Origin of the sequence: Ochrobactrum sp. SSR (assembly GCF_030067775.1) — a bacterium.
Classification (GTDB): Bacteria; Pseudomonadota; Alphaproteobacteria; order Rhizobiales; family Rhizobiaceae; genus Brucella; species Brucella teleogrylli.
This window is the reverse complement of record NZ_CP125971.1, coordinates 979445-1094787: the sequence shown is the minus strand read 5'-3', so window position 1 is coordinate 1094787 and position 115343 is coordinate 979445. Positions and strand designations below refer to the sequence as shown.

Genomic DNA, 115343 nt, shown 5'->3' with positions numbered 1-115343 from the left:
TGGCCGTGGTCGATCTGCGTGCCTTCGGCGTGACCGGCAATATCGCTGAGAAGGCATTGGAGTCAGTTGGCATCACGCTCAACAAGAATGCTATCCCGAATGACCCGGAAAAGCCGATGGTCACGTCGGGCATTCGTGTCGGCAGTGCCGCCGGAACATCGCGCGGTTTCGGCGCCGACGACTATCACGAGATCGCCACGCTCATGCTCGACACGCTGGAGGCCGTCCGGGGCGGAACGCTCGACACCCTCCGCCGAGATCAATGGCCGCGTGCGCCAGCTCATTGCGCGTTTCCCGTTGCCGTACTGATCGGGGGCGACATGAGCACGCCTTCGACAATCGAGCTATCGCCCGAGGACATCGCCCGCTTTGGCAGCGATCCCGCTACCATGTTCGCAGCGAACCTGAAAAGCGTGCAGGCGCGCATCAAGGCGGCCTGCCAACGCAGCAAGCGCAACCCTGATGACGTGCGCCTGCTGCCCGACACGAAAACGGTCCCGGCGCATATTCTGCGACTTGCCTACGCTGCCGGGATTTCCGACTTCGGGGAAAACAAGCTCCAGGAGGCCCGCGACAAACAGGCAGTTCTCAGCGATCTGACAATCCGTTGGAGCATCATCGGCCATCTCCAGACAAACAAGGTGAAGTATCTTGTTCGGCTGGCGTCTGAGTTCCATGCACTCGATAGTTTCCGGCTAGCGGAGAAATTAAACCGTCGGCTCGATACCCTAGACCGCGACCTTGATGTATTCGTGCAGGTCAATACGTCGGGAGAGGAGAGCAAATACGGTCTGCACCCTGACGACCTGATGCCGTTTATCGAGCGTCTGTCGGGCTTTCCCCGGCTCAAGCCGCGCGGCCTGATGACGCTGGCAATCTTTAGCTCAGATATGGAGCGTGTGCGCGCCTGTTTCCGTTCGCTGCGCGAACTGCGGGATCGCGCCGTCGCCATCCACCCTGACCTCACGCAGCTCTCTTTGGGTATGTCGGGGGATTTCGAGATCGCGATCGAAGAAGGCGCGAACGTCGTGCGGGTCGGACAGGCCATTTTTGGCGCACGTTCGACCGGCACCGCGTATTGTTGGCCGGGCTTTGCTTCCGATTCTGCTCCGACCGTGGAGATTGAGCCGGCCAACATATCCACATAATGAGAAGCGACACAAGACCGCCGCAGCACTCTTGAAGTTCTCGAAGACAGGCCCGACCGACATTGAGGACATTGTCCCCTATATCCGCTTTATGGTATAAGACGGCTGGTGGATGACTGGACAGGCCGTCCTCGTCAATGGCGGCTATACGACCAAGTAATGGTATCGGCGACCTGCCGCTAAACCGGCAGGTTGTTCGGTTGCAAAGGGGACCCCATGCATATGCTTCTTGTCATCGTCGGAGGGGTCGTCTTGCTCGGCGTCTTCCTTCTGTTCGGAAAGCTCTGGGGCGGCGACCTTGCCGGCATGGCCGCCGCAGCCAAGCTCTTTATCCCAGCTTGGTTCGCTGTGGCGGCAGTCAATATGTGGGTCGGCGTGACCAAGGCTGGCTACACTATCGCTCAGGAACTGCCGATCCTCTTTGTCGTCTTTGCCGTGCCTGTAGCGTTTGCCGCCCTCGTGGCATGGCAACTGTCGCGAGGCTGATTAATGGCGGCCGAAGCCGCGCCTCTCGGCAGGGTTAACCTAACCCATGGCAACGCGTCGCCAAGTGCCGACTAAAGGTTTCGTCATGATTTCGATATCCAGAATGCGGCAGCGCAGCGATGACGGGTTGATTTCGGATGTTGTCAACTTCTGGAAACAGGCCGGGGATGAGGGCCGATGGTTCATCAAGGACAAGGATTTCGACCACATCTTCCGGAAATGCTTTCTCGAACTGCATATGGCGGTCGCTGAAAGGCGCCATGACCACGTCAGATCGAGAAGATTTTGGACGGCCATAGGGGGTACCGTATCGAGACAGCCACAAAGAGTCGATTACTTGACGATTACGGTAGCGCCAGGGCTTACGAGATTGTATAGCTCAATCACATCTTCATTGAGCATTCGAATACATCCCGACGATGCCTCGGTCCCAATGGTCCAGGGTTCTGATGTGCCGTGAATTCTGTAAAGCGTATCAACACCGTTTTGATAAAGGTACAAGGCGCGTGCTCCGAGTGGATTGTGCGTTCCTGGCTCTATCCGTCGGGGCAAACCCGGAGCTTTGTTGCGCATATCATCTGTTGGATACCATGCTGGCCAGATGGCTTTGCGCCCAACCTTCGCTGTTCCCCACCAACCATAACCACTAGCACCTACTGCTACCCCGTAACGACGGGCAGTTCCGTTCGCGTTGTAGAGATACAAGAACTTTTGCGAGGTATCTATCAAAATCGTTCCGGCAGCGTGTTGCTCCATAGGCGTAACATCGACAGGCGAAAACCGAGTATCGAACTTTTTTCGATCTACGAGAAATACCTCGTACGGTTCGTTACGATAAGCCTGTTTAGCTTGCTCGGTTTTCTGAGCGAGCTCGGCTCTCGAGCTTTGATCCGCGGTAGTGCATGAGGAAAGGATTAATGGAGCGAGAAGAACGGCGCCGAGCACGCATTTCTTCGTTACGCAACGCACTAACATTTCATCATTAATAGAAAACAATTTGAATCTCGCTTACGCAATTTGTCAGGCCGTACCGCCCTTACTCATCACTGATCGACTGTACGCCAGCAAGATTACGTCGCAAGTCGTCTATATGGATTGGTGATTTCAATAATCGTTTTACTCGATGGTTCTCGTCTGCAACTGACTTGCCCGTGGACGAAGCGCCTCTCAGATAGTTCTTTTGCCACTTTGTCTCGGTCGTCAACTCATCTCGCATCTGCAAGCCAGCGCTAAAGAGCCTTCGCTCGCTGCTCCAAATCTTATATTCTTTATGGAAATCCGGATCATCTTCCATTGGCCGGATAATCGGCTGAACCTGCTCAATAGCGACACTTGGTACCATGGTGATGAAGCAGAACGGCTCGCCTTTTTCAAACGTTACAGACCCTGGCCGTGTAAAGCGCCAATTCATTGTAAAGCTAAACGGCAGCCAGTTGGTTTCCACCATACCGTCAAGAGGCGCGATCCCGTCTTTTATTCGATTTGGAGCCCCTCGTGCCCAAACCATCCAACCCGGGTCGGTCCTGAATACATAGCCTGGATGAAATGTGACGATGCCATGCCCAAACGTTGAGCTTACAAACCGATGCGTGACGTTTGGTTCATTCACGCGAATCATTATGTCGTTTGTGGAGTTATGACCGTTCCACGTAACAGTGATGCTGATCGGGTTTAACAATTCCCAACCGCTCGCATTTGCGATTGATAGTGGTGTGCAACGATATGCAAAATGGTCACTCGTTTGATCCATCCACTCTCGCGAACTTTCAGCAGCAATTAGCTCTGGGGGATTTGGAGATTGGATCATGCAATCAAGACGTACACCGGTCATTTGAAAATGGTTCCCGCTATCAATAAAGGTGCCACAGCATAGTCGCTGCAGCACACTTTGTCAGTATTGTTTTGAGAGGTTGGGCACCCCATGTTCTCCAGTGTACATGTGGCGCTTAAAGTCCAGCAGGTCCTGGAGGTCCTGGAGGTCCTTGAGGTCCTTCAGGTCCTTCAGGTCCTGCAGGTCCTGGCGCGCCCGGTTGACCATCGGAACCTGGAACACCGGGTTCACCCGGTGATCCAGGTTGGCCATCCAAACCGGGAAGGCCAGGGAGTCCATCCACGCCCGGAGTACCAGGCGTACCATCAAGGCCAGGGGTGCCCGGTGTCCCCGGAACACCCGGTGTACCTACTCCTGGAGCGCCAGGGGCGCCGGGAATTCCTACTCCTGGCGTGCCTGGAGCACCAGGAGCACCTGGTGCTCCAGGCACGCCAGGCAGTCCCCACGTGTCGCTCGTCTGACGTGGCAGATTACGAATATCTGTTCCAAGACGATTTGGCATAAAGTCACCACGATCACGCTCGATGAGAGTCCGACCTGGTTTATCGGCGTAATAATCGCTTTGATCCGGTGTTACGTCACATGAGTAATTCTGGGAAGGATCTTTACAGAATACTGTCTTAGGCGCGGACGCTTTGCCTTGCGTTCCAAAATGGAAGCGCAATCCAGCCATAGCTGAGAATCTGTTACTGTCGCTGCGGTTGTTCTTATCGAGATCATACGACAAATCGCCGTAAAGAGTCGTTGCAACATCGCCGAAATCAATCAGATACTCTGCACCCCCAACAAGTTGGGTGGAACCACCGAATGCGCCGCTGTAATTCAGGCCAGTACCGACCTTGAAATTATCGGTCACATAATAATTTACGCGACCTTGAGCAAACGGATCAAAGGCTTCCTCAAGCGAATTCCACTCGATGCCAGCGAGCCCATCAAGTGTGAAACGTCCCAGATAGGCTTGTCCTTCGACGCCTAACTTGCTGTTAACATAGCCGTTTTCGAGGAATCCGTCATTGTCGTACGTGCCGGTGCTATAGAGATAGCTACCGTAAAGCCCAAGCGCACCCTTTTTTGGATCCCGTCTAAAGATATGCGCGGCAGCTCCAGCGAAACCGCTTTCGCTCGTCACGCCGCCGATACCGTCCAGCTGAAAGCCGTATTTGTCTCCCAGCGGCACAGCAACCGAACCTTCGCTGAAGCCGAATTGCTCGTCGCCATTGCCTCCGACACCCAATCCTACAGAGATATTTGGCGCTGCAACTGCGCGATTATCAGCCAACTGGGGGCTCGTGCCATACATCCGTGAGTGAACGGACTGGTTCTGGAGGGCAACCTGGTTCTGAGCGACCGTCTGATTGACAGTGGCCAACTCCTGACGAAGCCGCGCAGTTTCCACCAAGGCCTGCTCAAGCCTTTTGGCCATTCGCTCTTGGTTCCGCTGTAAGGTGAGAACCATCTGATAAAGTTCAGCGTTGCTCGGAGCCTGCTGGGCCAATGCAGGAAAAGAAGAAACCGCCACGAATGTGAGCACGGAACAACTGCCGAAAAGTAAAGCTGTATGTTTGCGCATTTTCCCCCTCGAATTGCCACGCAGAATCCCACCACCACTCCGTACACAGGAGTAGTGCGCAGAATCAGAAGATTTTTCACAGCAAAATACAGTTGTATGAGTAACTTTGTTCTTTCGTTTAGTCAATTTCACAAAATGTCTTTAAATGTCACTTCATTGCATATTTGAGTTTGACTGGATACAATCTAATGCGTACAAGAATAGCTAAATCACCTGTAAAGTGGGAATTCGATTCTGCGGGTTATTAGACCGCCCGGGGCATTAAGACTCCATGCGCATCCATTTTTGCTACAAACGCGCCGCTGCGACATTGGAAATGGCTTTTTGCCGTGAGGTTCCCCACAAAATGCAGAAAATCACATCGACCCGACAGGTTCGAACGAAACTTCATTTTTATAGAGCTCTATACTGGCACAATCCTAAACCGCCACAGGCGTCAGAACCGTAATGCGCCTCTCTTTCGGACCCATAGATCAGTAATTGTTACATATATGAACTGCCTCGCTTGCTGATACACTGATTGCCAGCCACAAATTCAACGGAGTGTCGAACGTACCTATCCAACTTCTGAGAATTGACATACCATTGATGAATAAATGTCACACCACCCTCCAATTCTAGTGCTCCAATCCGTCGCTCAAGAATGTTGGAATGGATGGTCTTGGTGCTATCATCTAAATGCGCCGCGTTAATCGGCAAAGAAAAAACCTCGACCTCGAATGGTGTGCAAAGGTAGCTCCATCCCTGCCCTCATAGCTCTTTTTCGGAGCCTCGCCACAATTGTATTGAGATGCGCATCGTTGAACTCAAAAACATCCTGCCCCAATGCTTCTTCAACAAGCACCTTTCGTTCAACGGGTTCGCCACACGCAACAAATAGCCGATCCAGCAAACATCGTTCTGTACTAGTTAATCGGAGTTTTTGCCCTCTATTATTGGTCAGGACCCAGCCCCCGTCCACCAATGACCAACCGAAAGCTGAATGCGATAACGACGCACCGGACCTGGAAAGACGGTTTCTAAGCGCTGTAACCGCGGCAGACAGCTCCCTCACGTCAACTGGTTTGACGAGACAAGCGTCAGCTCCAGCGTTAAAACCTTCAACTCGAGCATCTATATCCCCCTGGGCCGTTACCATAATGATACCTACCGAATGCGTAGCGCGCAGGTGAGCTGCAATTGACAATCCGCTTTCTTCTTTTAAACCGGTATCCAGAATGATAATTTCCGCCCGCCTCGCTGCATAGGCCCTATAAAAGGCAGCCGCGCTTGCAAAGCCGAGCCCAATCACCCCTATCCCTGAAAGACCTTTCAATATTTCTTCCCGGAATTTCTCGTCACCGTCAACAAGATAGACAATCGGCGAACCTAAAATTTCGTCTCTTTCGAGTTTTTCTCTGATCATCGGCAAGTTCTCATGCAATGGCTGCAAATATGTAATATTCGAAGGACTGTGGAACTTCACATTTCTAATGAATAACTACGCCGTAAAGTCCTCCGAACTGCCCATTGTTTCGAAAATGCAAACTCCACGTAGAATTGTCGAACTCCATGACGATAAATCCTCACGCGCTTAGCAGAATCGTAGCCTCTTCCATTTACCGAATGTTTCTTATATTACCTCCTCGTCGCGGCCTTCGTTTTGGAAGCCTCATTCAAGGAAATGCCATCGGGACAGGGCGCGGAAACAAGAAGCCCTGAAGATGCGTAGCACCCGCGATGCGTGCAACTAACGCCTGCTCTTCTGTCTCTATTCCCTCAACAACTATTGTCGATGTGTAACAGGCTGCAAAACCGATGATATGTAAGAGGGAATTTCCTCCCCGCTTTGAAGGCCTGATCGCACCAACAAACGATCGATCAATCTTAACAATATCGAAATCAAGTACTTGCAGCAGGCTGGGCGTGGCATATCCGGCACCGCAATCATCCAGCGCGATTCGACATCCCGCTTCTTTCAGTTCGGTAAGCATCGCGGAAGCCGCTGGCAGTTCGTTCAATCTTTGTGTTTCGGTGACCTCAAGGACTAGCCGGGATGCCAAATCTGGTCGCGATAGAATTTGGCTTTTGACTGCATTCCTAGAATCGAGATTAGAGAAATTATCTCCTGATAGATTGCAACCAAGTACCGCGTACGGGTTCAGTTCAAGATGTTTTAGAACAACAGAAAGGATCTTCCTGTCAAACGGCGCAACTTCACCCGCAGCTTCAAGCTTTGGAATAAAATCCCCCGCACAATATATCCGCCCATCCGCGCCAGTTAGCGTTGCGAAACATTCGTCGTAGAGAATGTCTTCGAGATCATTAGCAGCATATATTGATTGTACATTACATCCAACACGCATATTCCCCAAAACGGCTGCCAAATGGCTGTTCTCTTCCCCAAAAAAAATCACGGTCTATCGACTCCATGCCCCCTCCAAGCAAAAGCTCACCAAAGCGTCGCAGACTGGGTGTTAAATCTCTACTCATCGTACACAAACGCTAAAGCCCAACTACGTTACGTAACGGTTACGCCATCATACGTAACGTTATGCTATTAGAATGCTGCTTTATTGACTTAAATGAACCGTGGACTTGCCACGAAAAAGTGGAGAGGTTTTCATGAATTGAAAGGACACCTTTATTACGAAGCGAGTGCCCTTTGCGGGAGAATTTGAACGTGAGGCTGTTCGTCTGGCCGAGACGAGTGGTCGGACCCGGCGTGAAGTTACTGAGAACCTTGACGTGGGAGACTGTCGACGCTAACACGGTGGATTTCCCGCAATCGGGATGCAGCCATGGATGATCCCGAACTGGTTGCTGCGAACGAAGATATGGCGGCTGAGCTTAAACGCCTTCGTCGAGAGAATGACATATTGCGGCAGGAACGCGAGATACTAAAGCGTGCAACAGCTTTTTTCGCCAAGGAGGGAAGTCGATGAGGATTTCGTTTCATCGATCACGTCTGCGCTCACGGGAGAGTCACTTCCGGTTTCGCTAGCGTCGGGAGCAGATGTGCTAAGCGGTTCGATGAATGCCGGCGATGCTTTCGATCTCGTTGCCAAGCACGAAGCGAATGATAGCACCTACGCTGGCATCGTTCGCCTCGTGAAGGAGGCACAGCATTCCAAGGCTCCAATGTCCAGACTGGCAGACCAGTGGTCTATCGGCTTTCTGATAGTGACCGTCATAATCGCCTTCGGAGCATGGTGGTTCACGGGAGACCCGATAAGGTCGGTCGCCGTTCTCGTCGTGGCGACACCATGTCCTCTCATCCTGGCGGTGCCCGTCGCTCTTGTTGCGGGACTGTCGCGTTCCGCTCATTTCGGGGTGTTGGTGAAGGGCTCCCGCCCATTGGAGAATATGGCCCGTATCAATACGCTGGTACTGGACAAGACCGGAACGCTGACCGACGGCCGTCCGCAAATCACCTCGATCCACCTTGAGCCGGGATTCAGCGAAAATGAGGTATTGCGGTTCGCTGCTTCCCTTGACCAGGTGTCCAAACACCCTATGGCACAGGCACTTGTGCTGGCTGCTCAGGGGCGCGATATAGATCTTGCATTTGCCGACTGACGTCAGCGAACTGGCAGGGGATGGCGTGGCGGGCTGGGTCGATCGCAAAAGCGTCGTTGTCGGCGGACATAGCTTCGTTGAGAGACAGGTCAATGCAAAACTGAGCGAAATCCCCCATACAGAAGCTGGAGCGGCCCTGGTTGCAGTCGCGATAGACGGCAGGATTGCGGGCTATATCGTTATGGCCGACCCCTTGCGCGGCGAAGTTGTTGATACGTTACAGGAACTGCGCAAGGACGGCGTAAAGCGCATAGTGCTGGCGACAGGCGATCGTGCTGCGGTGGCCAGGCGCATCACCAAGGGCTTGGGGCTTGACGCCATCTACTCCGAACTTTCACCCGATCAAAAAGTGCTGACCGTACTCAGCGAGCGCAAGAACGGTGCTGTGATGATGGTCGGAGACGGCGTCAACGACGCGCCCGCACTTGCCGCGGCTGATGTCGGCGTTGCCATGGGTGCGAGGGGAGCGGCAGCCTCGGCAGAAGCGGCCGATGTCGTTCTCCTCGTAGATAGAATAGATAGACTTCGCGCCGGGATTGAAATTGCCAAGCGGTCAAGGCGCATTGCTGTCGAAAGTGTAGTGGTTGGGATTGGTCTTTCTGTAATCGCCATGATCGCAGCCGCGTTCGGTTATCTAAAACCTGTTCAGGGTGCATTACTCCAGGAGTTGATTGACGTCGCTGTCATCCTCAATACGCTTCGGGAATTAAAAATCTTACCTGCCATCAGTTGAAGGAGCCATCGCGACACGCCCTCCGGGGTGGATTACGGTCAGCTTAAAATTCGTGGCCCATCATTTGCGGTGGCCATAGCAACGCGAGATCGAACCGGATCACGGCACGCCGGCCGGCGTGGGATATCAAAAAGACGATTGTATCAGGTCAGTTGCGCTTCGATAGGCTACGTGAGTTGCTGGCTATACAGCACGTCCTGATATATAAACCACAACGGATCTATCGATCACATATGAGGGGCAGCGATGGAGCAGCTATTCTTTAAGATAATTTGTTCGCAGACGCAGATCTCTCCGCGCGCTCGAAAATTATTATGGTTTGCTTCAACTGCTTATGTTCCCCACTTATTTATGACAGCCCTTCTCCCCTTGCAGGCCTTCCTTATCAGTTTAGGAGGGGTGGCAGCATCCTGGGCTGACACATGTAGCGCGAGCGATACTACTACCTGTGGTGCCCCGGGCGGCCTTGGTGTTCCCGGGCGCAGCGGGGACGGAGGGGTCGGCAATGGCCAAGGCGGCGGTTCCAGTCACATCGGCGGTGATGGTGTAACCACTCAGGATCCCGGTGGTTGGGGTGGGAACGGAACCGGAGGAGCGGGTGCGCAAGGTGATGGAGGTTTGCCAGCCGATGGAGGCGGGCCGGGTTTCATCTCCCCCGCAAACGGGTTGGTTATAAATGGCTCAGGAACTGGGTTTGACGGTGCAGGTGGCACCTCAGGTACGAATTTCGGCGGCGGCGGTGGTGGCGGAGGGGCGGGGATCCGTTACTCCGGACAAGACATTTCTATCACTTCGCTCGGCTCGATTTCTGGGGGAGCGGGCGGTCAAGGCGGTGGTGTCCTCAACGGGACAAGTGGAGTCGGTAACGGTGGCGGCGGTGGTGGCGGTGGCAGCGGGATCATTAGCGTCGGACCCCAGGCACGCATCGCTAATGACGGTTCAATTGTCGGAGGATTTGGCGGAAACGGCGCAGACGGTGGATTTGGCGGCGGTGGTGGCGCGGGGGGTGATGGATTGCTCTCCCTTGGCGGCATGGCAAACATCATCAATAGCGGCACGATCGCAGGTGGTGTGGGAGGCAGTGGCGGCGCAAGCGGCGGCTTTGGAGTGAAAAGCACAAATGGCGCGGGCGGCACTGGTATTAATCTCAGTGGTCAGCGCAATATCATATTCAATGTTGGTACGGTCATTGGCGGCGAGGGAAACGGAGGGGGAACCGCAATTATCACCCGTGGTCAAGACACAATATACAATGCGGGAACGATCGCAGGCGCCTTGAACAATGGCACACGATCAGCGGCGATAGAATTCGGTGGGGCAGAAAATCGCCTTAATCTATACTCGGGCTCGACGATCCTCGGCGAAATTGTTATTAACGCCGACGCAACGGCAACAATATCAGCTTTGGACCGCGGCCTTACGCTCGATAGCGATGTGCGTCTTGGCGAAGGCACTTCTGGCGTCAATTTTAACACTTCATTCAAAGATCTGGAGCTCTCCGGCGCGATTTCGGGGAATGGGGTCGTAAACGTCCGTGGAGGAAACGTACTAACGTTTTCCGGGGCAAGCAGTTACACTGGCGGGACGAATATCTCCGAAGGAACTCTGGTCGCCAATCACGCGAATGGTAATGGAGTAATCGACGCGTTGGGCACAGGTCTGATTTCGCTCAACGGGGGACGGCTGCACTCAGCTCTCGGGAGCTCCACACTCAACAGCTATCTCGTTGCAGCGGGTACAACGGGGACGATCACCACTGCAACCGGCACCTCGCTGTGGCTCAACGGCGGAGCGGGGCAAAGCTTCTCAATTGAGGGCGATCTGGTCATCGGAACCGATAATGCGAGAGGTGACGTGATCATGGACGTCATCGGTACGAATGCAGCGTCCGCTTCGACAATAACTGTTGCATTTGGACGCCTTGTCGATGGTAACGGTTCGCTCGGAAATCTTACCGGGTTTGCAGGTGCAACACGCGTCGCCTCTGGCGCGACGCTCGATTTCTCTGCACAGGGCGGCACAATTCGCAACTTACAGGATACGACGCCGGGCCAAGGCGGCACTGTATCCTGGGGTGATAATCTGTTGCGTATATATGGCGGCAGTTTTTCAGGCCAGTTCGTGAGTTTATCGGGTGGTGAACTCGTCAAGGGGAGTACCGACACACTCCTCCTCAATGGCGACAATTCAGGCTTTACCGGCACAACGACGGTCGCAGATGGAAAACTGATCGTTGGTGATATCAACCACAGCAGCGCCACACTGCGAGGTACCATCGACGTTTTATCCGGCGCCACTCTTGGCGGTCATGGCTCGCTCGGAGAAACGACGGTTCGGTCCGGCGGCATAATGTCTCCCGGCAATTCAATTGGTACGCTGACGGTGGACGGCGATCTGACACTGAAACCTGGCTCAGTTCTTGAAATCGAAATAACCAGCAATGGCAGCTCTGATCGCGTCGATGTCGCGGGAACTGCTACAGTTCCCGGCAGCACTGTCTCGGTTGCCACCATCGATCCGGAAACCAGTTACCAGAATGGCCAACTCTATCATATCCTGAAAGCGGACGGCGGCATCAGTGGCGAATTTGCAGGCGTTGTGTCGAACTCAGCCTTTCTCGATATGAGCCTTGCCTATGGTGATACGACGGCTGATCTCAATATCTGTCTGAAAACAGGTTGCCCGAGGCCTGTTGATCCGGAGATTCCGGGTCCCGGCACGCCCGAACCTGAACGGCCCTCCCCTGCCCTCTTTACGACGGTCGCTCAGACCCGCAATCAGTATGCCACGGCTGGCGGACTGGATAGTCTGGCGCAGACGGGTTCGTCGCTGGCTTTGTACAACACCTTGCTGATGCTGTCCGCCGATGAAGCACGTGCGGCTTTCGACAGTCTTTCCGGTGAAGCTTACGCTTCCGCAAAAGGCGTCTTGATCGATGACAGCCAGTTTATCCGCAATGCGGCACTCGGTCGTCTGCAACAGGCATTTGGCGGTGCTCCAGCAACGCCAATCAATGCGCTTTCCTATGCCGGAGCGCAAAGGCCTGTTTCGGCTTCAGCCTCTGCCATCGATGCCGCGGCCCCTGTCGGCATTGCTCCTTCTCAAAATCTCTATACCGCCTGGGGCTATGCCTATGGCGCTTGGACGAGGCAGGATAGCAATAGTAATGCAGGATCGGTAAAATCCTCTGTTGGCGGCTTTGTCACCGGTATCGACGGTACTGTCCTCGACACATGGCGTCTCGGCCTTCTGGCCGGCTACAGCCATTCCAGCTTCGATGTGGATGATCGCGCTTCATCGGGCAGCAGCGATAATTATACACTCGGCGCCTATGCTGGAACCGAATGGACGCTCAACAATGGCCATGCCTTGGCATTCCGATCCGGACTTGCCTATACATGGCATGATGTCGACATGAACCGTTCTGTCGCCTTTCCCGGCTTTGCCGATAATCTGACCAGTGATTACGATGCGGGATCTTTCCAGCTCTTTGGCGAGCTTGGCTATAAGATCCACTATGGCAAAGCCCTGTTCGAGCCCTATGCGGGTCTTGCCTATGTTCGCCTGAAGACCGACGGATTTGATGAGAAGGGCCAGACTGCTGCCACCCTTTCGGTTCAGTCTGACACAACGGAAACCAGCTTCTCAACGCTTGGCCTCCGCGCATCAACAGAGTTCGGTCTGGGCAGCATCACGGCAACGGCGCGAACCGATCTTGGCTGGCGACACGCCTATGGCGACATCACGCCGGTTTCCACCGCGAGCTTTATCGGTTCGGATGCCTTCACAGTCTCCGGCCTTCCAATCGCTGAAGATGCAGCTCTCATCGGGGCAGGGCTTGATTTCAAGCTGACCGAAGATGCCACCCTTGGCCTCTCCTATAACGGTCAGTTTGCATCCGGCGCAAAACAAAACGGATTCAACGCGAAACTCAGTGTCAGTTTCTAAAGCATGTCGCAGTTAACCGGATTCGGGATTCCCGTTTGGCTTGATCTGTGATTCACTTGTCTCATGGAAGGAGATGCACCATGGGCAAGCCGCATCCGATTGAGTTGCGTGAGCGTGTCGTTGCGTTTGTGAATGAGGGCAATAGTCACCGGGAAGCCGCTCGGCATTTCCGTGTTTCGCCTCGGTTCGTCAACAACATGATGATCCTGCATCGGTCATCCGGCTGTCTGGCCGCCGCCAGGCAGGGCCACCCGCCTGGAAGTGTGAAGCTTTTGGCTCATGGTGATTGGGTCCGCGAGCAGATGTCCGCCCGTGGCGAAACGACTTTGGACGAACTGTGCGTTGCGCTCGCGGAGCGCGGTATTGAAGTCCACCGCGCCACGGTCGGGCGATTTCTACACCGACTTGGGCTGAGTAATAAAAAAAAGCCTCAAGGCAAGCGAGCAGCGTAGACCAGAGATCGCCAAGGCGCGTGATCTTTGGATCAATCGCCGAAAGCGGTTCTTCAACAAGGCCTTGTCGCGTCTCATCTTTATCGATGAGACTTCCACAAATACGCGCCTGACAAAACGCACCGGATGGTCTACCAAAGGCAGGCGCTTTGCCGCCTATGCGCCCTTCGGAAAATGGAAGACACAGACCTTCATTGCCGGACTGCGCTGCCATGGCCTGACCGCGCCATGGATCGTCGATGCACCGATGAACAGCCGCATCTTCGAAACCTGGATCGAGGCACAGCTTGTGCCGACACTGTCAGCCGGTGATATAGTCATCCTCGACAATGTCGGCTTCCACAAAAGCTGGAAGGCTGAGCAACTCGTCAAGGCAAAGGGCGCTTGGTTTCTCTTCCTGCCGCCCTATTCGCCGGACCTGAACCCAATCGAAATGGCTTTCTCAAAACTCAAGGCACTTCTGAGAAAGCGAGCAGCACGCAGCTTCGACGCCATCTCAAAAGCACTTGGCGATATCATCAGTCTCTTCTCCATCAATGAATGCCAGAACTTCTTTAAGGCTGCTGGGTATGAGGCCGAATAAATGCGACACGCTTTAACTTCTGAGCGGAAGCGCATCTCGAGGAACTTAAGAACGGCAGGTTTGAGGCCCGGAAAGAGCTGCCAGCTTTCCATTCGCTGCGTAGGGCAGGCGTCCGGCAATCACAACGACGCTCTACGTTAATGCGGACGTGCATCGCCATTACCAGCCAGATTCTTCTCGCTTTTCCTATTTTTTATTCCGGACAAGAAAATACGGCAGACCCAATTCACGGTATGGATTTTGACGCGTTCTACTCAAAGAACTCGAACGGTAGCGCCGACCTTCACCTTTTCGTAGAGTTCGATAATGTCTTCATTGAGCATGCGAATACAGCCTGACGAAGCCTCGGTCCCTATGGTCCAGGGCTCATTTGTCCCGTGAATACGATAAAGCGTATCGCGACCGTCGGCGAACAGATATAGCGCGCGTGCACCTAACGGATTCGCTGGCCCGGGTTCGATGCGCTTTGGCAACCCCGGTGTTTCGGCATGCATATCGTCGGTTGGATGCCATGCTGGCCATTTTGCCTTCCGCTCGACCGTTGCCGTTCCGCGCCAGCTATACCCGGTTTTGCCAACGGCTATCCCATAGCGCCTGACAGTATTTGGGGATTCGACAAAATAGAGATGCTTGTTACGAGGGTCGACTATGACCGACCCGGGCGCGGCATCCATCTGTTTTGCCATCGTGACCGGCTGAAGATCTTTCGCGAACTTGCCGCGATTGACGGGACGAACTGGAAACTGTTCAGACGAATAGGGACTTGCGTCCAGCGAAGGAGACACATTTCCAGAGCCAGCACTGCAACCCTGTACCGCGAGCAATCCAAGTATGAAACTCCGTCGGGAGATTGCAGAACGACAAAGCGATGTCGTAAGCGGGATTGCTGTCATAAGAGAGATCCAAGCGTTGTCGGGTTATCTGAACTCGGGCGTCGCGGAGCCATTAGCATCCAGTGAAGGCCGGATAATAAAACGCTCCCGGCATCTCTTCCATACCGGGAGTGTTTATTTGAAAGTCCGATCAGAACTTCACGCGCAGTCCCAGCGTTCCGCCGACCTCGTAACTGTCAGCAAAGTTCTTCAGGCTGGTATCTGCAGATAGTTCGCCATAGATGGCATACTTGTCGTTGTTCCAGCTGTAGGTGCCGCCGAAACCAATGCCGCCAGTCACCCGGTCGGCGCGGCTGTCGAATTTGGTTCCCGATACATCTACCCGGGTTCCGTCGAGGAACTCGTTGGTGAGATTAATGATCCCATAGACCTGCGCGCGGCTTGTCTGACCCTCAGCGTCCTTCCAGCTGCGCTCGTGCCCAAGCGCCAGTCCCAGACGACCCTTCAGGCTGTCACCCTTGTCGAGCGACACACGGGCCTCGTAGGGATCGGTGAAGCTGTCGAAATCAACAGACGACCAGATCAGCTGCGCCTGCGGGGTGAGCGTCCAGTTCTCATTAAGACCGATGCGCTTGCCAGCTTCGAGGCTTAGGGCATAACCAAAACCATCATTGCCGTCAGCAAGTCCCTGACGCAGCGTATCGGAGTAAAGATCGCTGTCATACCAGGTCACCTGCCCCTGGGCATCGAGATAGAACCCGTTATTGCCGTACCAGGTCAGCGTGCCGCCGAAGCCATAGCCTGTTGTGTCAATGTTGCCATTGCCAAAGATCGACGAGATATCGGTAGAGACCTGACCATAGTGAACAGTTACGCCGCCAATGAGCTTGCCAGCATCGCTTTCATAGAGCTGACCGTCAATGCCGGCCTGCAGCTTCCACATATCGTAGTCATAGTCTGACTGGCTCGTGGTGACATCAGGCTGCTGACGACCATGCAGCCCTTCGATGCGACCCCAGACGCCAGTACCGCCAACAAGTGTGGTCGCACCATCCTGATAATAGGCATTCTGGTCCTGCGTCGGCGTGCATTTGAAGTTCTGTGCCGGGTCCTTGCAGAACACGGTCTGGGCCGGAGCCTGTTCGCGCCAGTAGCGGTTGCCTGTGCGCTGCGCAAGCGTCGGTAGACGATTAAGAACCTGAAGTGCATTCGGATAAGTCTCGTAAACCGGCACGCCAGGATGATAGCGCGGCGGTTGAGGGCCAGTAGGTACGACCGGGCCGCCTGGAACGACTGGATTGGTCAATACTGAGCGCAAATACCAGTCATCAGCGGCATAGCTATCCCCATAGACATCTGTGCCACTAGAGGTAGGGCTTCTGTGCAGTGTATAGGCATAGGCGCCTGCGATCTTGGCGTTCTGGCCATCATTCGTTACATAGTCGCCATTACCAAGGAAAAACGCACTCGTGGTCGTGGTGCCGCCATTGATGGCGTTGACGACCTTGATGCCATCGGTCGTTGGCGCGCCAGTGCCGTTGATATTATTAATAACAAGCCCTGTTTGACCAGTCGCTGTGCCACCATCGATCACGATCTGGTCCGATGGCGAGGCATCGCCGCCCAGGTAAGTATTCAAGACAACCGTACCGGCTGCCCCCCGGCGCCTCCAACGAAATTAGAGGCCGTCAGTGTCTTATAGGCGCCGTTCACAGGCGGTGCAAAGACGATCAGGCCCGCATTCTCGGTGGAGCTGCCAGCGGTGTTGTTGACAGTGGAACTAGCTATCATGTTCCAGGTGCTCGTGACATCGACAGTCATATTGTCGGCGTTCAACGCAGCCCCGGTCAATGTACTCCCGTTCAGTGTCGCGTTGGCCCTGGCGGTTCCCTCTCCCACCACATTGCCGGTCAACGCCATGTCGGTGAAATTGCCGCTGGTGGTGCCGCCTACGGCATGTACCACGATGCCGCTGCCTGTTGTGGGAGCGACACCGGTCAGATTGGCAACGACATTGCCGGCCGTTCCGGTGATCAGATCCCCCGTCGCGCTCAGGGAGCCACCTGCCATCATCACCGTGCCATCTCCGGTGCCAAGAATACCCGACGAACCGGTTCCGTTCGCCGTCACGGCAGTGTCGGTCGTGTTGATCTGGCCGCCAGCGTTGACGGAGAGGCCCGAAGCAGCCTGCGTTGTGACGGACGAAGCCGTCATCTTGACATTGCTGTTTGCACCTTCCGACAGCGCACCGAAGGCGCCGGCACCGCTGGTGTTGACGGTAGCATTCGTGGCGTCGACGACACCGCCTTGCATCGCGTGCAAGCCCATGGCGTTGACACCTAAAGTGGTAACCGCCGTGCCGTCCTTCGCACCGTTCGTCAGCGTGACCGAGCTGCCGGGTCCGGTCACCCGGACACCATCGGCAGTGAAATTGGCGGTCGGAGCACCACCCGTCATGATCGTGCCGCCAGCAACTGTGGCGGTGCCCCCGGCATTGGCAGCGACACCGATGGCACCGTCGCCAGTGGTTGTGAGCTTGTTGTCCGTGATCGTAAGCGTGCTGCCAGCCCCAATCGCCTCTGCGCCGTTGGACTCCTTGCCGATCTCACTCGCTAGGTAATGGCCGCCGGACGTGCCGAAACCTGGCTTATACCCGGTGGTGATCTCGCCGCCGATTACACTCATCGTGCCGCCGCCAGTGGCACGGACACCGGCGCTGGACGGGCCGGTCGTCCGGACAATGGCATTGCTAATGGCGACCTTGCTGGCCGTTCCGTTTCCATCCGTCCCATCCGCAATCGCGCCGGTGGAGCCGGTCTCATAGGTAAAAACGCCGTAGCCCTTGAAATCGATGAAAGCCCCGCCCTGGGCCACCGCGCCGGCGCTTGCCGCTCCATAGGTGGTCACGCTGCCGCCCTGATCAATCGTGATCTTGCTGCCGGTCCCCTGGGCGAGGAGAGCCACGGAATTGCTGATGAGCGTTCCATGATAATTGCCGGTCACAACCGCGCCGCCATGGATAGTGGCCGCTCCCCCGTCGGCAACCGACATCCCGGCACTGTTATTGCCATAGGTGTTGATGTAGCTGGCGTTGGTGACGATCGTGCTGCCGGCACCCGAAACAAAGGCACCTGCCGTATCCTCGCCGCTAACGAAACCACTCACACCGGTGAGGGTGATTTGGCCCCCTGATTCAGCGACGAAGGCAGAACTGCCCATGCCAGAAGTCGAGATGCTGGACTGCAGGGCATTGATGCCGGTAATTTCAACCGTGCCACCATTGGCTGCATAGGCGCCATACGCATTGTTGCCGCCTGTAACCACGATTTGTTGCCCGACATTCGGTGGCAGCGTCACGCCGCTAAAGTCAGCATTTACATCACTGCCAGCTCCGGTTGCGTAGATGCCGTGGCTGCCGTCGCCCGATGTGCTAACGAGGACACCCTTTCCATTGATCTGGCCGCCGCCATCCGCAAAAAGACCGTGACTGCCTGCGCCCGTCGTATTGACATAAGCGGTGTTATATCCCCCACTACCATCTGGTGCGCCGTTCAAATTGATCGTTCCGTCGCCGCTCGCGTGGGCGCCGGCACCAGTGCCGCTTGCCTCCAAGCCAACAACGTTTCCTGTGTAGATCCCGGTGCCGGAGGCGCCGACCACATCCGTGGCATCATTGCTAGATCGAGTTGGCGTACCTGGCATGCCTGAATCCGTGCAACTACCCGAGGCGATGCTCACAGGCGCATCCGGTGCTGGTGCACACTGCGCGAATGCCTGCGTGGATGGCAGCAACACGGTCACAGCCGCCGCCAGAATATAGCGGTGATTGTAGACGGAGCTTAGCAAGGCCTTCTTAAGGGAGTTAACTGCGGAAGCATCAAAACTGCGAATGCGCATTTCTTTATAGTCAGACTGCATGTGGGAAACCCCTCCCCGTGAACTTTCAAGAATAGATACACAATTTTAGTAAGACGTCCAGATACACTTAAAAATGCGACCTGAGTAGGCTCTGCATGGCCACTGGTTGCGAACATTTGAGCTTCTCAAAACCTTACAAGCACCTGACTTACACGGTTACGCAAGTTCACCCGCGGCATGCTTATCGACCAGCTTCTGACACTCATGAATTGCGCGAGATGCGGCACCGTAACGGTAAATTTGATGTAAGTCTCAGCAGTTGATTAGAGGGCATGCACGACAATCGCTCCTCGCTGTACCACCGCCACCGCTTTCCGCCTGAGATTATCGCTGAAGCAGTGTGGCTGTATTTCCGGTTTCCGCTGAGCTTTCGCATGGTCGAAGACATGCTGACATATCGAGGGGGTCATCGCCCCCCACAAGACAGTGCGCGAGTGGGCTGAAAAGTTCGGACGACACTACGCCAATAAATTTGTCGCCGCGCACCTCGCCTGGGCGAAAAATGACACCTCGATGAGGCTGTCGTGACGATCAATGGTGAGCGACATTTTCTGTGTCGCGCTGTTGATCAGGATGGCTTTGTACTTGAAGTGCTGGTCCAGAAATGTCGCGATACCAAGGCTGTAAGGCGCTCCACGCGCAAGTTGCTGTCAGGTCAGGGTGCCGTTCCCCGCGTCATGGTCACTGATAAACTGAGATCTTATGGTGCTGCCAATCGGGAGATCGGCCTCACGGTCTGTGATCATCGCCAGCGCAAGGGCTTGAACAATCGGGCCGAGAATTCTCATCAACAGATAAGGCGCCGAGAACGAGGCATGAAACGCTTTAAGTCAGCACGACACTTGTAGCGTTTCGCATCCATTCACAATCCGAGGTATAACCTTCATCATTTTCCCCGCGACCGCTTCACCTCTGCCATTCACCGCGAACTGCGTCAAACCACCAACACTGTCTGGCGCGATATCGCTGGCCTCTAATACGCGCAATCACTGCATCATAGTTCAACAGGCGTCTGCGCACAGGATAAGGCTACGCTGCCCCGGATAAATCCGACGCCGGACGCCGAAACCGTCATGGCTCAACTGCCATTATGGTTCGAGCACTATAACAATCGTCACACGCACAAGGCTTTGGATATCAATCTCCATAAGAGTTCCTGAGCTGAAATGCCCAATCCGGAAAATGTCCGGTTTTTAAGGAGTAACTGCATATTTTTTAATTTTGGGCGCCAGCTGCACGATACTGATATTCTATTTAAATTATTTTCTCTATCTTAAATAACATTAATATAATATATTTATTGCAAAATTGCTTATAATTATTCGCAATGCCATAATGAAACATTATATTGTATATATTAAAATAAAAGTAAAATTAATTCATATTTTCATATTATATATTATTGGTTATAAATTTGAATCAAATACAATATTAATTATAGAAAATTTGAGGTTTGTCGGATAAAGCGTAATGTTGTCTTATGGCTATTGGGTTATCATGTGGGTTTTTATTCATTTGTTCTAATATAAACACACCAAACTGATCTGAAATCGATTAGTAGGAAGCTAATGATTGCGATTTTTATACAACTGATCGGTGGCCTTCTTGGTGGGTCGGTGTTCGGAAAGATCGTTCATGTCGCTAATATGGGTGCGTTCTGGAATGCTGCACTGAGCCCCAAGATTGGACCGCCGGGAATTAGAATTTTCCGGCTCTTATGCCAATGGCGGGCTGATGACGCCATCGGGATTATGCAAGGCAATCGGCACGTTATATCCGATTGCCGAGTGAGGACGATCCTCATTATAGTGTCGACGCCAATTCTCCAACTTTTCGCGCGCATCTTCAAGCGTTAAGAACCAGTGTGCGTTCAGGCACTCGGCGCGAAGCTTACTGTTGAAGGCTTCGATGAACCCGTTATCCGTCGGCTTTCCGGGTCGGGAGAAGTCCAGTGTGACTGCACTGAGCCCCAAGATTGGACCGCCGGGAATTAGAATTTTCCGGCTCTTATGCCAATGGCGGGCTGATGACGCCATCGGGATTATGCAAGGCAATCGGCACGTTATATCCGATTGCCGAGTGAGGACGATCCTCATTATAGTGTCGACGCCAATTCTCCAACTTTTCGCGCGCATCTTCAAGCGTTAAGAACCAGTGTGCGTTCAGGCACTCGGCGCGAAGCTTACTGTTGAAGGCTTCGATGAACCCGTTATCCGTCGGCTTTCCGGGTCGGGAGAAGTCCAGTGTGACCTTGTTGGCATAGGCCCACAGATCGAGGTCACGCGAAACAAACTCACTTCCATTATCAACCCTTATTGTCTTCGGATAACCAGCACGACGACACACTTTCTCAAGTGTCTGAACGACATCCTCACCACGATAACTGAAGCGCGGATCGGTTGCCGGCGAGTAGCGTGAATGCGTATCGACAATAGTCAGAATCCGGAGTTTCTTTCCTGTTGCCAGCTGATCATGCACAAAGTCCATCGCCCAAACATCATTCGGCCCGATCGCTTGTTGACGATCCTCACGCAGCTTGGCCTTGACACGACGTTTCGGATGTTTATTCCTGAGCTGAAGTCCTAACTCATTGTATATTCGACGTGTTTTCTTCATGTTGATGGTCCAGCCTTCGCGACGAAGCAGGACGTGTACGCGACGGTAACCGTATCGCACACGGGTCTCACAAATCTCTTTGATCCGCTTCTCAACAGCGGCCTGCACGGTGCGGCGGGACTTGTAATTGATAGTCGATCTTTCGAAGCTTAGTGCTGCACAAGCCCGTCGGATCGATATTCCCCAATCAACAAGCATTCCCGCCACCAGATCACGTTTCCGCGCAGGCCTTAAAGTTTTCGGCGGATCACATCCTGCAACATCTCCCGATCAAGCGTGAGGTCTGCAACAATCCTCTTCAGCCGCGTATTTTCCTCTTCCAAGGCGCGCAGCCGCCGTATCTCATCAGGCAGCAGACCTGCATACTTTTTCTTCCAGTTGAAATAAGTTGCCTGGCTGATCCCGCTCTTGCGACAGATTTCCGCGACCGGAACGCCGTCATCTCCCTGCTTGAGAATAAACACCTTCTGAGCGTCCGAAAACTTCGATGCTTTCATGCCTTCCACTCCTTCTTCCAGCTAGGAAAATAGCGCGGAAAACTCTCATTATAAACGGTCCAGTTTTAAGGGAGCAGAGCAATGCATTGATGGGGGCATTGGGGGGGGGAATAGCGGGCGGTCAGTTGATCGGCCTCGTCCTCGGCAAGACAGAAATGTCAACCGGGATCGATGTAAAAGCCGTCATCGGTCCATTTGTTGACGGCGCATTGACTAGCGGTCTCGTCCAGATTTTCGCGGGAATGTATCTGAGAAGGCTAATTGAACGTTCAATTACAAAAGGGCGTAGATCGTATTTTTGAACATAACATTGAGACGGGAGGAGCAATCATGGTAGCGCGAGGAAAACCGGCCCATTACCGGTTAGCCGAAGTCTGCGAAAGACTGAACACAACCGAGTGTCAGCTTGCGAGCCGGTTGGGATTATCGCGTGCGGCGCTCAAATCAATCGAACGTCCGGATGCACCGCTTTATCTGCAACTTGCACTGACTGCGATGATGGAGAGCTTGCAGCCCGACCCGATGTTTGTACGCGCTGCGTATCACTCCGAAATTCCGGCCGATCCGGTTCAATTGAGGCTTGTTCGATAATCAGTTCCGAAGGGCAACGGACATGATGACGAAACTGACTGCAATTTCCTTGGTGGTTGTAGCCACGGCTTTTCCCGGTACAGCAATAGCCGCTTCATGCGGCTCTGGAATTTCGGGTCAAAGCCCCGCCGTGAAGATGCTGCAAAGGCAGTTGTCGGCTTTGCGCTCGATCCAGCGCGGGCGCGGCTGCAAGCCCGGTGACACAGGCGGCGGCTTTTTCAACGCCTGTCGTGAAGTGGGTATGAAGATCAATGAGGTGCAGCAGGAGTTGCGCGCAACTGCGGCTGCAAATAATGAATGCAGGGCCGAAGCCCGAACGGGCCGAACAGCCAGGGCAGCTACCAAGCCACAAGCCATGAACGTGTCGGCGGCTGGCAATGCGCGATCACAACCGGCCTCGACCACTCCTAAAAAGGTGCGCGGGCCGAAAAATGCCCTTCAATACTGTGTGCGCCTGTCGGATGGCTATTATTTCCCGACGCCCAATTCGCAGTACAAGCAAAAGGGCGGCACGGATGCCGCTCTCATTCAATGCAAGATGATCTGCAAGACCGACGCAATGGCGGTCTATATCAATGACCAGAATGAAGAAGCCGCCGATATGGTTTCGGTCCTGACTGGTGAGGTCTATGCGGATCTCGCAACAGCTTACGATTATCATGGTGAAGGCAAGTTCGAACGCTGCGACTGGAATGGCTACGTTCGGAAAGTCAGTTCGGGCTTTGCGGCCAAAAGGCAATCGAAGCACCTTGCCGATGCTGTCTTACCGAAACCAGGCGTCAAACCGGATGATCAGGACCCCGTGGCTGTGGCTGAAATTCCATCGCAATCGCTTCGTCCCGCCCCTTCCCGCTCAATCCGTATTGTAGGTCCAGCCTTTATACCCGACGCCGATAACAAGGCGTTCGGTCACATGCGCCGTCATCAAAACTGAAACCAGCCAAGCAGCATTTTTCTATGGGAGCGTTCATGACAAAGCTGAAACTCAGATACTTATTGCTTGCTTTCGTCCCGTTGGCCGTTGCCGGCTGCGTTACAGCGGAGGAGGTCGATCAAGATACATGCGCCTCTTTCGGCTTCAAGCCAGGTACAGACGCGTTCGCAAACTGCATGATGGAGCAAAGCGCCCGCGCTGACGAAAAAAGACGGGAATGGGAACGCGAGGACCGAGCGCGTGAGGAACGCAAGCGCGAGCGCAAGAAAGAAAAGGAACGCCGTCGCCGCGAGGAAAGCGAGATCGATAACCGGCCACAATTTGACCGGGACGGCAATCCGAACTTTGACACACAAGGCAATTACATGGGCTGCCATGGCGTGGGCTGTGACGTCGATAACCCTGACGACTAATCAGATGCGGCTTTCTTGCCCAACTAGCGCGTGAGCGCCAAAAAGATTGAGCGCAACAATGATAGGGGCAGAAACGGAACGGTTTCCTCACTGCTGCGCTCAAGACGAATGTACCGAATGACAAAATGGGAAGGCAAGCCAGTTTTCAAAAACGGGCGAAAAAACGATGTAAGAGCTGGCTCGGGAAATCTGCACAGCTAGGATAACCCGTGTAGCACTGACAGACTCTAAGGTCGGTATTGTTGAACGCCAAATGCTGAGGCGGATTTAACCGTGTGCGTTGACGACGGCCAAAAAGGCCGGACCGTAGCGTTCGAGCTTGTATCGCCCACACCGGGCATATCGGCCATCTGGGCGCGTGAGGCTGGTCTGACAGTGGCCAGTTCGATCAGTGTGCGATCGTGGAAGATCACATAAGGTGGGACATTTTGCGTGCGCGCTATCTCTAGCCGCTTCTCTCGCAGCGCATGAAAGAGCGCTTCATCTCGCTCCGAAAGGGCGGATGTTACCGATTTTCCACGCGAAACAGTACCACGCGATGGCTTCGATTTCGGCGGGACACGCAACATGAGCGTATGCTTTGTGCGCAAAAACTGCCGACCTGCTTCCGAGATCGACAAACCGCCGTGCCCGGCAAAGTCGACATCGATTAACCTCTGAGCGATCAACTGCCGTATGATCGCACGCCAGGTGTGATTGTCATGCTCGTGGCCGATTCCGAAAGTCGAAATCTGGTCGTGGCCAAAGCGGCTGATGCGCTCATCGTCGACGCCAAGAAGGACATCGACAATATAGGATTGCCCGAACCGCTCCCCGGTTCTGTAAATGCAGGACAATATTTTCTGCGCGGCTATTGTACCATCGAAGAGGGTTGGTGGTTCAGCGCAGGTATCGCAATTGCCGCATGGTTCGCATTGATCACCGAAATAAGAAAGCAGCACCTGTCTGCGACAGTTCGCCGTTTCGGCCAACTGGTTTGGCGCAGCTCGCGGTGAATGGCAGAGGTGAAGCGGTCGCGGGGGAAATGGTGAAGGTTGTAGATCGGGTCGTGAATGGATGCGAAACATTGCAAATGTCGCGTTGACTTGAAGCGCTTCATGCCCCGTTCTTGTCGTCGGATGGGCTGATGAGAATTCTCGGCCCGGTTGTTCAAGCCTTTGTGCTGTCGATGATCACAGACAGTGAGGCCAATGGCGCGGTTGGCAGCACCGTAAGAGCCAAGCTTGTCCGTGGGTGGCCATGACACGGGGAACTGCGCCCTGAACTGACAGCAACTTCCGGATAAAGCGTTTGGCAGCCTTGGTATCGCGACGTTTCTGGACCAGCATTTCAAGCACAAAGCCATCCAGATCAACAGCGCGCCACAGAAAGTGCCGCTCACCATTGATTGTCACGACAGCATCATCAAGATGCCATTTATCACCAAGGCGCGGTGTGCGGCGACGGATTGTATTGGCGTAATCTCGTCCAAACTTTTCAGCCCACTCGCGCACTGTCTTGTGGGTGACGATGATCCCTCTGTATGCCAGCATGTCTTCGACCATGCGAAAGCTCAGCGGAAACCGGAAATACAGCCACACCGCCTCTGCAATAATCCCAGGTGGGAAGCGATGGCGATGATAAAGCGAGGAGCGATTGTCGAGCATGCTCTCTTATCCACCGCTGAGACTTACATCAAAGTTAAGGGTACGGTGCCCTCTGCATGAAATACGGTCGCAGCAGAAAAGTCGCGCCCAGCATACCTGCGATCAGCACGAAAACTGAGACCATGCCGAAACCGGACCATCGTATTAGCATTGTCTAAACTACCTCTGTCTTAGGGAAGATCGAGCGGTAATGACTCTTGCTTCGTCGATGAACAACCCCTTTTCTCGGAGTATCCGAAAAAAACCGGCAAGGTTTAAGATCGGCCGCAGCGCTGGGCGTCTGCGCCAACCCATCCATTGGGCTGGTCGACCCTCGGTACTCTGCGGCACAGGACCTGAAATCCCAGTCCCGCGGGTTGCCCTTCGCTCCCCCAAAAACAAACACCCGCCGCTGGAGGAGCGACGGGTATTTATGGAAAGACCTGACCTTGGGAGGAAGATGTCTGGTCTTAGGTCGCCGAGGAATTGGGAGGAACGGCCTCAGCGACAATCAAAATTTGTTAGCGACCTGAAGCCTGACGAGCTACGGACGAGATTTCCGAAGCCATGATGCCCAGATCGTTCAGTTCATGAGCATTCAGGCGGCTCAGTTCGTTTACGGTGTTACGATAACGGCGCCAGTTGCTGTACGAGCGGATCAGGTTCATTTCTCTCTCCTCAAAAATTTTCTTTTTGTTGCAAGCAGCATATAGGTCCGTATGGTTTCGGACAGAAGCGCCAGTTTCGCATAGCTGACATGCCAATAAGATGGGGTAACGGCTTAAGTCCGTTATGATCGCAGCCAGGCCGAGCGAGAGTTCTCGGATTGTATTCAACCGAATTTCTTGGCTAAAAAGACGTGCGCAACGAATATTTAACCATAACCCGGCGAATACTTATCGGGTCCAATCAGGCTTACGGTATGTCGCGCTTCGCTCCTTTATCCAAATTCACATTGAGTATTGTTGCAATTTCCGGCGTGCTTGTCAGTTCGGGCAAAGCAGCGACGCTTTTCCTTGAATATGAGATAGTGCGACAATCTTTCGAACAGCGCCAACGCCATTCCACGCCGTCTTCCTCAATTGACCGTTCGATCAATGAACTGCTTTTGCAGGTAAAAGATATCCGACCGCCCGCATTAGTGGGGTCAACTGCACCGATCGAAGCGGAACTCGACCAGATGACCACCGGCAGTATCAACCGTACACAACCCGCTCGTCAGGAAATTTCATCGACTTATATTCCAACTGCCGACGACATGGCACCCGCGATAGAAATGCCAAAAGACGTTGGTTCCAAAGAACAGATTGCATCCTATCAGATCATGTTGGACAGGGCTGGCGCGTCGCCTGGCGCAATCGATGGGCGTTCAGGCCGAGTTGGAAAATACCGGCTGACCAGCTTTCAAGGATTACCTCATCACCAATGAAGACGTTGGCAGGCAATTTGTGGCAGAAATCCCTGCCGATTATGCGTTGAAAGCCCAATTGCCAGCAATGGCTTATACCTCAGTCACAGAAATGATTGGTGAGCGGTTTCAAATCGATGAGGGTTTCCTCAAAGAGATCAATCCAGGCGTGAATTTCAATCATCCAGGTTCGGTGATCAAAGTCCCCAATCTCGGCAAAGCTAAACGTACGCCGATTGCCCATATCATAGCAGATAAAGGTCGCATACAGGTTCGGGGCTATGGGGCAGATGGAAAGCTGAAGGTAGCTTACCCGTCTACGATCGGCTCTTCGGACACCCCTTCCCCTTCGGGCACCGTTCAGGTCAAACGAATAGCGATCAACCCCAATTATACCTACAATCCCAGGATCAACTTCAAACAGGGAGCCAATGAAGGCGTTCTGACGATTCCACCTGGACCAAACGGTCCTGTCGGCACGGTATGGATGGCGCTTTCCAAACCCACTTACGGTATTCATGGCACCCCTGACCCCTCACGCATCGGCAAAACATCGAGCCATGGCTGCGTGCGTCTTACAAACTGGGATGCGGAAGAACTCGCGAAAATCGTTAAACCCGGCGTCATGGTCGTGTTCACGGAATGAACGATCTGAAGCCTGACGAGCAACGGACGGGATTTCCGAAACCATAATTATCCAGATTGTTCCGTCCACGTGTATCTAAAGCATGTCGCTGTTAACCGGATTCGGGATTCCCGTTTGGCTTGATCTGTGATTCACTTGTCTCATGGAAGGAGATGCACCATGGGCAAGCCGCATCCGATTGAGTTGCGTGAGCGTGTCGTTGCGTTTGTGAATGAGGGCAATAGTCACCGGGAAGCCGCTCGGCATTTCCGTGTTTCGCCTCGGTTCGTCAACAACATGATGATCCTGCATCGGTCATCCGGCTGTCTGGCCGCCGCCAGGCAGGGCCACCCGCCTGGTAGTGTGAAGCTTTTGGCTCATGGTGATTGGGTCCGCGAGCAGATGTCCGCCCGTGGCGAAACGACTTTGGACGAACTGTGCATTGCGCTCGCGGAGCGCGGTATTGAAGTCCACCGCGCCACGGTCGGGCGATTTCTACACCGACTTGGGCTGAGCAATAAAAAAAGCCTCAAGGCAAGCGAGCAGCGTAGACCAGAGATCGCCAAGGCGCGTGATCTTTGGATCAATCGCCGAAAGCGGTTCTTCAACAAGGCCTTGTCGCGTCTCATCTTTATCGATGAGACTTCCACGAATACGCGCCTGACAAAACGCACCGGATGGTCTGCCAAAGGCAGGCGCTTTGCCGCCTATGCGCCCTTCGGAAAATGGAAGACACAGACCTTCATTGCCGGACTGCGCTGCCATGGCCTGACCGCGCCATGGATCGTCGATGCACCGATGAACAGCCGCATCTTCGAAACCTGGATCGAGGCACAGCTTGTGCCGACACTGTCAGCCGGTGATATAGTCATCCTCGACAATGTCGGCTTCCACAAAAGCTGGAAGGCTGAGCAACTCGTCAAGGCAAAGGGCGCTTGGTTTCTCTTCCTGCCGCCCTATTCGCCGGACCTGAACCCAATCGAAATGGCTTTCTCAAAACTCAAAGCACTTCTGAGAAAGCGAGCATCACGCAGCTTCGACGCCATCTCAAAAACACTTGGCGATATCATCAGTCTCTTCTCCATCAATGAATGCCAGAACTTCTTTAAGGCTGCTGGGTATGAGGCCGAATAAATGCGACACGCTTTAGGCAGCTCATTCCGGTTAAAGTGTTACGGCGCTTTTCTGAATTTGCATTGGTTAAGTCGGATTAACAGAAGGTTGTTTTGCTTCGAAGAAACGTTTGAAACCCAAAAACGGCTTTCCATCAGATGCCACGACAACAAGGCCGGAACGACCGATAGCGCGGTTCCTACAACGATAAAGGCAGTCGCGGAGATTGTTTCCAGTTCAGCCGGCACAGGCTGGCGCTCGATTTGCCTTACATGATCAGTTTTAGCGGTCCTCAAACGCGTGTATGGCAACCGTTATATCGGCACTAAGCAGATATCAATTCTAACTGAAAGCCGGTTTTCACGCACGTTGTCACCCTGGCTCGGATCCGCACACTGTTTCAACCTCTTTTCCAACGGTTTTGGCTTCGTTTTTTCTCAGTGCAGCGAAGATAGTGAAGATCGTACATGAGATTGCCGCAACTCCGGGAAGACCGTGCGGAGAAAACTCCATAGCTAAACCGCCAATCAGGGGACCTACAAGAGCGCCGAGACCCCAAGCTATCGACAATAAAGCGTAAACACTGACCAGCTCTCCGCCTCTAAAGCGATCTCCGAGGATCGCAATCATTGTCGTATAAATCCCAACGAATGCGCCACCCCAGGCAAATAGCAGCGGATAAGCGAGCCAGTCATGAGAAAGCGCAAACGGCCAGACAAGCGCCCCTACCGCCGACATTGCACCGAGAACGACAATAAGGAGTTGGCGTTTAACCCTGTCGCCGATCCAGCCAATGGGGAGCTGTAGCGTAATTGAACCCAGGAGCAGGATCGTGAGTAATAGTGTCGCCGATTGCTCTGGCCATCCTAACTGAATTGCATAGAGAGGGAGCAAGGTCAAACCTGCGGCTTCAAGAGCCGCGTTCAGAGCGGCAGCGGCGATTGCCAATGGAACAACTTTCAGAAAGGCAAATAGACTCGTTTTATTTTCCTCCGCCGACTGTACTTCTGCTGGCCGGCCGCTCTGCAGAACGAGAAAGCCAAAGAATGCAAGTGCGGCCCCAATGACGAACGCAAGCGATTGCTCACGCCCCACAAGCGTCAGGATAGCAGGCCCCAATGCTGTGCCGGCCGACAGGGCAGTAACGTAGATAGCTATCGTTTTACCACGATTTGCCTCAGCGGTGATCTGGTTCAACCACGCTTCAGAGACCACGAACATGGTTTCTGAAGCTGCACCCAGCGCAGCACGCAGTGGAAACCAGATCCAAAAGAATGGTGATGCGGGAAAAAGTGCAAACAATCCGCCAGCAGCCAGAAGCGCTCCTTTGGCAAGCCTACCAAAACCAAATCGCTTCAAAAGGGCGGGAAGAAAAGGGGCGATCATAAGAACGCCGACCGCATACATCGCACCATTTACGCCGATCCACGCCTCGGAATACCCCGCATCAGACAACTCAAGTGCTATCAGTGGCGCGCTGAGTCCATATGTCAGGCCAAACATGGCTGCCGTGAGGATCACAACAGCCATTGTTCTCAATGAACCTGTCATGGAGCAACCCTTTCACTCTCGGAACGTTCTTCCTTGCTGACCAGTTCTCTTTTTGATTGAAACGCCTGACGCATGCGCTTTCTCCAGCGTCTCTCGCTATTCTCGACGACCTCATTGAGAAGCCGGCTATAGTCAAGCACGAGACCCGGGGTCCAGGTCATCGCTTCAGCTCTGCCTCGGACAATGCGCATGAACCAAAAATGTGGATCGCTGATAATACGAAATACGTCGCGCCAGGGTCTTCCCGTATCACCGGCGCCTTCTATTGCCGCGTCAAGCGCTTGGATGACAGTCGTTGAGCAATTACGTGCGGTCAGATTGTAGGTTTTATCGCTGGCATAAGCCTCCCAAAATGTTCGCAACGACTGCGGGTTAAACCGGCTAAAACTGATCTTCTGATCCGGCATACACCAAGCAGCAGCTTCCTCTTTTAAAGATGCATTGAAACGGCCAGGCACATCGTTTTCCGGCCTCGCTGAAAGAAGCGCACGGAAATCGTCGGGATTATGATCGATATCATCCGCCGGATAATGGCTCACATAAAGATCAGGCGGCATTTCAAGCGCTGCATGTCCCGTAGAGATAACACCTTTCTTGTCGACAGCCGCGACATATCGGTCGATAAGGAGCCTACGTTCTGGATCTGAGATCGAACCCACTGCAGTCCAAACATAGACGTTGAGGATCATGTCCTTTTCGACAATGAGCCCCTCCCCGACAATGGGATGGAGTTTACCACCCTGCCAATTCCGCGCCGCATAGAGAGGAAGCGACGTTATTGAGGCGCCATCGGGTAGACGTCGCAAGGGGAGCGCCATACGCACGAGTGCGTAGCCTGACGTTATTAGTAACAATGCAAAACAAAACGGAACCGTTAGCAAGTGCGGAACCGGCCATGCAAAAAGGATCATAAGCGCCAAGCCAAATTCAACCAGTCCCGCCACTATTCCAAAGCGCCAGCGCGGGCTACGTAAAACATAAGCCGATCCAATCCGGAACAGTCCATCGGCAAGAAACGCGGTTCCAAAAACGATCGCGGCACCAATATTGTTGTCCCATGGCACATTGAAAACGAGAAAAGCGGCAAATAGAAACGCCACCCCCCGCAATGCATCGATCCAGTGACGGCGCAAACCGAGCGCAGCTGCGGCTATGATTTCTACAAATCCTTCGACTATGAGGAAAATAGCCAGCGTGTCCAGAAAGACGGAGAGCTTTCCATCGCTAAGATCGAACAGGATCAGGATGCCCAGGAGCATCCATAACATCCCGGCGGCCATGAGAAGTCGCCACATGGGTTTTAAGGCGCGCGCACCAAGAAGGAGAAAAAGGAGTCTGACCATTATTTAGGAGCACTTGTACGAGATTAATCTATCGACTGCTTGGTTTTATTTTATTGCTGTCTAAGTATGTCGAATAAGTAAAGCATTAAAAACTAATTATAGTAGCTAATCACGTTTTCCACACCAATAAGGTCCGGCTTTCTGCCTTGCGACTGATTACCATGCAACATTTTCACAATTGAAATTCACGTGGTACCCACACTGAAGAGCATCGATTCCGGTAGATGTCCAAACTGCCGACCCTGCTATCGTGATGCACTGATTGCCAGTCAGAAATAGAATTAACCTTCGTCTTTGTAGTGGCCATTAGTTCCGAACATACTATTCTTTGTCCAACGGTTCTGGATATCGCGGCCGACTCAAAATCCCTTCTAGATGGCGGTTTTTCGTGCCTCGGAAATATAAAGCGCGCGCAGGTCGCGTGTAATTTGGCCTGGCTTCCCGGTACCAATCGATTCACCATCGATTGCAATTACGGGCGTGACAAATGTCGAGGCGCCAGTGATGAACGCTTCGTCAGCCTCCATCACCTCCTTAATAGTAAAACTGCGTTCAACAATTTCCAGCGTCGTACAAGCCACATAGCGCAAAAGGGCGGTTCGCGTAATGCCATGCAGAATATCGTTAGACAGTGCACGGGTAATCACCTTGTTGTCCTTAACGATATACGCGTTATTGGCAGTGCCCTCGGTAACAAAACCATCTTGAACGAACCACGCATCATCTACGCCTGCTTGCTTTGCCAACATTTTTGCCATTGAGGGGTAAAGCAGCTGCACAGTCTTGATATCACGACGCGCCCACCGTAGATCGGGCACAGAAATCACCTTGACCCCTGTCTTTGACTTTGGCCCGTCAATCAGATTGGACACCGCTTGTGTGAACATCACAACTGTCGGCTGAACGGCTTCGTCTGGAAACGCAAAATCCCGGTCGCCGGGGTTTCCTCTGGATATCTGCAGATAGACCAGTCCCTGATCGAGCTGGTTTTCTATGATCAGTTGCCGCAAAATATCAAGAAGCGTCTGGCGGTGAAGCGGCTGACGGATGCGCAGCTCGGAAAGTGAGCGATCCAATCGGGCTGCATGTCCGTCAAAATCGAGAATTTTGCCATCAATGACTGACACAACTTCATAGACAGCATCGGCAAACAGGAAGCCGCGGTCAAATACAGAAATATTCGCCTCGTCTTGGGGAACGAAGTTTCCATTGAGGTAAACTGTTCGCTTTTTGAGCATAGCAATAGCCTGTTAAAAATTTTTCCGCTTGGTTGTCGAGGCTGTCAATCGTTGAGGAGAGTTTCAAAGAATAGCTCTCCAATCTCTGGAAATGCCTCCGGAAATTCTTCGCAGATTTCTTTACCCTGTGTCATCAGGCAGATGATGACAGGAGACTTTCCGGTGACGGCAATTCGGATCAAATCGTGTTTGTAATAGGATGCTTTGGGATCACCGGTCCAGGTATTCTTCCCCGCTTTACTCCATATCTGCGCATCAGCAGGAATACCGCCACCAAGAAATTCGGTAACCTGAAAATGCGGCTGTCTGGCTTCGGCACTATTGCGGTCACGTAGCAATGTCTGTTTTGCCCTGTTTTCAGAAGCGGCTGAGAGCGGAAGCTGACTGGAGAAAAGCGCGCTGAACAGACGCGCTGCGGCAAGCGGCGTCAGCGCGTTCAGATTTTCTCCCGCAAGCCCTGCATATTGAGCCTCACGCCCATAGCGCACATCGTCCATCAGCTTCTGCGTGATATTACAACCCTCGAACTCTGGCCAGTTGAGTCCGGAAAAGAAGCTGTTGAGGTGCTCGCGCTTTTCCCGCCATTCGTTGAACTGGGAGCCTTCCAACATGGTATCGCCGGTCGTACCCGTAATAATGTCGATGACATAATTGGTTCCGGTGTTGGATGACCACAGGATCATGTCACGCACGGCGCGAGACAGTTCTTCATGATCGGCGACATTGCCATGGTCAATAGCGTTGAGCACATGGACCAGATGAAATGCTTTGACAAGACTGCAGGGGTAGCAGCGCCAGTCGCCACGATATGAAAAGCCATCCGGCTTTTCACCGGGACCTTTCTGACGCAATGCGACGAAACCAAAATTGTCGGCCCGCAGGCCGCGGTCGGCAAACGTGTCAGTCAGGCAGCTGGTGATGACTTCACAGCGGCGCGACCAATCAGAATTATCTTCAAAGAACACTGGATGATCTTTCTATCAGGACGTTCACGGTTTAGGCGCGCTCAGCTTTCCAGCAGCGGACCAGCCCGCCGTTGACAAGATGCTGCATGGGCTGGCTTTGGTGGCAGATGTCTTCGGTAATCGGGCAACGAGGCGCAAAACGGCAACCGGGCTGGACGGCAAAGGGGTCGGGTATCTCACCACTTATCGGCTCGCCTGTTGCCTGCGGACGGCGAACATCGGGCACAGCTGCAATCAAAGCCTTTGTATAAGGATGACGGGGAGAAGCAAATAGGGCGGCACTGTCCTGCAATTCAACGATCTCACCCAGATACATGACTGCAACGCGATCACACAGATAGCGGATTACATTCATGTCATGGGAAATGAAGACTATGGTCAAACCCTTATCTTTGTTGAGCCGTTTCATAAGATTGATGATCTGCGCCTGAACAGAGGCATCAAGGGCCGAGACCGGTTCATCGGCAAACAGAACCTGCGGATTGGCGCAGAGTGCCCGCGCCACCGAGACGCGTTGTCTTTGTCCGCCGGACAAAGCATGCGGAAATTTCAACGCCGTTTCGGCTACCAGATTGACTTCCCCGAGTACGTCAAGCGCCCGCTGCCTACGCTCGCCGGCAGGAATATTGCGGTGATAATGGGAGATCACTTCTTCCAGCTGCGCGCCAATTGTCATGCGTGGATTGAGCGAGGAATAGGGATCCTGAAAGACCATCTGAAGACGGCCATCACGGTCCGGCCCGTCAAGCCGACGGCCATTGAACACCACCTCCCCTGCGCTGCCGGGCTGCAGTCCGACGCCTATGCGCGCGAGCGTGCTCTTGCCACATCCGGATTCTCCGACGATGCCGAGTATTTCTCCCTGCTCGATACCAAGGTCGACGCCACGCACCGCATGCAGACTGACAGGCGGACGGTTGGCAATAACATCGCGAAGGCTGCGCCTGACGGGAAACTTCTTTTCGATCTTCCGGAAATCAAGCACTGACATTGGCAACCTCATTCAGAATGCACGCATCGAGATGACCGAAGGATGAGCCGCCACGTAACTCCAGCGCCGGCGGGCGTCCGATCGCGCACCGAGGTTGGGCACGGAAACAGCGTGGCACAAAGCGGCAACCATCAGGCGGATTGACGAGCCCTGGGGGAGCTCCCTGAATGGGAACAAGTTCCTGGTCGCGAGCGGCTTGACCTGGAAGCGCGGCGAGCAGCGCTTTCGTATAGGGGTGCGAAGGCTTGTCCAGGACGTCGCGCACCGTGCCCGTTTCCACCATACGCCCGGCATACATCACCGCCATACGATCGCAGATCTGGGAGACGACCCCAAGATCGTGGGTGACCAAGATGATTGAGGCACCAAGGCTGTCTCGACGTTCTTTGAGGAGCCGCAATATCTGATCCTGTACGGTAACATCGAGCGCAGTGGTAGGCTCATCGGCTATGATCAGACGCGGGCGCAACGCGAGAGCCATCGCGATAACCACCCGCTGACGCAAGCCTCCTGAAAGTTCGTGCGGATACGCGTCAAGTCGGCGCTCCGGCGACGTTACATGGACATCCCGCAACAGTTGCAGCGCCGCCTCGCGGGCTGCCTTTTTGCTGACATTTCTGTGGCGGCGTATGACTTCACTGATCTGCTTGCCGACACGCATGGTCGGATTGAGCGCCGTCAGCGGATCCTGGAAAATGAAGGCGACATCGCTTCCGCGGATCTTTGACAGTGCTCTTTCCTTCATCGGAACGAGGTCGCCGACGCCCTCGAGCAGTATCTGACCGCCGCTGACCCGCGCGGCGGCACCACCAAAAAGGCGCAGGATCGAGCGACAGGTGGCTGACTTGCCACAGCCGGATTCGCCCACAATTCCAAAAATTTCACCGGGATTGACATCGAAGCTGATGCCATCGACGGCACGAACGACACCCGACGGGCTGCCAAACTCGGTCATGAGGTCGCGGACAGAAAGAAGGCTCATGACTTACCCCTTCGGTTTCAGCGTGGTGGACAGACCTTCGCCAAGCAGCGAAAATGCAATGCCGATCCAGACGATGGCGAGACCCGGAAAAATGGTCATCCAGGGCGCCTCGCGCATATAATCGATGCTTTCGACGATCAGCAGGCCCCATTCCGGCGCGGGAGGCTGCACACCGAGGCCGAAAAAGGACATGGCGGCCACGGCCTGAACGGTGAGCACGACATCGGACATTGAATAGACAATCGCCGGCGTGACGACATTGGGCATGATGTGGCGCAGCATCACACGCAGCTTGCCAAATCGCAAAACGCGTGTGGCGTCGATATATTCCAGCCGCGACACAAGCAGTGTTTCACCGCGCACAATGCGCGCATAGCCGATCCAGTTAACGATGAAGAAGGCGATATAAAGATTGGTTTCACTGGGCCCAAGCACCCCGACTATAGCCAGGATGAGGACATAGAATGGAAAAGCCCAGACGATATCGGTGATACGCATCAGCACCGCATCGACAATCCCGCCGAAGTAACCTGCGATCAGACCGATCATCACACCCATGATCATGGGACCGAAGACACAGATCAGCGCCAGACGCAGATCGTATACGGCGCCCGCCAGAATGCGGGTAAAAATATCGCGCCCGAAATTATCGGTGCCGAACCAGTGCAGCGCAGACGGCGGTTGCATCGCGCCCGCAAAATCGAGCGCGAAGGGATCGTAAGGTGACAATATCGGTGTCAGGACAGTAGCGGCCAGTGTGATCAGCAGCATGAGCAGGCCAATTGCACCGGACCAGGTGTGCAGAAGTTTGCCGGGAATGGACATGGTCTACTCCATCCTGACGCGTGGATCGGCCAGCGCGTAGCAGATGTCGGTAATCAGATTTACAATCACAACCATGATTGCGAAGAAGACGGTCAGGCCGCGGATGACGGGCAGATCGCGCGAAACGATGGCATCGATCAACAGGCTTCCAAGACCGGGTACAGAGAAGATCTTCTCGACCACGACGGTGCCGCCGACTATCCAGCTTACCCGCACGCCGATGATGGATATTGTTGAGATAAGGCTGTTTGGCAGCACATGGCGCAGAAAGATTTCCGGACGGCGAAGACCTTTTGCGCGGGCCGTGTCGATATAATCAGCCTTCATCGTGTCTATGAGCGCGGCGCGCAGACTCTGCTGTATGAGGGCTGCGGTTGAAAGACCGACAACCAGAGAGGGCAGGAAAAGCCGGTTTATGTTGATCCAGAAGCCAGTGCCGACACCACCGGTAGCGAACCAGCCCATGCCAAGCGCTAGCCAGATAATCAGCATATAGCAAAGCCAAAACGGCGGCATGGCAATGAGCGCCACAAACACCTGACGGATGACGTTGTCGATGAACCGGCCGCGATAAATGGCGGCGACAATGGCGAACGGGAGGGCGATCAGAAGGGCTATAATGGTTGAATAAGCCACGATTGCTAATGTGAAGGGCAATCGCTCCATCACCAGAGCGATGATTGGCTGCTTGTGGAAGATCGAAACCCCGAAACTCCCCGTCAGGCAATCACGCAGAAAATAGATGTACTGGACCCATAACGGCTTATCGAGTCCCCAGAGTTCACGCATGGCCTGCAATTCTCCAGGGCTGGCGCGGGTTCCCATCGCATGGGACGCCGGATCGCCCGGCACTATCTGAAGAAGCAGAAAACTGATCAGTGTAATCCCCAACAGAACCGGGATCAGCATCAGCAGACGTTTGAGAATGGAAAAAATCATTGCGTTCGCTGGCGTTCGATTTTGGCGTACCGCCCGGACTTCGAAAGTATCTCTCGAAAAGGCGATGGCTCACTTCATTAAGAATGCCGTACCTTGCGGAATTGACCGGCCGCATGGCTCTGGGAAATGCCGTAACCGTGATAGGCGGCGGGATTCGCGCCTGCTATCCTTAATCGACCCGCAGGCGCTGAATCGCGAGGCGATGGCTCACCTCATTTTTCGAGTTTCACATCCTCAAGGCGGAAGTTTGAAGTGGGAAGCACTTCAAAGCCCTTCACGGTGCTGCGCACCGCCCAGGCTGTCGCGGGATGATAGAGGAAAATATACGGTGCGCCGTCATGCAGGATACCGATCATTTCCTTAAACATCGCACCACGCTTTTCCCCATCAGCGGTCTTTCGCTCTTCCGCGTAAAGCTCGTTGAGACGATCATTCTTCCACTGGGTGTGGTAGGCATTCGCGCGTTCCGGATTAACGGCGACAAAACCGATGATCTGATCGGGGTCAATTGTGTCGGAGGTGGTGTAGGACACCGACATATCGTAATTGCCCGCTTTGGTCGTTTCCCACTGGGTACCGCCTTCCAGCATCTGTACCTTGAGCTTGACACCAATTTGTTGCAGCATCGCCTGAAGTGCAATAGCTGCATTGCGGCTGGTTGCGGCGCCTGAGTCGACCACAAGCTGGGCCTCAAAGCCGCCGGCGTAACCCGCATCAGTCAAAAGCGCCTTTGCCTTGGCCAGGTCATAAGGATAAGGCGTTAGATTCGCATCGGCATAGGCCATGACAGGCATGGTTGATGCAGCTGGCTTGCCAGCGCCATAAAGCACGCCCTGTACCAGTGCATTCTTGTCAATCGCATAATTCAGTGCCTGACGCACACGTTCATCATCAAAGGGTTTGCGTGTGGTGTTGAGCTGCACGAAGTCGGCGCGATAAGGGATGGTCTGGCCAACACTGATACCTTCCTTATTGCCAAGCTCCTTTAGTTGATTGACGGGCGGATCGAGCGCCACATCGACTTCGCCCGCCTCAAGCTTGATGGCGCGTGCAGATGGTTCGGTAACGACATCGAGACGCGCCTCGTCAACGAAAGGCTTGCCCTGCTGCCAGTAATGCGGATTCTTAGCCAGCTCCACCTTCGAGCCCCGCACCCAGGACTTCAGCATGAAAGGACCTGATCCAACGGGCGCGTCAAAGAACGCCGCTCCCTTGGCTTCCACCTGCGCCTTGGGTAGAATCGCAGCGGCAAAAAGCCCCAGATTGTTGAAGGCCGGCGTAAAAGGTTCGGCGAGCTTCATCGTGATTTCATGCGGACTGACGATCTCAAAGCCTGTGATCGGACGATAGAACCGACCCCATCCGGATTCCTTGGAAGCAGCACGTTCAATAGAGAATTTCACGTCTTCGGCCGTCACCGGCGTGCCGTCAGAAAACTTGGCATCCCGCAACTTGAACTTCAGCGTCAGCCCATCCGGAGAAACGGTCCAGCTTTCTGCAAGGCCCGGCTCAAGCTTTTCGCCGGTTTTGTCCGGGCGAACGAGCGTGTCGAAAATGAGCAGCTGGGTCCAGATCGAACCATTGTCACTGGTTGCAATCGGATCAAGTGTGATGGGATCAAAACCGATAGCGACACGCAGTGGATCAGCTTGCGCCGTGAGAGCGGAAAGCGAAAAGACAGAGGCGAGAAAAAGGCCTTTTAGGCCGAGCCTGGAAAGCATGAAAGTGCTCCTACACCATTTGCTGTGATTGAAGCGGCATCCCCTTATTTTTTATAGCCACCGCTTCTTCAACAAAGAAATTAGACAACAACCACCCGTATGGATAATAATAAATCTGCTATCTCTTATTAATAGGCTGATAATGGATTTGCGTGAACTGGAACTGTTCGGGACGCTCATGCGCGTTGGAACGACAATTGAAACCGCGCGCTTGCTGGGAATATCTCAACCCAGTGTGAGCGGACAATTGAAGCGCCTGGAGAGCAGGCTCGGCTTCTCGCTTTTTCATCGTACCGGCAATCGTCTTGAACCGACACGCGAGGCAAATGAGCTTTTTGCGCTCTCGATGCCAATTTTCACGACGCACACCCTTGTGCGCTCTGAATTATCCACCTTGCGTCATCGCGCGTCCCGCCCAGTGGCGATTTCTGCAACGCCAGCACTCGTTGAAAGTTTTATCGGACCGGTGCTTCTTAATGCAGGTTACCGTGACTGGAGACAGCGCCTACTTTTGAAGGTTCACACACCCGAAGAGGACCTGCGCAAAGAGGAGGCTGACATCGGTTTACAAATGGCTTTACCGCCAAAGGCCGAATTTCACTCCTATATTGTCGGACAGACCCCTTTGGTTGCAGTCATTCAATCGGATCATCCACTGGCTAGATTGAAGTCACTTACCTGCGCGATTATCGCCAAACACCCGCTGGTTTGTTACAATGCAGACTGGTCGCCCATGGGCGGCACCATTCGCACAGCCTTTGCCGCTCAAGGACTAAACTATGATCCTGTATGCGTTGTGCCGTTTTGCGGAACTGTTTGCAGTCTGGTTCGTGCATGCGGTGGAGTCGGCGTCGTGGATGCGATGACTGCGCAGGATTACGCCATGCAGGGACTGGTTTCACTGCCGATCAACGATATGCCGGAGGTCTCTATCGTCGCCTTTCATCGGCGAAACGAACCGTTGCGCGCTTCGGTTCAGGATTTCCTGACGGCCCTTCGCAACCATCCATGATATCTCCCAGCTGTGAAATCGAGACCTGATTAGAATTTAACGCACGAACATTCAAATCAGCCTCAATTCCGAAGCTAAATCGATCTCAAGAACGTGACCCCCGTCGATATCATGTTCAAGTGATCCCAATCAGGACAAAAATGCCGTCACTCTGATTGGATATAAAGCTAAGGAAAAGCGTTAAATGACCGGAATGGAAACAGACAATTTGGACTAGTCGTAATTTAGAGAAGCAGGCGTTTTCCCCAGACACCCCCACCTGATTGCCAGTCAAGAATCGTCATCACCGCTTTGTTCCCGCGATTGGTCACGATGAAACATCCCCATCGCCTGGATAACTCAGGCATAGGGATGTTTTCTAAGTGTATCAGATAGCTTTCTGCAACTCCGGCAGCACGGTGAAGAGATCACCGACGAGGCCGTAATCGGCGACCTGGAAGATCGGCGCTTCTTCGTCCTTGTTGATGGCGACGATGACGCGGCTGTCCTTCATGCCAGCCAGATGCTGGATCGCGCCGGAGATGCCGACAGCGATGTAAAGGTCCGGTGCAACCACCTTGCCCGTCTGGCCAACCTGCCAGTCGTTTGGCGCATAGCCCGCATCGACTGCCGCACGGCTGGCGCCAACCGCCGCACCGAGCTTGTCGGCAACCGGAAGGATCACTTCCTGGAACTTTTCAGCCGAACCAAGTGCACGACCGCCTGAGATGATGATCTTCGCCGAGGTCAGTTCCGGACGATCCGAAGCCGACAGCGCATTGCCAACAAAGCTCGACAGCGCCGGATCGGCAGGCACGGTTGCGTTCTCGACGGCAGCCGAACCACCCTCGCCCGTTGCGGAGAAGGAGGCCGTACGCACTGTGATCACCTTCTTGGCGTCGGTGGACTGCACTGTCTGGATCGCATTGCCCGCATAGATCGGACGCTTGAACGTATCCGCTGACACCACTTCCATGATTTCGGACAACTGCATCACATCGAGAAGTGCTGCAACGCGCGGCAGGATGTTCTTGGCCGAGGTCGTCGCCGGTGCGATGACCGTGTCGTAATTGGCGGCGAGTTCCACGATGAGTGCTGCCGTTGGCTCGGCCAGACGGTTTTCCAGCGCATCGCTTTCAGCCAGCAGAACCTTGCGCACGCCTTTGAGCTTGGCGGCTGCATCGGCTGCAGATTTTGCACCCTTGCCTGCAACCAGAATATCGACATCGCCGCCGATCTGGGCAGCTGCCGTCAGCGCCTTTGCCGTCTGGTCCGAAAGGGTTGCATTGTCGTGTTCGGCGATAAGAAGAATAGCCATTTATCTCGTCCCTTCCGATTTCTTAGATGATGCCGTCAGCCTTGAGCTTCTCAACCAGCTCGGCAACCGAGCCAACCTTGACGCCAGCCTTGCGGCCACCCGGCTCTTCGGTCTTCAGCACCTTGAGGCGTGGCGCAATATCGGCGCCGAAATCGGCAGGCGACTTCTCGTCCAGCGGCTTCTTCTTCGCCTTCATGATATTGGGCAACGACGCATAACGCGGCTGGTTCAAACGAAGATCAACCGTGACAATCGCCGGAAGCTTCACATCGATGGTCTGCAGACCGCCATCCACTTCGCGCGTCACCTTGGCCGAACCATCAGCCAGTTCCACCTTGGAGGCAAAGGTTGCCTGGCTCCAGTTGAGGAGCGCCGACAGCATCTGGCCGGTCTGGTTGGCATCGTCGTCGATTGCCTGCTTGCCGAGGAAGACGAGGTCCGGCTGTTCAGCCTCGACAACGCCCTTCAACACCTTGGCGACGCCGAGTGGCTCAACCGTCTCGTCGGTCTTGACCAGAATGGCGCGGTCCGCACCCATGGCAAGCGCGGTACGCAGCGTTTCCTGTGCCTGTGCCGGGCCAACCGAAACAGCCACAATCTCCGTTACCTTGCCAGCTTCCTTCAGACGGATCGCCTCTTCAACCGCAATCTCGTCAAAAGGGTTCATCGACATCTTGACGTTGGCAAGCTCAACGCCCGAGCCGTCTCCCTTCACACGGATCTTTACGTTGTAATCGACAACCCGTTTTACTGCGACAAGGACTTTCATGGTACTAACCTTTCCTTGAGGCGAACCGGATCGTCGTAACGATATATCGGAGCCGGTTCGCACTAACTATTGGACGGACGATCAAAGGCGCGCGCGTTTGGCTTCCGAATCGTATGGCGATTCCTCGATCACACGGGCCTTGCGCATCTCACCCAGAACCGGGATTTCCAGTTCCGTGCCCGGCACGCCAAGCTCGACCGGCAGCAGCGCCAGCGCGATATCGTGCCCGAACGTGTAGGAATAGCTGCCCGAGGTGACGCGCCCCACCAGCTTGCCATCATGGTAGACACCCTCGCAGGTCAGCGTGCTGGCGCCATCGGTTTCAACCGCAAGCGTGACCGAACGGCGCTTGATGCCGCGTTCCTTTTCCTCAACCAGCGCCTGCCTGCCGATGAAATCGCCCTTGTCGAGACGGATGAACCGTTCGAGGCCGCTTTCCCAGGCGCTCAGCTCGGTGTTCATGTCGCGGTACATGGCGCGATAGGACTTGTCGAGCCGTAGCGATTCCAGCGCATGCAGGCCGATAAGGCGCAGGCAGTGCTCCTTGCCGGATGCGAGCAAGGCTTCCAGCAGATGCCGCTGATAGGCCAGCGGATGATAAAGCTCCCAGCCCAGTTCGCCTTCATAATTGACGCGCAGCAAGCGCACATCGCTGGCAAGGCCGACCGTTCCAGACTTGATGCCGAACCACGGAAACGCCTCGTTCGACAGATCGATTTCGGTAAGCGACTGCAACACGTCACGCGCCTTCGGCCCGACGACGGTGAAGCAACCCCGATCATTGGTCACATTGCGCAGGGTAACGCTACCGTCCTTCGGCAGCAGCTTCGACAGGTCGTCAAAGTTCCAGCGTTCGGCGCGCGGGGTGGAAATCATATAGAAAGTACCGTCATCGAGACGCGATACCACATATTCAGCCTGCACGCCGCCCTTCTTGGTCAGATGATGCGCGAGGTTGACGCGGCCAATTTTCGGCAGGCGGTTGGCGAGAATGCCGTCGAGCCAGGCTTCCGCGCCGGGACCGCTGACCTCGAATTTGGTCATCGGCGTCATTTCGACGAGGCCGACCGCATTGCGGACCGCTTCAACTTCCTCGCCGACATATTTGCCCTTTTCCGTCCAGCGCCAGCTGTACTGATCCTTGGCCTCGACGCCCTTAGGTGCGAACCAGTTCGGCATTTCCCAACCGTTAAGGCAGCCCCAGACAGCGCCCAGTTCCGTCAGGCGGTCATAGGACGGCGCGGTTTTCTGCGGGCGAGCGGCGGGCATGTCCTGCCCCGGATAATGCTGCTCGGCATGGGTGCCCCAGGATTCGCGCACCTTCTCGCGGGTCCAGTTCTTGTTGGCGTAATCGCCAAAACGACGCGGATCGAGTTCGGACGTATCGATGCTGTTGCCGCCCTCCACGATACGCTCCGAAAGATAATAGCCGATTGCACCGCCCCACAGGATGCCGCCCGGAACGCCTTCGGCCAGCCAGACATTGTCCAGCCCCCAGGCCGGACCGACCAGCGGCAATTCATCCGCCGTCATCTGGAACGGCCCGCGCACATTGGCCTTGATGCCGACGCGACCGAGTGCGGGAACCATCTCGATGGCCTGCTCCCAGTTCCACGAAACAGAATCGAAATCCTCTTCCAGAAGATCGGCGCCGAACCATTCCGGCACGCCGTTTTCAGCAAAGAGCTTCAGATGTTCCGTCTTCTCATAAGGGCCGAACATCAGCCCGTCGCCTTCCTCGCGCAGATAGCCCTCAAAGCCCTCGTCGCGCAGGATTGGCATTTCCGGCAGGCCCTGACGCTTGCGCTCGATCACTTCCGGCACCGCATCGGTGATCCAATATTGATGGACGATCGGGATCGCCGGAATGTCGAGACCGAGCATGGCCCCGGTCTGGCGGGCGTAGTTGCCAGTCGCCGAGATGATATGCTCGCAGATGATGTCGCCCTGATTGGACTTCACCTTCCACTCGCCGCTTGGCAGGCGCTCGAAACCGTTGACCTGCGTGTTGAGATGAACCTTCGCGCCTCTGTCGCGCGCGCCCTTGGCAAGCGCCATGGTGACATCGGCAGGCGCGATATGACCGTCATCCGGGTGATAGAGCGCGCCCAGCATGTCATGATTGTTTTCAAGCAGCGGCCACAATTCACGGGCGCGTGCCGGAGAAACCAGCTCGGCGCGCAGGCCCTGCACTTCGGCAACGCTCATATAGCTCTTATATTCGTCCAGCCGGTCGCGCGTGTTGGCAATGCGCAACTGGCCGCATTTGTGCCAGCCGACATGCTGGCCGGTCTCGGCTTCCAGACCTTCATAAATCTCGATGGATTTATTGATCATGCGGCCGATATTGATGCTGCGCGCATAGGACGGGATCAGGCCTGCCGCGTGCCATGTGGAACCGGCGGTGAGCTGCGTGCGTTCCAGAAGAACGACATCCGACCAGCCCCGCTTGGCCAGACCGTAAAGAATGGAGGCACCGACGCAACCTCCCCCGATGACAACCGCGCGCGCATGAGTCTGCATTCCAAGTTCCCTTCCAATATATGATTTGGAGATTGCCGAAGCGTCGCTCCCGGCGACAATACGGACTCCTTTGTGCGTTACATTACAGAGGGTTCTGCCCCCTGTGAGCTTGATAAAAAATCCGCGAAGATATAACTTCAGATTATGCATAGACTCCGCTCGCTCATCCCTTCGGCCAATTACCTCTTCGTGTTTGAGGCGGCGGCTCGACGGCTGAGCTTTACGGCGGCAGCGGAAGAGCTGAATGTCAGCCAGCCAGCGGTGAGTAAGACGATCAAGCTTCTGGAAGAAGCCACCGGATTGAAGCTTTTCCGGCGCGAGCGCAGCCGTCTGGAACTGACGGCGGAAGGCCAGCGGCTTTATCGCGAAACGCAGGAAGCATTCGACCATCTGCACATGGTCATCTCGTCCATGCGCAAGAAACACTCGCGCGATATCATCCGCGTGTCGTTCTCGGCATCCTTCGTGCAGCTATGGCTTTTGCCACGCCTGAAAGGGTTCAAGGAAAAGCATCCGGATGTGGCGCTGCGCATCGAAGAAAGCAGTCGCGACGATCAGGATTTGCTTGAAGAAGATATCGACGTTTCAGCGCGTCTGGGGAGAGGCAAATGGCCGGGCATCCTCGCCTGGCCCTTCGTGACGGAGGAAGTCTGGCCGGTTTGCAGCCCCGCTTATCTGAAGGAGCGCGGACAGATCGAGGAAGCGAGCGATCTTCTGAACCACACGCTGCTGCATTTCGAGGAGCGCCACCGCTCGCGGCTTGGCTGGCGCGAATGGTTGGAACGCTCCGGCGTACCAAACCCGCGCATTGAACAGGATTTCGTCTTTACCGACGCGCTCAGCTCCATTGAGGCTGCGGTGCAGGGGCAAGGCGTGGCGCTTGGCTGGAAACACCTCGTCCATGATCATATCGTGGCCGGACGCCTTGTGCCCGCCACGCATATTTTTCATCGGTCCGGCGATACAATTCATCTCGTCATGCCCGCTCAACGCCCGCCAAAGCGGGGGCTGAACTGTTCCGCGACTGGCTTCTCGAACGGGGCGCAGACGCGGAACTGGATATATAGGCCCTCGGCCTATTGCGCGAAAACCACCGTCTTGTGCCCATTGAGCATAACGCGGTTTTCCAGATGCATCTTCACCGCCCGCGCAAGAACCCGGCTTTCGATATCGCGCCCGGTGGCGACGAAATCTTCCGCGCTCATGGAATGCGTGACCCGCTCGGTTTCCTGCTCAATGATCGGGCCTTCGTCGAGATCCGGCGTCACATAATGCGCCGTTGCACCGATCAGCTTCACGCCGCGCTCGAAAGCCTGATGATAGGGCTTTGCACCCTTGAAGGATGGCAGGAACGAATGGTGGATGTTGATGATCTTGCCGAACAGGCGGTTGGACAGATTATCCGATAGCACCTGCATATAGCGTGCGAGGACCACCAGATCGGCCTGCGTCTCGCGTACCAGATTGATCAGGCGGGCTTCCTGCTCGGCCTTGTTGTCCTTGTTCACGCCCCATGAATGATAGGGAATGCCCGCACTTTCCGCCGTTTCGCGGCTATCTTCATGATTGGAGACGATGGCAACAACCTCGGCATTCAGCCAGCCGACGCGGATCTGATAGAGAAGATGCAGCATGGCGTGATCGAATTTGGACACCATGAGAACGATCTTCGGCTTGCGGCTGGCATCGGCCACCGCGAATTTCATGCCGAACCGCTCGCCTGCCGGTTTCAGTGCATGCTCGATCGCCTCACGCGACATGCCAAGCGGCGCGCTGAAAGCAATGCGCATGAAAAAGCGGTTGGTCAGCCTGTCGCGAAACTGATTGCTTTCCACGATATTGCCACCGATGGCCGCCAGTTCCGTGGTGATGGCCGCCACGATGCCGGGCTTGTCATCGCAATCGAGCGTGAGGACAAAAAGGGCTGGTTCGACGGCGGCGACAGAGCGCACCTTCACGGGCATGTCGTTCATGGTGGTTCCTTAAGACTGATCAGTCGTTCTTGGGAGGCTTTCCGAAAGCGTATTCACCGACCTTCGGCACGAAATGCGGGTGTTGATAACCGGCAGGCTTGTCACCGACCGAAACGCCGGAGTTGAGAATGCCCGCCTGATAATCCGACGCGAAAAGCGAATAGGGATAAGTGGGTTGAAGGGCGCTTGCACCCTCCAGTCTAGCGCGCAACTCATCCGGAATTGTAAATGCGAGCGCGTCCAGATTGTCGTCGAGTTGGGCAAGCTTGCTTGCGCCGATAATGGCTGCTCCGATGCCCGGCTGCGTCACCACCCAATTGAGCGCGACCTGTGCCATCGGCTTCTTCATGGCATCGGCCACCTCCGCCAGCGCCGCAACGATACGCATGTTGCGCTCCGTGAACAGGCCCAGCCCTTCGGCATTGTCGCGGTTCAGGCGACCCTCGCCACCCGCGCGATATTTGCCCGACAGAAGCCCCATGGCCAGCGGGCTCCATGCGGTGATCCCGAGACCAAGATTTTGTCCGAGCGGCACAAATTCCTGCTCTATGCTGCGTTCGACCAGTGAATAGGGCAATTGCAGGCTGATTGGTTGCGACAATGCATGCGCTTCCGCCCAGGTTTGTGCGCGTGTTGCATACCAGGCAGGCACATCCGAAAGGCCGCAATAGCGGATTTTGCCGGCTCGGATCAGATCGTCGAAAGCGCGCATCACCTCTTCCACCGGCGTTATTCCATCCCAAGTATGCACCATATAGAGATCGATATAATCGGTCTTCAGTCGCTTCAGCGACTGGTCAACCGCTCGCATCATGTTCTTGCGGCCATTGCCACCGGCATTGGGATTGCCCGGCTGCAGATTGTTCGAATATTTGGTCGCAATGACCACGCGATCCCGTGCGCCAGCTTCCTCGACGAACTTGCCAACCAGTGTTTCGCTGAGACCCGCGCCATAGGAATCCGCCGTGTCGATGAAATTACCGCCCGCTTCCAGATAGCGGTCGAAAATGGCCCGCGCATTGCCCTCATCGGTGCCCCACGACCCGCCGATCCCCCTGATCCCGGCATTGCCGAATGTCATCGTGCCAAGCGCGAGACGGCTGACACGAAGACCTGATCGGCCAAGGAGAAAATAGTGGTCTAGAGGCATCGGAGAACTCCGGTTACATGAAGCCGTGATAGGGGCGGCACGCAACAGTCTGCTGGACATAGTTAATCATCGTGATGAAATCGAACACAGGCCGCCCAGTCACTTTCTGCACCGCATGAGCATAGGGTGGGAGATCGCTGCATTCGAGTAGAATGGATCGAACATCGGGATTGTCACTCATCAGCTTTTTGGCAACGTTACAAACCTCGCGCTCGATGGCGGCGGAATCGAGCGTTCCCTTCTCTTCGAGGATCGCTTCACGGAATTCCTCCTGATCTTCCATTCCAGCCAGTACAATCGGGATTGTGCTGGAGATTCCGCTTGCCGCGAAATGGCGCGGTGTCAGACGCTCTGCATTGGCGGTGATCACGCCCACAGTGCCACGCGCTACAGCGTGCATGAAAGGTATCTGCATCAGGCTCGACAAGAAGACCGGAATATCGACTGCTTCGGCAACCTCTTCCTGGAAATATGCCATGAACCCGCAGGCGCCGGTAATTGCTTTCACACCACGCCTCTGCAACTCAAGCGCCGCCTCCACGAAAGCCTCACGCAAGTGCGGGTCTCGCCGGTTCAACAGCCGATCAATGGAAGCACCACACACCTCCTGATAACGAACGGGATAATTATAGGTCGTCGCATTGCCGACATTGCCGGGCACACAGGGATAGGCCGCATCAAGAATGAGAATGCCGACCTGTTCTCCATACCATGACTGGCTATTCCGGCTGACCGCGTAAACAGTCATCGTTCAGTCTCCGATAAAATGTATGGTTGAGACAGGTGCAGCAGTAAACCGCTGCACCATATCATTGTGTTATCGACTACTCGATGAGCTTTGGCGCACCGGTGTCGCCAGCGCTTTCATCGAGACCGTAGGACTTCAGGATTTTGGCAATCGTGCCGTCCTTGTGCATTTCCTCGATATTGGCGTCGAGTGCCGCACCGAAATCCGTCGCGCTCTTGGCATAAGGCAGGCTGGCCTGCGCCGCTTCCTTGGTGGCGCGGATGCGCGGATCAGGCTGCGCAACCTCGACCTTGATATCCTTGAGCGTGCCATTCTTGGCCGCATAAGCGCCGGTCGAATAGCCATCGATACCGATGTCGATGCGCCCCGATGCGAGATCCTGATGCATGTTCACGGAGTTCGGATAAAGGCGCAGTTTCGCACCCAGAAGTTTCTTGGCATCGGTGACCCAGAGATAGCCCTGAACGGTGCCGACATTCTTGCCGACCAGTTCCTCGACAGTCTTGGCGCCATCCTTGGAATAAAGACCCATCTGGTCCTTATAAAGCGGATAGGAAAGGTTCATGACCTTGGCGCGTTCGGCGGTGCGATACCAATCGCCGGTGGTAATATCGGCCTGACCCGACAGCACATACTGGATGGCCGCAGCCGGATCGACGGCGACCGGCTTGACGGTCAAGCATTCACGCTTGGCGAATTCGGTTGCGATATCGCCATCGAGACCCTTCAGCTTGCCGCTCTCATCCATGAAAGAATGCGGTGCATAGGTGGTGACGGCAATCGTCAGCGTGCCCGGCGTGATGGTCTTGAACTCATGCTTCGGCTTGCAATCCTCTGCGAACGCTGCCGAAGACAGGCCCATAAGCAATGCGGCGCCGAGAACACCTTTACGTATCATCCCATTTTTCATCTGCTACTCCCCTTTATTTTTGTGGGCATTTATTGTTGCGTTGGGTTTTATCGGGTGGCGTAAGCGGATGAGCGCTTCTCCACATAGGAAACGATCCATGCTGCCGGAATACAGATCGTGGCATAGAGCAAGCCGGCCAGCAGCAAGGCAGGCATATAGCGGAACGTATTGGACCCGATTTCGTAGGCGTTGCTGACGAGTTCCGGCAGGGCGATCGTGAAGCAGAGCGACGTGCCCTGAAAAATCAGGATCGCGAAGCCCAGCAGCGCGGGAAGCGCCACGCGCAGAGCCTGCGGCAGCAGGACAAAGCGCAGTTCGTCAAGCGCATTGAAGCCCATCGCCTCTGCCGCCTCGCGCTGGCCGTGATGGATCGATTGCAGGCTCGCGCGGATGATCTCGCTCGTGTAAGCGCCCGTATTCCAGGCCAGCGCCACCACGGCAGCCAAAAACGAGGTCATCGTCAGACCGGTCGCAGGCAGGCCGAAATACATGAACTGTAACAGCACCAGCGCGGGAGCGCCGCGCCCGATCTCGACCAGAAACAGGCTCAGATAACGATTGAAGCGCGATTTTGCACCGACGCCCAGCGCCAGCAACAGCCCGAGCGGGATGCCGATGGCGAGGCTCAGCGCCGCCACCTGCAAGCTGACTTGCAACCCGCCGAGCAGCGCGGGCATCCATTCGTAGAATTCTTCAGAGGTCGGGAACATCAGCGCGCCACCTTTGCTCTCAGATAGCTGTCGGCAGAGCGCGACAGCCATGCGACGGGGAGGCTCAGGAAAATGTAGAACAGGCCGACCAGCGCGAAGACCTCGATGCCCTTGAAGGTCAGCTGCGACACCTGATTGCCCCTGAAGGCGAGATCCGCGACACCGATGGTCGAGGCAACGGCGGTTTCCTTCATCAGCCCGATCAGATAGCTCGCCGCCGATGGCAGCGCGACACGAAAGGCCTGCGGCGCGACCACATCGACCAGCGTGTGGCGGGTGCCGAAATTCAACGCCGTCGCCGCTTCCCACTGGCCATGATGAAGAGAGGCCAGCGCACCGCGATAGATTTCAGCCATATTGGCCGATGCGATCAGCCCCAGACCGATCAGTGCAGCCACAAACGGATTAATCGGCATGATGCCCATGCCAATGCCGAAGAAGATGATGAACAGCCAGAGGATCGGTGGCAGGGCGCGCACGATCTGGATCAGCACAGCCGCGATCCACCGTACCGGCGCGAGACATGCCTGACGCGCGGCGAGAAGCGGGACGCCAAGAATGCAGCCAATTGCGAAGGAACCCAGCGTCAGCGCTATGGTCCATGGCAGGCCGCTCAGGATGAGGAGAACATTGTCCGCTGTCATCGGTCATGCACCGCACGAAGAAACCGCTTCGTGCGTTCCTCTTGCGGATTGCGCATGACGTCCTTCGATGCGCCCTTCTCGATGATACGCCCATCGGCCATGATCATGACCGTATCGGAGACATTTTCCGCAAAGCCCATTTCATGGGTCACCACGAGCATGGTCATGCCGCTTTCGGCAAGCTCGCGCATGACGGCAAGCACTTCGAGCCCCAGTTCAGGATCGAGCGCCGAGGTCGGCTCGTCAAACAGCATCACCTGCGGATTGAGCGCCAGCGAGCGCGCGATGGCGATGCGCTGCTGCTGACCACCCGAGCAGCGGCCCGGATATTGTGTCGCCTTGTCAGCAAGACCGACACGTTCGAGAAGCTGGATCGCCCGCTCCTCGGCTTCTGCGCGGCTGCGACCCAGCACACGTTCTTGCGGCAGGCTGACATTGCGCAGAACACTCATATGCGGGAACAGATTGAACGACTGGAACACCATGCCAACCGTATTGCGCAATTCCTTCAGCTGCGCAGTACGCGGCGCTTGAGTGGCGTCGAGCTTTACTTTGCCGACCGTCAGGAGACCGCCATCCGGCCTTTCCAGATAATTGATGCAACGCAGAAGTGTGCTCTTGCCCGAGCCGCTGGGACCGATGATTGCCAGCACTTCGCCTTGCGCAACTTCCAGATCGATATTCTCAAGGACGAGATGCGCCCCGAAATGTTTGCTCAACCCCTCAAGGCGTATGAGTTTCGATGCGGAGGCAGGCGCATTTTCCACGCCAGCAGACCCTGACACCAAAGTCGGTCGCATTGCGTTCAATAACTGCACTCCCCCTTTTTTATCGTTCATCGCGACAATCCCATCTTTACGCGGATGCAGGCCGGAAATGCCTGCAAGACACGCTGGATCTATGCTCGTTCTGGCGGAACCTTGATTATTTATTATGCCGCCGACGTTCCCTTTATCTTCATCACGATAGTGACCGCTGGAAAGAATACAAAGGCAAAAAATTTCTACGACTTCATAACTCTTAGTTATGAGTTCATGCCTCTGACTACAGATCCTTGCCCAGCCGCAACCCGTCATAAATGGCCGCATGGGTGTTACGGGCCGCAACGGCATCGCCAATCCGATAAAGCTCGAAAGCGCCTTGCGCATTTCTGACAACGTCCTGTTTGCGCCCCTCGATCAGGGCGTCGTAATCCACCGCGCCGAGGTTGCGGGAGAGGGGTTTCAGCTCGAAATACAGTGCATCCATCGGCCGTGTACCGTCATTGATGACGATCTGGTCAAATTCGCGCTCGCTGACAGGCGCGCCATAATCGCTGCCGATCCGCGCAACGAGCCTGTTGCCGTCGCGGTGAATGCCTTCCAGCCGATAGCCGACCGTGAAGGTGACATCCTTCTTTTGCAGGCTGCGCATATAGGGCACGAGGTTCATGCCCATAACTTCCGGTGCGAATGTGCGGTCGGCAGTCATGATCTCGACCTTGCCGCCCGCATTGGCGATGAATTCCGCGGCCTGAAGCCCGGCATGATCTCCCGCCTCGTCAAAGACCAGCGCATTGGTTCCCGGGCGCACATCGCCGGAAATGATGTCCCAGGCGGAAACGGCAAGCTCGTTGCCCGCGCCAAGCAGGCTCATTTCCGGCATGCCGCCGGTCGCGATGATTGCCACATCCGGCGCTTCCGCCGTTACCGTGTCGGCCTCGGCCCAGGCGTTGAAGCGAAAATCGACGCCGAGCTTTTCGCACTGCGCCATGCGCCAGTCGATGACGCCCATCATCTCGCGACGGCGCGGGCTTTGCGCTGTCAGCCGTACCTGACCGCCCGGCTGGCTCGCCGCCTCGAAGACCACGACCTTATGACCGCGCTCGGCGCTGATGCGCGCGACTTCCAGCCCGGCGGGACCCGCACCGACAACCACGATGCGGCGGCTTTGTTCAGCCTTGTTGACGACATGCGGCATGGAGGTCTCGCGACCCGTGGCGGGATTATGGATGCAATAGGCTGCACCGCCCTGATAAATCCGGTCGAGGCAGTAATTCGCGCCGACGCAGGGGCGGATTTCCTCTTCCCGCTTTTCAAGGATTTTGCGCACGATATGCGGATCGGTCATATGGGCACGCGTCATGCCGACCATGTCGAGCTTGCCGGATGCAATAGCATGGCGCGCTGTTGCCACATCCTGAATTTTGGAGGCATGAAACGTCGCCATTCCGGTGCTGGACCGGATTTCGCCCGCGAAATCCAGATGCGGCGCACTCGGCATGCCCTGAATGGGAATGACGTCAGTCAAACCGGCATCGGTTTCAATATGGCCGCGAATGACATTGAGAAAATCGACCAGACTGCTGTCCTTCAGCCTGCGGGAAACCTCCAGTCCATCCGCACGGGTCAGGCCGCCTTCAAGCGTCTCATCGGCGACATAACGAATGCCGACCAGAAAATCCGGCCCAACCCGCTCGCGAATGGCGCTCAGAACCTGAAAGGAAAGCCGCAGCCGATTGTCGAGCGAACCGCCGTAATCGCCATCGAGCTCATTGGTCAGCGGCGACCAGAACTGGTCGAGCAGGTGGCCATAGGCCTCCAGTTCCAGACCGTCGAGACCGGCTGCTTTCATCCGCTCCGCCGCATCGGCATAATCGCGGATGATGCGCTCGATATCCCACTCCTCGGCCCGTTTGGGGTAAGCGCGATGGGCCGGTTCGTGCTTTGCAGTTGACGACACGGAGGGCAGCCAGTCGCCCTTGTCCCAGCGGGTGCGGCGACCGAGATGGGTAAGCTGGATCATCACCGCCGCGTCGTGCTCATGGCACTCATCCGCCAGCATCCGCAACCAGGGCACAACCTCGTCCTTATAGGCCAGCACATTGTTGAAGGCAGGCGGACTGTCCTTCGACACCGAGGCGGAGCCCGCCGTCATCGTCAGCGCGATACCGGCCTTGGCCCGTTCGACATGATAGGCGCGATAGCGCTCCTTCGGCATGCCGTCAATGGCATAGGCTGGCTCATGCGACGTGAGCATGATGCGGTTACGAAGCGTCAGATGCTTGATGGTAAGCGGCTGCAACAGCGGATCGGCTGACATTTCGGTCGTTCCCATTTGTTGTTTTCAACAAGGCTAGCTAGAAATGTACATCACTGTCAATTTAATAATCATAGCTGTCATTTTACCGTACAAAGCTGTTTAGTCTTCTTGCCAAATACCGAGCGTCTGGTAGATCTGACGCCATGGAACAACCGGTGACAAACGAAACAGGATGGCGCGGATCGCCAGATCTTTGGCTTGAAGCGGCTTATGATGCGCTGATCGAAAGCGGCGTGGAAGCCGTGCGTATTTTGCCGCTGGCCAAGCGGCTCAATCTGTCACGCACCAGTTTCTACTGGTTCTTCAAGGACCGTCGAGAATTGCTCGACACTCTTATCGCGCGTTGGCGCGATAAGAATACAGGTGCCCTACTGCGCCAGACAAATGCCTATGCAGAAACAATCGAAGAAGCCGTTTTAAATGTTTTTGATTGCTGGTTTGATTGCGATCTATTTGATCCTGCTTTTGAATTCGCGATCCGCAGTTGGGCCCTTCAATCAGAAAAAGTTGAAAACGAAGTGCAGAAGGCCGACGTATTGCGTCTTCGGGGTCTTTCTCGGATGTTTGAACGTTTCGGATTTGATGAAGATATCGCCGATGTACGCGCGCGCTCTATATATCTTGTGCAGATTGGCTATATCTCTATGCGAACGCAAGAAAAGACTGCATTGCGGCTCGCCCGTGTTCCATATTATGTCGAAGCCTTCACTGGCCGAGCACCGCAACACAAAGAAATTAACAGATTTCTTTCGCGACACGTGGAAAGATGACTATTCCCAAATCAATGAAATAATACCGATTAACGAGCTGCCATTTGATTGCCAGTCAAGATTCCTCACGATCGAAACATAGCCCACCTCGCCGCTTGTCTGTTCTAAAAAAAGTGGCGGCTGACGAGAATAGCACTCATCTCCAACAGGACGAGCCGAATGCACAACCAACCAGCTTGCTACTGCCGCATCGTTCAGAAGCAGTGGCAACAAGTGCTAAGGCCGCAACATCGGCTAATAAATCGAGCTACCCACCACGCAGAGAGTGCGCTCCACCATTATTCCCTGGGATTTCACCGGGCTGACATTGATAGAATATCAGGGTCTTCGCGCTACCAGGCCTTCGCGAAATCCGCGAAGGCCTGGTAGCGCTTGACGTCGATTGGAATTCCCGGCGGTTTGATTTCGCCGGAGGGTTTCACCGAATAAAACGGATCGCATCTTGAAGGCACTGGAAATGCTACCAACTCATTCGAGAGGCCATTACTCTTTGGCTACTCGCCCGGAGCGAGTGCTACCTCATGTCGGTCCCAACAATCGCCGAGTTCCTTTGACAGTTTATGCTTCATAATGCGCTGGCTCGGCGTACGCTCGAACTCATCAATCACGGCAATGTAACGTGGATTCTGATAGGGTGCGAGACGGCTCGACAGCCACGCCGAAAGCGTAGCTGGGTCGACTTCGCAACCATATTTCGGCTTGACGAACAGCTTTATGTCCTGCTCGCCAAATTCGGCAGCAACGCCGACAATCGCGCAATCCTCTACCGATGGATGCGCGCCCGCAATATGTTCGACTTCCCATGCGGAAACATTTTCACCTTTACAGCGTACACTGTCGGTCAGGCGACCGTGGAACCAGAGATTGCCGTCTGCGTCGAATGAACCGGAATCGCCGGTATGAAGTGCGCCGTTGCGCAGGGTTTTTTCCGTCGCTTCGGGATTGTGCAAATAACCCTGAAACAAGGCGCCTTCGATAGAAGAACGCACGACGATCTCCCCCTTCTCGCCGTCAGCCACGGGCTGGCCGGTTTCATCAAGAAGCTCAATCGTGAACCATGGCATCGGCTTGCCAACTGCACCGACAGTTCCGTTATCATTACAGGTGGTGATACTGGAAGCCTCGGTCATGCCGTAGCATTCGCGCATCTCGACACCGAAGCGGTCACGGAAAAGCGGCCAGACTTCTTTCGGACAACCGCCGCCCCAAGCGATCCGTACCGGATGATCCCGATCGGAAGCGCTTTCCGGTTGCTTCAGCAATATTTGCAGGATACCGCCCAGATAATGGATATGCGTTGCACCATATTGGCGAACCTGTGCCCAGAAACGGCTGGCGCTGAAACGGTCGACCATCGCCAGCGTGACGTCCTCCAGCGCGGGAAGGACAATGAGTTGTGCGCCGCCGATATGATAAAGCGGCTCCCAGACAAAGAAGACGTCGCCCGGCCGCACCATGGTCAGTTGCCGTACGGCTTCTCCAGCAAGTCGCATCATCCCGTGGGTAACAAGCACGCCCTTTGGCCGTCCGGTTGTGCCGGATGTGTACATGATGGCGAAAAGATCGTTCGCTGTGGGCAGATCACCGGTAAAGCTTGCACTTTCCTGGGCAACGATATCTTGTAGCGATCCTTGACCCGAAGTCAGAATGAAAGCCTCTGCCGGTATCTCAGCGCCACTTTCGCGGATGGTTTCCCGTGCATCGGGATCGCAAATGACCACGCCCGCTTCGCAATGCTCCAGAATATAGCGCAGCCCCTCGCCTCGTTGCTGCGCATTGACCGGCACCCAGACTATGCCTACGCGAGCAAGGCCGAACAAGATCGGCAACGAAAGTTCCGAGTTACGCATCATGACCGCAGCACGATCACCGTGCTTCAGCCCACGAGCGTTGAGATGCGCCGCAAGCGCGGCTGACTTCCGCTCAATGGCAGCGAAGCTGATCGGTTCGCCATTGAATAGGGCAAAGTTTTGGTCGGGCTTTTGCGCAGCCTTGGTCAGGAAGCTTCCGAGGAAGCCTTCAAATTTCACAGTCATGGGAGGCACACTCTTTTTGATCATGAGGAGCGGCGGAGTTTTTCCGCCGCCAGAAGAAGCGTTGTAACAATGAGGAAAACGACGACCGATACAGCGGCAAGCGTCGGATTGAGCTGGAGGATCATGTCGTCCCACATCTGTTTGGGCAAAGTGGTCTTGATGCCGCCACTGACAAAGATCGCAACCGTGAGTTCGTCGAAGGAGGTAATAAAGGCGAAGAGGAACGCCGCCGTCAGACCGCTGCGGATGAGCGGAACGGTCACGAAACGCAGCGCTTGCACCTTGTTCGCACCGAGCGTTGCCGCGGCCTGATCGAGACGCCAGTCATAGCTTTTCAAGACTGCTGCAATCGCAACGAAGGCAAAGGGCAAAGCCAGCACCGTATGGCCGATCACGAGACCTGTATTGGTGGCCACAAGTCCGATCTGGGCGAACAGATAAAACAGGCCGACCGCAATAACTATGCGGGGAACGATCATGGGAGCGAGAAAGAAGGCAAAGATCAGCCCGGCCCAGCGTGACCGCGACCGCGCCAATGCCAGCGCGGCAAAGCCACCAATGACCGTCGCGAAGATGGCCGTCGCAAAGGCCACACCGAAGGAGCGCAAGGTCGCAGACAACCAGAGATCGGAGGTGAAATAGGCGCGGAACCAGTCGAGGCTGAAGCCGGGAGGCGGGAATTCCAGAAACTGCGAGCTGGTGAACGCAATCGGAATCACGATCAGCGTCGGCAGCATCAGAAATGCGCAGGACAGAAAGCAATACAGTCCCATCAGACGCTTTGTGACGGCTTGTCCGAGCAACGTACGGACAGCGGTTGCAATGCTGCTTGACGCAAGCGCACAGACTTCCAGAATACGCAAACCGATATTTCGCAGAATACCGGTTTTGCCCTTACGACCGGTGCCCGTATCGCCTGAAAGACTTGAGAGACCGAAAACACGATCATAGACCCAGCACGTGACAAGGGCAGCAACCAGCATCATGGCAGCCAGTGCACCCGCGAAAGCCCAGTTCAGTATTTCCTGCACCTGCACGATGATCAGCTGCGCAAGCATGGTCTGCTGACGTCCGCCTAAAAGGGCTGGAACGATAAAAAAGCCGAGGGAAGAAATGAAGGTGAGAAGCCCGGCTGCTGCTGCCCCCGGCAGGGACAATGGGAAATAGACCAGCCAGAAACTCTTGGCCGAATCCGCCCCCAACGTGCCCGAAGCCTGTGTCAGCCTGCGATCAATCCCGCTCATAACTGGCAGCATGGTCAATACGGCCAGTGGCATCATGGCATGAACCATGCCGATCATGACACCGAACTCGTTATGCAGCATTTCGAGCGGTGAGCCGATGACACCGGAGCCGAGGCCGAGCTGATTGATCGCGCCGGTGCGACCGAGCAGAATAACCCAGGCAAAGCTTTTGACGAGATAGCTCGTCCAGAACGGCACCATGACCAGCAGGATCATGAGACCGCGTTTGCGTTCCGGCAGACGCGACAGCCAGTAGGCGAGTGGATAGCCGAACAGAAGCGAAAACAGCGTTGTCAGAGCAGCGATGCGAAACGTAATCAGCAAAACGCGAAAATAGACATCCGTGTCGAAGATTCGCGTGTAATGCGCCGCCGTCATCGCACCCGTATCGGCATTTTCGAAGCTCAGCCCCATCAGGCGCGCAACGGGCACAAGGAAGAAGATGATCAGGAAGGCGAGCCCCGGCAGAGCAAGCCAGAGCGGACCGAACCGGAAACGGGAACGCGTTGTCGCGCCCGCTGGGAAAACTGCAGCTACACTCATGGCGTCACCAGAACGGCGGCTTCAGGCTGCCAGCTCAATGTAACGTTTTCGCCCAGCGCAGGGATAGGCTGTCCCGGCAACACACGCACCGTCAGAAGACGTGCTTCGGCGGCGTCAACCAACACACGCGTTTCGGACCCGGCATAGACCACTTCCGCAACCTGGCCGCTGATACGGTTCACTCCGGTATCTCCGAGCGCCAGATGTTCCGGCCGCACGACGAGAGCCATTTCGCCGCCATCGACCGTGCATGTCTTGTCGAGAAGAAGCTTCGCATTCTTGGTTGCAAGATGCTTGCAACCATCCGTGCCCGCTTCGATATTGCCACGGAAAATATTGGAGATGCCGATAAAGTCTGCTGCGAAAGCGGTTGTTGGGCGGGAGTAGATTTCCTGTGGCGGCGCGATCTGCTCGACCATGGCATGGTTCATCAGACAAATCCGGTCCGAAAGCGCCAGCGCCTCTTCCTGATCGTGCGTCACATAAACAACGGTCGCGCCGGTCTGACGATGCAGCCGCTTGATTTCAAACTGCATATGTTCGCGCAGCTTCTTGTCTAACGCGCCGAGCGGTTCGTCCATGAGAATGATGGAGGGCTGGTAGACAAAGCAGCGCGCCAGCGCCACACGCTGTTGCTGGCCGCCCGAAAGCTCACGTGGAAACCGCGAAGCCAGATGGCCGAGCTGCACCATTTCCAGCGTGCGCTGTACCTGCGCCTTTACATCGGCAGATTTCTGGCCGCGCATCTTCAGCGGAAACGCGATATTTTCTTCGACAGTGAGATGTGGAAACAGCGCATAGTGCTGGAAAACAAGGCCGATGTCGCGCTTATGCACCGGCGTATCGGTTTCGTCCCTGCCATCAATGAAAAGGCGGCCTTCCGTGGGCAAAACAAGGCCGCTGATCATCTGAAGCAGCGTCGTCTTGCCGGATCCTGAAGGTCCAAGAAGTGTAAGAAACTCGCCCTGCTGCACCGCAATAGTCGTCGGTTTAAGCGCGGTGGTTTCACCGTAGCGCTTGGAGAGTCCGTCAACGAGAAGTTTGGGCTGAAGAGCCTGTTCGGGTTTGGCAAGCATGTCGTTCCCTTTTAACCCGGAGTCAGCGGCCATTATGGTCGCTGCTCCACCTTTTGTTTTTGCGTATTGTGTCTTCTGGGAGACCGCGTCGGTCACCTTCAGTTCAGCTTATCCCAGTATCCAGGCATTGAAGCGCTCGGTCATTTCGGAACGATTGGCGCTCCACCAGTCTTCCCTGGCAATGCTCATCTGTTTCAGATTGGCTTCGAAGGTCGGCAGTGACGATGCCCGTTCTGCGGGAATATGCTCATAGGCCTTCAGGTTAGTCGGGCCGTAAGCGAGGAATTCCGTGAACAGCGCCTGTTGCTTCGCATCGGTGCAGAATTTGACAAACTGACGCGCACTGTCGGCACGCGGCGAGCCTTTCGGGATACCCCAGCCTTCAATGGAATAGAGGCCCTGGTTCCAGCCGATTCTCACGGGAGCGCCACCGTCGATGACGGCCTGCGCACGGGCGTTCCACAAAGCAATCATGTCCACTTCGCCGCTCTGGATGAGCTGGCTCGACTGGGCACCGCCCGTCCACCACACATCCACATGCGGCTTGATTTTTTCAAGACTGGCATAAGCGCGCTCGATATCGAGCGGGTAGAGCTTGTCGAGCGGAACACCGTCAGCGAGCAATGCCTGCTCCAGCGTATCGATCGGGTTCTTGCGCAAAGACCGGCGCCCCGGAAATTTCTCGACGTTCCAGAAATCCGACCAGGATTTCGGCGCGGTGGTATCGTCGAACTTGTCGGTACGATAAGCCATGATCGTCGAATAGACATCGACACCGAGCCAGACATTCGTCAGCGAATCCGGCATCAGGCCGGGAACATCCCCGGCAGCAATATTGATCGGCTCCAACAGATCGCGCTTCTGGAGGATATCGCGCGCCGACAGTGTCAGCGTGCAGACATCCCAGCTATAGGAACCTGTCTCGACCATAGCGCGAAATTGCGCGGTCGGTTCGGCATCGCGCGCCACGTTGATGACCTTGATGCCCGTCGCCTTTTCAAAAGGATCATAAAAGGCTTTGCGATAACCAGGGCTGTAAGGGCCGCCCGGATCAGCAACGGTCAGAGGTTCGGCCGCGAATGCACGACGCGTCAGAATAGCTGGAGCAGCCAGAGCAATCCCGAGCCCTCCTCCGAACTTCAACAGATCGCGGCGATGAAGTGTAATCGTTTTCCCGTTTTTCATTGTTTTCCCTCCGGCAGGTCGTTCCGTTATGCATTGCGGTATGAGACAGCCCGCCACCGTTGGTGACGGGCGGCAGTTGATCGATCAGGACGCCTTGCGCGCGGCGCGCTCAGCAAGAAACTGCTCCATCATGCGAGCGGGTTCGCCCGATGCATAAGCTTCCTTCTGAATGCGCGAGCCGGCATCCAGACAATCGCGGAAACCTGCTTCCGTCATTTCGCGGAAACGCTGCTTGTTGAGGCGCATGGCAACCGGCGGCTTAGCGCCAAGCTCACGTCCGAGTGCAATTGCCTCATCCAGAACCTTCGACTGGTCCACAATGCGGTTGATAATGCCGATGGCACGGCATTCGTCGGAATCCATCAGGCGACCACTCAGCGTCAAATCTATGGTGCGGGCGAGACCGATAATCTCGCGCATGATCCAGGGGCCCGTCGTGCTGGCGATTCCGGAATTGATTTCCGGCTGTCCCATGTGCACAGCCGGATGGCCGATGCGGAAGTCACAAAGAAGTGCGACCTGAAAGGCCGAACCGGCAGCAACACCGTTGAGCGCAGCAATCAACGGCTTCGAAAGCGAACGCATGCGATCATAGAGACGTTCCCATTCGCCAACCCACTCTTTGCCGCGTTCGGCGTCAAAAGTACGGGTTTCGTTTAGATCCTGACCGGCACTGAACGCGCGATCGCCGGCACCCGTCAGGATGATAGCGCGGATATCGGCATCGCTTTCAAACGCATCGAAGGCATCGATGAGCTGACGACGCATGGCGCTGTGCCAGGCATTGAGAATGAGCGGACGATTGAGAGTGATGATGCCGACCTCGCCACGACGCTCAGTCAGGATAAAGCGATCCATTGTATTCTCCCTTGGATTATGCGCTTATCAATACTTTTTTATTGCATTGCAATAAGCATTATTTTATGGTGATTTAATCATATTACTATGTCAAGCATCTTTTCAGATGTTTGATAATTCTGCTACTGATTGGAAAATATCTCGGGTGAGTTCTTAGATGGCACGCAAGACGGAAAAGTCAGAAAAATCAGGCGCGGAAGGTGCAAGCGAAGACCGTGATCCACTACTGGTACAATCGGTGGAAAAGGCATTCCGCGTCTTGCAGGCGTTTGATGGCAGCAGGCCCAATCTCAGCCTGTCCCAAATTGCAGAAGAGACCGGCTTTGACATTTCCGCGGCACAACGTTTTACCTATACGCTGACCAAACTTGGCTACTTGACGAAGAGTAGCGAAACAAAGCGTTTCGAATTGGGCGTAAAGACACTGGACTTCGGCTACCACTACAGCCGCGCCAGCGTGTTGGTGGAGCGCGGCACGCCCTACCTACTACATTTGAGTAAAACTACAGAAGAGACTGTTAATTTGACTGTTCTCGACGGGACCGACATCGTGTTCGTGCAGCGTTTTATGAGCCGTCACGTGTTGAATAATGATGTCGTCACCGGCATGCGCCTGCCCGCTTATTGTACGGCGCCCGGTATTGCCATTCTCTCAGCACTAACAGAGACGGAAGCGAATGATGTGTTAGATCGTTCGCATTTACATCCCTACACACCACACACCACCTGGAATCGTGAGGAGTTGAACGCAAAGCTCAAACATGCTGCAACCAAAGGCTATGCAACAGCTTTTGAAGAGTATTTCCACGGCGATCTGTCTTTCGCGTCACCCATCCTGGACGCTCGGGGCCATCCCTATGGTGCAATCAATATTGCTGTATCTCGCAGTCGCTACACGCCGGAAGAAGCGGAAGAAAAATATGCGCCCCTGGTGACAGCTGCGGCTCGATCCATCACTCTTATAACGCAGGTGAGACGTTAAACGAAAATAAAGTAGTGGAGCAGCGGTGTTTTTTGCGGCTGCGATAGCCTTTCGAAGGCCTGGTTGCGATCTCTCACATCCGTAACGAATTGCGCATCAGGGGGACCAAAAATCTAGAACTCTGCTCCTGCCATCTGCTTCGTCGCGAACATGTCAGCAGCGCTCCTCATGAGGAGTTAGGTCCTACCACGTCAAAATGGCAAGAACATCGCAGTCCCAACATTAGTCTAGATGCGGGCCGCCAAAGCACCCTTAGTCCTCAGAATTTTTAGTTAAATCCGTTTGCCGGAGTTGCCGTCGAACAAATGCATCCGATTCTGATCACCAGCAACGTGTACAATCGCTCCCACTTCCAGTTCACTGTCCCGTGGAAACTCGACCGTTAACATCTTTGGCTGACCTATTTCTAAATAGCCAAATATTTGACTACCCAGTCGCTCCACGACCGCCAATTCGCCCGTAAACCAGGCTTCATCTGGAAGGCACAGCTTTAGATCTTCTGGACGAAGCCCCAGGGTGACATGATCAGGATAAGAAAACGTTTTTCCACCTACACCAAGCATGATGGCTTTTGCATTATATTCGAATACAATGCCTTTATTAGTGTCCTTTCTCAACACACCATGAATGGCGTTCATTGTTGGACTGCCGATAAACTGCGCGACGAAGAGGCTGGCAGGATTGCGATAAATATCAAGCGGCTTTCCGATCTGCTCGACATTTCCGCGGTTCATAACCACGATACGGTCGGCCAAGGTCATCGCCTCAACCTGATCATGCGTCACATAGACAGTCGTAGCCTTGATGGTTCTGTGCAGCTTCGCAATTTCCAGCCGCATTTCGACACGCAATGCGGCATCAAGATTTGATAACGGCTCATCGAACAGAAAAGCATTTGGTTGCCTGACGATTGCTCGCCCCATTGCGACACGCTGACGCTGACCGCCTGACAATTGCGCTGGTCGTCGCGCAAGAAACTCCCCAATCTTAAGAGTCTCCGCCACCGCGTTGATACGCGACGACAGGTCATTATCATTCGCGCCCCGCATCTTGAGCCCGAAGGCCATATTCTCTTCGACGCTCATATGGGGATAGAGCGCATAATCCTGGAATACCATCGCGATATTGCGTTCCGATGGCGAATGGTCGTTGACCACGGTGTCGCCGAATTTCAGTTCGCCGCCGGATATTTCCTCAAGGCCAGCGATCATTCTAAGCAAAGTTGATTTGCCGCAACCGGAGGGACCGACCAAGACAACGAATTCACCGCTCTCAATCTGAATATCCAGATCCTGGATCACCTTATGGGTGCCATAGGATTTCTGGATTCGCTCCAATGCGATGGCAATCATACCCTCTCCTTCCCAGAGTTTCCGCTTGACGTCATTTATTAATATTATTATCAATAATGATAACTGAGTTAAAACGCAAGAAGGCGCGATTATCGGCGTGGCTTATTTTTCATCGAAACTCGTTCAAAGCAGACCTCCGAAAGCGGCGGTCGTGTTTGAAGCGCTTAAGCAAGATATAATGCTTGGGACTCTGCCCGCAGGCGCCAATCTTACGGAATTGGAAATAGCGGCACATTTTCGGTGCAGCCAGGGCCCTGTTCGAGAAGCGCTGCTTCAGCTGCAGGAAGAGGGGCTCGTTCTGCGGCAAGGACACCGAGGCACGCAGGTTTCCCTGTGCACTCCCGACGAAGCCGTGGAGATGTTCCGGCTTCGCAACTCGATAGAATGCAATGGAATTTTGCGTGTCATGGCCCGCCAATCGAAGCATCTGATCGACGATCTTCGGATCATGCTGGATAATATGTTGAAGGCTGCTGAAGAAGAAGACGAATATCGCCTTGCGGCGATCGACCGCGATTTTCACCGGCGCATATTCGAGGAAGCAGATCTTCCAGCTCTCAATCCCATCCTCCACCGCTGCCTGGTGCACAATCACCGCTTCAAGATTTCGCAGAGCCGAAGCGAGCGCGATCTGCGCGGAACGGCACTACGACATTGTTCAATCATCGACGCCATCGAAGCAGGAGACGCGGCCGCGGCTCAATTGGCTATGGGGCACCATATTGCAACGATTGTCGATCTTGGCCCGGCAGTTTTCCCAGATGAGGCGCGCCCATGACAGCCCTTGCTCTCAATCGTGAACTCCAACCGGAAATGCAGGAACTGCTCGAAAAGCTGGCGGATGAATTGTCGGCGGCTCCAGATCCGATGACGCTTCCTCCCGCTGAAGGCCGTGCGCAAACCGAAAAGAACAATAGGCGCTGGAACGTCAATCTTCCCAGAATGCATGATATGCGGTCGATCCGCGTCGCCGCCGACTCGTCCGTTGGCTCGAACGAGACGCCTCTTCTGATCCTCGAACCGGAAACGCGGCGACCGGGGACCATTCTGTTTATTCATGGCGGTGGCTTTGCGTTCTGCAGCCCGAGCACCCACGAACGCTTTGCGCGGGTTCTTGCCGAAAAGACACGAATGACCGTGGCTCTGCCGGATTACAGACTCGCTCCTGAAAATCCCTTCCCTGCTGGCCTTCACGACGTCATCGGCACACTGCGAGCATTGCTGGACGGCGAAATCGACGGATTAGGTGGACCTGTCTACATCGCAGGTGATTCAGCCGGAGCGAACCTTTCACTTGCCGCGATGCTAAACGAGGTTGAATGCGATAGGCCGCTTCCTCAAGGCGCTCTGCTTTTTTATGGCAATTATGCCATGAATTTCGAAACACCGTCCTATCGGGTTTTCAGGAACGGCCCTGGGCTGACGACTGATAAAATGAAGCGTTACTGGGGCTGGTACGCGGCTTCGAATGACATCGCGTCCAATCCACTTGCCTGCCCGCTTCAGGCCGACGATACGGTGCTTGGACGTCTTCCGCCGCTCTACCTCACAGCCGCCGGTATAGATCCCCTCTACTCCGATACGGTCTCGCTGCATGAACGTCTTCTGAAGATCGGTCGTAAAGACGAATTCGCTATTAACGAAGGCGTCGTGCACGGCTTCTTGCAATACACAAATGAACTCACGGCAGCCGAAGCAGCGTTGGAGGACGCAGCTCAGGCATTGAGCCGCATGGCCTGATCGGGAGTGGCCACAACATTAAATGGGAGGAATAACATGTTGAAATCTCTGATGCTCAGTGCGGCATTTGCTGCTGCGCTGACTGTATCGGCGCAAGCCGCTGAAACCGTCCGTTTCTGGTATCATTTCGACAATCCGGAAAATCCGATGTCGCAACTGGTCGCCAAGTTCGAAGAAGCTAATCCCGACATCAAGATCGAAGCTGAGAACATTCCCTGGAATAGCTATTACGACAATCTCTATACTTCGATTGTCGGCGGCAGTGCGCCCGACGCTGCTATGGTCAAGCTGTTCGCACAGCCTCGGCTGACCGAGATGGGCGCGCTGGAACCACTGGGCGAGCGCATCGATAGCTGGGCAGGAAAGAGCGATCTGCTCGACAACCTGCTTGAACTGAACAAAGCAGCGGATGGCACCCAATATTACTTGCCTATTCAGTATGTAGTCCTCTATCTCTATTATCGTGCCGATCTCTTCAAGGAAGCCGGGCTGGAACCGCCTAAAACCTGCGAAGATTTCCGTAATGCTGCGATCAAGTTGACCCATGCTCCCAACCGTTATGGCTTCGGTCTTCGCGGCGGCAAGGGTGGCTGGGATCAATGGGGCGCCTTCGTGTTCTCGCAGGGGGCTGAGTTGAAACCGGGAGGTCTGACGACACCTTCCGCAACCTCGGCCAATCAGTGGATGATTGATCTTTTCCAGAAGGATAAAGTCATTCCTCCGTCCGCGCCAAACGATGGTTTCCAGGAAATCATCGCTGCTTTCAAAAGCGGTAAAACTGCTATGACCATTCATCACATCGGCTCTTCCAAGGATCTTGTCGCCGCCCTTGGAGACAAGGTGTCCGCTGTACCGGTGCCTGAATGCGCAAATAATCGTTGGACTTCCTATGGAGATGAATCTCTCGCGATCTTCTCGTCCTCGACGGTGAAGGACGCCGCATGGAAATGGATCTCCTTCCTTGCAGAAGGCGAGAACAACATTGCCTTCAATAGCGCCACGGGCCAGATGACCGTTACAAAAAGCGGCTCTAAAGACTGGAAGCTGCATGAACGCCGATTCGTCGACGCCACGGTCGCTTCGCTGCCATTCGCGCATGTTCTGCCGCAGAATGAAGGTACCTCGGAGTTCGTCAATACGGCATGGCAGACCGCAATGCAGCGGGCGCTGACGGGGCAGATCACATCCGAGCAGATGATGCAGGAACTGGACAAGCTGTTCCAGAACTAGCCCCTATTCGTGGCGACGCTCTTTCGGAAGCGTCGCCACATCGTCTCGTCAAAAGTCTTTTTCGCAAGCCACTCAAGATTATGAGCATGGATAGATAGCCTATGTCCGCCGTTCCCTCCTCTGTCAGCGCACCGAAAGCCCTTCGTCGAAGACAGAAAACGCTGCTGCCCTATTGGCTCTTGAGCCCTGCCGTGATCGTCACTTTGGTGATCGTTTTCCTGCCGATGCTTCAGGCCGTCTGGACGAGCTTCTATGACCTCGTGCTGTTCAAGCCGAAAGCCACAGCCTTTGTAGGGATCGGTAATTACGTCAAGCTGCTACAAGATCCGGTGTTCTGGGCAGCATTCTGGAACACTTGCATCTGGATCGGCTTGACGGTTCCACTTCAGATGGCACTAGGTTTGGCGACCGCTCTGCTACTCAACAGGGAATTTCCCTGGCGTGGTCTGGCGCGCGCCTTGGTCATCATTCCGTGGGCCCTGCCCAGCGTCGTTATCGCATTGATGTGGCGTTGGATATATGATCCGAATACTGGTGTTCTCAATGAGATACTGCTCAATGTGTCGGTCATAAGCCATGCTGTTCCATGGCTCGCCGATCCAAACATTGCGCTCTTTGCCATCATCGCAACACTGACCTGGCAAGGCTTTCCATTCTTCGCAATCATGATCCTTGCCGGACTACAGGGAATTCCCAAAAGCCAGTATGAGGCGGCGTCTATCGACGGTGCGTCGCCGTGGCGTCAGTTTGTGAATGTAACGCTCCCGGGCATCGCTCCTGTTCTCGCAACGGCAGGTTTGCTGCGCGTCATATGGGTCGCCAATTCGATGGACGTTATCTTCGTCATGACGGGCGGTGGCCCTGGCTATTCGACCTACACGCTGCCTCTCTATGGGTTTGTAAAAGCGCGGCAAAATCTGGATTTTGGATATGGCACCGCAATTGCCGTTACCTTCACACTGCTGCTTGGTGTGATCGTGGTTCTTTATCTTGGCCGCACAATGCGTGAGGTTGAAAAATGAAACGTCAAAGCACCCTCAGGCGTATTTTGACAACCGACTTGCCGGTTGCCTGCATCGTCCTCTTTGCCCTCGCACCATTCGCCTGGATGGTTCTAACGTCGCTGACGCCGACTGACCAGCTGTCTTCTGGCGGCGTATCATTGTCTCCGTCAGGCTGGAGCCTTGATAATTACGAACGCCTTTTCAACAAGGCGCAGTTCTATAAGAATATGCTCGACAGTCTTGTTATCGCTGTCGGCACAGTGGTCCTTGGTCTCGCTGTTTCCGTAACCGCAGCCTATGCGCTATCCCGCTTCCGCTTTATCGGACGCAAACTGTTCATGATGCAGTTTCTGCTGATCAACATGTTTCCCATCGTGTTACTGATCCTTCCACTGTTCGTGCTGATGCGGAAATATGGCATTCTGGACACCTATTTCGGGCTCATTCTGGCAAACGCCACGGTCGCCATCCCGTTCTCGGTCTGGATGCTGACAAGCTATGTAGCAGCCATTCCGAAAAGCCTCGACGAAGCGGCCATGATCGACGGCTGCTCACGGCTTGCGGCTCTCCGGCGTGTGGTCCTACCTCTCATGATGCCAGGCATCATTTCCACCGGAATATACATTTTCATCACGGCCTGGAACGAGTATCTCTATGCGCTGACGCTTGGGGGGCACAATGTGCGTCCCGTTACCGTCGCCATTCAGACACTGATTGGCGAATACCAGATTGAATGGGGTTTGCTGGCCGCAGGCGCAGTTGTCGGCGCGATGCCTGCAACGGTTCTTTTTTTACTCGTTCAAAAACGGCTCATCGGCGGCCTCACACAAGGGGCGGTCAAAGGCTGATGCCTTCCAACTCTACGCGTTCTTCATCCAATCGAGGAAAGACCATGAACCCCATCGGGTTGATTTCAATGCAATATGCGCGGCCCTTCACGGCCGAGCACTTCCCCCTGTTCTCTAAGATGCGAGAGCATGGTTTCGATTTCGTCGAATTGCTGGTTCCAGAACCCGGCGAGCTTGATCTGAAAGAGACGCGCAAGGCGCTAGATGATGCCGGGCTTGGTGTCGTTCTCGCGGCACGTGTCAATCTGGAACGCAATATTTCGTCGTCCGAGGCCAAAGGCCGTCAGGGCGGTATCGACTATCTTAAATATACAGTCGATTGTGCTCATGCGCTGGGCGCGCAGGTGGTTGGTGGACCACTAACCGGCAACCCGCTTGTCTTTGCTGGCCGTCCGCCACAGCCTGTTTCGGAAGACGAGCGTTTGCGGCGCAAGGAAAGCTGTGTTGAAGCTCTTAAAACGGCCGGGCAACATGCGGAAGGCAGCAATGTCCTGCTAGCGGTCGAGCCGCTCAACCGCTTTGAGAGCGACGTTCTGTGCACTACACAGCAGGCTATAGAGCTGCTGGATGCAGTCGATCAGCCTGCTGTGAAGCTGATGCTAGATACTTTCCATATGCATATGGAAGAAAGCTCGATACCCGAAGCCATCAAGCTCGCGGGCGAACTGGTTGTTCACTTTCAAGCCAATGAAAATCATCGCGGCTTTCCCGGCACCGGCGCAACAGACTGGGTTGCGGTTTGTCGCGCGCTGCATGAAATCGGCTACACCGGGCCCATTTCCTTGGAGCCGTTCCGACGACAGGATGACCGCTTTGGCGTTCCTTTCGCTCAATGGCGTGCTCCGCATGAGGACGAAAGTGATCGCCTCGCCGCCAGTACTGCATTTATGAAAAGCCATCTTCTTCTTACGGAATATCGTCGATGACCCTCAAAATCGGTTGGATAGGTTGCGGTGTGCACGCAACCCAGATGCTGCTGCCACAGCTTGTTCGTTATGATGTCGAGATCGTGGCCCTTTGTGATATAGACGCGGCGCGTCTCACCAATGCCGGAAGACAGTTTGGCGTCCGCACGCTTACCAGCGACGTAGAAACCTTGCTGAATACGCCCGGTTTGGACGCCATCGGCATGGCTGTCGGCCCCGACCAGCATCTGGCATTTGGAAAAGCAGCGCTGGAACGCGGGCTGCCGGTTTTTATGGAAAAGCCGCCGTCTGGCTCGGCAGCAGGTGCACGCGAACTTCTCAAGGCATCAGAAAAAGCCAAAAAGCCGCTCCTGTTGGGCTTTATGAAGCGCTATTCCATCGGAAACAAGATTGCCGCCAACATCATCCGATCCGGCCAATTTGGTGACGTTCTGGGGCTGACCGGCTATTATATGACAGCTCCCGGCTATTTTGCAGGGAACGTCGACTATACCGGCTTCTTTTTACATCACTGCGTCCACTATATGGACCTCGTTTCTCATCTCGTTTCGCCCGTTCGCAATCTCACGGCCAAGAAAGTTGAGAAGGAACCAGGTAGACTTCTCATTCACGTATCGTTCGATTTCGAATGCGGGGCGATCGGCACAATCGCCATGGGGACCATTCAGTCGCGTGGCACACCGGTTGAGCGTATCGAACTTATGGGCGATCATCAGCGTATTGAAGTGGATGACGTCATCGACGTGCGCTGGCATCGGGACCCGGCCTTTAAGATCGATGATCCCAAAGCTGCACTTTCGGGTGATTGCGATACGCTGACATGGAAACCGAACTTCACGGCGGCCGCCAATGAAGATCCGAAAGGCTATCACGCGTTGCTAGCGGATGTGATTCCAGCGCTGAAAGGTGAGGACACGGCGGCGCCAAACATTGCAGACGGAGTTTTAGCAATGGAGCGGTTGGAAGCCATGCGGTCGAGTATTGGCGTCTAGCATAAGTCTTAATTGCTGCGCTTACAGGATTTATAATTTTGATATAAGACACGTCAACAGCTTTGCTTGCGACGTGTCTCAGGCCGCACATCAAATGCGTCCTCAAATTGCTGCGGGCCTGTCCTGCCATCTGTTTATCAGACATTAGTTTCTCTGCAACATCAGTACGACCCTAAACGCCTTGAAGGGAAATGAACCCGCAACCTGAGCCTTTGGTCTTCCTAAGCTATTGATAGAGCCGCGCAATGAGCTGAAGGCGCTAATCGGTCCGAAGCAGCCCCGAAAATTGCAGACATTGCAATAAAGTCTGAAACAATAATCACCACGTCATTCCGCAAAGTTGGCCAGTTAGTATCGCCCACGCGCTGATCCCAACATCAATCAGGATAATTTTCTCCTGCTTGCTTTTGCAATCGATATTGCGGACGATGTTACCGGATGCCCATCCGGGAGAACTCTTGGGAGGAAAGACATGCAGCATTACGCACTGAAATCGCTTTCCCTTGCCGCTGTCATCGCCATTGCAAGTCATCTACCTCTGGCTCAAGCGGCATCGCCAGCCCCGGCGGAAGGCCAGAATGGCATGGTGGTTACGGCCCAGCATCTTGCCTCGCAAGTCGGTATCGATGTGCTGAAGAACGGCGGCAACGCCGTCGATGCGGCGGTCGCGGTCGGCTACGCGCTGGCGGTTGTCTATCCAACGGCCGGCAATCTCGGCGGGGGTGGCTTCATGACGATCCGCTTCAAGGACGGCAAGAGCACCTTTCTGGATTTTCGCGAGCGCGCGCCGCTCGCCGCCACTAAGACCATGTATTTGGACAAGGATGGCAAGCCGGTCGAGGGCGCCAGTACTGAAACCTATCTCGCCATCGGCGTGCCAGGCACGGTGGCTGGCCTCGAGGAGGCACGCGTAAAATATGGCACCCGCAAGCGCGAGGAGCTGATTGATCCAGCACTAAAACTCGCCAAGGACGGCTTTACGCTGGAGCTGGGCGATATTCTCTCCTTTGCCGACGGCAATGAAAGACTGGCGAAAGACCCGGCAGCGGCGAGAATCTTCCTGAAAGACGGAAAACCGCTTTCCTTGGGTGAAAAGCTTGTCCAGCCAGATTTGGCAAAGTCGCTTTCGGCCATTTCGGAAAAAGGTCCGGCAGCCTTCTATCAGGGCGAAATCGCCGATCTGATCGTCAAGTCGAGCAAGGAATATGCCGGCATTCTCGCCAAGGCCGATTTCGAGCAATACAAGGTTCGAGAGCTAGAACCGGTCAAGTGCAGCTATCGCGGCTATGACATAGTCTCATCGCCGCCGCCTTCTTCAGGCGGACTGATCATCTGTGAAATCCTGAACGTGCTGGAGGGTTATCCGATTTCCTATCTCGGCTATGGCTCGGCGGAAACCACGCGTTTGATGGTGGAAGCGATGCGCCATGCCTATGTGGACCGCAACACGGCATTGGGCGACCCTGATTTCATCGATAATCCAATCGAGAAACTCACCAGCAAGGCCTATGCCGCAGAAATCCGCAGTCGTATCGATCCTTATCGCGCAGGTGTCAGCGAGTCGCTGAAACCGGCTGAATTCAAGGAGTCCAACGAAACCACGCATTATTCCATCGTTGACAAGGACGGCAATGCCGTCGCCGTGACCTACACGCTGAATGGATCGTTCGGCACGGCCAAGGTGGCCGAAGGCACCGGCATTCTTCTCAACAACGAGATGGACGACTTTACCATCAAACCGGGCGTGGCCAATCTCTATGGTCTCATACAAGGCGAAGCCAACGCCATCGAACCGCGCAAGTCACCTTTGTCCTCGATGAGCCCGACCATTGTATCGAAGGATGGCAAACCGTTCATGGTTATTGGCAGTCCCGGCGGTTCGCGCATTATCACGATCACGCTGGAGGCGATCATGAATGTCATCGACCATGGCATGGATATTCAGGAAGCTATCGATGCGCCCCGCATTCATCACCAGTGGCTGCCTGATCGGGTCTATATGGAAGCGAACGCGCTTTCGCCGGATACGATCAGGCTGCTGACCGGCATGGGCTATACGGTCGGCGAGGACCATAACTGGCCGGTCTGGGGCGAGGCAGCCGGTATTCTTGTCGGTGGCAAGGATATGGCAGACATCGAAAAAGGCGGCGACAACCGCTATTATGGCGCAATCGATAGTCGAGCCGTCGCTGGTGCAGCAACGGGATATTAGATCCCAACCACTCGAAGATGATTGCAACACCGGATTAGAGGAGACGTGACGATTTCACGTCACATCTATATGCAGCATTTTTTTCCCTATACAGCCAACATTATATTCCGTTTCCCACGTCCCGGTTTCAGACCACCTAACCTTTTATCGCTCCGGCGGTCGCCCGCTGACAAACCGGTGCTGGAAGTGCCATCACCAACAAAAAAACAGGGACGGTGATAGGAAAGCTGTACAACTCCATCGTGATCACGCCGGGCCACATCACCGGCATAATCACTCTTCGTCTGATAATGCGTGCAACCATCGACACGCGCGGCTACTAGGAATTCGTCGCAATTTTAATACTCAAATCGTTAGATGACCTGAGCCGGAACCGCTGTTCCGCTGGCGGAGAAGATATGCATGTCCTTTGTCGAGGCCGTAAATGTTAATTTATTTGATAACCTCCCATTCGCTTCCTCAGGGGTCTTGATCAGATATTTGGTGTCGGAACCAGCCATGTCGATATAAAGGATTTGCGCCTCGCCCAGATGCTCTACAAGATCCACGACACCAGAAAAGACCGGGCCATCAGTTTTGTCGTGCGCAATCCTGGTATTCTCGGGTCGAATTCCAACGCTAACTCTATCATTGAGTGCGAAAGTTCCATCGCTGGCTTCAAGGCCAAGTTTCGTCCCACAATCAAGATGACAAGTATAACTGCGTCCCATGGCTTCCGATATGGTGCCCTCGAGTATGTTCATGGCTGGAGAACCGATGAACTGGGCCACGAAAAGGTTGGCGGGCTTTCTGTAGAGCTCGACGGGTGTGCCGATCTGCTCGATGTGTCCGTCTTTAAACACGACGATGCGATCAGCCAGTGTCATCGCTTCCACTTGATCATGCGTGACGTAAATCATTGTGACATCCGGCATGCTTTGTTTGAGCTTCGCCAATTCTATACGTGTTGCAACCCGCAAGGCTGCATCAAGATTCGACAAAGGTTCGTCGAACAGGAACACACGTGGATTTCTCACGATTGCGCGGCCGATCGCAACGCGTTGTCTCTGTCCGCCGGAAAGGGCTTTTGGCAAGCGCTGCAGATAATCGCTGAGCTGGAGAATCTCGCCTGCTTTTTTTAACGCGTTTGTCGATCTCGGTCTTTGCCACGCCGGCAATACGGAGACCAAAAGCCATATTCTCATAGACGGTCATATGCGGATAAAGTGCGTAGGATTGGAAAACCATCGAAATACCGCGCTTCGATGGGGCCACGTTATTCATGCGCTCACCGGCAATGACGAGATCACCGGATGTGATTGTTTCCAGACCGGCAATCGACCGCAGCAAGGTTGACTTTCCGCAACCGGACGGTCCGACGAAAACGATGAATTCGCCCGATTTGATATCAAGATCGATGCCATGGAGTACTTCCAAGTTGGCATAGGATTTACGTATGTTCTTCAGCGACAGGTCGGCCATCGTTCCCGTTCCTTTTATTATTTTACGCGCGGCGGTTCCGTTCGCTCACGGAGCCAGACTTGCCAGAAACCTTGTTAAGGGACCCGGGGCACGATTGAGGATTTCGACATCGTTCTTTTTCCGAATAGCTCGGCGGACAATTCTAGCGCCTAGATAGCGCACAGGTTCGGGCGGAAGTTTGGTCCGCTTTTCGATCCCGACCAGTCCGCACCGGCTCCATTTATCCGTCCAGCCCAAGACAAGGCTTGCCATGATGCGGCCTGCAACCGGTGTTTGGGCTATGCCGGTGCCGTTAAAACCGAGAGCATAAAAAATATTGGAATGCTGCTTGAGATGATCGAACACCGGCAGATGTTGTGCAGTGCAATCGATCGGACCGCTCCAGTCATAAAGAATCGGCACATTTTTCAGCTGAGGATAAACCCGGTGAAGCTCCCGGATATTGTCAGCGCCGCCATCACCGCTGCGGTTGAAACGAGCGTCAATTCGATCCTTATAGGTGATGCCGCCTGTTCCCCGTCCGAAAACAACCTGACCGGATGGCGTGCGTTGATAGTAGAGCACGTGATGCTGCGCATCGCAGATTGAAGCGCCATCGATCCATCCGATGCGTTCGAGCACATTTTCCGCAGGTGCCGTCGCGATGAGCTGACTGCTCACGACATAAAGATATGGATGCAATTCGGGGATTGCGGAAGCCCACGCATTGATGGTCAAAACGACCTTCGCGGCGGAAAGCGTTCCATGTGCCGTTCGAAGTTTCGGTTGCTCGCCTGTGACGATCTCCAGGACGGGGCTTTGCTCATGAATGACAATTCCCCTCGCAAGAGCCAACTGGCGAAGGCCCAGAGCAAGCTTTGCCGGCTGGACAGTGCCTGCCCGGTCTTCCACGATACCGACATAAGAAGCCTTCGAACCGGTGCGGCGTTCGATGTCTTCTGCACTCAATGTCCGGAATGGATTAGATCCGGATTTCTGACAGAGATCGTAAGCCTTGGACCAGGCGCCTTCCTGGGCCGAAGAGCTGGCCGTCCAAAGCCAACCGTCAAGCCGCAGATCCATGTCGATGGTTCCGCGATCCTGCAAAGCTTTCAATTCGTCGATCGCATCGCATGTCGCCTGGCACAGCATGCGCGCATCGTCATCGCCCACGAGGTCGCGCAACATGTCGATTTCGGCAAACCAGCTATGCACCTGCCCGCCATTGCGTCCCGATGCGCCGGAACCGCAAAAATCCGCTTCCAGGATCGTGATACGCGTCTGCGGCGCTTGTTCCTTGATCCGCAGCGCCGTCCACAGTCCGGCATATCCTCCGCCAACAATTGCAATATCGCATTGTTCGTCGCCGGTGAGAGGTGCGGCGATCCTGTCAGCGCTGATGCTTTGCAGCCAGAAAGAACGGTCCTGTTTCGCGGCGACAATGGGTGGTCGCATTTTAATAATGCTCATATTCAGACCTTTTGCGCTGTTGCGATGACGTCATCGTATTTGCTGAGCAGCCATTGCGGGATGGGCTGCACGCGCTGCGGAAAACCGCCAAGATGCGTGCAGGTTTCGGATGCGCGGATAGCTGCCTGACGAAGTGCCGCCTCTTCGGAATAACCTTCAAAGAAATGGGCCGTCAGAAAGGTCGCGATAAAGCTGTCGCCGGCACCGCAGGTATCCACCACGCTTACAGGCACCGAGCCTGCCGAAAACAATTGGCTTCCATTGTCGTAGAATGAACCGCGCTTTCCGCAGGTCACGACAATCTTCTGCGCGCCAGCCTGCTTGAATCGCGCGATCAACGGCTCCACCGGCTCTTTTGGATCGTCGGGACCCGACGCAAAAACAAGCGGAACACCTTCAAGCGACAGGTCGAAATGCCGTGTCGAGACGTCCACGCTGAACCCGATCCCGTCTTGCACCAGCTTGCGCACCAGTTTTTCACTGGAATGGGTCCCAAGATGGGTCCAGTCGGATAAGAGCAATTCCTGATATCGCTGTGTATCCGGAATGTAGTTCTCGCCGACGCCCAGAGATTCAAGCAGGAAATGTCTTTCGCCTGCATCATCGGTCAACAGCGTAACCGCTGATTTTCCTTGCAGAATTTCAACGTCATCACGCGCCAGTCCGGCATCATCGATAATGCCAAGCATGATATCGGCTTCTTGATCGGGAGCCAGGGCGCCAAAATAGCGGGCACCATATCCAAGCCGTTTCCATTGCACGGCGACATTGAGGGCGTTTCCGCCAACCGTGACAAAACCCTTGTTCAGATAAGCATCAAGACAATTGTCACCGACGGCAATAAGATTGGGATTTGCGTTCTTCATCATCATTCCGCAGTATCAAAATGAGGAGCGATTGCATCAAGGCAGCGCCGCCAGGCCGCAGCCGGGTCCAGCGCATACGAACCATTGCCAAAGGGCTCGAAGGTCAAAGTACCCTCGAAAGAATGGTCAGAGATTTCGGCAAGATAACCGTCCAGTGGAAGGTTTCCGTCGCCCCAGACAAGGTGCCCTGACGGAGTTCCGTCAACGATATGAATATGGGCAAGGCGCTTGCCAAATCGCTTCATATAGCCACCGACCTGATCTCCGGCAGCAGCCATCGCAACCAGATCGAGGACCAGATCGACATTATTGGCATTCAGGTCCCGCCAAAGCCGTTCGAGATCGGCGGCATTGTTGGCGATGTTGCTTTCAAGACGCTGCAAGGGTTCGAGCAGACATCTGATACCAAGGCCGGCTGCATGTGTAGCAATTTTGCTCAAGGATTCAACGGTGTGAGCCCAGGCGAGATGGCGGCTCTCGCATTCAAAGCCACGACCGGGCGTCAAAAAGAGATAGCTCGCGCCCAGTTCGGCACTGATATCAGCTGCACGCAGGAAGCAATCCACACTCTTCTCGCGATAGGTCCTGTCGCCCGAGGCTATATTGACCGGATACAGGACCTGCTCGGGTGTGAAGCAATGTACACTGATCCCGTTATCGCCGAGAATTGAGCGGAGTTCCGCCAGTCGCGCCGGGCTGCCATGAAACAGATCGAGATGGGGGGCTATCCCCCAAAGCTCCATGCGTTTGAAACCCATCTGGCGAAGTTGCCCGGCAACCCATTGGAAGGGATGGTGCTGAAAGGAGAAATTCGCACCGATCAACTGTTCACGTCTTAACATTTCTCGCTCCGTTATTTGCCGATGCCTTCAGCCAGACCGCGTATGAAGAAGCGCTGTGCGGCGAAGAAGACAATCAGGATTGGGAGTGCGGACAATGTCATTGCGGCAAAGACAACGGCATAGTTTGTTCCGTGTTTTGCCATGATGGACGTCAACCCCACTGGCAGGGTCTGGACATCGGCGCCACTGGTAAAGATCATGGCGAAAAGATATTCGTTCCAGGCAAAAAGAACGTGCAGGATCACGCAGGAAACGAGGATCGGTTTGCAAAGCGGCAAGGTCACCCGCCAGAAAATCTGGCCCTCGCTTGCGCCGTCCATCACCGCCGCTTCGTCGAGATCGCGCGGAAGCCCCAACATATAGGCGCGAATGAGGAAGGTGGTGAACGGGATACGGAATGCCGTGTAGAGTATGATAAGCGCCCAGTAGGTGTTATAGAGGCCGAGCTGTTGCATGATCCGCACCAGCGGAATAACCGCGACCGTGGGGCTCAACATCAGGCCGCCAAGCACTAGGCCGACAAAGAAAGGCTTGCCCGGCAGTTTCGACCGTGTCAGGCCATAGGCGGTCCAGGCGCTTATCAACACCGTACAGACAGCCGAAACCAGCGTGACGATGATGCTCGTTGCAATATAGTTCCTGATGCCCTGGTTCCAGGCAGCGATGTAGTTATCGAGCGTAAAGCCCGTCGGCAACGCAAACGGTTCGCCGAATATCTCGGAATTGGTTTTGAAGCCGTTCAAAGCCATCCACAGAAGCGGATAGATAACCACAATACCGAGGCAGATCAGAAAGGTCACGAGACAGACCTTGGCCAGTATCTGCACGAAATCGGTGGGTTCCGTTTCGCGTGTCTGATAGGAGGCGTTCATAGATACACCCTCCGTCTCTTTGTGTACCAAAGCTGTCCGAAGCCCGCCAGCAGCGTAATGATAAAGATTACCGATGCGATGGCTGCGCCATAACCGAAATCGTTTTCAATGAAGCCCTGCTGGTAGAGCCATGTTCCAAGCACCTGACTGGAGTTGTTGGGACCGCCGCCCGTCATCACCATGACTTCGTTGAAGACCTGAAAAGCACCGGTGATGGTAACGATCACCATGAGGCCGGTCATTTCACGCGTCAGCGGAAAGGTGATGTTCCACAAGCGGCGCCACATACCGGCGCCATCCATGATCGCCGCATCGTAGAGTTCGCGCGGGATCTTCTGGATTGCAATGGCAAACAACAAGGTCGAGTATCCGAAGCCCTGCCACTGGCTCATTGCGATGATTGCATAGGTCGCGGTCTGTTCTTCTCCCAACCATGCGCGAGACCAGGCGCCCAGCCCCAGATGGGTCAAGGCGGAGTCCAGCAGCCCGATATCGGGCTGATAAATGAAGTAGAACAACAGCCCCGTCACGGTGATCGAAATCGCCGACGGTACGAAATAGACGGCGCGCCAGAACCTGCGCCAGGTTTCCTGTTGCAAACCTTCAATGATCGCAGCAAGCACGAATGCGCCAAAAACCTGGAAAACAACTGAAATGACTGCATAAAGCGTGTTGTTGAGAATTGCCGTCCATATTACCGGATCGTCTTGCAGACGCCGATAATTATCCAGACCGACAAAGGCTGTTTCACCCGTAAAAATATCCTGATTTGTCGTACTGACGATGAAATTGTCTATGATTGGATAATAAACAAACCACAAGATCAGAACGAACGCGATCAGAACCCAACGGAACGACAGCAGCTTCGCCAGCAAACCGGACTTGTCCAATTCGGACCCGTCCGGTCGGGAGACGCCGTTTTTGACGGCCTCCCCCCTTATATTCACGCTTCATGACAGTCATCGGCCGACAACATCCTTATTTGGAAGAGGCTGCTGCTTGTTTCACCTTTTCCATAACCTGCTCCGGTGTCATGGAACCACCAATCAGGGCTTGCAGACTTGAAAGCCAGGCAGCGGCGACGCGCGGTGGGTTTGCAGTATCGAGCCACGGCACCAGATAGGACGAATCCGCGATAATCTTGAGCCCTTCAACGACAGATGGGTTCATGCTCTCGGACGAATAGCCGCCGACAGTGGCGCTGGGCTGCCCATAAGGCGGCGCCGACAGAACCTTGCCGTTTTCCGGAGAAGTGATGAACTTCATGAAGTCGATGGCTAGCGGAACATTCTTCGATGCCGCATTGATCATGTAGCCCTCGGGCGCGCCTTCGATCGATTTGACGTCGCCCTTTGCATCCTTGGGTGCGGGTAGCTTAAAGAAGCCGAAGTCTTCCTTCTTCAATGCGCCATCGGCTGTGCTCTGGTCGAATTCGATGATTTCCTGATAGTACATTGCGGACTTGCCGTTGCTGAACTGTTGCAGTGCCGAGGCATAGGACGAGCCGTTGGTACCTGCACCGTCCGAACATTCGTCGGTGAGCTGCTTCAATTGCTTCAGGCTCTCGACATAACCTGCATCCGAATATTCGGCGGTTTTCGGGTTGAAGTCCTTTTCAAGTGTCGCTTGCGGTACGTTATAGGCGAGAAGCTGTCCAGCGAAATGCACCGCCGGCCATCCCTCTTTGTTTCCAAACGAAATCGGCACCACATTGGACTTGCGCAAGGCGGCACACGCGCCGATCAACTCATCGAAACTCTTCGGTTCGGCCACTCCAGCCTTGGCAAAAAGCGCCTTGTTGTAGCCCATGAACTTGGCGTCCAGATAAAGCGGAATTCCGTATAACTTGCCATTATACTGGAAGGCGCTCACAGCGGCATGGGCAAGCTGTTGTCCCCATGGCGTATCCGGACCGATGACCTTGGTCAGATCTACTGCACGATTGCCGCGCACGAAGTTCTCACCCCAGCTACCGGTCCAGGTGAAATAGATATCCGGCAAGGAATTCGATGCGACCAGAGCCTTGGTCTTTCCCTTTACGCTATCGTCACTTTCCTGGATAAGCTCAACCTTTACATCAGGATGCAGCTTCTCGTATTCCTTGGCGGCATTAACGAAATAAGGTGAAAGCTGCTGGAGGCCGAACTTCGTCAGAATGCTCAACGTGCCGGAATATTCGACCGGAGCATCGGGTTCGGCAACAACGGCGTCCTTTGCAAGGGCTACATCGATATTGCTTGCGGCCAATCCAAGCACCATGAGCGATGCGAGGCTTGTGGTGCTCAAAAACGTCTTGCGTTTCATTTCAAAGTTCCTCTCTTTTGGCTATTGTTTCTTGATATTCGTCTGAATACGGAAACCCGATCCGGCGGAGCCGGACCGGGAACTGTTTTAGTACTCGACGCGCTTATAATAACGCCGTGTGGTCAGCGGATGGTCGCGCAGCACTTCCAGATGAGCACTCAGGCGCTCCAGCATGGTTGCGAGGATGATCGGAGAAATCAAGCTCCGCGTCTTCTCGGAAACACCCGGCAGCTTGGCTGTGGCTGCGTCGAGAATACGAACTTTATCCGTGTAGCGCTTGGCGAAATTCTCAACCCGGTCCGTCAGCGGACGGCAGGCATCCTCACCCTTGAAAATGAACAGGCTGACACCCGGTTCTACCAGCTCCAGCGTGCCATGGAAGAAATCCGAAGCATGAACAGGACGCGTCCTAATCCATTGCATTTCTTCAAGAATGCACATGCCGTAATAATGAGCCTCTGGCCACGCAGATCCCGCCCCTGTGAAGATATGGTAGTTCTCGTCTTTGATTTCCTGCGCAAGCGCGGCTGCGCTTGCTTCAAAATCTTCCTTCACGGAGACCAGCAGTTCGGGAAGCAGCTTCAGTTCGGAAACCGTTGCATCGAAATCGGCATATTCATCGCGTTCGGCCAGCAGCGCCAGCACGATGAGCAAGGTCTGCAGGTAGAACGATTCCGACGACGTGTCGTCCTCCGCAAAATTCGTGAAGTTGTAATCGGCATCGAGCCCGAGAGGCGTATCCTTGTGTCCGGTCAGCGAAAGGGTTTTCACACCCTTCTTTTTCAAGAACGCGAGAAGCTGCACGCTTTCCTTGGTCGTCCCCGACAGGGATGGAAGGATAACCAGCGCCTTTTCGTCCAGTCCGGCGGGCGCTTCGAGGACAACCTGGGCGGAAAATGCCGCTGAAACCGGAAACACCGTCGAGTTGCGCGCAAGCTCGATCGCGGGCTGGGTCAGAAACTGCACACCGCCCGTCCCCATGAAGAAAATGCGTTCCAGGCCGTCGTCGAGCAACTTACGCACCAAAGCGCGTACATCGTCGGCGATTGCGACCGAGCCGCCCTGTATTTTCACAAAGCGATCTTTATCGAAGTTGAGCATTACTACCTTCCCGTTTGCGCAGTTGAAACCTCGAGAAAAGCCCGAACCGGTTTTGCGCCTGTAACTCGTTGAGACAATGTGAGATCGATCTCACATATATCTAGCGCACAAGAATTTTCTTCTGGCAAGTGGGTTTTTGAAATTTTTTAAAGGGCCAGGTTTTGTTCGTCGTCAGCTTAACGACGGCTTACCGAACCTCTGACTATCAGCTTGGTTTCAAAGCTTATTTTCTGCGGAGGTCCCTTTTTCCCCGCGATTTTCTCAAGCAGGAGCCGGCCCGCGGCCCGACCGATTTCCGACACCGGCTGAGCAACGACAGTGATCTGCGGATCGGTAAAAGTGGCCAGATTAAAATCGTCAAAGCCAATCAAAGACACATCGTGGGGAATCGATATACCCATCGAGCGGAACGCCAAAAGCGCGCCCTGCGTCATCAAACTGTCCACCGTGAACAGTGCTGTCGGAGGATTTCGGCGGCTGAACAGGCGTATGGTCGCATCGATGGCGTGTTCAACCGTCGATTGCGAGACCGATATCATTTTTTCATTCGGCTCTATACCATGCGCGAGCAACGCAGTCTTGTAACCGTTGAAACGCTCGCTTGACGTAAAGATGCGCGCATCGTCTTGCAAAAGCGCAATATTCTGGTGCCCCATTCCAATCAGATACTCAATGGCCTTTCGCGCGCCGCCTTCATTGTCAACAAGGACGCTGTCGCACTCAATGCCTGGCGCCGCACGATCGATCAGCACCACGGGCACATTCTCATCGATCAGACGTTGCAGATGCTGATTATCCTCGGCTGAGGTTGGCGCTACTATGAAACCTCGAATGCTGAGCGATTGCAAACTCGCCAGCAAGGATTTTTCCAGTTCCAATTGTTCTTCGCTGCTGGCGATGATGAGATTGTGCCCTTCTTCGCGCGCCAGCACTTCCACATCATGGGCAATTTTTGCAAAGAACGGATTTTGTATATCGCCGAGAACACAACCGATAATCGGAAGTTGACCGCTGCGCAAAGCCTGGGCCAGTCGATTGCCTCTATACCCGAGCTTCTCGGCGGCGGCCTGAACTTTTAGCGCCGTTTCATCACCAACATAACCGTAGCTGTTGAGCGCACGAGCAGCAGTGGCGCGCGAGACTTTTGCTAATGCTGCTACATCCTTCAAGGTCGCCGTTTTTTGCGTCATGTCATTTTCACAACTGATGATCCTTGACAGTAGTTATCATCCGCAGAGGCGCAAGAGTAGTACCGTTTATCAAATGATTTGCAGGCTGATCGATCGAAGATTATTTGGGCTCTGATCTATTGTGCGGTGAAAGGCCGGGCATATCAAAACAGCTTTCGTCGTATAGAACGGAATCGACCCGTCAACCATTCTGACACTCTCGTGATGCGCTGATTGCCAGTCAAGATTTTCGGTTCCGGCTCACGTCGGTAGTGACATGCAGGCATACATGTAGAAACGAGCCGCAGTTGAGGCACTTCGGCTTGACCTCACTTAGACACAGTTCGTTGCGCAAAATACTGTGCTGGAGTACTGCCGAGAGCCTTTTTGAACATGGTGATGAATGCGTTCACGGAGTCGTACCCCAGCGCGGCCGCAACATTCTGAACGCTCTCGCCACTTGCAAGTTCACGAAGTGCCGCGACCAAGTGGAGTTGTTGTCTCCAACGCCCGAAGGTCAGTCCTGTCTCGCGGATCAACAGGCGCGCCAACGATCGCTCGCTCATCGCCATCCGGTTTGCCCAATCGCTCAACGTACTACGATCTGAAGGCTTGATCGTCAGCGCATCTGCTATGGCACGGATTTTTGGATGGTTGGAAATCGGCAGGTTGAACCGTTCACGGGGCATCTGCACAAGTTCATCAAGGACCACCCGCACAATCCGGGCGGGGTGGCTGTCGGGGAGATAGTCAGCTTGCTCGCTAGCAAGCCGATCCACCATCTCTCTGATCATGGGAGATACCGACAATGTGCAACTAGTTTCCGGCAAATTCGCCGCATGCGGCTCGACGAATAGATAGTTCAGTCGGGCATTCGCTGTCGCGCGTGCGCTATGGGGCACGCCGCCGGGAATCCAGACCCCGCAATTGGGGGGTACAATCCAGATATCGTTGCCCGCAGTGCAGGTCACAGCTCCATGTAGAGTGAGGATCAACTGACCCTTTCTGTGTACGTGAAGAGGCACTTCCGCCTCATGATCGGCGAAATCAAGTTTGTGGGCGACCGCAGGCAGAAGCGTGAGGTCAGGATCGAAAACTGAAACAACAGAACGCAGCACCGACATCAGAATGGCCATTTTTAGATATTTTATGTCATAATACTGAATTTATTTGCGCGCGCAAATAGGACACAACTGGCGGGATGAACACCGCGCAGCCTCTTAACACTCTCTCATACAGGGCCTTCGAAGCCTTTCGAGTTCAAACGAGCTTCCTCCGTACTCCCTCCATGATCGCGGATGCGGATGCTATATTGTTTTCGGCAAAGAGCTTTGCCGCAGCGATGCTTGCCTACTACATTTCGCTACGGATCGGTCTTCCAAAACCGTTCTGGGCGATTGTCACAGTCTACATCGTCTCACAGACGTCTGCCGGAGCGTCGCTCAGCCGTGGTGTCTATCGCTTCGCTGGGACGTTTGTCGGCGCCATAGTAACGGTCGCGATTGTTCCAAACTTCGTGAACGATCCGATTGTGTGCAGCGTCGTGCTTGCGGGTTGGATCGGTCTCTGCCTGTTTTTCTCGCTGCTTGATCGCACACCACGCGCCTATGCCTTTGTTCTCGCCGGGTATACAACGAGCCTGATCGGGTTCCCGAGCGTGCTTGATCCCGGCGCAGTTTTCGAGACGGCTTCGGTGCGCGTCCAGGAAATCTCGATCGGGATTCTGTGTGCGGTCCTGATCCATCGCTACATCCTGCCGAAACACATGACCGGCCAGTTTACCTTCAAGTTGTCGGCCACTCTGCGAAACGCCCGTCGACTGGCGGACGATGCATTGAGCGGAACCCGGGGAGAAAACTGTCGCGACCGTCACCAGCTTGCAGCGGACCTGCTAGCAATCCAAGGGCTTGCCACGCATCTGCCCTATGATCCAGCTCCAACGCCATCACGGCGGATACTGCAACTCATCCATGACCGGCTCGCGAGATTGCTGTGGCTCTCAGCCGAGGTCAAAGAGCGAATTGAAGCACTTCGCGCCGGCGACGGCGATGCCCCCGCTGAGTTGATCCTTCTGGTTGGCGAAACCAGAACCTGGGCCGCAAATGCCGAAATGCAAGACTGGGAGGCTGCCGCGGGCCGACTCATCGCGCACGCACGATCACTCCAGAAGCGTTTGGGCTCCGATGCTACTATGCCCGGCGACAGGCTTGCTGCCAACCTCGCAGGTCATCTGGCCGAGATGGTTGGTTTGTTACAGGATTGCGATAGGCTGCAACGGAACATCGCAGCGCCTGGGCAAGTGCCAGATGTCAAACCGCTTCATGGCCTGAAACGCGCGAAAGGCTATGTCTATCACCGCGATCCGTGGATGGCGGGACGCACTGCGTTCGGCGCGATCATCGGTATTCTCATCGGCTGCGCCTTCTGGATATGGACGTCTTGGCCGGAGGGCGGAATGGCAGTATCCATTCTTGGCGTCTGCTGCACCTTGTTCGGCAATTTCGATGCGCCTGTGCCCTTTGTTGTCAAGTATATCGTCGGCTCAATTTACGGGGTCGCGATCAGCCTAATCTACAGCTTCGTCATCCTGCCCCAGGTGACTAACTTCGGGGTTCTTGTCGCGGTGCTCGCTCCGGCGTTCCTGTTCGCCGGCTCTCTCCAGGCACGCCTACCCACAACCTTCATGGCGCTCGGCATCACGCTGACTATTCCAATCCTATCGGCTCTCGGCCCCTATTACACAGGCGACTTTTCCACTTCACTCAACGGTGTAATCGCGTTGTTTGCTGCAGTCGGCTTCGGTGCTGTGAACATGTCCTTGTTCCAGACCGTGCCGGTTGACGGGGCGATCAATCGCTTGCTTCGCTTGAGCCGTCGGGACGTTGGCCGCCGCGCGCTTGGCGCTGCGCCTAACGAAGCGCGCTGGACAAGCCTGATGATTGATCGGACAGCCTTGCTTCTGCCAAGGTTGCGGCTGACCGGCAACGCCTATCCGGATGTGCTCGACGATACGCTTAACCATCTTCGCATAGGGCATGTCGCTGGACAGCTTCGCAAGACGATCCCGCAGATCAAGGGCGAGATCAGCATAGAACTGAGAGAACTTTTATCAGTCATCGCCAGACACTTCAGTGGCCATAACCCGTCAACATCTCCCGACCTCCTCGACCTCGATAAGAAGATAGAGACCCTGATCGAGAAGACAGCCGGTAGCGTGCTTAGGAACCGCCTGCAGATTGTCGATCAGCTCATCGACATGCGGTTCGCGCTTGGCTCTCAAACCGACAGGAGGATCACAACCGATGATCGTTGATCTCAATATCGGAGGTGTCCTGATCCCCGGCCTTGTCGCGCTCGCGGTCGTCGCGCTGATCGCCACCATGGTAGTGCTGCGCCTGATTACCGCCTCGGGTCTCAATCGCCGGTTCGCTTATCGGCCGCTCTTCGAACTCGCCACCTTTGTTATCCTCTACGGTCTGCTCGTGCAGTACCTGCCATGGATCGGACTCTTGCCTTGAAACCTGTTCTATCCCTGCTTGGGCGGTATGCCCTGACCCTTTGCATCGTCGCCATCTCCGCCTTTATCGCACTGGAGGCGTGGAACTATTACGAGCGGACGCCCTGGACACGCGATGGACGGGTTGGCGTCGATGTCGTACAGATTGCGCCGGAAGTCTCTGGGACAGTCAGTGCCGTTCCGGTGATTGATAATCAATATGTGCGTCGGGGAGACATCCTTTACGAGATCAACCCCGAGCGGCTCAGGTTGGCAGTTTCGTTGGCTGAGGCTGAGGTAGAAGCCAAACGTCAGGATATGGTGGTTCGTCAGACGACAGCACGGCGGCACAGTAAGCTCAAAGACGTTGTCTCCCAGGAGGCGATCCAGCAATCAAGCGGCGCGGCTGCGGTGGCTGGCGCCGCCTATCAGTCAGCGATGGCGGCGCTTGAGCTAGCCAAGCTTAACCTCGCCCGATCAACTGTTCGCGCACCAGTTGACGGCTATGTCACCAACCTAAGGCTTCGGCCAGGCGACTTTGCAACCGCCGGCGTGACGAAGGTCGCAGTCTTGGATGCAGCGAGCTTCTGGATTACTGGCTACTTCGAAGAGACTAAAATCTGGAAGATCCGCGGTGGTGACCCGGCACGGATCATGCTGATGGGTTTTGATCAGCCCATATTCGGCCATGTTGAAAGCATGGGCCGCGGGATAGACAACAGCAATGATACGCCCGGTCATCTCGGCCTGCCCAATGTCGCAGCCACATTTTCCTGGGTACGGCTTGCCCAGCGCATCCCTGTGCGCATCCAAATCGATCAGGTACCGTCCGGTGTTGAACTCGCGGCTGGTATGACAGCAACTGTTGAAATTATCTCTGTTAAATAAATAGTCGGCGCCGATGAACTCTTCGTCCAATATTTCATCGGCAATTATCAACACCGTCGCAACTGTGTTTAGTTTTGAACCAGCTCTTTCCCGAGGCGGAAGAAAAAACCTGTCAACGGCTGGAGGCTCCCGCTCTCCGGGTAATCGAGGCAGATATGGTGGCATGGACCGATCCGTTACATGCGTTTTCCGGAAGGTTTTGACGTAGAGTCAAGAAAAATCGTGCTTCAACCCGACAGCTTTAGACGGGTTGCCGTTCCAGACAGCCAGTCAGAATCATGAACGATGTCGCCAACTTTGAAGATGACGTCTAACATTCTATAGTAAAGCTGAGAAAAGGGTTGGCCAAATCATTGTCGATCTCCACGACCAACATCCATGATCGCCTATCAGCCGTCATTCATCTCCCACCTAATTAGGCTGTTGGCTGTTTTTCGCTCTGTTACAGCTGGTAACTGAAGATCAGTCGAGGAATTGCTTCAGCTTCTGCATCGCCCAACAGAAAGTGACCGCCTTCGGACATATTGAACAAAGGTCAGTGCAACCAGCTTATTAGGCCACTGCTATTTGAATATGGGCGGCATCAATGGAACTCACCCGAATGCGTGCAGCCTGGCGATACGCGCGCGGTGTAAGCCCGGTTTCCCTCCGGAAGTACCTATTGAAATTGGACAGATTATTGAAGCCTGCTTCAAAGCAGATATCTGTCACCGGCTTTTCTGTTTCGGTTAGGAGCGTGCGCGCGCGCCACACGCGCACAGACCGGCTGTAATCGGAAAAAGCCAATCCCGTCAGCCGTTTGAAAGCACGTGAAAAGGCGGAAGACTCCAGCCCCACAGCTGCCGCTACATCCTGCATCTGCATCGATGGTGTGGACTGCAGAAGCTGTATCGCCTTATCAATGCGACGGTGGCGCTTGTCTGAATTCTCGTTGTAGGACGAGACGAAATGTGAACTGGCTAGAAGGCGTTTTTCCGGGGCGGTTTCTATGGCTTGCAGGATATCGATAAACAAGCCCAGTCCGCCGCTTTGCCCCGTCTTGTTCAGATCGAGAATCATCTCACCGATCCGCCCTGCCGCCGCCCCCATTATTTCGATGCCTTGCATCGAAAGAGGTTTCAAGCGGTGAAGCACCTCAAATTCGGGGCAGATAGCGCGAATCCCTATTAGGGCATCGGCATCGAACTGCAACACCAGATCACGTCCGGGAAGGTTTGTCGCCCCGGGCGTAATCCAGTTATGTGGTAGGTTGGTTCCCGTCAGCACCAGATGGCCGGGCGCAAAGGAGCCGACATAATCGCCGACATAAGCGAGGCCCTTGGCGCCGGGGATATAATGGATTTCCCATTCGGGATGATAGTTCCAGATACAAATCGCTATCGGATAGTCATCGCGCCGAATGAGATAGGATTTCCCCTCCGGGAGTTGAATCCTCTCACGTGTCGCCGCAAAGGCATTCGGGGTCTGTTGCGATTCTTTCGATGGAATTGACATATCTGATCGGTAAAAACCCCCATATTTTGTCATAATAGTATTAGTTGATGTCGAAAAGCAATCTAGTGCTTTTTGCGATGTTCCATGAAATTTCACGTGTCAGGCGCTTATCAAAAGCGTCTTATGGGGAGGATGACAATGAAACGTGCTATTTTGGGCGCGAGCGTCGCATTGGTTGCGCTCGTCGCTGCTTCCAACAGTTTTGCCGCAGCCGTATGTGAAAAAGACCTGCGCATTCTCGCGCAACCACGCGACGGTTTGACCCTTCTTGAAAAAGAAGTCGATGAGTTCGAGAAGCTTTCGGGCGCTGGTTTCGAGATCAGCTATCTGAATGAAAATGACCGCCGCGCCAAGTCGCAGGCCGATGCCTCGACCGTTGGCAGCTACAATGTCTATTACGTGGACGAAGCCAATTTGGCGCTGTTCGCATCGTCGGGCTGGATTGTGCCGCTCGAAGGCTTCTATCCGAAGGAATACGACTACAGCGATTTCGATGCCGGTATGCGCGCTGCTGCGACTTACGATGGCAAGCAGTGGTTTGCTCCGATACAAGGCGGCGGCGACCTTCTTGTTTATCGCACCGATCTCCTGGAGAAGGCGGGCATTCAACCACCGAAGACCTGGGACGAATATAAGGCTGCAGTTGCCAAGCTGCACGATCCCCAGAACGGTGTTTATGGCACGGCATTGCGCGGACAGCGCGGTTCAGGCGCCAATGTTTGGCGCTGGATGCCTCTGTTCAAAGCACTTGGAGGCGAGTGGTACAAGGACGGCAAGCCGGCATTCAATTCCGACGCGGCTGTAAAGGCGACGCAGGAATATCTGGATATGTTCAAGTATTCCGCGCCCGGCACACAGACCGGTTCGTGGGATGAATCCACCGGCGCGTTTCGCGCAGGTAAAGTGGCAATCCTGATCGAGATCCGCTCCGCTGGGTGGCATGTCCGTCGACAAGGCACAAAGCCAGGTTGCCGACAAGGTCGGCTTCTCTGTGCCGCCGACACCACTGCCCGGTGCGGGTTATGCACATGGCTTTGCCATTGCCTCCAAGGCGAACGTCACGGATGCAGACAAGGCATGTGCGGGACTATTCGTGGCATGGGCCACATCGAAGGAACAGGAGGCGCGGCGTCTGGCTGCTGGTCAGCCGGGCGAGTTGACCCGCACCAGTACGTTCCAGAGCCCTGAATATGCCAAGACCTTTGGCCAAAATCTCTCCGATGCCATGGCTGCTACCGGAGAGCGGACGCAGGTTACCTTCTGGCAAGATCCACGTTGGCAGGAGCTGGGTAACCAGTGGGGTATCATGCTGGAAGAGCTGATCACCGGGAGCCGCACCGACATAAAGGGCGCGCTTAACGATCTTGAGGCCTTCGCAAACAAGCTCTGATCGCGTTGTCGTAACGCTTGTGTCCGGACACACTTGGGAGAGTGTGTCCGGTGTCACCGACTTTTCATTCTATGCTGCTTTCCCTGTCCGCAATGAGCGGCCAAGGCAGGGAACCGCTTTCTGTCAAGGACTGTTTCATGAAACGTGGACGATCTCTGCCCTTCGTCTTTCTGGGGCCGCCCCTGATTATCCTGATGGTGCTGGCGCTTGTGCCAACTTTGTTCGCCATCAATATCTCGTTCCAGAACCGCACCTTGTCACAAGGTATGGTGCAATATGTCTGGTTTGAAAACTATGTGGCGCTCTTCAGCGATCCGCGCTTTTTGAATGCTCTGTGGGTATCGCTCAAATGGGAATTGCTGACCGTGGCGCTGACCATGCTCGTTGGTGTCAGTTTGGGGATTGCCATGTTCGAAGCCGCCAGCACGCGTATGCGCACTATATTGTGCATCCTATTCATCATACCTGTTCTGCTGCCGCGCGTCTGTGCCGCCTTCGTTTGGAAATTTGCGTTCCATCCCCTCTATGGCGCGCTGACCTGGCCTGTGAGGGAGCTGACTGGCGCTACGCCCGATGTCCTCTCCACCCCGTGGGGCGCGCTCCTGACAGTGACATTCGTCGATGTCTGGCAGTGGGGCCTGTTTTTCGCAGTCATCGTGCTGAAGCTTTTAGAGGCTCTGCCGCCGCAACCCATCGAGGCTGCACGGATCGACAAGGCGACGCGTTGGGATATCCACCGATACATCACGATACCAATGCTCAAAGTGCCGCTGATAAGCCTGTTGCTCGTCAAGGCGATCGAAAGCCTGCGCTCTTTCGATCTCGTCTATGTCATGACGCGGGGTGGGCCGGGCATCTCGACGGAAACGCTCGACATGTACGCCTATTCGCAAGGGTTTATCGAGTCCGGCAAGATTTCCTACGCGTCCTCCATGGCCGTCATCATGATGGTTCTCACAATCGTCGTATTCACCGTCGCATGGAAGAGGCTGAACAGATGAAAATTTCTACACTCTTCCTGCGTGCCCTTCTGTTGCTTGCGGCTGCACTGGTGGTGTTGCCGCTTCTCTGGACGTTTCTCAACGCCTTCAAGACCAATGCAGATCTACTGGTGAGTACGCCGAAACTGGTGTTCCAGCCGGTCTGGGACAATATGAGTTACGTGCTCAACCGCCGCTCGGTGGCACGCGCGTTGACCAATTCGGTTATCATCTGCTCGTCCGCAGTTGTCGTCGGTGCGCTGTTGGGCGTGCCAGCAGCCTATGTGATTGCGCGTTACAAAAACCGGATAACCGCTGAGGCGCAGTTCTTCGTATTGTCGTTGCGTTTCCTGCCGCCGGTGGCTGTGGCTATCCCGATGCTTGTCATCTGGCTCGGTCTTGGCCTCTACGATACTCGTCTGTCGTTGATCGTGACCTATCTGATCACCACGGCCTCAATCACGATCTGGCTTTCTGTTCCAGCTTTTGAGCGCGTCAGTCTTCATGTTGAAGAAGCCGCGCGTGTCGATGGCCTTGGCCGTTACGCAACCTTTTTTCGCGTTGCCTTGCCGATTGCGCGGTTCCAGATATTCGGTGCCTTAGCTTTCGCATTCGTGCTCGTCTGGAACGAGTTTCTGCTTGCCATGATGCTTACCACCTCGAATGCGAAGACGCTTCCGATCATCGCTTCGGAAATGTCCCAGCTTGGCATGAATGTTCCATGGGGCATTCTCAACGCCGCAGTCGTCTTGCTCTCCTTGCCACCGCTTATCCTCCTCGGATTGCTTGCCGGTGGTCTCAATGCAGCTTTTTCAAAGAAACAAAATCAGGACTGATCAAATGAAAGCACTCGTTCTGGAGCGCGTCGGCGAACTCAATCTGCGGGATATCGATCTTCCAACAGAAATGGGAGCGGATGATGTGCGCATCAAACTCCACACGGTCGGTGTTTGCGGCAGTGACGTACACTATTACACCCATGGTCGCATTGGCGATTTCGTGGTCAACGAACCGATGGTACTCGGTCACGAGGCTGCCGGTACGGTGATCGAGGTTGGAGCCAATGTTTCCCATCTCAAGCCCGGTGATCGCGTTTGCATGGAACCGGGTATTCCCGACCCGCTGTCGCGTCCGTCCAAGCTTGGCATCTACAATGTCGATCCAGCGGTCCGCTTCTGGGCCACGCCGCCAATCCACGGCGTTCTGTGCCCTGTTACGGTACATCCGGCAAATTTCACCTACAAGCTGCCGGACAATGTCTCCTTTGCAGAAGGGGCGATGGTCGAGCCTTTCGCCGTTGGTATGCAGGCTGCAACACGCGCCTGCATTTCCCCCGGCGATACGGCGGTGGTCACTGGTTGCGGCACCATCGGCATCATGGTGGCGTTGGCAGCGCTGGCAGGCGGCTGCTCCCGTGTGTTGATTTCCGATCTGTCGGAAGCGAAGTTGAAACTTGCGGAAACTTATGCGGGCATTACCGGCATCAATCTGCGCGAAGTGAACATTGTGGATGCCGTGAATGAGGCAACCGAAAACTGGGGTGCCGATATCGTCTTCGAATGTTCCGGTGCTCCGGCGGCAATTCGTGATCTGTTCAAGATTGTCCGTCCCGGCGGCACGGTTGTGCTGGTCGGACTTCCGCCCGAACCGGTCCTGTTCGACGTGTCCGGTGCGACTGCCCGTGAATGCCGTATCGAAACAGTGTTCCGCTATGCCAATGTTTTCGACCGCGCGCTTGCGTTGATCGCTGCGGGCAAAGTTGATCTTAAGCCGCTGGTGTCCGGTACCTTCACTTTCGATGAATCAATTACCGCATTCGTGCGTGCCGCCGAAGGTCGCCCAACGGATGTGAAACTCCAGATCATTCTCGATACGGAGGCAGGTTGATGGCTACAGTCGAATGTCGGTCAATCCGCAAGGTCTATGGCACCCATGAGGTGATCGGGAACTTCAATCTGAGTATTCGCGATCATGAGTTCGTCGTGTTCCTCGGCCCCTCCGGTTGCGGGAAATCCACATTGTTGCGCATGGTGGCAGGGCTCGAAGACATCACCGGCGGCGATCTTCTGATCGGCGATCAACGTGTGAATGACCGCGATCCCGGTGATCGCGGTATCGCCATGGTGTTCCAAAACTATGCGCTCTATCCGCATATGTCGGTACGCGAAAACATCTCGTTCGGACTGGAACGCGCAGGCGTTGGCAAACACGCCATCGACGAGCGCCTGGCTCCAGTTGTCGATGCGCTTGGGCTACAACCCTATCTCGCGCGCAAGCCGACGGAGCTTTCCGGTGGTCAGCAGCAACGCGTGGCCATTGCACGCGCCATGATCAAGACGCCGGACGTTTTTCTGTTTGACGAACCTTTGTCGAACCTCGATGCCAAATTGCGAGGCAGTCTGCGCGTTGAAATCGCGCGGCTTCACCGCGATCTGAAAACCACCAGCATCTATGTCACCCACGACCAGCTCGAAGCCATGACCCTGGCTGACCGCATTGTCCTGATGAAGGATGGTCACATCGAGCAGATGGGCACGCCGGAGGAAATCTATCATAAGCCTGCAACCCTATTTGCAGCAGGTTTCATTGGCACACCCAACATGAATTTCTTCCAGATGCGTGCCGCCGATGGAATGCTTGGAGATGGAACGCTTCGCCTTGAAGCACCATTCTCGGTTCAGCCGGAGAATGTCACAGTTGGTATCCGTCCCGGCGCGTTTCGGCTCAGGGATACCGACGGTGCGTTCCGAGGGCAGGTGGAACGCAATGAGTTTCACGGCGAAACACGATTAGTGACATTGCGAACGGGATCGCATGACTTCAACGTCACTGTTCCATCCGGCGTGCGTCTGAGCGAAGGACAAACTGTCGGTGTCGACGTTGATGCAGCTGACCTGCACATCTTCGACACAGCGACCGGACAACGTGTTGTCGCAGCATAGAGTGATGAAGGGCGGGAGCTGCACATGTATATAGGACTTGATCTGGGAACCTCTGGCCTCAAGGGCATTCTCATCGATGACGGTCAACAAATCCTTGCGGAAGCGCGTGCGCCGTTGACGGTCAGCCGTCCGTATGATGGCTGGTCGGAGCAGCAGCCGGACACATGGCTATCGGCTGCCCGGCTCGTGCTGGAGACACTGGCGCGTCAGAGAAATTTGTCTTCTGTGCGGGGTATCGGCCTGTCAGGGCATATGCATGGTGCAACGTTTCTCGATGCGTCGGATCAGGTGCTTCGTCAATGCATTTTATGGAACGATGTTCGTGCTGCCGATCAGGCGGCTAGGCTTGATGCGATCCCGGCCTTCCGCGCCATTAGTGGCAATATCGTTTTCCCCGGCTTTACAGCACCAAAGGCGGTATGGCTTCGCGAAAACGAACCTGAGACGTTCGCAAAGGTACGAAAATTCCTGTTGCCAAAGGATTATCTGCGACTTTGGCTGACCGGAGAACATGTGTCCGAAATGTCCGATGCGGCGGGAACGAGCTGGTTCGATTGTGCACGCCGCGATTGGTCAGACGAACTTTTGTCATGGACCGGACTGGACCGCAGCATGATGCCCGCCTTGGTGGAGGGTTCCGCCATATCGGGCCGGGTGCGACCGGAGCTGGCTGCGGAACTTGGACTCTCGCTCGATGTGGTGGTTGCAGGTGGTGCTGGTGAAAATGCAGCCTCGGCCGTTGGCGTTGGCGTCGTCAACGCTGGGCAAGCCTTCGTATCGCTTGGTACGTCTGGCGTCTTGTTTGCAGCAACGGATGGCTATCGACCAAATGCCGCATCGGCAGTACACAGCTTCTGTCATGCGTTGCCCCAGGCTTGGCATCAAATGGGCGTCATTCTCGCCGCAACCGACGCTCTCAACTGGTTCGCCCAACTGGTGGGGAAAAACCCAGAAGATCTCACCGCGAATCTCGGGGCGCTTGAGGCACCAGGAAGAACGTTGTTCCTGCCTTATCTCGGCGGTGAACGCACACCGCTCAACGACGCTCATATCCGTGGCGCGTTTCTTGGGCTGGAGCATGCAACCGATCAGGCGTCCGCCACACGCGCAGTGTTGGAAGGTGTCGCTTATGCGTTGGCCGATTGCCGCGATGCATTGGCATCGACGGGCACCGAGCTAAGTTCACTCGTTGCTGTTGGCGGGGGAGCACGATCACACTACTGGTTGTCGCTGATCGCGACGGTGTTCAACACCCCGGTGTTGTTGCCCGTCAGCGGCGATTTTGGCGCGGCTTTTGGCGCAGCACGACTTGGTATGATGGCCGCGACTGGTGCCGGTGCGGAAATTGCCACGGTGCCGGAAATAGAGCGGGAGTTTTTGCCAGTCTCTGACCTGTCGGACGCATTTCGCGATAGCCACAGCCGTTATAAATTGGGTACAAAAGCGATACGTTCTATGGATTATCAGTTTCGTTGACCGCCTTTCACCAATTTTGGGTGAGCCGAAAAACTCTTAACGTTCTGCTTTGGATTGCCAATCAAAATTCGTATCACGCTTGTTTACGCGTTGCTACGACAGTCATTTTTGATCTGTGTAGCAGAACGTCAATGCGGCATGGATAGAAATAATCCTGCCCGCATGGAATGGTAGTGATTAGTTGGGAGAAGCTGTCGTTCATATTGCTGGCGAGCATTTGGATGGAGGCACGATGACGTGGAATGAAATTACCAACGGTTTTCTTGGTGAGAGTGCCGACGACAGGAAATATGTCAAACCGATGCAGACGAGGCTTTTATCAAGGTGCTGGATTATCAGGCCAGCAAATTCATCGCGGTATTTTCATCGGTAATAAGTCCGTTGATGATGCTGCCGCGGAGCGCAGACAGCAATGGTTGCACTTTCCGTTCACCGGAAGCCACGCAAATGCGTTGTCTGCTGACATTGATCTGCGGTGCGACGCTGGTGATACGCAAATTCGTGGCACCTTCGACGATTTTCCCATCGATATCAAATGCCCAACCGCAAATTTCTCCAACGCCTCCAAGCCTGTTAAGTTCAAAAAGCTCATCGCGGCTAAGAAACCCTTCTTTTGCAAGTGGCGAATCCGCCGCCAGATCGCTGATCCCGGTCACCCAGAGATCGGCAGTCGATGCTAGTTGGTGGACGCGCCTCACCGGCTCAATAGCTAGCAACGCGTCCCTTTCTTCTACCGTAGATAGGTAGAGCGGCAAAAGAAGCGGATAATGCTGTGCGCTGACTGTTTCCGAAAGCTTGATCAAGGCATCGAACGGGCTCGCCGATCCGTCAATGCCAATATGCCCCACCAGTGACACCAGTCGATGGACCGAGCCGTTGAGTGGAGAAACGCGCTGGACCGTGGCGCGCATGGTGCGGCCGGTGCCAAGCGCCATCACAATGGCAGTTCTGGACCGTAACTGCCGCTCTATGAAAACGGCAGCGGCTTCGGGGACGGTCGTTGAACCTTCCGGCCAAGTCCCTTCCGAGGGAACAACGTCGCAATAAGCTAGGTCGAATTTCTCCGACATCCTGCCTGCAAGTTCCATGCAATTTGCAATTGGATGGTTCATCCGAAACGTGATCAGCCCTTCAGACCGGCATTGTGATACAAATCTCTGTGCCGTGGGGCGTGAAACGCCCAGCATCTGTGCGATCTCGTCCTGTGTCTTGCCGGCAATATAATAAAGCCAACCCGCTCTTGCGGCATCGTCCAGTCTGGGCTTGTCATTATCGGCCATCGGCGGAAATTTCTCTCACTAGGGAAGGCAGGTCGGCAGCACGCTTTAAAATGTGATCTGCACCGGCATTAAGCAATGTTTCAGTATTGTCCAGTACCGAATAGTGGCTCCCACCGGTAAATCCGACAGCTGTCATCCCCGCTGCCTTGGCAGCCTTCACGCCGCTGGGGCTGTCTTCGACAACGACGCATCGTCGGGCCGACACCCCCATCTGTCTGGCCGCATAAAGAAAGAGGTCAGGAGCAGGCTTGCCGTGTTTAACCATCGTTGTACTGAAGATACTGCCTTCGAAAAGTGGCAGTAGACCTGTTTGCCCCAATGATATCTGAAGTCGTTCCTCATCGCTAGATGAGGCGACGCAGCGGGGCAGTGGTATAGCTTCAATCGCCGAACGAATTCCATCAACGGCAACCAGTTCCTGTTCAAAGCGCGTAAAAAGATACTCTCGCCAGCTCGAAACAAATGTGTCGGGGAGTGGCTTGTTCATTTGTTCCGTAAAGGCATCGGTCACTGCCGACGCCGGGCGTCCTAGGAAAGTCCGCAATGCATAGTCGAGGTCCGTAGGTACGCCGTGCCTGCTCAGCACATCGGCCACTGCGCCGCAGCTGATGATCTCGCTGTCGACCAGCACCCCGTCACAGTCAAAAATGACCAGATCGAATGCTAGCGAGGCGGGGTTCATTTGGGTGATATCCATCAAGCGACTCATGAGAAAATGATTGATATGTGAGCGTATGATAAAACCGGCGTGTTTGGAAGAGCAATATCGCCTTGCGTTCTAAACGCGAATATATTCACCTTAGAGAGCAGGATAAGTAATCATTTTGACGCTTCAATTATGGGCTGGACAAACGATTATCAGAGCGTATGCTCAACATAAGAGCACTTGATCGAGACGGGAGGATACGATGAAGCGTCTTTTAGTGGCTTCCTTAATGCTGGGCTGTTCGATGCTGTCCAGCATAACGGCTGAGGCAAAAACGCAGATCGAATTCTGGCATGCGATGGGAGGCGTGCTCAATGAGCGCGTGAATGAACTCTCGAAGAAGTTCAATGAATCTCAGGATGAGTATGAGATTGTCCCGGTCAATAAGGGCAAATACGAAGAGCTTATCAATGCGATGATTGCAGCCTATCGCGCGAAGCGCGCGCCGGTCATTGTGCAAACCAATGAGCGCGCATTTTTGACCATGCTGAACTCATCGGCAATAATACCCGTCGCCGATCTGATGGCCAAGGAAGGCTACAGTATCGACTGGAGTACGGTGATTGCACCAGTTGCCGCTTACTATAGTGACAAGGGCAAGTTGCAGGCTCTGCCATTCAACTCGTCAACGCCAATCCTTTGGTACAATCAGGATCATTTTAAGGCCACAGGCTTTGAAAAGCCAGCTGATAACTGGGATGAGCTGACACAACAGTTGCACGCGATCCATGACAAGGGCATTTCGAAATGTGCCATGGTTTTGCCGGGCGACTATGAGTGGAGCTTTCTCGAAAACTACGCTGCCGTGAACGACTACCCCTATGGCACAAAGCGCAATGGCATTGACGGCATCGATACCGAGTTTGTCTTCAACAAGTCTCTGACCCGTCAAGTGGAGCGCATGCATGACCTTGTTTCGAGCGGGGTCATGGAGATCGCTGGACAGGGAATTCAGCCGGTTCAGCTGTTTACTTCAGGCACCTGTTCGACGATTATTGCATCGACTGCGTCTCATGCCGCAGTGGAGGCTTCAGCAACATTCCCGTGGAATGCGACTTTTCTTCCCCATGAAAAAGACAGAACAGCACATAACAGCGTCATCGGTGGCGGCGCTCTATGGGCAATGAAGGGTCATTCTGATGATGAATATAAAGGTGCTGCCGCTTTCTTCGATTTTCTAGCAAAGCCGGAAATTCAGGTGTGGTGGAGCAAAAACACCGGCTATGTTCCCGTTACGACGACGGCCTATGAAGCGCTGAAAAGCGAAGGCTATTTCGAGCAGCATCCCACCCGCGCCATCGCGATTGAACAGCTTATGCGCAAGCCAAACTCCGATAATTCGCTGGGCTTCCGCTTCGGTAACTCCAATCAGGCCAATATCTTCATTATGGAAGAAGTGATGGCCGCCTCACTGGGGCAGAAGCCGGTACAGGAAGCGTTAGATTCCGCTGTCACGCGCGGCAACGAAGTGCTTCGCCGCTTTGAAAAGCTAAGCGCAGGAAAATAAGGCAATGAAAGCACAAGGTGGAGGTGCTTTCCGTCTGCGCTCCCCTTTGGGGGAGCGGCAGGAAAGCGGCCTGAAGCGCGCGCACTTTCGAGAATGGAAAACGCCAGTCCTATTGCTGGCGCCACAAATGCTCGTCTTGCTGTTTTTCTTCTTCATTCCGTCATTCAGGGCGCTCATCCAGGCGTTTCAGCTCAATGATCCTTTTGGCGGTTCAGTGCAATGGGTTGGTTTCTCGAACTTTGCGGCATTGCTCGCCAGCCCGTCCTATTGGATGTCGGCCAAAATGACGCTCTGGTTCACGCTGGCGCAGAATGCAATCACGCTTTCGGTTGCGTTGCTGTTTGCTTTCGCGACCAACCATGTCATTCGTGCTCGTGGCGCTTATCGTACGATCCTGCTGCTTCCTTATGCTATCGCTCCAGCAGTTGCGGGCATAATGCTGGCATTTCTGTTCAACACCCGTGTCGGACCCATCGCGCAAATACTGCACATGCTGGGTATCGGTTGGGACGCCACGAAGAACACTACCGATGCGATGACCCTCATTATTCTTGCGGCATCGTGGAAACACATTTGCTACAATTACATATTTCTCGTCGCCGCCCTGTTGGCCGTTCCGCGTTCGATCCTGGAATCTGCCGCCATCGATGGAGCGGGACCCATTCGACGGTTCCAGCGCATTTCCCTGCCAATGATCGCGCCGACGCTGTTCTTCCTGATTGTCATCAACTTCGTCTACGGCCTGTTCGACACATTTGCGATTATCGATGCCACCACACGTGGCGGACCGGCAGGGGCGACTTCGATTCTCGTCTATAAGGTCTATCAGGATGGCTTCGTCAATTTGGACATGGGCTCGTCTGCTGCGCAGTCGGTCATTTTGATGATCCTCGCTCTTGCCCTTACATTCGCGCAATTTCGCCTGGTCGAACGGCGCGTCAATTATGCGGTGTAAATAATGAACGAACGCACACCGATATTGGACGTTGTTTGCCATGCGGTTCTCATAATCGGCATCGTGTTGGTTTGCCTGCCACTTTATTTCGTGGTGGTCACGGGTTCGCTGAGCCAGGAGGATGTGTTGAAAGTCCCGATGAGTTGGCTGCCGGGCGATCAGTTTTTGATCAATTCACTGGAAGTTCTGACAACGATCAATTTCGGACAGCTATTGTTGAACACGGTTATTGTGGCCCTCGGAATTACTGTCGGAAAACTGGCTTTGTCGGTGCTTGCCGCCTTTGCAGTCACCTATTTCCGCTTTCCGTTCCGAATGACCGCCTTTTGGCTGATATTCATATCGATGATGCTGCCGATTGAGGTGCGAATTGTCCCAACCTATGAATCAGCAGCCAATATGGCGCTGCCGCTGAATATCATCTTTGCTTGGTTGGGCATTTCGGTCGAGCTGAACTGGAACATGGTGAACACCTATCCTGGACTTATCCTGCCGATCATCGCTTCAGCAACGGCAACATTTTTGTTCAGGCAGTTCTTTCTGACAATTCCTGACGATCTGTGTGAAGCCGCGCGGATTGACGGCGCCAAGCCGATGCAATTCTTCTTCTGCATTCTGCTTCCACTTTCCCGGTCGAATATCGTGGCATTGTCGATCATTCTCTTCCTGATGGGCTGGAACCAGTATCTGTGGCCGTTGTTGATGACGACAGACCCCAATATGGCGACCGCCGTTGTGGGTTTGAAACAGGTTATGCCGCAGTCGGATGGTCTTCCGACATGGCACCTTCTCATGAACGCCTCGCTTTGGACCATGCTTCCGCCCGTGCTGGTGATCCTCATCATGCAGCGATGGTTCGTGAAGGGTCTCGTCGACAGCGGCAAATAGGGAACAATTGGAGAATACAAAAATGGTGAAGATCATTGGTCATCGCGGTGGGCGTAATCTGTGGGCCGAAAATAGTATCGCAGGCTTTCAAAACCTGCTCGCTTTCGATGTCGATGCAGTGGAACTCGACGTACATTTGAGTTCCGATGGTGTGCCGGTTGTGATCCATGACCCGTTGCTCGACCGTACCACCAATGGCAGAGGACCTGTTCAGGCGCAAAGTGCCGAAGCGCTTGGAAAAGTCCTCTTGAACGACAGCCGCGGTCAAACCGTACCCACTCTAGCGGATGTTCTGGATATCTTTGCTCTCACCCAGCTGGAGCTTGAGCTGGAGATCAAGATTGATGAGCGGGGAAGACCATATCCCAGTATGCCCGAAAAGATCATTACCCTTGCTCAAGAGCGCAATATGCTGGATCGTGTCTTCCTCACCTGCTTCGTGCCGGAAGTACTGGAAGATATCCGCATGAAATTTCCAAACCAGCAGTTGCTGATGTCGATTGACCGGCGCTCGGCGGAGTTTTTCGGTGGATTTGAAAAAGTGCTGAAGCGTGGCAACGATGTTGCAACGGTGTTGGCTTTTGAGAAGAGCTTGCTGGAGATTGTATTAGACCAATGTGTGTCTGAGGTTGGGACACCAAGGCTTGGATGTTGGGTACCAAATACCGAAACTGAGCTTGAATATTGGTTGAGAAAGCCTATCGGACAACTGACGACTGATCGGCCCGATCTTGCAGTTCTCGTCGCCGGTCGGCAGTCTTCGCCGGTCAATCGGCAGAAAGGGTGACTTCATGGCCTCGGTCGAACTTCGTTCAATTCACAAATCCTATGGCAATGTGGAAGTCATTCCAAGGATCGATCTTTCGATTGCAGATGCTGAATTTGTTGCGCTTGTCGGACCTTCGGGATGCGGTAAGTCGACTTTACTGCGCATGATCGCAGGTCTTGAACAAATCACATCCGGTGATCTTCATATTGGCAACAGGAATGTAAACCATGCTAATCCTAGTGAGCGCGATGTTGCCATGGTTTTCCAGAACTATGCGCTTTATCCGCATATGTCTGTCTTTGACAACATAGCGTTCAATCTTCAACTTGCTGGCCGCCCGAAAGCGGAAATTCGGGATCGGGTCGGTGAAGCAGCTCGGATGCTCGATCTGACGGCCCTATTGGACCGCAAGCCGCACCAGTTGTCGGGAGGCCAGCGCCAGCGCGTTGCAATGGGGCGCGCCATTGTGCGAAAGCCTTCTGTCTTTCTGTTCGATGAGCCGCTTTCCAATTTGGATGCAAAATTGCGCGTCTTGATGCGAGCAGAGATCAAGGAACTGCACCAGAAGGTGAAGATCACGTCGATCTATGTCACGCATGATCAGATTGAGGCGATGACACTGGCCGATAGAGTGGTGGTGCTTAACAAGGGGCGAGATCGAGCAACAAGGCACGCCAATGGAACTTTACACAAAACCTGCCAATATCTTCGTCGCAGGCTTCATCGGTTCGCCAGCAATGAACTTTCTTGATGCGACGATCGAGCATAGTTCAGCAGGTGCCGCTATACGTTTGGCAAGCGGTTCGAAACTGGAAATGTCCGACAGCGACACCGATAGAAGCGGCAAAGTTGTGCTAGGTCTGCGTCCTGAACATGTGGAAGTCAGGCGCGATGGCGGCATTCCGGCGAAAGTGCGTTTGATCGAGCCAACCGGTGCACAAGCACATGTTGTTTTTGAGGTCGGATCCGAGAAATTGATGGCTGTGGTTGGCAGCGAAATGTCGCTAGCAGTGGGCGATGTCGTCGAACTGGGTATCTCATTCGAACGGATGCATCTGTTTGATCCGACCAGTGGTGCTCGCATCAATTGATGACTGTTATCTGGACTTTGCGATAATTCGACTTTTTGAGATCCGTTATATGACTGCTCTTTCTTACTCACTTCAAAAATCACGTCATCTTGAATATTGGCCATGGAGTTTTGGGTAAGTACGGACAGATTAATAGGTTGGTTCAACCGGCCGATAACGCAAAGCATTTTTCGACAGCCTGCTTGATTGCCAGTCAGTATCTGGTTATCCTTGGAGGAACGTGGCGCGAGAAATCGTGCGCTGCATCCTTCTGAAGCTATTATGGACGCGATTAAGGCCCGCCTGACCGAGGCGTCAGTAGAAGATTCGGTTTTGCTATCGGATCTGCTTTCTCGGCTCGATGCCATCGAACATTAAAGAGCCCAAGCGATGAAACTGACGTGCTTTTCCAAACGTAACAGGCAATCCGTGGTGCCATAGGCTAAAAGACCCTAATGCCAACTTACCGCTTGTTTTTCAACGGAACTTCCTCAAGAGCAAGCCGATAGGACGTGCCGTCTTTCCAACCGTCGGCCGATGGATCGGGTGGCGGTGCTGCTTGAGCAAGGTCAACCCTGGTCCGCTTCAAAGAGGCCGTGTTGGTTTCCAGTTGCGTGTCCCGTTTACGTAGCATGCCTGCATCAAGTTGCCCATCGGCAGTAAAACCCATCATCAATTGCGGAATACCGAGCGGAATAGAGGAATTTTCATCTATCTGCCATGTGTGCCATGTTTTGCCATAGGTAGATACGAGCCCGGCAATCGCCGTATGCTCAACCGTTTCAGGGATACCGGGCATAATAAGTTCGCCTGAAGTCGTTTCATGGCGATGACTGTGCCATAGCAGCTTCTCTTTTTCCGGCAGGGTTTTAAACAATCGCTCGGAGACGATATATTCAATTCCGATTAGACGCGAGCCGGCCTTATTTCCGTCGTAGATCACACACTGGAAGAAGTCCTCGTTGATATGCGTGCAATAATGATGCGCTTCGACCTGTCTGCCCATATCATCAGCATAAAAATGGAAGCCGTTCAGATACATATTAATCGCGCTGATCGGACTATCATCCTGCAGGAGATCAGCACCCAACTCCAGCGCGTGACTTTTCATAGATTTTTTGTCGCCCGCGATTGGATCGCCTTTTTCGGTCGATTGCTCTGCAAAAGCAGAAACGCAGCCACAGCTTAGGAAGTAAGCGCTGTTCTATTCGCACGTTGACCAAGCGCAGTGGGGCGTAACGATGCCTTTCCACTTGGACGTGGTGGCAACAATGCACCGATAGTGGACTTCAGGCTTCTCTATACATCTCCACCTTGGTTAGACAGGTCACGCTATCCCGAAAAAAGGTTGCGGTGTGCGCGCCGCCTGTTTTATCCTGAGGTGCTGGCAAGGAGAATCATATGCCCAGCAACCTTCCTAAAACACATGAGAGTTTCCTGAATCAGGTCTGCGACGCGGTCGCAGTCGACGAACGGCTTAACGCACTTCTGATCGGCGGGTCGTACATTCACGGCGGGTTCGACGAGAATTCCGACCTGGACTTCGTCATCGTCGTCAATGACGAAGATTATGAGGACGTCATGGCCACGCGCTTGGCTTTCGCGAAGACCCTTCCTGGTCTTGTCAGCGCTTTCACCGGCGAGCATGTCGGGGAGCCGCGTCTTCTGATCTGCCTCTATGGTCCCCCGCTCCTGCATGTCGATCTGAAATTTATCCTGGCATCTGATCTCGACCGCCAAATCGAGCGACGGGCGATTTTGTTCGCCCGGAAGCCGGCCGAGATGGCGGCCCGTGTTCAAGCCGGAGAGGTCGAGTGGCCCAACCATTCATCGGACTGGTTTGAAGCACGGGCCTGGATATGGCTGCATTATGCGGCCACCAAGCTTGCCCGTGGCGAACTCTACGAGGCAATAGGGATGCTTGCATTCTACCGGGAACAGGTTCTCGGTCCGCTACTTTACCGCCGTGCAGGCAAAAACCAGCGGGGTGTCAGACGCCTCGAGACGCTGGCATTGGACGAACAGGGAATGCTTGCCGCAACCGTGGCCACGAATGACGCTGCCTCCGTGAAAAGAGCGATAGAGGCATGCATTGCCATATATATGGACCTGAGAGCCGATGACCCGCCGTCACTGCCGACAGAAGCAATGCCTAAACTGCTGCGCGACTTTATCGATAAGGTAAACTCCACCGGCGAGGTTCGCACCCGATGACCCAGGCAGCGACGGGCACGTCTCGACGTTTGTCTCTCGTGTCACTCCTGGTGCGCGACTACGACGAGGCGATCTCCTACTATGTCGGCAAGCTCGGCTTTCGACTTCTGGAGGACACGAGGTTATCAAGTGAAAAGCGGTGGGTCGTCGTCGGCCCTGGAGGCGGTCAGGCCTCCCTGCTCCTCGCCAAGGCCGTTGGCGAACAGACCGACGCTATCGGGCGACAGGCGGGCGGCAGGGTGTTCCTTTTCCTGGAAACGGATGACTTTGCCCGTGATCATGCTCGCTACTTGGAGGCGGGTGTCACTTTCCGCGAACAGCCAAGAGTGGAGGCTTACGGTAAGGTTGCCGTATTCGAGGACTTATACGGCAACCCGTGGGACCTGATCGAACCAACTATGTCCTACGCCTTTTGATTCCAAAGTGAGCTGACAGCTTATCGGCTGTCAGCTCGCTTCGGGTCTGCTCCGTCATGAGTAACTCCACGGCATCAGCACATCGATTCGGCTCTGCTTGTGGCCGCTGACGATGGCGGTCAGCGTAGCAGTCAGATAGGCAAACGGATCAACCGAATTGAGTTTGCAGGTCTCGATGAGGGAGGCGATGGTCGCCCAGTTCTCCGCTCCCGCGTCATGTCCGGCAAAGAGAGAATTCTTACGGTTCAGAGCTATCGGGCGGATGGTTCGCTCGATGCTGTTGTTGTCGATCTCGACGCGACCATCGGTCAGGAAAACACAAAGCCCATCCCAGTATTTGGCGATATAAGCGAGTGCTTCGCCGAGCGGCGACTTGCCAGAGACGCGGGCACGATGATGCGTCAGCCAGGTCCGCATGTCGGCGACCAATGGCGCTGACCGTGCCTGCCTTCCGGCCAAGCGGGCGTCGGCGTCGCGACCGCGCAACGCTGCTTCGATGCGATAGAGGTCGCCGATCCGCTTCACGCCTTCCTCGGCAATTGGTGCCGAGCCGGTGCGGGTGATCTCGACCAGCCTGCGCCGTGCGTGAGCCCAACAATAGGCGAGCTGGATGTCGGGCCCGGCGCGTCCCGGTGCGAGCAAGCGGTTATAACCCGCGTAACCATCCACCTGAAGGACGCCTGTAAACCCTTGCAATATCCGTTCGGCATGCTGGCCACTGCGACCCGGAGCATAGGTGAAGGCGACGCCTGGCGGAGCACCTCCACCCCACGGTCGGTCATCGCGAGCCAGCGCCCAGAAGTATCCGGTTTTGGTTTTGCGAGAGCCGGGATCGAGGACCGGCGCACGGGTCTCGTCCATGAACAGCTTGGTGGACCGCTTCAGGTCGGTGATCAGAGCGTCGAAGACCGGGCGAAGCTCGAATGCTGCCCGGCCGACCCAGTCGGCGAGCGTGGAGCGGTCGAGATCAACGCCCTGGCGACTCATGATCTGGGCCTGTCGGTAAAGCGGCATGTGATCGGCATATTTGGAGACCAGCACATGCGCGATGGTCGCCTCCGTTGGCAACCCGGCGTGGATCAATCTTGCAGGCGCTGGAGCCTGGGCAACGCCGTCGGTGCAGGTACGGCACGCATACTTGGGACGACGAGTAACGATGACGCGGAACTGCGCCGGGATGACATCCAGCCGCTCGGAGGCGTCCTCGCCGATGCAATGCAGACCGCCGCCGCAGGCGCAGATCAGGCTTTCCGGTTCGATGATCTCCTCAACGCGAAGAAGATGGGCGGGCAGAGAGCCGCGATTGGCGGCACGGAGTTTAGGCTGCGGCTTCCCAGAGGCGCTATCGGCTTCATCTTCGGCATGGATGGCCGCAATAGCGGTTTCCAGGTCCTCCAATGCGAGGTCGAATTGCTCGGGATTGGCCTTCTCGGATTTGCGGCCGAAGGCGGCCAGCTTGAATGCGGCAACCAGCTTCTCCAGCCGCTCGATCCGGTCATCCTTGCGAAGTTCACGCGCTTGCGCCGCGATCAGCATCGCCTTCAGCGCAGCAACATCATCGGGAAGATCGGCGGCGTCTAACATGATCGAAGTCTATCAAAATCAGCGTCGCTTCGCCGTTGGAATTTACCGCCCGAGTCATAGTGCCGCATCTATTCGATGGTGTCCGGCGGTCTCGCCTCTACGGAACGGACGCGACGCCAATCAAGGCCTGCAAACAACGCTTCGAATTGGGCATGGCCCAGCGTCATCAAGCCGTCCTTGATACCCGGCCAGGTGAAGGTGTGTTCCTCCAGCCGCTTGTAGGCCATCACCAGACCGCTGCCATCCCAGTAGATCAGCTTCAATCGATCCGCTTTCCGGGACCGAAACACGAAGACCGTCCCTGTGAACGGGTCCTTGTGCAGTTCGTTCTTGACCAGCGCCGCCAGACCATTATGGCCCTTGCGGAAATCTACCGGCTTTGTCGCCACCATGATCCGGACGCGGTTCGATGGAAAGATCATGACGGGACCGCGCAGGCACGCGCGACAGCGGCGATGCGCTCGGCAGACGCACCTTCTTCCAGCCGAATGATGACGGACCCGACGATGATCTCGGGACGGCTGGTCTTTTTGATCGGCGGTTCCGAAACAGGTGCAGCAACTATGACCGCTGCGAACTCCACCGCATCCCCAGGTGCAGGCAAAACCAACTTGCCCTGCCGCGCCATCGTTCGCCAGGTGGAGAGGTGGTTCGGCTTCAGGCCATGTCGCTCTGCGACTTCATTTACCAGCGCTCCGGGCCGAAGACTTTCCGAAACGATCTGTGCTTTAACGTCATCCCGCCAGTGCCGGTGAAACTCACGTCCAGACTTCCTGGTCGTGAGAACCTCCAATGTACTCTCCATGGAGAAACTCCCGTTGCTCGTCCATGGATAGGCGATCACAGATCAGGTCCGTAAGGACAACGTGGGAGCGGAACACCGGTTACCTTAGGAAAGCCGCAGCCGACCCTGCAAGTCCGACAAACCCGCGACGGTTCGGACGAATAATCCGTGTTGACATCGAAAGTCTCCTTTTTAACGAAGTCTTCCTAAGCAATCCGAACCTCCAAAGTTCCCAGCCGCACAAGGCAAGCCACCGACTGTTTGGTGTGGAATACCGAGTTCCGGTCCTGTAAACGGCAAGCTACCAACAGGACTAGGCCGAATGGCGCCTGCCGTCTAATTCATTGTTAAGCTTCAGTTTTAATGCTCAGCCGGCGCATTAACATTAAGTGATAATATTGCGATACCTAATATTTCTAGACAGCGTATGGTTAATATTCCGAAATAGGAGGCTGACATGCCGTTTTTTAACGAAGCGAGCCGAGTATATAATACTATCGAAGTCACCTTTTTGCGTAGCTGCTATACTAATGCAGCCATCATTCTCGAAGAAAGTGACCAGAATTATTCGGCTCATGAACTCGCATCGTGCATAATTTTGCTGTACGAACGTGGACTACGCGATCAAAGTTATATCAGCGAACTTGCTGCAAACCTGGCACATCTTAGATACAGCAGACGCCATCAGATGGATCGGGCAAATTCCAACAACCTCTTTGGAACGTTTGCCTGAGCGAGAGAGTTTTTTCCCAAACTCGTTTCGGGTCTGTGATCGCTTGCCTAAGAGAGCCAAAGCCGATGTGCCACAGCCAATCAGGAGAAGCACTCCGGCTACCTGCTGTCTAACAAGACGTTCGAGCTACACTGTCTTAAAATGTGTTAACCTGGCGCTGGAGGCGTGTTGATATCCGTTTCTGTAAAGCTGCGGGCTTTTTCCAGAATCCGCTCCGCAGCCTCGTACTGTTCGTCGGATACCCTGACTGCGAGGAACGTTCCGCCCTGCTCTATCCCGGCTGAGTATATGTTCGCATCCGTTCACTAAGGCCCGCTTCGACGAGAGAACGATAAACATTCCCGGCGATGCCGCCGATTGCAGCCCCACTAACAGCACCCGTCAGGGTGCTCGCGAGCCAGCCTGCAGCGACGATCCGCCCAAGTCCGGGGATTGCCATCAATCCAAGACCTGTGAGCAATCCTGCGGTCCCGCCCACAAGGGCCCCGGTGCCTGCTGCGACACCGGCTGCATTCTCCGTCAATTCTCCTTCGCTCCCGCTGGATATGATGGCAATTTCTTCGGCATGGATTCCTGAAGCCACCAAAGCGGCAATAGTGAGTTTTGCTTGGAGTGTGTTTGAAAACAACGCACTTACGGTTCGCATTGCGCCTATCCTTTTTGTGTGAACCGCCTAACACCCGACAGGCGGGTTCGTTCCGTAGTCCCAAGGGGAACAAACTGCTTTTCGATCGGTTAGACAGCGCGACAATCAAAGGAAAGACAATTAAGGGAGTGGAAAATGTCTGATACTCGACACTGGCTCATTCAATGGCTTCGTGATGCTCATGCAATGGAAGAGCAAGCCGAAACGATGCTGAACGGACTCCGTCTGGAAAACTATCCGAACTTGGCCGAACGCATCCGTGGCCACCTTGAATAAACCAAGACCCAAGCTGAGCGGCTTGAGCGTTGTCTGGATCAACTCGGTGAAGATGCATCCACTTTAAAGGATGCTGGCGGTAAACTGATGGCCATGGGTCAGTCGTCTAGTGGCTTTTTCGCGGGCGACGAGGTTTTGAAAGGCTCCCTTGCGAGCTTCGCATTCGAGAATATGGAAATTGCCTCCTACACGATCCTCATCGCTACTGCCCGCCGATTGAATGAGGAAGAAATTGCAAGGGCATGTGAGCAGAGCCTGCAAGAGGAAATCGCTATGGCGGACTGGCTTCGGTCCAATCTGGATGCGACAACTACCCAGTTTCTGGAGAGGACTTTTGCCGAGAGCGACGCCGCGAAGCGCTAAAAATCCGGCACCACTTCGATGCCCCTTCAATCATCTTCACCGACCTCATACTCCCCATCATCCGAGACGCTGTTTCTCGGATGCCAGCGCAAAGCGTGGATCTGAATGTACGAATGCGGCGCGCGGCCCCAGCGGCGTTTAGAAACGCCGCCGGGGTTTACACTTTTTTAAGGCTTCTTTACAACCACCGCGGCATTTGGCTCTGAGGAAAACGTGGCACGCTTCGCCTGCATGATTGAGCCATCGGATCGTAGTTGTGCATTGGGGAGACGCAAATGAGTTGGATCATTTTAGCGGAAGCTGTTCTTACCTCTGTGCTGGCACTGGTTGCACTTGCCATGATTTGGCACGCGGGGCGCTAGCCGATTATACCAGGCAGTTCATTTTTTACCCTTGACCGCTGTCCTTGTTCCCCTATCAAACACCTTTGCGCAGGCTTTCCAGACCGATGGCAACCCAACTTGCGCGAGCCCCGGCTATCGCCCCCCGCAGGCCGGGGCTTTTATTTGAAGCATATGAACTGCGGTCCTTCACCCTTAGTCAATCCCCTGGTCTGGACACAGCTGGTCATCTCTCATCTGTTTTGGTGACGATGAACCAATTCAACGCACGTGACGGTCTGTTTCGTTTCGGTGCTGAGAAATCGCGGGGTCGATACCTGCGGAAACCAGAAAATCATGCCTTTTAGCGAAAGCAACAAACAGTCCGCGGGCCGTTTCGAAGTCAATTTCTCCGCGCAGCGCGGCCGCGCAGGCCTTTAGTGCAATGTTATGGGCTGGGTTTCGAAGTGAAGCGGGCTGTTCTGAAAGAAACCGGTAGGCCTCAGTCGCATTGCGAACCTCGACCGGAAGGCCAAGGCCAACAAGAATGGAAACTGGCTTTTCAAACAAATCGGTTCTCATCGTACTCTCCTTTCTAGCCGTAAGGTTTTGGTTTGCCGTTAGCCGTCAGTGGATGACTGGTAACCCAGACGTGACGGTGCAAAATGGGTATTGGGCGAGTTAAATGCACGCTCCAGAGAACTACAGCGAGAAACGTACTTTCATTAATCGTCGTCGCCTACGTTAGCCGCCTCCAGAATATCAATGAGATCGGCGATTATTCCCGACGGTAGTGAACGTCCGTCATTAACGAGTGCTTCGTCAGCATTGATCCACGCCCAAGCTTGGGCAAGCTCTGCTGATGATGCTCCAGTCGCGTTAATTGCTGCGGCTAGCGCCTCGTCGGTGGGTCCCAAAATAGCGGTTATCTCTTTGATTTTCATCTGAGCTACCTTTGTATTCCCGGGAAGCGGAAGCCATGAAATCCAGTCTCATTACTCAGTGCAATTTGAACTCGCCCTCAACGCGGCGCCATTCGTTTGGCCCAATCAGTCGCTGATGTGTGTAGCGGACGGAATGTAACGGGCCATCAAGTTTGGCCTGCCAAAAATCCAGAAAGCGGTGCATTTCCGGAAAATCCGGCGCCAGATCATAGTCTTGCCAGATATAAGATTGCAAAACGCATTCGAAATCGGGAATTCGATAGAGTATGTGGGCGGTGGTGAGGCCATAGCCGTGCATCTGACGTTCCAGATCCGATGAAAATCGCACGATTCATCTCCGTTTCAAGATAGCCAAAGACTGAGAATAAATGTTGCTCCGCTTCCTGAAAAATTCAACAGAAAAAATGATTTTATCGTTCGTTACCAGTGCGTTGGCAGCATTCTGCGATGAATGCTAATTTTTCTCGTCTCCCTCTTGAAATCAGGAAATCGCTAAACCAGATCATCACGCGCAAGATGCTCCAAGGAGGTTTTGCACCCGCCCGGACTGGTGATCCGGTCCGGGCGGGGAGCTACGTCATCTTTTTTGCTCAACGGAGGAAAACATGTCGTTTCGACCGCTTCATGATCGAATTCTTGTCCGCCGGGTTAATTCGCAGGAAAAGACCCAAGGTGGGATAATCATTCCTGACACGGCGAAGGAAAAGCCCCAAGAAGGCGAAGTAGTCGCGGTAGGCGCCGGCACCCGAAACGAGGTTGGCCAAATTCAGGCGCTTGACGTTAATGCTGGCGATCGCATCCTGTTTGGCAAATGGTCGGGCACGGAAATAAAGATCAATGGTGAGGAACTCTTGATCATGAAGGAAAGCGATGTCTTTGGCATTATCGAGCATGCGACCGAGCAGAAAAAAGCTGCCTAACGCGAAAATTTATTAATTCAATCCATCAGTCAGATAGCTGCCTATTGAGGAGTTAAAAAATGGCTGCGAAAGAAGTCAAGTTTCACACTGACGCCCGGGAACGCATGCTGCGTGGGGTCGACACACTTGCCAATGCCGTTAAAGTAACCCTTGGCCCAAAGGGACGTAATGTCGTGATCGACAAATCCTTCGGTGCCCCGCGCATTACCAAAGACGGCGTTTCTGTCGCCAAGGAAATTGAACTGGAAGACAAGTTCGAAAACATGGGCGCGCAAATGCTGCGCGAAGTGGCTTCGAAGACCAATGATCTTGCCGGTGACGGTACTACCACTGCCACCGTTCTTGCCCAGGCGATTGTTAAGGAAGGCGCAAAGGCGGTTGCTTCAGGTATGAATCCAATGGACCTAAAGCGCGGTATTGACCTTGCGGTCGATGCCGTCGTCAGGGAATTGAAGGCAAATGCGCGCAAGATTACCAGCAATTCTGAGATCGCGCAGGTCGGTACGATTTCTGCAAATGGCGACGAAGAGATCGGGCGCTATCTTGCGGAAGCGATGGAGAAGGTAGGTAACGACGGCGTCATCACCGTCGAAGAAGCCAAAACTGCCGAAACGGAACTTGAAGTCGTTGAAGGCATGCAATTCGACCGAGGCTATCTATCGCCCTACTTCGTTACCAATCAGGACAAGATGAGGGTCGAACTCGAAGATCCATACATTCTGATCCACGAAAAGAAGCTGTCGAATTTGCAGGCTATGCTGCCACTGCTTGAGGCTGTGGTCCAGTCGGGCAAGCCACTTCTGATCATCGCTGAGGACGTCGAGGGAGAAGCTCTGGCGACGCTTGTCGTTAACAAGCTGCGCGGTGGTTTGAAGATTGCAGCCGTAAAGGCACCGGGCTTTGGTGATCGACGCAAGGCCATGCTCGAAGACATTGCCGTACTGACTGGTGGCTCTGTTATCTCGGATGATCTCGGCATCAAGCTCGAGAACGTTACGTTAAACATGCTTGGCAGAGCTAGGAAAGTGGCAATCGAGAAGGAGAGTACAACAATCATTGACGGCGTAGGCTCTAAAACCGAAATCGACGCTCGGGCTGCACAGATCCGAACGCAGATCGAAGAAACCACGTCAGATTACGACCGGGAGAAGTTGCAGGAGCGCCTCGCCAAGCTTGCCGGCGGTGTCGCTGTGATCCGTGTCGGCGGCTCGACAGAAGTGGAAGTAAAGGAGAAAAAAGACCGGGTCGACGACGCGCTGCATGCGACCCGCGCCGCTGTTGAGGAAGGCATTCTGCCGGGCGGCGGAGTGGCCCTTCTCCGGGCGGTCAAGGCGCTGGATGATCTGTCGGCAACCAATCAAGACCAAAAGGTCGGTATCGATATCGTGCGTCGCGCGATCGAAGCGCCGGTTCGGCAAATTGCCGAAAATGCCGGGGCGGAAAGCTCTGTTGTCGTTGGGAAGCTTCGCGAGCGGACTGACCACTCTTACGGCTGGAACGCACAGACGGGCGAATATGGCGATCTCTACGCCCAGGGCGTCATTGATCCCGCCAAAGTGGTGCGCACTGCGCTTCAGGACGCGGCGTCCGTTGCCGGCCTTCTAGTTACAACCGAAGCCATGATCGCCGAAAAACCCAAGAAGGAAATCCAACCCGCCCCTGCTGGCGCAGGTATGGACTTTTAATTATTGAAGACATGGCCCGCTCTTCCGAGCGGGCCATGTATACTCCAGATTGCCAGTCAAAAACTGATTTGCATAAAAATTGACCCTCGCCGACCAGTATCCTCACTTTGCCACTTTTGTTCGGACAAAGTTCTGACGACTGCGCATCCCAATTTGCTTGCTTCCGACCTGCTATATATTAGCTCGGGGGTTTCGCTTTGAAAGCAGTAAGAGCGAGGCGATGATGATCGTTCCAATAATGAACAGAAACGCCGCAGCAGCGATGGCTGGACTTATATTCTCTCTGATTGTCGAGAACATCTGACGAGCAACCGTGCGTTGGTTCGGACCTGCAACAAACAAGGTTAGCACGACTTCATCCAAGGACGTTGCAAAAGCAAACACCGCCCCTGTCACGATGCCCGGTGTTGCCAATGGTAGAGTTACCTGACGCAAAACCATCCAAGGTGATGCGCCAAGGCTAGCTGCGGCATTTTCCAGGCGGCGGTCAATGCCCTGAAGCGCAGCGGTCACGTTAACAACAACAAACGGAATTGCAATGACCGTATGAGCAAGGATAACACCCATATACGTATTTGCGAGGCCATACTGTGCGAACATCAACTGCATGCCGACGCCAAGCACGACTGCTGGAACGACCATTGGCAGCAGAAATACTGTTCGAAAGAAGCTGAATAACAAAGATACAGACTTTCCACGTAATCCGAGTGCAGCAACCGTACCAAGAATGCTCGCAAGGATCGTCGTTCCAATTCCAATAATTAAACTATTGACGATGGATCGACGCCAAGCGTCGGCCATGAACAACTCATGAAACCAACGAAAAGAATAACCAGGAATCGGGTAATTCAAGAAAATGCTGTCTGTAAAAGCCAGAGGAAGGATGGCAAATAACGGAGCCATCAAAAAGATGATAACCCCAGACCCGAATATTGCCTTGCTGACGATGAGCGTTCTCATGCGCGCGCTTCCTCCGAAGATAGACGAAGATAGACGACGTAGAGGATCATTGTTGCAGCCAGAAGCACAATTCCAAGCGCGCCGGCCATACCCCAATTGGCCGCCCCAGTCGCGTAATAGGCGATGACAGAGCTAATCATCTGATCCTTAGCCCCCCGATCAGTGCTGGTGTGATGTAGTAACCAAGTGCACTCATAAAGACGAGAAGCCCACCGGACACGACACCCCGAAGGCTAAGGGGCAGCAGTACCAACAAAAAAGCGCGAAAGGGTGACGCGCCTAACGATGCAGCAGCAGGCATCAGGTTTTTCGGAATCCCGATGAGAACGCTGAAGATCGGC

At 54.6% G+C, this 115343-nt stretch carries 97 protein-coding genes and 15 pseudogenes (2 of these 112 running past the window's edge); 48 read left to right on the top strand and 64 right to left on the bottom strand.

The features are described 5' to 3' along the window. The 4 genes and pseudogenes from glyA to QLQ11_RS22590 form a co-directional block, all read left to right on the top strand. Window positions 1-177, top strand: a pseudogene (glyA, locus tag QLQ11_RS22605) (serine hydroxymethyltransferase); its annotated part reaches 994 nt to the left of the window's first position; the annotation flags it as partial. Window positions 178-320: 143 nt separating this feature from the next. Then, on the top strand, window positions 321-1148 hold the full coding sequence (locus tag QLQ11_RS22600; protein ID WP_124916511.1) for a YggS family pyridoxal phosphate-dependent enzyme: 828 nt from the start codon (window positions 321-323) through the stop codon (window positions 1146-1148). Window positions 1149-1158: 10 nt separating this feature from the next. Further along, window positions 1159-1248 (top strand): annotated as a pseudogene (locus QLQ11_RS22595) (short-chain dehydrogenase); the annotation flags it as partial. Window positions 1249-1364: 116 nt separating this feature from the next. Continuing rightward, window positions 1365-1634 (top strand): hypothetical protein, encoded by a 270-nt coding sequence (locus QLQ11_RS22590; protein WP_121539585.1) that lies wholly within the window; start codon window positions 1365-1367, stop codon window positions 1632-1634. Window positions 1635-1668: 34 nt separating this feature from the next. Here QLQ11_RS22590 and QLQ11_RS22585 read toward each other — a convergent pair whose 3' ends face one another. The 6 genes from QLQ11_RS22585 to QLQ11_RS22560 form a co-directional block, all read right to left on the bottom strand. Beyond that, a complete protein-coding gene (locus QLQ11_RS22585) occupies window positions 1669-1896 on the bottom strand; it encodes a hypothetical protein (protein WP_124916512.1) in 228 nt (75 codons plus the stop codon). 71 nt (window positions 1897-1967) lie between these two features. Then, a complete protein-coding gene (locus QLQ11_RS22580) occupies window positions 1968-2630 on the bottom strand; it encodes a L,D-transpeptidase (protein ID WP_235942887.1) in 663 nt (220 codons plus the stop codon). 40 nt (window positions 2631-2670) lie between these two features. After that, window positions 2671-3465, bottom strand: a complete 795-nt coding sequence (locus QLQ11_RS22575) for a DUF6065 family protein (protein WP_283735366.1) — start codon at window positions 3463-3465, stop codon at window positions 2671-2673. Between the two features lie 115 nt (window positions 3466-3580). Next, window positions 3581-5167 (bottom strand): collagen-like protein, encoded by a 1587-nt coding sequence (locus tag QLQ11_RS22570; protein WP_283735367.1) that lies wholly within the window; start codon window positions 5165-5167, stop codon window positions 3581-3583. A gap of 556 nt (window positions 5168-5723) precedes the next feature. Beyond that, window positions 5724-6440, bottom strand: coding sequence for a response regulator transcription factor (locus QLQ11_RS22565; RefSeq protein ID WP_283735368.1), 717 nt, complete (start codon window positions 6438-6440; stop codon window positions 5724-5726). Window positions 6441-6690: 250 nt separating this feature from the next. Then, the gene (locus tag QLQ11_RS22560) at window positions 6691-7431 is read right to left on the bottom strand and encodes an EAL domain-containing protein (RefSeq protein WP_371836029.1); all 741 of its coding nucleotides are present in this window, start codon (window positions 7429-7431) and stop codon (window positions 6691-6693) included. Window positions 7432-7660: 229 nt separating this feature from the next. Here QLQ11_RS22560 and QLQ11_RS22555 point away from each other — a divergent pair. From QLQ11_RS22555 to QLQ11_RS22530, 6 genes and pseudogenes are all read left to right on the top strand, one after another. Further along, window positions 7661-7961, top strand: a pseudogene (locus QLQ11_RS22555) (transposase); the annotation flags it as partial. A 17-nt stretch (window positions 7962-7978) separates the two neighbouring features. After that, window positions 7979-9326: pseudogene (locus tag QLQ11_RS22550) on the top strand (heavy metal translocating P-type ATPase); the annotation flags it as partial. A 676-nt stretch (window positions 9327-10002) separates the two neighbouring features. Beyond that, window positions 10003-10437, top strand: coding sequence for a hypothetical protein (locus tag QLQ11_RS22545; protein ID WP_109366381.1), 435 nt, complete (start codon window positions 10003-10005; stop codon window positions 10435-10437). A gap of 164 nt (window positions 10438-10601) precedes the next feature. After that, entirely contained in the window at window positions 10602-13274 is a 2673-nt protein-coding gene (locus QLQ11_RS22540) for an autotransporter domain-containing protein (RefSeq protein WP_371836077.1), read from the top strand. A gap of 80 nt (window positions 13275-13354) precedes the next feature. Then, window positions 13355-13726: a winged helix-turn-helix domain-containing protein gene (locus tag QLQ11_RS22535; protein WP_011982874.1), complete on the top strand. Its 372-nt coding sequence runs from the start codon at window positions 13355-13357 to the stop codon at window positions 13724-13726. Next, window positions 13692-14309, top strand: coding sequence for an IS630 family transposase (locus tag QLQ11_RS22530; protein ID WP_371836076.1), 618 nt, complete (start codon window positions 13692-13694; stop codon window positions 14307-14309). The genes QLQ11_RS22535 and QLQ11_RS22530 overlap by 35 nt, the downstream gene beginning before the upstream one ends. 254 nt (window positions 14310-14563) lie before the next feature. On the opposite strand, the gene QLQ11_RS22525 is transcribed toward QLQ11_RS22530, so the two are convergent. The 3 genes from QLQ11_RS22525 to QLQ11_RS22515 form a co-directional block, all read right to left on the bottom strand. Continuing rightward, window positions 14564-15202, bottom strand: a complete 639-nt coding sequence (locus QLQ11_RS22525) for a L,D-transpeptidase (RefSeq protein WP_121539666.1) — start codon at window positions 15200-15202, stop codon at window positions 14564-14566. 130 nt (window positions 15203-15332) lie between these two features. Then, entirely contained in the window at window positions 15333-16781 is a 1449-nt protein-coding gene (locus QLQ11_RS22520; protein WP_283735372.1) for an autotransporter outer membrane beta-barrel domain-containing protein, read from the bottom strand. After that, entirely contained in the window at window positions 16778-18943 is a 2166-nt protein-coding gene (locus QLQ11_RS22515; protein WP_371836028.1) for a beta strand repeat-containing protein, read from the bottom strand. Before QLQ11_RS22515 ends, QLQ11_RS22520 begins: the two co-directional genes overlap by 4 nt. A 389-nt stretch (window positions 18944-19332) precedes the next feature. On the opposite strand from QLQ11_RS22515, the pseudogene QLQ11_RS22510 reads away from it, so the two are divergent. Next, window positions 19333-20037 (top strand): annotated as a pseudogene (locus tag QLQ11_RS22510) (IS6 family transposase). Window positions 20038-20775: 738 nt separating this feature from the next. Here the strand turns inward: QLQ11_RS22510 and QLQ11_RS22505 are convergent. Together QLQ11_RS22505 and QLQ11_RS22500 are read right to left on the bottom strand one after the other, a co-directional pair. Beyond that, window positions 20776-21018, bottom strand: a pseudogene (locus tag QLQ11_RS22505) (transposase); the annotation flags it as partial. 49 nt (window positions 21019-21067) lie between these two features. Then, a protein-coding gene (locus QLQ11_RS22500; protein ID WP_109988023.1) for an IS3 family transposase occupies window positions 21068-22173 on the bottom strand; the annotation gives its coding sequence in 2 pieces (ribosomal slippage) (window positions 21068-21912 and window positions 21912-22173; 1107 coding nt in all). A gap of 261 nt (window positions 22174-22434) precedes the next feature. Here QLQ11_RS22500 and QLQ11_RS22495 point away from each other — a divergent pair. The 3 genes from QLQ11_RS22495 to QLQ11_RS22485 are packed head-to-tail and all read left to right on the top strand — an operon-like array spanning window position 22435 to window position 24111. After that, window positions 22435-22764, top strand: coding sequence for a hypothetical protein (locus QLQ11_RS22495; RefSeq protein WP_283735374.1), 330 nt, complete (start codon window positions 22435-22437; stop codon window positions 22762-22764). A gap of 22 nt (window positions 22765-22786) precedes the next feature. Beyond that, window positions 22787-23698 carry a DUF2865 domain-containing protein gene (locus QLQ11_RS22490; protein ID WP_283735375.1) on the top strand — a complete coding sequence of 304 codons (912 nt, stop codon included), beginning with the start codon at window positions 22787-22789 and terminating at the stop codon, window positions 23696-23698. Between the two features lie 35 nt (window positions 23699-23733). Next, complete coding sequence (locus QLQ11_RS22485; protein WP_283735376.1) at window positions 23734-24111, top strand: hypothetical protein; 378 nt, start codon at window positions 23734-23736, stop codon at window positions 24109-24111. 267 nt (window positions 24112-24378) lie between these two features. On the opposite strand, the pseudogene QLQ11_RS22480 reads toward QLQ11_RS22485, so the two are convergent. The 3 genes and pseudogenes from QLQ11_RS22480 to QLQ11_RS22470 form a co-directional block, all read right to left on the bottom strand. Continuing rightward, window positions 24379-25082: pseudogene (locus tag QLQ11_RS22480) on the bottom strand (RQC domain-containing protein); the annotation flags it as partial. Between the two features lie 47 nt (window positions 25083-25129). Beyond that, a pseudogene (locus tag QLQ11_RS22475) lies at window positions 25130-25757 on the bottom strand (IS6 family transposase); the annotation flags it as partial. Between the two features lie 500 nt (window positions 25758-26257). Then, the gene (locus QLQ11_RS22470; RefSeq protein WP_121539675.1) at window positions 26258-26404 is read right to left on the bottom strand and encodes a DUF1127 domain-containing protein; all 147 of its coding nucleotides are present in this window, start codon (window positions 26402-26404) and stop codon (window positions 26258-26260) included. Window positions 26405-26976: 572 nt separating this feature from the next. Between QLQ11_RS22470 and QLQ11_RS22465 the strand changes: the two are divergent. Together QLQ11_RS22465 and QLQ11_RS22460 are read left to right on the top strand one after the other, a co-directional pair. Beyond that, window positions 26977-27790 (top strand): annotated as a pseudogene (locus QLQ11_RS22465) (L,D-transpeptidase); the annotation flags it as partial. A gap of 159 nt (window positions 27791-27949) precedes the next feature. Then, window positions 27950-28903: an IS630 family transposase gene (locus tag QLQ11_RS22460; RefSeq protein ID WP_371836027.1), complete on the top strand. Its 954-nt coding sequence runs from the start codon at window positions 27950-27952 to the stop codon at window positions 28901-28903. A 351-nt stretch (window positions 28904-29254) separates the two neighbouring features. Here the strand turns inward: QLQ11_RS22460 and QLQ11_RS22455 are convergent, their stop codons facing one another. From QLQ11_RS22455 to QLQ11_RS22415, 9 genes are all read right to left on the bottom strand, one after another. Continuing rightward, window positions 29255-30433 carry an MFS transporter gene (locus QLQ11_RS22455; RefSeq protein ID WP_121539439.1) on the bottom strand — a complete coding sequence of 393 codons (1179 nt, stop codon included), beginning with the start codon at window positions 30431-30433 and terminating at the stop codon, window positions 29255-29257. Next, on the bottom strand, window positions 30430-31713 hold the full coding sequence (locus QLQ11_RS22450) for an HdeD family acid-resistance protein (RefSeq protein ID WP_235859046.1): 1284 nt from the start codon (window positions 31711-31713) through the stop codon (window positions 30430-30432). Before QLQ11_RS22450 ends, QLQ11_RS22455 begins: the two co-directional genes overlap by 4 nt. 434 nt (window positions 31714-32147) lie before the next feature. Next, window positions 32148-33014 (bottom strand): D-amino-acid transaminase, encoded by an 867-nt coding sequence (locus QLQ11_RS22445; RefSeq protein ID WP_109365762.1) that lies wholly within the window; start codon window positions 33012-33014, stop codon window positions 32148-32150. 44 nt (window positions 33015-33058) lie between these two features. After that, complete coding sequence (locus tag QLQ11_RS22440) at window positions 33059-33979, bottom strand: serine hydrolase (RefSeq protein ID WP_283735378.1); 921 nt, start codon at window positions 33977-33979, stop codon at window positions 33059-33061. Window positions 33980-34010: 31 nt separating this feature from the next. Next, complete coding sequence (locus QLQ11_RS22435; RefSeq protein WP_011982801.1) at window positions 34011-34970, bottom strand: ABC transporter ATP-binding protein; 960 nt, start codon at window positions 34968-34970, stop codon at window positions 34011-34013. Continuing rightward, entirely contained in the window at window positions 34957-35952 is a 996-nt protein-coding gene (locus QLQ11_RS22430) for an ABC transporter ATP-binding protein (protein ID WP_109365760.1), read from the bottom strand. The genes QLQ11_RS22435 and QLQ11_RS22430 overlap by 14 nt, the downstream gene beginning before the upstream one ends. A gap of 3 nt (window positions 35953-35955) precedes the next feature. Further along, the gene (locus QLQ11_RS22425; protein ID WP_011982799.1) at window positions 35956-36777 is read right to left on the bottom strand and encodes an ABC transporter permease; all 822 of its coding nucleotides are present in this window, start codon (window positions 36775-36777) and stop codon (window positions 35956-35958) included. A 3-nt stretch (window positions 36778-36780) separates the two neighbouring features. Then, window positions 36781-37716, bottom strand: a complete 936-nt coding sequence (locus QLQ11_RS22420; RefSeq protein ID WP_283735379.1) for an ABC transporter permease — start codon at window positions 37714-37716, stop codon at window positions 36781-36783. Between the two features lie 212 nt (window positions 37717-37928). Next, entirely contained in the window at window positions 37929-39437 is a 1509-nt protein-coding gene (locus QLQ11_RS22415) for an ABC transporter substrate-binding protein (protein ID WP_283735380.1), read from the bottom strand. 142 nt (window positions 39438-39579) lie between these two features. Between QLQ11_RS22415 and QLQ11_RS22410 the strand changes: the two genes are divergently transcribed. Then, on the top strand, window positions 39580-40449 hold the full coding sequence (locus QLQ11_RS22410; protein WP_078340278.1) for a LysR family transcriptional regulator: 870 nt from the start codon (window positions 39580-39582) through the stop codon (window positions 40447-40449). Between the two features lie 367 nt (window positions 40450-40816). On the opposite strand, the gene QLQ11_RS22405 is transcribed toward QLQ11_RS22410, so the two are convergent. From QLQ11_RS22405 to QLQ11_RS22395, 3 genes are all read right to left on the bottom strand, one after another. Next, window positions 40817-41746: an electron transfer flavoprotein subunit alpha/FixB family protein gene (locus QLQ11_RS22405; protein WP_283735381.1), complete on the bottom strand. Its 930-nt coding sequence runs from the start codon at window positions 41744-41746 to the stop codon at window positions 40817-40819. Between the two features lie 22 nt (window positions 41747-41768). Beyond that, window positions 41769-42515 (bottom strand): electron transfer flavoprotein subunit beta/FixA family protein, encoded by a 747-nt coding sequence (locus QLQ11_RS22400; RefSeq protein WP_109366234.1) that lies wholly within the window; start codon window positions 42513-42515, stop codon window positions 41769-41771. Between the two features lie 81 nt (window positions 42516-42596). Beyond that, the gene (locus QLQ11_RS22395) at window positions 42597-45038 is read right to left on the bottom strand and encodes an FAD-dependent oxidoreductase (RefSeq protein WP_283735382.1); all 2442 of its coding nucleotides are present in this window, start codon (window positions 45036-45038) and stop codon (window positions 42597-42599) included. A gap of 144 nt (window positions 45039-45182) precedes the next feature. Here QLQ11_RS22395 and QLQ11_RS22390 point away from each other — a divergent pair. Beyond that, window positions 45183-45980: pseudogene (locus QLQ11_RS22390) on the top strand (LysR substrate-binding domain-containing protein); the annotation flags it as partial. A 134-nt stretch (window positions 45981-46114) separates the two neighbouring features. Here QLQ11_RS22390 and purU read toward each other — a convergent pair. The 8 genes from purU to QLQ11_RS22350 form a co-directional block, all read right to left on the bottom strand. After that, a complete protein-coding gene (gene purU, locus QLQ11_RS22385) occupies window positions 46115-47011 on the bottom strand; it encodes a formyltetrahydrofolate deformylase (protein ID WP_124915665.1) in 897 nt (298 codons plus the stop codon). A gap of 19 nt (window positions 47012-47030) precedes the next feature. Continuing rightward, window positions 47031-48161 carry an aldo/keto reductase gene (locus tag QLQ11_RS22380; RefSeq protein ID WP_121539432.1) on the bottom strand — a complete coding sequence of 377 codons (1131 nt, stop codon included), beginning with the start codon at window positions 48159-48161 and terminating at the stop codon, window positions 47031-47033. Between the two features lie 13 nt (window positions 48162-48174). Beyond that, window positions 48175-48909, bottom strand: a complete 735-nt coding sequence (locus QLQ11_RS22375; protein ID WP_121539431.1) for an aspartate/glutamate racemase family protein — start codon at window positions 48907-48909, stop codon at window positions 48175-48177. A gap of 76 nt (window positions 48910-48985) precedes the next feature. Then, window positions 48986-49819, bottom strand: a complete 834-nt coding sequence (locus QLQ11_RS22370) for a transporter substrate-binding domain-containing protein (RefSeq protein WP_078338139.1) — start codon at window positions 49817-49819, stop codon at window positions 48986-48988. Between the two features lie 47 nt (window positions 49820-49866). After that, window positions 49867-50529, bottom strand: coding sequence for an amino acid ABC transporter permease (locus tag QLQ11_RS22365; protein ID WP_121539430.1), 663 nt, complete (start codon window positions 50527-50529; stop codon window positions 49867-49869). Beyond that, the gene (locus QLQ11_RS22360; protein ID WP_121539429.1) at window positions 50529-51173 is read right to left on the bottom strand and encodes an amino acid ABC transporter permease; all 645 of its coding nucleotides are present in this window, start codon (window positions 51171-51173) and stop codon (window positions 50529-50531) included. Before QLQ11_RS22360 ends, QLQ11_RS22365 begins: the two co-directional genes overlap by 1 nt. Next, window positions 51170-51982 carry an amino acid ABC transporter ATP-binding protein gene (locus QLQ11_RS22355; RefSeq protein WP_113534320.1) on the bottom strand — a complete coding sequence of 271 codons (813 nt, stop codon included), beginning with the start codon at window positions 51980-51982 and terminating at the stop codon, window positions 51170-51172. The genes QLQ11_RS22360 and QLQ11_RS22355 overlap by 4 nt, the downstream gene beginning before the upstream one ends. A 235-nt stretch (window positions 51983-52217) precedes the next feature. Beyond that, on the bottom strand, window positions 52218-54254 hold the full coding sequence (locus tag QLQ11_RS22350) for an NADH:flavin oxidoreductase (RefSeq protein WP_283735754.1): 2037 nt from the start codon (window positions 54252-54254) through the stop codon (window positions 52218-52220). Window positions 54255-54397: 143 nt separating this feature from the next. Between QLQ11_RS22350 and QLQ11_RS22345 the strand changes: the two genes are divergently transcribed. Further along, a complete protein-coding gene (locus QLQ11_RS22345) occupies window positions 54398-55024 on the top strand; it encodes a TetR/AcrR family transcriptional regulator (RefSeq protein ID WP_121539428.1) in 627 nt (208 codons plus the stop codon). Between the two features lie 494 nt (window positions 55025-55518). Here QLQ11_RS22345 and QLQ11_RS22340 read toward each other — a convergent pair whose 3' ends face one another. The 5 genes from QLQ11_RS22340 to QLQ11_RS22320 form a co-directional block, all read right to left on the bottom strand. Next, window positions 55519-57060 (bottom strand): AMP-binding protein, encoded by a 1542-nt coding sequence (locus QLQ11_RS22340; RefSeq protein WP_171319919.1) that lies wholly within the window; start codon window positions 57058-57060, stop codon window positions 55519-55521. Window positions 57061-57080: 20 nt separating this feature from the next. Beyond that, window positions 57081-58847 carry an ABC transporter permease subunit gene (locus QLQ11_RS22335; protein WP_124915668.1) on the bottom strand — a complete coding sequence of 589 codons (1767 nt, stop codon included), beginning with the start codon at window positions 58845-58847 and terminating at the stop codon, window positions 57081-57083. Next, window positions 58844-59923, bottom strand: a complete 1080-nt coding sequence (locus tag QLQ11_RS22330; RefSeq protein ID WP_124915669.1) for an ABC transporter ATP-binding protein — start codon at window positions 59921-59923, stop codon at window positions 58844-58846. Before QLQ11_RS22330 ends, QLQ11_RS22335 begins: the two co-directional genes overlap by 4 nt. Window positions 59924-60031: 108 nt before the next feature. Then, the gene (locus tag QLQ11_RS22325) at window positions 60032-61108 is read right to left on the bottom strand and encodes a polyamine ABC transporter substrate-binding protein (RefSeq protein ID WP_124915670.1); all 1077 of its coding nucleotides are present in this window, start codon (window positions 61106-61108) and stop codon (window positions 60032-60034) included. A gap of 84 nt (window positions 61109-61192) precedes the next feature. After that, window positions 61193-61966, bottom strand: coding sequence for an enoyl-CoA hydratase/isomerase family protein (locus QLQ11_RS22320; protein WP_283735385.1), 774 nt, complete (start codon window positions 61964-61966; stop codon window positions 61193-61195). A gap of 157 nt (window positions 61967-62123) precedes the next feature. Between QLQ11_RS22320 and QLQ11_RS22315 the strand changes: the two genes are divergently transcribed. Continuing rightward, window positions 62124-62948: an IclR family transcriptional regulator gene (locus QLQ11_RS22315; RefSeq protein WP_124915672.1), complete on the top strand. Its 825-nt coding sequence runs from the start codon at window positions 62124-62126 to the stop codon at window positions 62946-62948. 272 nt (window positions 62949-63220) lie between these two features. Here QLQ11_RS22315 and QLQ11_RS22310 read toward each other — a convergent pair whose 3' ends face one another. Further along, window positions 63221-64300 carry an ABC transporter ATP-binding protein gene (locus tag QLQ11_RS22310; protein WP_283735386.1) on the bottom strand — a complete coding sequence of 360 codons (1080 nt, stop codon included), beginning with the start codon at window positions 64298-64300 and terminating at the stop codon, window positions 63221-63223. 97 nt (window positions 64301-64397) lie between these two features. On the opposite strand from QLQ11_RS22310, the gene QLQ11_RS22305 reads away from it, so the two are divergent. The 8 genes from QLQ11_RS22305 to ggt all read left to right on the top strand — a co-directional run bounded on the left by QLQ11_RS22305 (window position 64398) and on the right by ggt (window position 73252). Continuing rightward, window positions 64398-65078, top strand: coding sequence for a GntR family transcriptional regulator (locus tag QLQ11_RS22305; RefSeq protein WP_124915674.1), 681 nt, complete (start codon window positions 64398-64400; stop codon window positions 65076-65078). Then, window positions 65075-66040 (top strand): alpha/beta hydrolase, encoded by a 966-nt coding sequence (locus QLQ11_RS22300; protein ID WP_124915675.1) that lies wholly within the window; start codon window positions 65075-65077, stop codon window positions 66038-66040. Before QLQ11_RS22305 ends, QLQ11_RS22300 begins: the two co-directional genes overlap by 4 nt. Window positions 66041-66076: 36 nt before the next feature. Next, window positions 66077-67270, top strand: a complete 1194-nt coding sequence (locus tag QLQ11_RS22295; protein ID WP_171319913.1) for a sugar ABC transporter substrate-binding protein — start codon at window positions 66077-66079, stop codon at window positions 67268-67270. Window positions 67271-67371: 101 nt separating this feature from the next. Beyond that, entirely contained in the window at window positions 67372-68292 is a 921-nt protein-coding gene (locus QLQ11_RS22290) for a carbohydrate ABC transporter permease (RefSeq protein WP_124915676.1), read from the top strand. Further along, window positions 68289-69122, top strand: coding sequence for a carbohydrate ABC transporter permease (locus QLQ11_RS22285; protein WP_171319911.1), 834 nt, complete (start codon window positions 68289-68291; stop codon window positions 69120-69122). Before QLQ11_RS22290 ends, QLQ11_RS22285 begins: the two co-directional genes overlap by 4 nt. Window positions 69123-69166: 44 nt before the next feature. Further along, on the top strand, window positions 69167-70048 hold the full coding sequence (locus tag QLQ11_RS22280) for a sugar phosphate isomerase/epimerase (protein WP_124915678.1): 882 nt from the start codon (window positions 69167-69169) through the stop codon (window positions 70046-70048). Then, complete coding sequence (locus tag QLQ11_RS22275) at window positions 70045-71040, top strand: Gfo/Idh/MocA family protein (RefSeq protein WP_124915679.1); 996 nt, start codon at window positions 70045-70047, stop codon at window positions 71038-71040. Before QLQ11_RS22280 ends, QLQ11_RS22275 begins: the two co-directional genes overlap by 4 nt. A 472-nt stretch (window positions 71041-71512) precedes the next feature. After that, window positions 71513-73252 carry a gamma-glutamyltransferase gene (gene ggt / locus QLQ11_RS22270; protein ID WP_124915680.1) on the top strand — a complete coding sequence of 580 codons (1740 nt, stop codon included), beginning with the start codon at window positions 71513-71515 and terminating at the stop codon, window positions 73250-73252. Between the two features lie 353 nt (window positions 73253-73605). On the opposite strand, the gene QLQ11_RS22265 is transcribed toward ggt, so the two are convergent. The 11 genes and pseudogenes from QLQ11_RS22265 to QLQ11_RS22215 form a co-directional block, all read right to left on the bottom strand. Continuing rightward, window positions 73606-74253, bottom strand: coding sequence for an ABC transporter ATP-binding protein (locus tag QLQ11_RS22265; RefSeq protein ID WP_371836075.1), 648 nt, complete (start codon window positions 74251-74253; stop codon window positions 73606-73608). 36 nt (window positions 74254-74289) lie between these two features. Then, window positions 74290-74713: pseudogene (locus tag QLQ11_RS22260) on the bottom strand (ABC transporter ATP-binding protein); the annotation flags it as partial. Between the two features lie 45 nt (window positions 74714-74758). Next, the gene (locus QLQ11_RS22255) at window positions 74759-76147 is read right to left on the bottom strand and encodes an FAD-binding oxidoreductase (protein WP_235943012.1); all 1389 of its coding nucleotides are present in this window, start codon (window positions 76145-76147) and stop codon (window positions 74759-74761) included. A 17-nt stretch (window positions 76148-76164) separates the two neighbouring features. Further along, a complete protein-coding gene (locus tag QLQ11_RS22250) occupies window positions 76165-77034 on the bottom strand; it encodes a PfkB family carbohydrate kinase (RefSeq protein WP_235943013.1) in 870 nt (289 codons plus the stop codon). After that, a complete protein-coding gene (locus QLQ11_RS22245) occupies window positions 77031-77852 on the bottom strand; it encodes a sugar phosphate isomerase/epimerase family protein (protein WP_371836026.1) in 822 nt (273 codons plus the stop codon). Before QLQ11_RS22245 ends, QLQ11_RS22250 begins: the two co-directional genes overlap by 4 nt. A 29-nt stretch (window positions 77853-77881) precedes the next feature. After that, a complete protein-coding gene (locus QLQ11_RS22240) occupies window positions 77882-78742 on the bottom strand; it encodes a carbohydrate ABC transporter permease (RefSeq protein ID WP_078340979.1) in 861 nt (286 codons plus the stop codon). Continuing rightward, the gene (locus tag QLQ11_RS22235) at window positions 78739-79632 is read right to left on the bottom strand and encodes a carbohydrate ABC transporter permease (protein WP_371836025.1); all 894 of its coding nucleotides are present in this window, start codon (window positions 79630-79632) and stop codon (window positions 78739-78741) included. The genes QLQ11_RS22240 and QLQ11_RS22235 overlap by 4 nt, the downstream gene beginning before the upstream one ends. A gap of 88 nt (window positions 79633-79720) precedes the next feature. After that, complete coding sequence (locus QLQ11_RS22230; protein ID WP_171319505.1) at window positions 79721-81046, bottom strand: ABC transporter substrate-binding protein; 1326 nt, start codon at window positions 81044-81046, stop codon at window positions 79721-79723. Window positions 81047-81133: 87 nt separating this feature from the next. Further along, window positions 81134-82147, bottom strand: a complete 1014-nt coding sequence (locus tag QLQ11_RS22225) for an SIS domain-containing protein (RefSeq protein ID WP_078340982.1) — start codon at window positions 82145-82147, stop codon at window positions 81134-81136. Between the two features lie 176 nt (window positions 82148-82323). Continuing rightward, window positions 82324-83337, bottom strand: a complete 1014-nt coding sequence (locus tag QLQ11_RS22220; RefSeq protein ID WP_124915684.1) for a LacI family DNA-binding transcriptional regulator — start codon at window positions 83335-83337, stop codon at window positions 82324-82326. 308 nt (window positions 83338-83645) lie between these two features. Further along, window positions 83646-84452, bottom strand: coding sequence for a helix-turn-helix transcriptional regulator (locus tag QLQ11_RS22215; RefSeq protein WP_371830846.1), 807 nt, complete (start codon window positions 84450-84452; stop codon window positions 83646-83648). 176 nt (window positions 84453-84628) lie between these two features. Here QLQ11_RS22215 and QLQ11_RS22210 point away from each other — a divergent pair, with 176 nt between their 5' ends. Genes QLQ11_RS22210 through QLQ11_RS22200 form a run of 3 tightly spaced genes read left to right on the top strand, consistent with a single transcriptional unit; the run spans window position 84629 to window position 87700 of the window. After that, window positions 84629-86629 carry an FUSC family protein gene (locus tag QLQ11_RS22210; RefSeq protein ID WP_283735389.1) on the top strand — a complete coding sequence of 667 codons (2001 nt, stop codon included), beginning with the start codon at window positions 84629-84631 and terminating at the stop codon, window positions 86627-86629. Next, window positions 86619-86834: a DUF1656 domain-containing protein gene (locus QLQ11_RS22205; RefSeq protein WP_121539426.1), complete on the top strand. Its 216-nt coding sequence runs from the start codon at window positions 86619-86621 to the stop codon at window positions 86832-86834. Before QLQ11_RS22210 ends, QLQ11_RS22205 begins: the two co-directional genes overlap by 11 nt. Continuing rightward, window positions 86813-87700, top strand: coding sequence for an efflux RND transporter periplasmic adaptor subunit (locus tag QLQ11_RS22200; protein WP_121539425.1), 888 nt, complete (start codon window positions 86813-86815; stop codon window positions 87698-87700). Before QLQ11_RS22205 ends, QLQ11_RS22200 begins: the two co-directional genes overlap by 22 nt. Before the next feature lie 552 nt (window positions 87701-88252). Here QLQ11_RS22200 and QLQ11_RS22195 read toward each other — a convergent pair. Further along, on the bottom strand, window positions 88253-89194 hold the full coding sequence (locus tag QLQ11_RS22195; RefSeq protein WP_171319508.1) for an AraC family transcriptional regulator: 942 nt from the start codon (window positions 89192-89194) through the stop codon (window positions 88253-88255). 138 nt (window positions 89195-89332) lie between these two features. Here QLQ11_RS22195 and QLQ11_RS22190 point away from each other — a divergent pair. From QLQ11_RS22190 to xylB, 6 genes and pseudogenes are all read left to right on the top strand, one after another. Further along, a pseudogene (locus QLQ11_RS22190) lies at window positions 89333-90584 on the top strand (ABC transporter substrate-binding protein). A 137-nt stretch (window positions 90585-90721) separates the two neighbouring features. After that, entirely contained in the window at window positions 90722-91585 is an 864-nt protein-coding gene (locus QLQ11_RS22185) for a carbohydrate ABC transporter permease (RefSeq protein WP_171319510.1), read from the top strand. Beyond that, on the top strand, window positions 91582-92400 hold the full coding sequence (locus QLQ11_RS22180; protein ID WP_283735390.1) for a carbohydrate ABC transporter permease: 819 nt from the start codon (window positions 91582-91584) through the stop codon (window positions 92398-92400). Before QLQ11_RS22185 ends, QLQ11_RS22180 begins: the two co-directional genes overlap by 4 nt. 4 nt (window positions 92401-92404) lie before the next feature. Next, entirely contained in the window at window positions 92405-93451 is a 1047-nt protein-coding gene (locus tag QLQ11_RS22175; protein WP_171319512.1) for an NAD(P)-dependent alcohol dehydrogenase, read from the top strand. Continuing rightward, entirely contained in the window at window positions 93451-94506 is a 1056-nt protein-coding gene (locus QLQ11_RS22170) for an ABC transporter ATP-binding protein (RefSeq protein ID WP_171319513.1), read from the top strand. Before QLQ11_RS22175 ends, QLQ11_RS22170 begins: the two co-directional genes overlap by 1 nt. Before the next feature lie 24 nt (window positions 94507-94530). Further along, a complete protein-coding gene (xylB, locus tag QLQ11_RS22165) occupies window positions 94531-95982 on the top strand; it encodes a xylulokinase (protein WP_171319514.1) in 1452 nt (483 codons plus the stop codon). A gap of 335 nt (window positions 95983-96317) precedes the next feature. On the opposite strand, the gene QLQ11_RS22160 is transcribed toward xylB, so the two are convergent. Beyond that, window positions 96318-97262, bottom strand: a complete 945-nt coding sequence (locus QLQ11_RS22160) for a sugar-binding transcriptional regulator (RefSeq protein WP_283735392.1) — start codon at window positions 97260-97262, stop codon at window positions 96318-96320. Further along, window positions 97252-97959 (bottom strand): HAD family phosphatase, encoded by a 708-nt coding sequence (locus tag QLQ11_RS22155; protein WP_235943014.1) that lies wholly within the window; start codon window positions 97957-97959, stop codon window positions 97252-97254. Before QLQ11_RS22155 ends, QLQ11_RS22160 begins: the two co-directional genes overlap by 11 nt. A 211-nt stretch (window positions 97960-98170) precedes the next feature. Here QLQ11_RS22155 and QLQ11_RS22150 point away from each other — a divergent pair, with 211 nt between their 5' ends. The 5 genes and pseudogenes from QLQ11_RS22150 (at window position 98171) to QLQ11_RS22130 (ending at window position 103178) form a co-directional block, all read left to right on the top strand. Continuing rightward, window positions 98171-99475 carry an extracellular solute-binding protein gene (locus QLQ11_RS22150; protein ID WP_283735395.1) on the top strand — a complete coding sequence of 435 codons (1305 nt, stop codon included), beginning with the start codon at window positions 98171-98173 and terminating at the stop codon, window positions 99473-99475. A gap of 4 nt (window positions 99476-99479) precedes the next feature. After that, on the top strand, window positions 99480-100430 hold the full coding sequence (locus QLQ11_RS22145; RefSeq protein WP_171319517.1) for an ABC transporter permease subunit: 951 nt from the start codon (window positions 99480-99482) through the stop codon (window positions 100428-100430). Window positions 100431-100433: 3 nt separating this feature from the next. Further along, window positions 100434-101318, top strand: coding sequence for a sn-glycerol-3-phosphate ABC transporter permease UgpE (ugpE, locus tag QLQ11_RS22140; RefSeq protein WP_171319518.1), 885 nt, complete (start codon window positions 100434-100436; stop codon window positions 101316-101318). 22 nt (window positions 101319-101340) lie between these two features. Then, window positions 101341-102105, top strand: a complete 765-nt coding sequence (locus QLQ11_RS22135) for a glycerophosphodiester phosphodiesterase family protein (protein WP_171319519.1) — start codon at window positions 101341-101343, stop codon at window positions 102103-102105. Between the two features lie 4 nt (window positions 102106-102109). Continuing rightward, window positions 102110-103178: pseudogene (locus QLQ11_RS22130) on the top strand (ABC transporter ATP-binding protein). 442 nt (window positions 103179-103620) lie between these two features. On the opposite strand, the gene QLQ11_RS22125 reads toward QLQ11_RS22130, so the two are convergent. Next, window positions 103621-104268 (bottom strand): OBAP family protein, encoded by a 648-nt coding sequence (locus tag QLQ11_RS22125; RefSeq protein ID WP_171319521.1) that lies wholly within the window; start codon window positions 104266-104268, stop codon window positions 103621-103623. 290 nt (window positions 104269-104558) lie between these two features. Here QLQ11_RS22125 and QLQ11_RS22120 point away from each other — a divergent pair, with 290 nt between their 5' ends. Together QLQ11_RS22120 and QLQ11_RS22115 are read left to right on the top strand one after the other, a co-directional pair. Then, window positions 104559-105371 carry a nucleotidyltransferase domain-containing protein gene (locus QLQ11_RS22120; RefSeq protein ID WP_171319522.1) on the top strand — a complete coding sequence of 271 codons (813 nt, stop codon included), beginning with the start codon at window positions 104559-104561 and terminating at the stop codon, window positions 105369-105371. Further along, window positions 105368-105787, top strand: coding sequence for a VOC family protein (locus QLQ11_RS22115; RefSeq protein WP_171319523.1), 420 nt, complete (start codon window positions 105368-105370; stop codon window positions 105785-105787). Before QLQ11_RS22120 ends, QLQ11_RS22115 begins: the two co-directional genes overlap by 4 nt. Before the next feature lie 54 nt (window positions 105788-105841). Here the strand turns inward: QLQ11_RS22115 and QLQ11_RS22110 are convergent, their stop codons facing one another. The 3 genes from QLQ11_RS22110 to QLQ11_RS22100 form a co-directional block, all read right to left on the bottom strand. After that, window positions 105842-107371: an IS66 family transposase gene (locus tag QLQ11_RS22110; protein ID WP_121539284.1), complete on the bottom strand. Its 1530-nt coding sequence runs from the start codon at window positions 107369-107371 to the stop codon at window positions 105842-105844. Between the two features lie 68 nt (window positions 107372-107439). Then, window positions 107440-107793, bottom strand: a complete 354-nt coding sequence (gene tnpB / locus QLQ11_RS22105) for an IS66 family insertion sequence element accessory protein TnpB (protein WP_147438021.1) — start codon at window positions 107791-107793, stop codon at window positions 107440-107442. Beyond that, window positions 107790-108176: a transposase gene (locus tag QLQ11_RS22100; RefSeq protein ID WP_283735396.1), complete on the bottom strand. Its 387-nt coding sequence runs from the start codon at window positions 108174-108176 to the stop codon at window positions 107790-107792. The genes tnpB and QLQ11_RS22100 overlap by 4 nt, the downstream gene beginning before the upstream one ends. Window positions 108177-108612: 436 nt before the next feature. Here QLQ11_RS22100 and QLQ11_RS22095 point away from each other — a divergent pair, with 436 nt between their 5' ends. Then, on the top strand, window positions 108613-108888 hold the full coding sequence (locus tag QLQ11_RS22095) for a hypothetical protein (protein ID WP_121539285.1): 276 nt from the start codon (window positions 108613-108615) through the stop codon (window positions 108886-108888). A gap of 271 nt (window positions 108889-109159) precedes the next feature. On the opposite strand, the gene QLQ11_RS22090 is transcribed toward QLQ11_RS22095, so the two are convergent. Beyond that, window positions 109160-109534: a hypothetical protein gene (locus tag QLQ11_RS22090; RefSeq protein WP_283735397.1), complete on the bottom strand. Its 375-nt coding sequence runs from the start codon at window positions 109532-109534 to the stop codon at window positions 109160-109162. Between the two features lie 135 nt (window positions 109535-109669). On the opposite strand from QLQ11_RS22090, the pseudogene QLQ11_RS22085 reads away from it, so the two are divergent. Then, a pseudogene (locus QLQ11_RS22085) lies at window positions 109670-110173 on the top strand (ferritin-like domain-containing protein). A 602-nt stretch (window positions 110174-110775) separates the two neighbouring features. Here the strand turns inward: QLQ11_RS22085 and QLQ11_RS22080 are convergent. From QLQ11_RS22080 to QLQ11_RS22070, 3 genes are all read right to left on the bottom strand, one after another. Further along, the gene (locus QLQ11_RS22080; protein WP_121539287.1) at window positions 110776-111075 is read right to left on the bottom strand and encodes a DUF982 domain-containing protein; all 300 of its coding nucleotides are present in this window, start codon (window positions 111073-111075) and stop codon (window positions 110776-110778) included. A 143-nt stretch (window positions 111076-111218) separates the two neighbouring features. Beyond that, the gene (locus tag QLQ11_RS22075) at window positions 111219-111437 is read right to left on the bottom strand and encodes a hypothetical protein (RefSeq protein WP_121539288.1); all 219 of its coding nucleotides are present in this window, start codon (window positions 111435-111437) and stop codon (window positions 111219-111221) included. Window positions 111438-111492: 55 nt separating this feature from the next. Further along, window positions 111493-111765 carry an usg protein gene (locus QLQ11_RS22070; protein WP_121539289.1) on the bottom strand — a complete coding sequence of 91 codons (273 nt, stop codon included), beginning with the start codon at window positions 111763-111765 and terminating at the stop codon, window positions 111493-111495. Window positions 111766-112042: 277 nt separating this feature from the next. Between QLQ11_RS22070 and QLQ11_RS22065 the strand changes: the two genes are divergently transcribed. Both QLQ11_RS22065 and groL read left to right on the top strand, forming a co-directional pair. Next, complete coding sequence (locus QLQ11_RS22065) at window positions 112043-112357, top strand: co-chaperone GroES (protein WP_121539290.1); 315 nt, start codon at window positions 112043-112045, stop codon at window positions 112355-112357. A 59-nt stretch (window positions 112358-112416) separates the two neighbouring features. Further along, on the top strand, window positions 112417-114042 hold the full coding sequence (groL, locus tag QLQ11_RS22060; RefSeq protein ID WP_121539291.1) for a chaperonin GroEL: 1626 nt from the start codon (window positions 112417-112419) through the stop codon (window positions 114040-114042). 171 nt (window positions 114043-114213) lie between these two features. On the opposite strand, the gene QLQ11_RS22055 is transcribed toward groL, so the two are convergent. Beyond that, window positions 114214-115002, bottom strand: a complete 789-nt coding sequence (locus QLQ11_RS22055; RefSeq protein ID WP_121539292.1) for an ABC transporter permease — start codon at window positions 115000-115002, stop codon at window positions 114214-114216. Further along, window positions 114999-115343 (bottom strand): annotated as a pseudogene (locus QLQ11_RS22050) (ABC transporter permease); it runs 851 nt beyond the window's last position. Before QLQ11_RS22050 ends, QLQ11_RS22055 begins: the two are co-directional and overlap by 4 nt.

Excerpts from the sequence above, each read along its gene's own strand:
- QLQ11_RS22055 (WP_121539292.1), bottom strand. The coding sequence starts at position 115,002 with ATGAGAACGCTCATCGTCAGCAAGGCAATATTCGGGTCTGGGGTTATC.
- QLQ11_RS22490 (WP_283735375.1), top strand. The coding sequence starts at position 22,787 with ATGATGACGAAACTGACTGCAATTTCCTTGGTGGTTGTAGCCACGGCT.
- QLQ11_RS22410 (WP_078340278.1), top strand. The coding sequence starts at position 39,580 with ATGGATTTGCGTGAACTGGAACTGTTCGGGACGCTCATGCGCGTTGGA.
- QLQ11_RS22485 (WP_283735376.1), top strand. The coding sequence starts at position 23,734 with ATGACAAAGCTGAAACTCAGATACTTATTGCTTGCTTTCGTCCCGTTG.
- QLQ11_RS22445 (WP_109365762.1), bottom strand. The coding sequence starts at position 33,014 with ATGCTCAAAAAGCGAACAGTTTACCTCAATGGAAACTTCGTTCCCCAA.
- QLQ11_RS22285 (WP_171319911.1), top strand. The coding sequence starts at position 68,289 with ATGAAACGTCAAAGCACCCTCAGGCGTATTTTGACAACCGACTTGCCG.
- QLQ11_RS22425 (WP_011982799.1), bottom strand. The coding sequence starts at position 36,777 with ATGTCCATTCCCGGCAAACTTCTGCACACCTGGTCCGGTGCAATTGGC.
- QLQ11_RS22310 (WP_283735386.1), bottom strand. The coding sequence starts at position 64,300 with ATGATTGCCATCGCATTGGAGCGAATCCAGAAATCCTATGGCACCCAT.
- QLQ11_RS22575 (WP_283735366.1), bottom strand. The coding sequence starts at position 3,465 with ATGACCGGTGTACGTCTTGATTGCATGATCCAATCTCCAAATCCCCCA.
- QLQ11_RS22435 (WP_011982801.1), bottom strand. The coding sequence starts at position 34,970 with ATGTCAGTGCTTGATTTCCGGAAGATCGAAAAGAAGTTTCCCGTCAGG.
- QLQ11_RS22590 (WP_121539585.1), top strand. The coding sequence starts at position 1,365 with ATGCATATGCTTCTTGTCATCGTCGGAGGGGTCGTCTTGCTCGGCGTC.
- QLQ11_RS22215 (WP_371830846.1), bottom strand. The coding sequence starts at position 84,452 with ATGGCCATTCTGATGTCGGTGCTGCGTTCTGTTGTTTCAGTTTTCGAT.
- QLQ11_RS22225 (WP_078340982.1), bottom strand. The coding sequence starts at position 82,147 with ATGCTCAACTTCGATAAAGATCGCTTTGTGAAAATACAGGGCGGCTCG.
- QLQ11_RS22200 (WP_121539425.1), top strand. The coding sequence starts at position 86,813 with ATGGATCGGACTCTTGCCTTGAAACCTGTTCTATCCCTGCTTGGGCGG.
- QLQ11_RS22345 (WP_121539428.1), top strand. The coding sequence starts at position 54,398 with ATGGAACAACCGGTGACAAACGAAACAGGATGGCGCGGATCGCCAGAT.
- QLQ11_RS22420 (WP_283735379.1), bottom strand. The coding sequence starts at position 37,716 with ATGATTTTTTCCATTCTCAAACGTCTGCTGATGCTGATCCCGGTTCTG.
- QLQ11_RS22160 (WP_283735392.1), bottom strand. The coding sequence starts at position 97,262 with ATGGCCGATAATGACAAGCCCAGACTGGACGATGCCGCAAGAGCGGGT.
- QLQ11_RS22415 (WP_283735380.1), bottom strand. The coding sequence starts at position 39,437 with ATGCTTTCCAGGCTCGGCCTAAAAGGCCTTTTTCTCGCCTCTGTCTTT.
- QLQ11_RS22295 (WP_171319913.1), top strand. The coding sequence starts at position 66,077 with ATGTTGAAATCTCTGATGCTCAGTGCGGCATTTGCTGCTGCGCTGACT.
- QLQ11_RS22275 (WP_124915679.1), top strand. The coding sequence starts at position 70,045 with ATGACCCTCAAAATCGGTTGGATAGGTTGCGGTGTGCACGCAACCCAG.
- ugpE (WP_171319518.1), top strand. The coding sequence starts at position 100,434 with ATGAACGAACGCACACCGATATTGGACGTTGTTTGCCATGCGGTTCTC.
- QLQ11_RS22325 (WP_124915670.1), bottom strand. The coding sequence starts at position 61,108 with ATGAAAAACGGGAAAACGATTACACTTCATCGCCGCGATCTGTTGAAG.
- ggt (WP_124915680.1), top strand. The coding sequence starts at position 71,513 with ATGCAGCATTACGCACTGAAATCGCTTTCCCTTGCCGCTGTCATCGCC.
- QLQ11_RS22150 (WP_283735395.1), top strand. The coding sequence starts at position 98,171 with ATGAAGCGTCTTTTAGTGGCTTCCTTAATGCTGGGCTGTTCGATGCTG.
- QLQ11_RS22470 (WP_121539675.1), bottom strand. The coding sequence starts at position 26,404 with ATGAACCTGATCCGCTCGTACAGCAACTGGCGCCGTTATCGTAACACC.
- QLQ11_RS22185 (WP_171319510.1), top strand. The coding sequence starts at position 90,722 with ATGAAACGTGGACGATCTCTGCCCTTCGTCTTTCTGGGGCCGCCCCTG.
- QLQ11_RS22380 (WP_121539432.1), bottom strand. The coding sequence starts at position 48,161 with ATGCCTCTAGACCACTATTTTCTCCTTGGCCGATCAGGTCTTCGTGTC.
- QLQ11_RS22400 (WP_109366234.1), bottom strand. The coding sequence starts at position 42,515 with ATGAAAGTCCTTGTCGCAGTAAAACGGGTTGTCGATTACAACGTAAAG.
- QLQ11_RS22240 (WP_078340979.1), bottom strand. The coding sequence starts at position 78,742 with ATGAACGCCTCCTATCAGACACGCGAAACGGAACCCACCGATTTCGTG.
- QLQ11_RS22335 (WP_124915668.1), bottom strand. The coding sequence starts at position 58,847 with ATGAGTGTAGCTGCAGTTTTCCCAGCGGGCGCGACAACGCGTTCCCGT.
- purU (WP_124915665.1), bottom strand. The coding sequence starts at position 47,011 with ATGAACGACATGCCCGTGAAGGTGCGCTCTGTCGCCGCCGTCGAACCA.
- QLQ11_RS22370 (WP_078338139.1), bottom strand. The coding sequence starts at position 49,819 with ATGAAAAATGGGATGATACGTAAAGGTGTTCTCGGCGCCGCATTGCTT.
- QLQ11_RS22375 (WP_121539431.1), bottom strand. The coding sequence starts at position 48,909 with ATGACTGTTTACGCGGTCAGCCGGAATAGCCAGTCATGGTATGGAGAA.
- QLQ11_RS22455 (WP_121539439.1), bottom strand. The coding sequence starts at position 30,433 with ATGACAGGTTCATTGAGAACAATGGCTGTTGTGATCCTCACGGCAGCC.
- QLQ11_RS22395 (WP_283735382.1), bottom strand. The coding sequence starts at position 45,038 with ATGCAGACTCATGCGCGCGCGGTTGTCATCGGGGGAGGTTGCGTCGGT.
- QLQ11_RS22195 (WP_171319508.1), bottom strand. The coding sequence starts at position 89,194 with ATGTCAATTCCATCGAAAGAATCGCAACAGACCCCGAATGCCTTTGCG.
- QLQ11_RS22250 (WP_235943013.1), bottom strand. The coding sequence starts at position 77,034 with ATGATGATGAAGAACGCAAATCCCAATCTTATTGCCGTCGGTGACAAT.
- QLQ11_RS22405 (WP_283735381.1), bottom strand. The coding sequence starts at position 41,746 with ATGGCTATTCTTCTTATCGCCGAACACGACAATGCAACCCTTTCGGAC.
- QLQ11_RS22125 (WP_171319521.1), bottom strand. The coding sequence starts at position 104,268 with ATGAAAAGTCACGCGCTGGAGTTGGGTGCTGATCTCCTGCAGGATGAT.
- QLQ11_RS22320 (WP_283735385.1), bottom strand. The coding sequence starts at position 61,966 with ATGGATCGCTTTATCCTGACTGAGCGTCGTGGCGAGGTCGGCATCATC.
- QLQ11_RS22065 (WP_121539290.1), top strand. The coding sequence starts at position 112,043 with ATGTCGTTTCGACCGCTTCATGATCGAATTCTTGTCCGCCGGGTTAAT.
- QLQ11_RS22545 (WP_109366381.1), top strand. The coding sequence starts at position 10,003 with ATGGCTCAGGAACTGGGTTTGACGGTGCAGGTGGCACCTCAGGTACGA.
- QLQ11_RS22430 (WP_109365760.1), bottom strand. The coding sequence starts at position 35,952 with ATGAGCCTTCTTTCTGTCCGCGACCTCATGACCGAGTTTGGCAGCCCG.
- QLQ11_RS22175 (WP_171319512.1), top strand. The coding sequence starts at position 92,405 with ATGAAAGCACTCGTTCTGGAGCGCGTCGGCGAACTCAATCTGCGGGAT.
- QLQ11_RS22230 (WP_171319505.1), bottom strand. The coding sequence starts at position 81,046 with ATGAAACGCAAGACGTTTTTGAGCACCACAAGCCTCGCATCGCTCATG.
- QLQ11_RS22075 (WP_121539288.1), bottom strand. The coding sequence starts at position 111,437 with ATGAAAATCAAAGAGATAACCGCTATTTTGGGACCCACCGACGAGGCG.
- xylB (WP_171319514.1), top strand. The coding sequence starts at position 94,531 with ATGTATATAGGACTTGATCTGGGAACCTCTGGCCTCAAGGGCATTCTC.
- QLQ11_RS22120 (WP_171319522.1), top strand. The coding sequence starts at position 104,559 with ATGCCCAGCAACCTTCCTAAAACACATGAGAGTTTCCTGAATCAGGTC.
- groL (WP_121539291.1), top strand. The coding sequence starts at position 112,417 with ATGGCTGCGAAAGAAGTCAAGTTTCACACTGACGCCCGGGAACGCATG.
- QLQ11_RS22180 (WP_283735390.1), top strand. The coding sequence starts at position 91,582 with ATGAAAATTTCTACACTCTTCCTGCGTGCCCTTCTGTTGCTTGCGGCT.
- QLQ11_RS22110 (WP_121539284.1), bottom strand. The coding sequence starts at position 107,371 with ATGTTAGACGCCGCCGATCTTCCCGATGATGTTGCTGCGCTGAAGGCG.
- QLQ11_RS22135 (WP_171319519.1), top strand. The coding sequence starts at position 101,341 with ATGGTGAAGATCATTGGTCATCGCGGTGGGCGTAATCTGTGGGCCGAA.
- QLQ11_RS22095 (WP_121539285.1), top strand. The coding sequence starts at position 108,613 with ATGCCGTTTTTTAACGAAGCGAGCCGAGTATATAATACTATCGAAGTC.
- QLQ11_RS22145 (WP_171319517.1), top strand. The coding sequence starts at position 99,480 with ATGAAAGCACAAGGTGGAGGTGCTTTCCGTCTGCGCTCCCCTTTGGGG.
- QLQ11_RS22220 (WP_124915684.1), bottom strand. The coding sequence starts at position 83,337 with ATGACGCAAAAAACGGCGACCTTGAAGGATGTAGCAGCATTAGCAAAA.
- QLQ11_RS22525 (WP_121539666.1), bottom strand. The coding sequence starts at position 15,202 with ATGACAGCAATCCCGCTTACGACATCGCTTTGTCGTTCTGCAATCTCC.
- QLQ11_RS22365 (WP_121539430.1), bottom strand. The coding sequence starts at position 50,529 with ATGTTCCCGACCTCTGAAGAATTCTACGAATGGATGCCCGCGCTGCTC.
- QLQ11_RS22315 (WP_124915672.1), top strand. The coding sequence starts at position 62,124 with ATGGCACGCAAGACGGAAAAGTCAGAAAAATCAGGCGCGGAAGGTGCA.
- QLQ11_RS22170 (WP_171319513.1), top strand. The coding sequence starts at position 93,451 with ATGGCTACAGTCGAATGTCGGTCAATCCGCAAGGTCTATGGCACCCAT.
- QLQ11_RS22460 (WP_371836027.1), top strand. The coding sequence starts at position 27,950 with ATGGGCAAGCCGCATCCGATTGAGTTGCGTGAGCGTGTCGTTGCGTTT.
- QLQ11_RS22100 (WP_283735396.1), bottom strand. The coding sequence starts at position 108,176 with ATGGAGAGTACATTGGAGGTTCTCACGACCAGGAAGTCTGGACGTGAG.
- QLQ11_RS22340 (WP_171319919.1), bottom strand. The coding sequence starts at position 57,060 with ATGACTGTGAAATTTGAAGGCTTCCTCGGAAGCTTCCTGACCAAGGCT.
- QLQ11_RS22360 (WP_121539429.1), bottom strand. The coding sequence starts at position 51,173 with ATGACAGCGGACAATGTTCTCCTCATCCTGAGCGGCCTGCCATGGACC.
- QLQ11_RS22600 (WP_124916511.1), top strand. The coding sequence starts at position 321 with ATGAGCACGCCTTCGACAATCGAGCTATCGCCCGAGGACATCGCCCGC.
- tnpB (WP_147438021.1), bottom strand. The coding sequence starts at position 107,793 with ATGATCTTTCCATCGAACCGCGTCCGGATCATGGTGGCGACAAAGCCG.
- QLQ11_RS22090 (WP_283735397.1), bottom strand. The coding sequence starts at position 109,534 with ATGCGAACCGTAAGTGCGTTGTTTTCAAACACACTCCAAGCAAAACTC.
- QLQ11_RS22585 (WP_124916512.1), bottom strand. The coding sequence starts at position 1,896 with ATGGCGCCTTTCAGCGACCGCCATATGCAGTTCGAGAAAGCATTTCCG.
- QLQ11_RS22350 (WP_283735754.1), bottom strand. The coding sequence starts at position 54,254 with ATGTCAGCCGATCCGCTGTTGCAGCCGCTTACCATCAAGCATCTGACG.
- QLQ11_RS22535 (WP_011982874.1), top strand. The coding sequence starts at position 13,355 with ATGGGCAAGCCGCATCCGATTGAGTTGCGTGAGCGTGTCGTTGCGTTT.
- QLQ11_RS22280 (WP_124915678.1), top strand. The coding sequence starts at position 69,167 with ATGAACCCCATCGGGTTGATTTCAATGCAATATGCGCGGCCCTTCACG.
- QLQ11_RS22565 (WP_283735368.1), bottom strand. The coding sequence starts at position 6,440 with ATGATCAGAGAAAAACTCGAAAGAGACGAAATTTTAGGTTCGCCGATT.
- QLQ11_RS22300 (WP_124915675.1), top strand. The coding sequence starts at position 65,075 with ATGACAGCCCTTGCTCTCAATCGTGAACTCCAACCGGAAATGCAGGAA.
- QLQ11_RS22290 (WP_124915676.1), top strand. The coding sequence starts at position 67,372 with ATGTCCGCCGTTCCCTCCTCTGTCAGCGCACCGAAAGCCCTTCGTCGA.
- QLQ11_RS22155 (WP_235943014.1), bottom strand. The coding sequence starts at position 97,959 with ATGGATATCACCCAAATGAACCCCGCCTCGCTAGCATTCGATCTGGTC.
- QLQ11_RS22205 (WP_121539426.1), top strand. The coding sequence starts at position 86,619 with ATGATCGTTGATCTCAATATCGGAGGTGTCCTGATCCCCGGCCTTGTC.
- QLQ11_RS22255 (WP_235943012.1), bottom strand. The coding sequence starts at position 76,147 with ATGCGACCACCCATTGTCGCCGCGAAACAGGACCGTTCTTTCTGGCTG.
- QLQ11_RS22330 (WP_124915669.1), bottom strand. The coding sequence starts at position 59,923 with ATGCTTGCCAAACCCGAACAGGCTCTTCAGCCCAAACTTCTCGTTGAC.
- QLQ11_RS22080 (WP_121539287.1), bottom strand. The coding sequence starts at position 111,075 with ATGAGAACCGATTTGTTTGAAAAGCCAGTTTCCATTCTTGTTGGCCTT.
- QLQ11_RS22450 (WP_235859046.1), bottom strand. The coding sequence starts at position 31,713 with ATGGCCGCCGGGATGTTATGGATGCTCCTGGGCATCCTGATCCTGTTC.
- QLQ11_RS22115 (WP_171319523.1), top strand. The coding sequence starts at position 105,368 with ATGACCCAGGCAGCGACGGGCACGTCTCGACGTTTGTCTCTCGTGTCA.